General features: G+C 68.3%; 110 protein-coding genes, 1 tRNA gene, 1 pseudogene and 1 riboswitch (2 of these 113 cut by a window edge). Of the genes and pseudogenes, 31 read left to right on the forward strand and 81 right to left on the reverse strand.

From position 1 onward, the window contains the following. Both ACIQJ5_RS07725 and lnt read left to right on the forward strand, forming a co-directional pair. On the forward strand, positions 1–1,168 hold the final stretch of the coding sequence (locus ACIQJ5_RS07725; protein ID WP_402842571.1) for a DEAD/DEAH box helicase. 1,271 nt of this gene lie to the left of the window's left edge; 1,168 of the gene's 2,439 nt are visible here — the last part of the coding sequence; its start codon lies off the left edge, out of view; its stop codon occupies positions 1,166–1,168. A gap of 62 nt (positions 1,169–1,230) precedes the next feature. Next, on the forward strand, positions 1,231–2,802 hold the full coding sequence (gene lnt / locus ACIQJ5_RS07730; RefSeq protein WP_402843421.1) for an apolipoprotein N-acyltransferase: 1,572 nt from the start codon (positions 1,231–1,233) through the stop codon (positions 2,800–2,802). Positions 2,803–2,859: 57 nt separating this feature from the next. Here lnt and ACIQJ5_RS07735 read toward each other — a convergent pair whose 3' ends face one another. The 4 genes from ACIQJ5_RS07735 to ACIQJ5_RS07750 all read right to left on the reverse strand — a co-directional run bounded on the left by ACIQJ5_RS07735 (position 2,860) and on the right by ACIQJ5_RS07750 (position 5,832). After that, positions 2,860–3,219: an RNA polymerase-binding protein RbpA gene (locus ACIQJ5_RS07735; RefSeq protein WP_231090136.1), complete on the reverse strand. Its 360-nt coding sequence runs from the start codon at positions 3,217–3,219 to the stop codon at positions 2,860–2,862. A 142-nt stretch (positions 3,220–3,361) separates the two neighbouring features. Continuing rightward, complete coding sequence (locus tag ACIQJ5_RS07740; protein WP_402842574.1) at positions 3,362–4,132, reverse strand: glycerophosphodiester phosphodiesterase family protein; 771 nt, start codon at positions 4,130–4,132, stop codon at positions 3,362–3,364. Beyond that, complete coding sequence (locus ACIQJ5_RS07745) at positions 4,129–5,277, reverse strand: SPFH domain-containing protein (RefSeq protein WP_231090138.1); 1,149 nt, start codon at positions 5,275–5,277, stop codon at positions 4,129–4,131. Before ACIQJ5_RS07745 ends, ACIQJ5_RS07740 begins: the two co-directional genes overlap by 4 nt. Before the next feature lie 84 nt (positions 5,278–5,361). After that, positions 5,362–5,832: an NfeD family protein gene (locus ACIQJ5_RS07750; RefSeq protein ID WP_231090139.1), complete on the reverse strand. Its 471-nt coding sequence runs from the start codon at positions 5,830–5,832 to the stop codon at positions 5,362–5,364. 122 nt (positions 5,833–5,954) lie between these two features. Between ACIQJ5_RS07750 and ACIQJ5_RS07755 the strand changes: the two genes are divergently transcribed. Next, entirely contained in the window at positions 5,955–6,719 is a 765-nt protein-coding gene (locus ACIQJ5_RS07755; RefSeq protein WP_402842579.1) for an SDR family oxidoreductase, read from the forward strand. Between the two features lie 69 nt (positions 6,720–6,788). Here ACIQJ5_RS07755 and ACIQJ5_RS07760 read toward each other — a convergent pair whose 3' ends face one another. Further along, on the reverse strand, positions 6,789–7,349 hold the full coding sequence (locus ACIQJ5_RS07760) for an HdeD family acid-resistance protein (protein WP_231090141.1): 561 nt from the start codon (positions 7,347–7,349) through the stop codon (positions 6,789–6,791). A gap of 115 nt (positions 7,350–7,464) precedes the next feature. After that, positions 7,465–8,958 carry a DUF1846 domain-containing protein gene (locus ACIQJ5_RS07765; RefSeq protein ID WP_402842584.1) on the reverse strand — a complete coding sequence of 498 codons (1,494 nt, stop codon included), beginning with the start codon at positions 8,956–8,958 and terminating at the stop codon, positions 7,465–7,467. A gap of 179 nt (positions 8,959–9,137) precedes the next feature. On the opposite strand from ACIQJ5_RS07765, the gene ACIQJ5_RS07770 reads away from it, so the two are divergent. Next, positions 9,138–9,794, forward strand: coding sequence for a DsbA family protein (locus tag ACIQJ5_RS07770; protein WP_402842587.1), 657 nt, complete (start codon positions 9,138–9,140; stop codon positions 9,792–9,794). 418 nt (positions 9,795–10,212) lie between these two features. Further along, on the forward strand, positions 10,213–10,368 hold the full coding sequence (locus ACIQJ5_RS07775; protein WP_402842590.1) for a hypothetical protein: 156 nt from the start codon (positions 10,213–10,215) through the stop codon (positions 10,366–10,368). A 243-nt stretch (positions 10,369–10,611) separates the two neighbouring features. Here the strand turns inward: ACIQJ5_RS07775 and ACIQJ5_RS07780 are convergent, their stop codons facing one another. Genes ACIQJ5_RS07780 through ACIQJ5_RS07790 form a run of 3 tightly spaced genes read right to left on the reverse strand, consistent with a single transcriptional unit; the run spans position 10,612 to position 12,822 of the window. Beyond that, positions 10,612–11,055, reverse strand: coding sequence for a DUF3592 domain-containing protein (locus ACIQJ5_RS07780; RefSeq protein ID WP_402842593.1), 444 nt, complete (start codon positions 11,053–11,055; stop codon positions 10,612–10,614). Continuing rightward, positions 11,052–12,185: a hypothetical protein gene (locus tag ACIQJ5_RS07785; RefSeq protein ID WP_402842595.1), complete on the reverse strand. Its 1,134-nt coding sequence runs from the start codon at positions 12,183–12,185 to the stop codon at positions 11,052–11,054. Before ACIQJ5_RS07785 ends, ACIQJ5_RS07780 begins: the two co-directional genes overlap by 4 nt. A 28-nt stretch (positions 12,186–12,213) precedes the next feature. Further along, positions 12,214–12,822, reverse strand: a complete 609-nt coding sequence (locus ACIQJ5_RS07790; RefSeq protein ID WP_402842597.1) for a hypothetical protein — start codon at positions 12,820–12,822, stop codon at positions 12,214–12,216. A 336-nt stretch (positions 12,823–13,158) separates the two neighbouring features. On the opposite strand from ACIQJ5_RS07790, the gene ACIQJ5_RS07795 reads away from it, so the two are divergent. Next, entirely contained in the window at positions 13,159–13,566 is a 408-nt protein-coding gene (locus tag ACIQJ5_RS07795) for an arsenate reductase ArsC (protein ID WP_402842600.1), read from the forward strand. Between the two features lie 141 nt (positions 13,567–13,707). On the opposite strand, the gene ACIQJ5_RS07800 is transcribed toward ACIQJ5_RS07795, so the two are convergent. From ACIQJ5_RS07800 to ACIQJ5_RS07825, 6 genes are read right to left on the reverse strand one after another with little or no spacing between them, the layout of a single operon-like run. Then, on the reverse strand, positions 13,708–14,463 hold the full coding sequence (locus ACIQJ5_RS07800) for a bifunctional 2-polyprenyl-6-hydroxyphenol methylase/3-demethylubiquinol 3-O-methyltransferase UbiG (RefSeq protein ID WP_231090148.1): 756 nt from the start codon (positions 14,461–14,463) through the stop codon (positions 13,708–13,710). Beyond that, a complete protein-coding gene (locus tag ACIQJ5_RS07805; protein WP_402842604.1) occupies positions 14,456–14,983 on the reverse strand; it encodes an AAA family ATPase in 528 nt (175 codons plus the stop codon). Before ACIQJ5_RS07805 ends, ACIQJ5_RS07800 begins: the two co-directional genes overlap by 8 nt. A 5-nt stretch (positions 14,984–14,988) precedes the next feature. Beyond that, positions 14,989–15,345, reverse strand: a complete 357-nt coding sequence (locus tag ACIQJ5_RS07810; RefSeq protein WP_231090150.1) for a hypothetical protein — start codon at positions 15,343–15,345, stop codon at positions 14,989–14,991. Between the two features lie 31 nt (positions 15,346–15,376). Then, a complete protein-coding gene (locus ACIQJ5_RS07815) occupies positions 15,377–16,114 on the reverse strand; it encodes a hypothetical protein (protein WP_231090151.1) in 738 nt (245 codons plus the stop codon). Next, positions 16,111–16,494, reverse strand: coding sequence for a PadR family transcriptional regulator (locus ACIQJ5_RS07820; RefSeq protein WP_231090152.1), 384 nt, complete (start codon positions 16,492–16,494; stop codon positions 16,111–16,113). Before ACIQJ5_RS07820 ends, ACIQJ5_RS07815 begins: the two co-directional genes overlap by 4 nt. 43 nt (positions 16,495–16,537) lie before the next feature. Then, positions 16,538–17,599 carry a LacI family DNA-binding transcriptional regulator gene (locus ACIQJ5_RS07825; protein ID WP_231090153.1) on the reverse strand — a complete coding sequence of 354 codons (1,062 nt, stop codon included), beginning with the start codon at positions 17,597–17,599 and terminating at the stop codon, positions 16,538–16,540. A 181-nt stretch (positions 17,600–17,780) separates the two neighbouring features. On the opposite strand from ACIQJ5_RS07825, the gene ACIQJ5_RS07830 reads away from it, so the two are divergent. The 10 genes from ACIQJ5_RS07830 to ACIQJ5_RS07875 all read left to right on the forward strand — a co-directional run bounded on the left by ACIQJ5_RS07830 (position 17,781) and on the right by ACIQJ5_RS07875 (position 27,084). Further along, the gene (locus tag ACIQJ5_RS07830; RefSeq protein ID WP_402842609.1) at positions 17,781–18,995 is read left to right on the forward strand and encodes an extracellular solute-binding protein; all 1,215 of its coding nucleotides are present in this window, start codon (positions 17,781–17,783) and stop codon (positions 18,993–18,995) included. 4 nt (positions 18,996–18,999) lie between these two features. Further along, positions 19,000–19,935, forward strand: a complete 936-nt coding sequence (locus tag ACIQJ5_RS07835; RefSeq protein ID WP_402842612.1) for a carbohydrate ABC transporter permease — start codon at positions 19,000–19,002, stop codon at positions 19,933–19,935. 130 nt (positions 19,936–20,065) lie between these two features. Further along, complete coding sequence (locus ACIQJ5_RS07840; RefSeq protein WP_402843424.1) at positions 20,066–20,818, forward strand: carbohydrate ABC transporter permease; 753 nt, start codon at positions 20,066–20,068, stop codon at positions 20,816–20,818. A 16-nt stretch (positions 20,819–20,834) separates the two neighbouring features. Further along, entirely contained in the window at positions 20,835–21,614 is a 780-nt protein-coding gene (locus tag ACIQJ5_RS07845; RefSeq protein ID WP_231090156.1) for a ThuA domain-containing protein, read from the forward strand. Continuing rightward, positions 21,611–22,609 carry a Gfo/Idh/MocA family protein gene (locus ACIQJ5_RS07850; RefSeq protein ID WP_231090157.1) on the forward strand — a complete coding sequence of 333 codons (999 nt, stop codon included), beginning with the start codon at positions 21,611–21,613 and terminating at the stop codon, positions 22,607–22,609. Before ACIQJ5_RS07845 ends, ACIQJ5_RS07850 begins: the two co-directional genes overlap by 4 nt. Positions 22,610–22,701: 92 nt before the next feature. Then, positions 22,702–24,555 (forward strand): DEAD/DEAH box helicase, encoded by a 1,854-nt coding sequence (locus tag ACIQJ5_RS07855; RefSeq protein ID WP_402842616.1) that lies wholly within the window; start codon positions 22,702–22,704, stop codon positions 24,553–24,555. A gap of 10 nt (positions 24,556–24,565) precedes the next feature. After that, positions 24,566–25,501 (forward strand): class I SAM-dependent methyltransferase, encoded by a 936-nt coding sequence (locus tag ACIQJ5_RS07860; protein WP_402842618.1) that lies wholly within the window; start codon positions 24,566–24,568, stop codon positions 25,499–25,501. Then, a complete protein-coding gene (locus ACIQJ5_RS07865; RefSeq protein WP_231090160.1) occupies positions 25,498–26,013 on the forward strand; it encodes a 2'-5' RNA ligase family protein in 516 nt (171 codons plus the stop codon). The genes ACIQJ5_RS07860 and ACIQJ5_RS07865 overlap by 4 nt, the downstream gene beginning before the upstream one ends. A gap of 73 nt (positions 26,014–26,086) precedes the next feature. Then, the gene (locus ACIQJ5_RS07870) at positions 26,087–26,674 is read left to right on the forward strand and encodes a TetR/AcrR family transcriptional regulator (RefSeq protein WP_231090161.1); all 588 of its coding nucleotides are present in this window, start codon (positions 26,087–26,089) and stop codon (positions 26,672–26,674) included. A gap of 41 nt (positions 26,675–26,715) precedes the next feature. Next, positions 26,716–27,084 (forward strand): hypothetical protein, encoded by a 369-nt coding sequence (locus ACIQJ5_RS07875; protein WP_231090162.1) that lies wholly within the window; start codon positions 26,716–26,718, stop codon positions 27,082–27,084. A 116-nt stretch (positions 27,085–27,200) separates the two neighbouring features. Here ACIQJ5_RS07875 and ACIQJ5_RS07880 read toward each other — a convergent pair whose 3' ends face one another. Then, entirely contained in the window at positions 27,201–28,115 is a 915-nt protein-coding gene (locus ACIQJ5_RS07880) for a LysR family transcriptional regulator (RefSeq protein WP_402842622.1), read from the reverse strand. A 129-nt stretch (positions 28,116–28,244) separates the two neighbouring features. Here ACIQJ5_RS07880 and ACIQJ5_RS07885 point away from each other — a divergent pair, with 129 nt between their 5' ends. Together ACIQJ5_RS07885 and ACIQJ5_RS07890 are read left to right on the forward strand one after the other, a co-directional pair. Then, a complete protein-coding gene (locus tag ACIQJ5_RS07885) occupies positions 28,245–29,417 on the forward strand; it encodes an NAD-dependent formate dehydrogenase (protein ID WP_231090164.1) in 1,173 nt (390 codons plus the stop codon). Between the two features lie 73 nt (positions 29,418–29,490). Then, positions 29,491–30,612, forward strand: coding sequence for an FUSC family protein (locus ACIQJ5_RS07890; RefSeq protein WP_402842626.1), 1,122 nt, complete (start codon positions 29,491–29,493; stop codon positions 30,610–30,612). A 119-nt stretch (positions 30,613–30,731) separates the two neighbouring features. Here ACIQJ5_RS07890 and ACIQJ5_RS07895 read toward each other — a convergent pair whose 3' ends face one another. The 5 genes from ACIQJ5_RS07895 to polA all read right to left on the reverse strand — a co-directional run bounded on the left by ACIQJ5_RS07895 (position 30,732) and on the right by polA (position 38,512). Continuing rightward, complete coding sequence (locus tag ACIQJ5_RS07895; RefSeq protein ID WP_402842628.1) at positions 30,732–31,493, reverse strand: SGNH/GDSL hydrolase family protein; 762 nt, start codon at positions 31,491–31,493, stop codon at positions 30,732–30,734. Positions 31,494–31,511: 18 nt separating this feature from the next. Continuing rightward, a complete protein-coding gene (locus ACIQJ5_RS07900; RefSeq protein ID WP_402842631.1) occupies positions 31,512–32,867 on the reverse strand; it encodes an MFS transporter in 1,356 nt (451 codons plus the stop codon). Between the two features lie 66 nt (positions 32,868–32,933). Further along, complete coding sequence (locus ACIQJ5_RS07905; protein ID WP_402842634.1) at positions 32,934–33,980, reverse strand: LLM class flavin-dependent oxidoreductase; 1,047 nt, start codon at positions 33,978–33,980, stop codon at positions 32,934–32,936. A 92-nt stretch (positions 33,981–34,072) separates the two neighbouring features. Then, positions 34,073–35,746 (reverse strand): DUF885 domain-containing protein, encoded by a 1,674-nt coding sequence (locus ACIQJ5_RS07910; RefSeq protein WP_402842638.1) that lies wholly within the window; start codon positions 35,744–35,746, stop codon positions 34,073–34,075. A 135-nt stretch (positions 35,747–35,881) separates the two neighbouring features. Then, positions 35,882–38,512 (reverse strand): DNA polymerase I, encoded by a 2,631-nt coding sequence (gene polA / locus ACIQJ5_RS07915; RefSeq protein WP_402842641.1) that lies wholly within the window; start codon positions 38,510–38,512, stop codon positions 35,882–35,884. Between the two features lie 43 nt (positions 38,513–38,555). Between polA and ACIQJ5_RS07920 the strand changes: the two genes are divergently transcribed. After that, positions 38,556–38,984, forward strand: coding sequence for a hotdog fold thioesterase (locus ACIQJ5_RS07920; protein ID WP_231090172.1), 429 nt, complete (start codon positions 38,556–38,558; stop codon positions 38,982–38,984). A gap of 54 nt (positions 38,985–39,038) precedes the next feature. Here the strand turns inward: ACIQJ5_RS07920 and ACIQJ5_RS07925 are convergent, their stop codons facing one another. Both ACIQJ5_RS07925 and ACIQJ5_RS07930 read right to left on the reverse strand, forming a co-directional pair. After that, complete coding sequence (locus tag ACIQJ5_RS07925) at positions 39,039–39,659, reverse strand: ANTAR domain-containing response regulator (RefSeq protein WP_231090173.1); 621 nt, start codon at positions 39,657–39,659, stop codon at positions 39,039–39,041. A gap of 92 nt (positions 39,660–39,751) precedes the next feature. After that, positions 39,752–39,837, reverse strand: a tRNA-Leu gene (locus tag ACIQJ5_RS07930). Positions 39,838–39,913: 76 nt separating this feature from the next. Next, a riboswitch (TPP riboswitch) is annotated at positions 39,914–40,010 on the forward strand. Between ACIQJ5_RS07930 and thiM the strand changes: the two genes are divergently transcribed. The 3 genes from thiM to thiD all read left to right on the forward strand — a co-directional run bounded on the left by thiM (position 40,001) and on the right by thiD (position 42,890). Then, complete coding sequence (gene thiM, locus ACIQJ5_RS07935) at positions 40,001–40,816, forward strand: hydroxyethylthiazole kinase (protein WP_402842646.1); 816 nt, start codon at positions 40,001–40,003, stop codon at positions 40,814–40,816. It overlaps the preceding riboswitch by 10 nt. Next, positions 40,813–41,460: a thiamine phosphate synthase gene (gene thiE, locus ACIQJ5_RS07940; RefSeq protein WP_402842648.1), complete on the forward strand. Its 648-nt coding sequence runs from the start codon at positions 40,813–40,815 to the stop codon at positions 41,458–41,460. Before thiM ends, thiE begins: the two co-directional genes overlap by 4 nt. Continuing rightward, positions 41,457–42,890: a bifunctional hydroxymethylpyrimidine kinase/phosphomethylpyrimidine kinase gene (thiD, locus tag ACIQJ5_RS07945; RefSeq protein WP_402842651.1), complete on the forward strand. Its 1,434-nt coding sequence runs from the start codon at positions 41,457–41,459 to the stop codon at positions 42,888–42,890. Before thiE ends, thiD begins: the two co-directional genes overlap by 4 nt. 1 nt (position 42,891) lies before the next feature. Here the strand turns inward: thiD and ACIQJ5_RS07950 are convergent, their stop codons facing one another. Continuing rightward, positions 42,892–43,116, reverse strand: a complete 225-nt coding sequence (locus ACIQJ5_RS07950) for a hypothetical protein (RefSeq protein WP_231090177.1) — start codon at positions 43,114–43,116, stop codon at positions 42,892–42,894. A gap of 130 nt (positions 43,117–43,246) precedes the next feature. Between ACIQJ5_RS07950 and ACIQJ5_RS07955 the strand changes: the two genes are divergently transcribed. Continuing rightward, a complete protein-coding gene (locus ACIQJ5_RS07955; RefSeq protein WP_402842655.1) occupies positions 43,247–44,356 on the forward strand; it encodes a calcium:proton antiporter in 1,110 nt (369 codons plus the stop codon). Positions 44,357–44,435: 79 nt separating this feature from the next. On the opposite strand, the gene pyk is transcribed toward ACIQJ5_RS07955, so the two are convergent. The 28 genes from pyk to ACIQJ5_RS08095 form a co-directional block, all read right to left on the reverse strand. After that, positions 44,436–45,878 (reverse strand): pyruvate kinase, encoded by a 1,443-nt coding sequence (pyk, locus tag ACIQJ5_RS07960; RefSeq protein WP_231090179.1) that lies wholly within the window; start codon positions 45,876–45,878, stop codon positions 44,436–44,438. Positions 45,879–45,934: 56 nt separating this feature from the next. Beyond that, positions 45,935–47,401 (reverse strand): glutamate synthase subunit beta, encoded by a 1,467-nt coding sequence (locus ACIQJ5_RS07965; protein ID WP_231090180.1) that lies wholly within the window; start codon positions 47,399–47,401, stop codon positions 45,935–45,937. Then, on the reverse strand, positions 47,394–51,962 hold the full coding sequence (gltB, locus tag ACIQJ5_RS07970) for a glutamate synthase large subunit (RefSeq protein ID WP_402842660.1): 4,569 nt from the start codon (positions 51,960–51,962) through the stop codon (positions 47,394–47,396). The genes ACIQJ5_RS07965 and gltB overlap by 8 nt, the downstream gene beginning before the upstream one ends. Before the next feature lie 61 nt (positions 51,963–52,023). After that, a complete protein-coding gene (gene lgt / locus ACIQJ5_RS07975) occupies positions 52,024–53,043 on the reverse strand; it encodes a prolipoprotein diacylglyceryl transferase (RefSeq protein ID WP_231090182.1) in 1,020 nt (339 codons plus the stop codon). A 167-nt stretch (positions 53,044–53,210) separates the two neighbouring features. Then, the gene (gene trpA / locus ACIQJ5_RS07980) at positions 53,211–53,993 is read right to left on the reverse strand and encodes a tryptophan synthase subunit alpha (protein ID WP_402842663.1); all 783 of its coding nucleotides are present in this window, start codon (positions 53,991–53,993) and stop codon (positions 53,211–53,213) included. Further along, positions 53,990–55,204 (reverse strand): tryptophan synthase subunit beta, encoded by a 1,215-nt coding sequence (trpB, locus tag ACIQJ5_RS07985; RefSeq protein WP_402842666.1) that lies wholly within the window; start codon positions 55,202–55,204, stop codon positions 53,990–53,992. The genes trpA and trpB overlap by 4 nt, the downstream gene beginning before the upstream one ends. Then, positions 55,201–56,010 carry an indole-3-glycerol phosphate synthase TrpC gene (gene trpC / locus ACIQJ5_RS07990; RefSeq protein WP_231091363.1) on the reverse strand — a complete coding sequence of 270 codons (810 nt, stop codon included), beginning with the start codon at positions 56,008–56,010 and terminating at the stop codon, positions 55,201–55,203. The genes trpB and trpC overlap by 4 nt, the downstream gene beginning before the upstream one ends. A gap of 2 nt (positions 56,011–56,012) precedes the next feature. Beyond that, positions 56,013–56,243, reverse strand: a complete 231-nt coding sequence (locus tag ACIQJ5_RS07995; RefSeq protein WP_402842668.1) for a DUF6704 family protein — start codon at positions 56,241–56,243, stop codon at positions 56,013–56,015. An 84-nt stretch (positions 56,244–56,327) separates the two neighbouring features. Next, positions 56,328–56,912: a Trp biosynthesis-associated membrane protein gene (locus ACIQJ5_RS08000; protein ID WP_402842671.1), complete on the reverse strand. Its 585-nt coding sequence runs from the start codon at positions 56,910–56,912 to the stop codon at positions 56,328–56,330. Continuing rightward, positions 56,909–57,256 (reverse strand): phosphoribosyl-AMP cyclohydrolase, encoded by a 348-nt coding sequence (hisI, locus tag ACIQJ5_RS08005; protein ID WP_231090187.1) that lies wholly within the window; start codon positions 57,254–57,256, stop codon positions 56,909–56,911. The genes ACIQJ5_RS08000 and hisI overlap by 4 nt, the downstream gene beginning before the upstream one ends. Next, positions 57,253–58,014 (reverse strand): imidazole glycerol phosphate synthase subunit HisF, encoded by a 762-nt coding sequence (gene hisF, locus ACIQJ5_RS08010; protein WP_231090188.1) that lies wholly within the window; start codon positions 58,012–58,014, stop codon positions 57,253–57,255. The genes hisI and hisF overlap by 4 nt, the downstream gene beginning before the upstream one ends. Then, the gene (hisG, locus tag ACIQJ5_RS08015) at positions 58,014–58,853 is read right to left on the reverse strand and encodes an ATP phosphoribosyltransferase (protein WP_231090189.1); all 840 of its coding nucleotides are present in this window, start codon (positions 58,851–58,853) and stop codon (positions 58,014–58,016) included. The genes hisF and hisG overlap by 1 nt, the downstream gene beginning before the upstream one ends. 23 nt (positions 58,854–58,876) lie before the next feature. After that, positions 58,877–59,140: a phosphoribosyl-ATP diphosphatase gene (locus tag ACIQJ5_RS08020; protein WP_231090190.1), complete on the reverse strand. Its 264-nt coding sequence runs from the start codon at positions 59,138–59,140 to the stop codon at positions 58,877–58,879. Positions 59,141–59,149: 9 nt separating this feature from the next. Beyond that, complete coding sequence (gene rpe, locus ACIQJ5_RS08025) at positions 59,150–59,827, reverse strand: ribulose-phosphate 3-epimerase (protein WP_402842676.1); 678 nt, start codon at positions 59,825–59,827, stop codon at positions 59,150–59,152. A 20-nt stretch (positions 59,828–59,847) separates the two neighbouring features. After that, the gene (locus tag ACIQJ5_RS08030) at positions 59,848–61,224 is read right to left on the reverse strand and encodes an RsmB/NOP family class I SAM-dependent RNA methyltransferase (RefSeq protein WP_402842677.1); all 1,377 of its coding nucleotides are present in this window, start codon (positions 61,222–61,224) and stop codon (positions 59,848–59,850) included. After that, complete coding sequence (locus ACIQJ5_RS08035) at positions 61,221–62,180, reverse strand: methionyl-tRNA formyltransferase (RefSeq protein ID WP_402842679.1); 960 nt, start codon at positions 62,178–62,180, stop codon at positions 61,221–61,223. Before ACIQJ5_RS08035 ends, ACIQJ5_RS08030 begins: the two co-directional genes overlap by 4 nt. An 8-nt stretch (positions 62,181–62,188) precedes the next feature. Further along, positions 62,189–64,195, reverse strand: a complete 2,007-nt coding sequence (locus ACIQJ5_RS08040; protein WP_402842682.1) for a primosomal protein N' — start codon at positions 64,193–64,195, stop codon at positions 62,189–62,191. An 11-nt stretch (positions 64,196–64,206) separates the two neighbouring features. Beyond that, positions 64,207–65,400: a methionine adenosyltransferase gene (metK, locus tag ACIQJ5_RS08045; protein WP_231090194.1), complete on the reverse strand. Its 1,194-nt coding sequence runs from the start codon at positions 65,398–65,400 to the stop codon at positions 64,207–64,209. An 89-nt stretch (positions 65,401–65,489) separates the two neighbouring features. Beyond that, entirely contained in the window at positions 65,490–65,744 is a 255-nt protein-coding gene (gene rpoZ / locus ACIQJ5_RS08050) for a DNA-directed RNA polymerase subunit omega (RefSeq protein WP_231090195.1), read from the reverse strand. Between the two features lie 58 nt (positions 65,745–65,802). Continuing rightward, positions 65,803–66,711 carry a guanylate kinase gene (gene gmk / locus ACIQJ5_RS08055; protein ID WP_402842687.1) on the reverse strand — a complete coding sequence of 303 codons (909 nt, stop codon included), beginning with the start codon at positions 66,709–66,711 and terminating at the stop codon, positions 65,803–65,805. Then, on the reverse strand, positions 66,704–67,555 hold the full coding sequence (pyrF, locus tag ACIQJ5_RS08060) for an orotidine-5'-phosphate decarboxylase (RefSeq protein WP_231090197.1): 852 nt from the start codon (positions 67,553–67,555) through the stop codon (positions 66,704–66,706). Before pyrF ends, gmk begins: the two co-directional genes overlap by 8 nt. After that, on the reverse strand, positions 67,552–70,848 hold the full coding sequence (gene carB, locus ACIQJ5_RS08065) for a carbamoyl-phosphate synthase large subunit (RefSeq protein WP_402842690.1): 3,297 nt from the start codon (positions 70,846–70,848) through the stop codon (positions 67,552–67,554). The genes pyrF and carB overlap by 4 nt, the downstream gene beginning before the upstream one ends. Then, positions 70,848–72,002, reverse strand: a complete 1,155-nt coding sequence (gene carA / locus ACIQJ5_RS08070) for a glutamine-hydrolyzing carbamoyl-phosphate synthase small subunit (RefSeq protein WP_402842693.1) — start codon at positions 72,000–72,002, stop codon at positions 70,848–70,850. The genes carB and carA overlap by 1 nt, the downstream gene beginning before the upstream one ends. Beyond that, the gene (locus tag ACIQJ5_RS08075) at positions 71,999–72,505 is read right to left on the reverse strand and encodes a hypothetical protein (RefSeq protein ID WP_231090200.1); all 507 of its coding nucleotides are present in this window, start codon (positions 72,503–72,505) and stop codon (positions 71,999–72,001) included. Before ACIQJ5_RS08075 ends, carA begins: the two co-directional genes overlap by 4 nt. Further along, positions 72,502–73,803 (reverse strand): dihydroorotase, encoded by a 1,302-nt coding sequence (locus ACIQJ5_RS08080; RefSeq protein ID WP_402842696.1) that lies wholly within the window; start codon positions 73,801–73,803, stop codon positions 72,502–72,504. The genes ACIQJ5_RS08075 and ACIQJ5_RS08080 overlap by 4 nt, the downstream gene beginning before the upstream one ends. Then, the gene (locus ACIQJ5_RS08085) at positions 73,800–74,768 is read right to left on the reverse strand and encodes an aspartate carbamoyltransferase catalytic subunit (protein WP_402842699.1); all 969 of its coding nucleotides are present in this window, start codon (positions 74,766–74,768) and stop codon (positions 73,800–73,802) included. The genes ACIQJ5_RS08080 and ACIQJ5_RS08085 overlap by 4 nt, the downstream gene beginning before the upstream one ends. Next, the gene (gene pyrR, locus ACIQJ5_RS08090) at positions 74,765–75,295 is read right to left on the reverse strand and encodes a bifunctional pyr operon transcriptional regulator/uracil phosphoribosyltransferase PyrR (RefSeq protein ID WP_231090203.1); all 531 of its coding nucleotides are present in this window, start codon (positions 75,293–75,295) and stop codon (positions 74,765–74,767) included. Before pyrR ends, ACIQJ5_RS08085 begins: the two co-directional genes overlap by 4 nt. A 103-nt stretch (positions 75,296–75,398) precedes the next feature. After that, complete coding sequence (locus ACIQJ5_RS08095) at positions 75,399–76,994, reverse strand: Rieske 2Fe-2S domain-containing protein (RefSeq protein WP_231090204.1); 1,596 nt, start codon at positions 76,992–76,994, stop codon at positions 75,399–75,401. Positions 76,995–77,154: 160 nt separating this feature from the next. Between ACIQJ5_RS08095 and thrC the strand changes: the two genes are divergently transcribed. Further along, entirely contained in the window at positions 77,155–78,579 is a 1,425-nt protein-coding gene (gene thrC, locus ACIQJ5_RS08100) for a threonine synthase (protein ID WP_402842704.1), read from the forward strand. A gap of 108 nt (positions 78,580–78,687) precedes the next feature. Here the strand turns inward: thrC and ACIQJ5_RS08105 are convergent, their stop codons facing one another. From ACIQJ5_RS08105 to ACIQJ5_RS08120, 4 genes are all read right to left on the reverse strand, one after another. Beyond that, positions 78,688–79,272, reverse strand: a complete 585-nt coding sequence (locus ACIQJ5_RS08105; RefSeq protein ID WP_231090206.1) for a YdcF family protein — start codon at positions 79,270–79,272, stop codon at positions 78,688–78,690. A gap of 185 nt (positions 79,273–79,457) precedes the next feature. After that, complete coding sequence (gene nusB / locus ACIQJ5_RS08110; RefSeq protein ID WP_231090207.1) at positions 79,458–79,868, reverse strand: transcription antitermination factor NusB; 411 nt, start codon at positions 79,866–79,868, stop codon at positions 79,458–79,460. Between the two features lie 8 nt (positions 79,869–79,876). Continuing rightward, a complete protein-coding gene (gene efp / locus ACIQJ5_RS08115; protein WP_231090208.1) occupies positions 79,877–80,440 on the reverse strand; it encodes an elongation factor P in 564 nt (187 codons plus the stop codon). 96 nt (positions 80,441–80,536) lie between these two features. Further along, a complete protein-coding gene (locus tag ACIQJ5_RS08120; protein WP_231090209.1) occupies positions 80,537–80,995 on the reverse strand; it encodes a type II 3-dehydroquinate dehydratase in 459 nt (152 codons plus the stop codon). Between the two features lie 52 nt (positions 80,996–81,047). On the opposite strand from ACIQJ5_RS08120, the gene ACIQJ5_RS08125 reads away from it, so the two are divergent. Beyond that, positions 81,048–81,683: a GrpB family protein gene (locus tag ACIQJ5_RS08125; RefSeq protein ID WP_402842710.1), complete on the forward strand. Its 636-nt coding sequence runs from the start codon at positions 81,048–81,050 to the stop codon at positions 81,681–81,683. A 9-nt stretch (positions 81,684–81,692) separates the two neighbouring features. Next, entirely contained in the window at positions 81,693–82,334 is a 642-nt protein-coding gene (locus tag ACIQJ5_RS08130) for a hypothetical protein (RefSeq protein WP_402842713.1), read from the forward strand. 67 nt (positions 82,335–82,401) lie between these two features. On the opposite strand, the gene ACIQJ5_RS08135 is transcribed toward ACIQJ5_RS08130, so the two are convergent. From ACIQJ5_RS08135 to ACIQJ5_RS08190, 12 genes and pseudogenes are all read right to left on the reverse strand, one after another. Continuing rightward, positions 82,402–82,902 carry a GNAT family N-acetyltransferase gene (locus ACIQJ5_RS08135; RefSeq protein ID WP_402842716.1) on the reverse strand — a complete coding sequence of 167 codons (501 nt, stop codon included), beginning with the start codon at positions 82,900–82,902 and terminating at the stop codon, positions 82,402–82,404. 21 nt (positions 82,903–82,923) lie between these two features. Continuing rightward, positions 82,924–83,811 (reverse strand): VOC family protein, encoded by an 888-nt coding sequence (locus tag ACIQJ5_RS08140; RefSeq protein ID WP_402842719.1) that lies wholly within the window; start codon positions 83,809–83,811, stop codon positions 82,924–82,926. Between the two features lie 78 nt (positions 83,812–83,889). Further along, complete coding sequence (gene aroB, locus ACIQJ5_RS08145) at positions 83,890–84,963, reverse strand: 3-dehydroquinate synthase (protein ID WP_231090214.1); 1,074 nt, start codon at positions 84,961–84,963, stop codon at positions 83,890–83,892. Then, positions 84,960–85,478: a shikimate kinase gene (locus ACIQJ5_RS08150; RefSeq protein ID WP_231090215.1), complete on the reverse strand. Its 519-nt coding sequence runs from the start codon at positions 85,476–85,478 to the stop codon at positions 84,960–84,962. The genes aroB and ACIQJ5_RS08150 overlap by 4 nt, the downstream gene beginning before the upstream one ends. Next, positions 85,471–86,691 (reverse strand): chorismate synthase, encoded by a 1,221-nt coding sequence (gene aroC, locus ACIQJ5_RS08155; protein WP_402842724.1) that lies wholly within the window; start codon positions 86,689–86,691, stop codon positions 85,471–85,473. Before aroC ends, ACIQJ5_RS08150 begins: the two co-directional genes overlap by 8 nt. 580 nt (positions 86,692–87,271) lie before the next feature. Further along, positions 87,272–87,526 (reverse strand): annotated as a pseudogene (locus tag ACIQJ5_RS08160) (shikimate dehydrogenase); the annotation flags it as partial. Next, on the reverse strand, positions 87,526–89,037 hold the full coding sequence (gene mltG / locus ACIQJ5_RS08165) for an endolytic transglycosylase MltG (RefSeq protein ID WP_402842727.1): 1,512 nt from the start codon (positions 89,035–89,037) through the stop codon (positions 87,526–87,528). The gene mltG and the pseudogene ACIQJ5_RS08160, both read right to left, overlap by 1 nt. Next, entirely contained in the window at positions 89,034–89,504 is a 471-nt protein-coding gene (gene ruvX, locus ACIQJ5_RS08170; protein ID WP_231090218.1) for a Holliday junction resolvase RuvX, read from the reverse strand. The genes mltG and ruvX overlap by 4 nt, the downstream gene beginning before the upstream one ends. Further along, positions 89,501–92,161 (reverse strand): alanine--tRNA ligase, encoded by a 2,661-nt coding sequence (gene alaS, locus ACIQJ5_RS08175; RefSeq protein WP_231090219.1) that lies wholly within the window; start codon positions 92,159–92,161, stop codon positions 89,501–89,503. Before alaS ends, ruvX begins: the two co-directional genes overlap by 4 nt. Before the next feature lie 58 nt (positions 92,162–92,219). Next, positions 92,220–92,426 (reverse strand): ATPase, encoded by a 207-nt coding sequence (locus tag ACIQJ5_RS08180; RefSeq protein WP_231090220.1) that lies wholly within the window; start codon positions 92,424–92,426, stop codon positions 92,220–92,222. Positions 92,427–92,569: 143 nt separating this feature from the next. Continuing rightward, entirely contained in the window at positions 92,570–93,199 is a 630-nt protein-coding gene (gene rpsD, locus ACIQJ5_RS08185; protein WP_231090221.1) for a 30S ribosomal protein S4, read from the reverse strand. A gap of 194 nt (positions 93,200–93,393) precedes the next feature. Continuing rightward, positions 93,394–94,713 (reverse strand): replication-associated recombination protein A, encoded by a 1,320-nt coding sequence (locus tag ACIQJ5_RS08190; protein ID WP_402842732.1) that lies wholly within the window; start codon positions 94,711–94,713, stop codon positions 93,394–93,396. 157 nt (positions 94,714–94,870) lie between these two features. On the opposite strand from ACIQJ5_RS08190, the gene ACIQJ5_RS08195 reads away from it, so the two are divergent. The 3 genes from ACIQJ5_RS08195 to ACIQJ5_RS08205 all read left to right on the forward strand — a co-directional run bounded on the left by ACIQJ5_RS08195 (position 94,871) and on the right by ACIQJ5_RS08205 (position 97,954). Further along, positions 94,871–95,287, forward strand: coding sequence for a dioxygenase (locus ACIQJ5_RS08195; protein WP_269142776.1), 417 nt, complete (start codon positions 94,871–94,873; stop codon positions 95,285–95,287). A 337-nt stretch (positions 95,288–95,624) separates the two neighbouring features. Further along, positions 95,625–97,310, forward strand: a complete 1,686-nt coding sequence (locus ACIQJ5_RS08200; protein WP_402842735.1) for a DUF349 domain-containing protein — start codon at positions 95,625–95,627, stop codon at positions 97,308–97,310. 119 nt (positions 97,311–97,429) lie between these two features. Then, on the forward strand, positions 97,430–97,954 hold the full coding sequence (locus ACIQJ5_RS08205; protein WP_402842738.1) for a type IV toxin-antitoxin system AbiEi family antitoxin: 525 nt from the start codon (positions 97,430–97,432) through the stop codon (positions 97,952–97,954). A 126-nt stretch (positions 97,955–98,080) separates the two neighbouring features. Here the strand turns inward: ACIQJ5_RS08205 and ACIQJ5_RS08210 are convergent, their stop codons facing one another. From ACIQJ5_RS08210 to pdxS, 11 genes are all read right to left on the reverse strand, one after another. Then, positions 98,081–100,288, reverse strand: coding sequence for a RelA/SpoT family protein (locus ACIQJ5_RS08210; protein WP_402842740.1), 2,208 nt, complete (start codon positions 100,286–100,288; stop codon positions 98,081–98,083). Between the two features lie 134 nt (positions 100,289–100,422). Next, entirely contained in the window at positions 100,423–101,436 is a 1,014-nt protein-coding gene (secF, locus tag ACIQJ5_RS08215) for a protein translocase subunit SecF (RefSeq protein ID WP_231090225.1), read from the reverse strand. Further along, a complete protein-coding gene (gene secD, locus ACIQJ5_RS08220) occupies positions 101,436–103,187 on the reverse strand; it encodes a protein translocase subunit SecD (protein WP_231090226.1) in 1,752 nt (583 codons plus the stop codon). Before secD ends, secF begins: the two co-directional genes overlap by 1 nt. Positions 103,188–103,236: 49 nt before the next feature. Beyond that, positions 103,237–103,677: a preprotein translocase subunit YajC gene (gene yajC, locus ACIQJ5_RS08225; protein WP_308070510.1), complete on the reverse strand. Its 441-nt coding sequence runs from the start codon at positions 103,675–103,677 to the stop codon at positions 103,237–103,239. A 66-nt stretch (positions 103,678–103,743) separates the two neighbouring features. Next, positions 103,744–104,769 carry a Holliday junction branch migration DNA helicase RuvB gene (gene ruvB / locus ACIQJ5_RS08230; protein WP_402842744.1) on the reverse strand — a complete coding sequence of 342 codons (1,026 nt, stop codon included), beginning with the start codon at positions 104,767–104,769 and terminating at the stop codon, positions 103,744–103,746. Then, positions 104,762–105,373 (reverse strand): Holliday junction branch migration protein RuvA, encoded by a 612-nt coding sequence (gene ruvA, locus ACIQJ5_RS08235; RefSeq protein WP_402842747.1) that lies wholly within the window; start codon positions 105,371–105,373, stop codon positions 104,762–104,764. Before ruvA ends, ruvB begins: the two co-directional genes overlap by 8 nt. 52 nt (positions 105,374–105,425) lie before the next feature. Continuing rightward, on the reverse strand, positions 105,426–105,989 hold the full coding sequence (gene ruvC, locus ACIQJ5_RS08240) for a crossover junction endodeoxyribonuclease RuvC (protein ID WP_402842750.1): 564 nt from the start codon (positions 105,987–105,989) through the stop codon (positions 105,426–105,428). 110 nt (positions 105,990–106,099) lie between these two features. Next, positions 106,100–106,861: a YebC/PmpR family DNA-binding transcriptional regulator gene (locus ACIQJ5_RS08245; RefSeq protein WP_231090230.1), complete on the reverse strand. Its 762-nt coding sequence runs from the start codon at positions 106,859–106,861 to the stop codon at positions 106,100–106,102. Positions 106,862–106,936: 75 nt separating this feature from the next. After that, the gene (locus ACIQJ5_RS08250) at positions 106,937–107,821 is read right to left on the reverse strand and encodes a DUF402 domain-containing protein (protein ID WP_402842753.1); all 885 of its coding nucleotides are present in this window, start codon (positions 107,819–107,821) and stop codon (positions 106,937–106,939) included. Between the two features lie 9 nt (positions 107,822–107,830). Then, positions 107,831–108,415: a pyridoxal 5'-phosphate synthase glutaminase subunit PdxT gene (gene pdxT, locus ACIQJ5_RS08255; protein WP_402842756.1), complete on the reverse strand. Its 585-nt coding sequence runs from the start codon at positions 108,413–108,415 to the stop codon at positions 107,831–107,833. A 13-nt stretch (positions 108,416–108,428) separates the two neighbouring features. Next, entirely contained in the window at positions 108,429–109,319 is an 891-nt protein-coding gene (gene pdxS, locus ACIQJ5_RS08260) for a pyridoxal 5'-phosphate synthase lyase subunit PdxS (RefSeq protein WP_231090233.1), read from the reverse strand. Between the two features lie 100 nt (positions 109,320–109,419). On the opposite strand from pdxS, the gene ACIQJ5_RS08265 reads away from it, so the two are divergent. Both ACIQJ5_RS08265 and ACIQJ5_RS08270 read left to right on the forward strand, forming a co-directional pair. Continuing rightward, positions 109,420–110,742, forward strand: coding sequence for an aminotransferase class I/II-fold pyridoxal phosphate-dependent enzyme (locus tag ACIQJ5_RS08265; protein WP_402842759.1), 1,323 nt, complete (start codon positions 109,420–109,422; stop codon positions 110,740–110,742). 12 nt (positions 110,743–110,754) lie between these two features. Next, the gene (locus tag ACIQJ5_RS08270; protein ID WP_402842762.1) at positions 110,755–111,393 is read left to right on the forward strand and encodes a LysE family transporter; all 639 of its coding nucleotides are present in this window, start codon (positions 110,755–110,757) and stop codon (positions 111,391–111,393) included. On the opposite strand, the gene ACIQJ5_RS08275 is transcribed toward ACIQJ5_RS08270, so the two are convergent. Beyond that, positions 111,394–112,770, reverse strand: coding sequence for a hypothetical protein (locus ACIQJ5_RS08275; protein ID WP_402842765.1), 1,377 nt, complete (start codon positions 112,768–112,770; stop codon positions 111,394–111,396). It abuts the gene before it with no gap. A gap of 94 nt (positions 112,771–112,864) precedes the next feature. Then, positions 112,865–113,224, reverse strand: partial view of an HIT domain-containing protein gene (locus tag ACIQJ5_RS08280; protein ID WP_231090237.1) — the 3' portion only. 186 nt of this gene lie beyond the right edge of the window; the window shows 360 of its 546 coding nt (coding positions 187–546); its start codon lies beyond the right edge, outside the window — the gene reads right to left on this strand; its stop codon occupies positions 112,865–112,867.

Consider the following 113,224-nt stretch of genomic DNA (forward strand, 5'->3'; position numbering starts at 1 on the left):
GTACACCCAGCTCACCGGACGAGCCGGACGGCGAGGCATCGACGTCGAGGGACACGCGGTGATCCAGTGGAATGACGCGCTGGACCCGCAATCGGTCGCGGCTCTCGCTTCGAGACGGACGTATCCGCTCAACTCCTCGTTCCGCCCCACCTACAACATGGCCGTCAACCTGATCGACCAGTTCGGTCGCGGGCGGGCGCGGGAGATCCTGGAGTCGTCCTTCGCGCAGTTCCAGGCTGATCGGTCGGTCGTCGGTGTGGCCGCGAAGGTCCGTGAGGCGGAGGAGTCGCTCGCGGGATACCGCAGCGCGATGACCTGCGATCGCGGTGACTTCCTGCAGTATTCGTCGATCCGCCGTGAGCTCAGCGACCTCGAGAAGCAGAACCGCGCGGATGTGACCGCGCCTCGAGGCAAGCGGGAGAAGCGTCTCAAGCGCATCGCGAGCCTCCGCACCGCGATGCAGCGGCATGCCTGCAACAGCTGCCCCGATCGCGAGGCCCACGCGCGCTGGGCAGAACGGTACTGGAAGCTCAAACGCGATGTGGACCGCATGCGCAAGCAGATCGCCACGCGCACCGGAACCGTGGCCCGCGTCTTTGACCGCGTGGTCGATGTCCTCGAGATCATGGACTACGTCCGCACCGACGATGACGGTCAGGCCGTGATCACCGACGCTGGTGCACGGATGCAGCGGATCTACGGTGAACGTGACCTGCTGGTGGCGGAGTGCCTGCGAACCGGCCTCTGGCGAAATCTTGATGCCCCCTCGCTGGCGGCCCTGGCCAGCACGCTGGTGTACGAGCCGCGACGCGGTGAGGAAGGCGGCTCGGAGCGCGGGCTGCCCCGCGGTGCATTCCGTATTGCGCTCACCGAGACGCAGAAGCTGTGGGCGGAGCTGGACGACCTGGAACGCGACCACCAGCTGCCTGGGTCGGAACCGCCCGCAACGGGCATCGCCCAGGCGATGCACTCCTGGGCGCGTGGCGCGCTGCTGGACCGCGTGCTCGACGAGGCCGACCTCGCCGCCGGCGACTTCGTACGCTGGACGAAGCAGACCATCGACCTGCTCGACCAGATCGGCATGGTGGCCGACGGTGAGCTCGCCACGACCGCGCGACGGGCTCTGGATGCCATCCGCCGCGGCATCGTGGCGTACACCGGTCTCTGAGCGGATCAGCCTAGGCTGTTGCGGTGCCCGAAACTGCTGCGCCCGCCGATGCTTCCGACGTTGTGGATCGCGCGGATCGCAGAACGGCACGTCGCGACGCCCGGCGCCAGCGCGTCGGCCGCCCCGTGCTCCCGCTCTGGGCAGCCCTTGTCGTCGCGGCGGTGGCGGGACCGGTCCTGGATGCCGCCTATCCGTCCCTCGGGATCTGGCCTGTGGCGTTCCTCGGAATCGGGCTCTCCCTGCTCCCGCTGATCGGCCGCGGGGCGTGGGCGGCGCTGCTCGTGGGCTTCGTCTTCGGAACCTCCTTCTTCCTCGTCCACATCATGTGGATCACCCGCTACCTCGGTCCGATTCCCTGGTTCGCACTGGCGCTGCTGGAGGCCGCGCTCGTCGCGGCCGGATCCGTCCTCATCTCACTCGCCTATCGATGGCTGCCGCGTGTTGTTCCCGGACGCTGGGGGCGTCTCGTCGCGCTTCCGCTCCTCGTCGGTGGACTCTGGACAGCGAGAGAGCTCTTCCAGGGATCCTGGCCGTACACGGGGTTCCCATGGGCGCGAATCGGCATGAGCCAGTCCGAGAGCCCCCTGGCCCACCTGGTGAGCTGGGTCGGGGTCAGCGGGCTCAGTTTCCTGATGGTCGCGGTCACCTCGGCGGCGATCGAGGTCGTCCGCGTTCACCGCACGTTCGGGCTCCGGCCGGTATCCCTGGTCCCCGTGGCCGTGGGCCTGGTGGTGCTCTTCGCGGTCCCGCAGTTCCCCACGAGCGACGCCGGTGCGATGCGCGTCGGCAGCGTGCAGGGCAACGGACCCACCGGGTATTTCGATGATCGCACCCCGAATGCGGTGATCCAGGCGCAGCTGGATGCCACCGCACCGGTGCTGAAGGACCGGGTGGATCTGCTGCTGTGGCCGGAGGGCGGGATCGACTCCGACCCGCTCAACAACGACACCACGGCTCGGGTGCTCAGCCGGCTGAGCACACGCATCGATGCGCCGCTGCTGGTGAACGCCGCCACCACGCGGGGCGATGACATCTTCAACACGTCGATGCTCTGGGACGGTGACGCCGGCGCCGTCCAACTGCATGACAAGCGCAACCCGGTGCCCTTCGGCGAGTACGTGCCCGATCGCGCGTTCTACGAGGCGATCGTGCCGGACCTGATCGGCCTCATCGGGCGGGAGTACACACCCGGCACGAATCCCCCCTACATGAACGTCGACGGTGTGGGAGTGGGCCTCGCCATCTGCTTCGACGTGATCTACGACAGCGTCATCTGGGAGGGTGCCTCAGACGGTGCCGAGGTCTTCATGTTCCAGACCAACAACGCGGACTTCCGTGGCACGGATGAGAACCTCCAGCAGCTGGCGTTCGCCCGCATGCGGGCCGTGGAGACGGGGCGCAGCGTGGTGAACATCAGCACCGTCGGCACCAGTCAGGTGATCTCTCCCGATGGAGCCACCCTCGATCAGCTCCCCGCCGCCGAGGCCGGTGCCATGATCACCGACGTTCCGCTCCGGACGGGGCTCACCCCGGCCGTCCTTTTCGGATCGACGATCCAGCTCGTGCTGTTCGCCGGTAGCCTTCTCACGCTCGGCGTCGCCGGACTCATCGCACGCGTCCGTCGGCGAGCATGAGAAGAGGCGCCGCCCTGGGGGCGACGCCTCGTGACTTCTCTTCTCGGCTCGGGCCGATCAGGCTGCGGCACCGCCGCGGCGCTGGCGCACGAACTCCAGACGCTCTGCGAGCACCTCTTCGAGTTCCTCGATCGTGCGGCGCTCCAGCAGCATGTCCCACGGGGTACGAGCGGCCTTCTCATCGGCCTGCTCGACCTCCACGGCCTTGCCGTTGACCTGCAGGCGCGCCTCGGCACCACAGGTACGGCACTCCCACGTCGCCGGCGGCTCGGCGTCGGCTGCGAAGGTCAGAGTGGTGTCACGGTCGCACTGCGTGCACTTGTAGGTGAACTGTGCGCGGTCCATCAGCACGACGCCGTCCTCGCTCTGGAGGCTCTGGGCGCCGAGTCGGATACCGCGAAGGCTGCGTTCTGCCATGGTGAATCCTCTCCTCGACACTCAGGTATAGCCCTTCAGCCTGGGCGGATGGTCGGAAGGGGAGGAACCACCGCAGAACTCCCAGCCTACGTACAGCTCCAGCGAAGGATGTTCGGGGTATAAGCGCTCAAATGACCGGATCTCAGCCGAGAGCGCGCAGCGCCAGGTCGGCGCGGTCCGTGACGATGCCGTCAGCGCCGGAGGCGATGAGACGGCGCATCTCGGTGACGTCGTTGATCGTCCAGATGTGCACCTCGACACCAGCATCATGCGCGGCGCGCAGCAGCCGGGGCGTGAACACCGCGACGCCGCTCATCCGCACCGGGATCTGGAGAGCATCCAGCGGTGCGAGAATCCGCCGCACCCGTGCGCCCTGGCGCAGGGCGAGGGCGAGCACCAGCTGGATCATGATCGATCGTCCCGGCGAGGTGGCGGGGGAGCCGCCGACGCTACGACAGGCGGCCAGCGCCCGCAGTCGCGCCGCGTCGTCGAAGCTGGTCAGCAGCACGCGGTCCGCGTGCGCAGCGATGATGCGTCCGGCTGGCTCCGCGGCTTCCGGAACTTTCACGTCGACGTTGAATCGCAGTTCCGGGAAGGTCTCCAGCAGATCGCGAAGGGTGATCAGGCCACCGCGGTCGGCCATGATGGCGCTGAGCTCCGCCCGCGTCACATCGCGCACCCGACGATCGTCGCCGGTCACCCGGGTGAGCTTCTGATCGTGGAAGATCACCACCTCCCCGTCCGCGGTGAGGTGGCAGTCCAGCTCGACGTAGTGCGCTCCGGCGGCCTGGGCGCCCGCGACCGCGGCCAGCGTGTTCTCCGCAACACCGGCCGAGGCCTCGTCTGGTGTGACGAGGCCTCGGTGGGCGAGAACGCGCGGCTGAGGCGCGAACTGCAGATACGGATGGGTCATGCCGGCGGGTTCTGACCGAAGTCGATCGCGGGCGGCTCATCCACGGGCGGGATGACCTCGGGCTCGGGGATCACCGGATCCTGCACGACACCGTCGACGACCGCTTCCGACGGCGGGAGGGCCGACGGAGGCACAACCGGAGTGTCCGCAGCCGCCTGCGCGGCCGCCTCAGCGCGCGTAGCGGGGGCAGCCTGTGCCGATCCCGGAGCCGTCGGCTTCGGCTTGGGCTTCGGGGGAGTCCACGAAGACGGAGAGGCGCCGCCCGTGAACCCCGTGGCGATGCCCTTGACCGCCTCGGTGAGCTCGCTCGGGATGATCCAGAGCTTGTTGGCCGAGCCCTCGGAGATCTTCGGGAGGGTCTGCAGGTACTGGTACGCCAGGAGCTTGTCGTCCGGCTGACCCTCGTGGATCGCGTTGAACACGGTCTCGATAGCTTCTGCTTCACCCTGTGCCCGGAGCACCGCAGCCTGCTTGTCACCCTCTGCGCGCAAGATCTCCGCCTGGCGAGAGCCCTCCGCTTCGAGGATGGCCGACTGCTTCGTTCCCTCTGCGGTGAGGATGGCGGCGCGGCGATCACGCTCGGCACGCATCTGCTTCTCCATGGAGTCCTGGATCGAGACGGGCGGGTCGATGGCCTTCAGCTCGACACGGGACACGCGGATACCCCACTTGCCCGTCGCCTCGTCGAGGACGGCACGCAGCTGGTCGTTGATCTGATCGCGGCTGGTGAGCGCTTCTTCGAGGTTGAGGCCACCGACGACGTTACGCAGCGTCGTGGTGGTGAGCTGTTCGACAGCGCCCAGGTAGTTCGCGATCTCATAGGTGGCGGCGCGCGCGTCGGTGACCTGGAAGTAGACCACCGTGTCGATGGAGACGACCAGGTTGTCCTCGGTGATTACCGGCTGCGGCGGGAACGAGACGACCTGCTCACGGACGTCGATGAGCGGGCGGAGACGGTCGATGAACGGCACGAGCACGTTCAGACCGGGACTGAGCGTCTTGTGGTAGCGCCCCAGGCGCTCCACGATGCCGGCGGTGGCCTGCGGGATGATCCGGATGGATCGGGCGATGATCACGATGACCACGATGACGAGCACGATGCCGACGATGATGCCGACGACCGTACCGACGGAGATGTCGTTCATGAGTGCGCCCTCCTTTCCTCGGGGTTCTGCCTCGTCAGACGCGACGAGACCTGTTCGGGGGCGTGTTTTCGAGTAATCGGCGCGTCAGGCGTACGTGCCCTCGACGCGTGCCGGCACCACTTCGGCGAGTGCGCCGCGGATGACGGTCACCGTCACCGGTGTCTCGGGCGCAAGGGGCAACCCGTGGGTGCGAGCGGTCCAGACGTCACCGTTGCTGAGCTTCACGCGCCCCTCGGTAGCCGTCGTCGTCTGCACGACGATGCCTGCCATGCCGATGAGCGCATCGACATTGCTCTTCGCCTCGTCCGCACCGCGTCGCAGGCGTCGCAGCAGCGGCGGCTTGAGCAGCAGGATCAGCAGCAGGCCGGCGACGGCGGCGAGCACGAGCTGCAGCCACAGCGGTCCGCCGAACAGGGCCGTGACGAGCCCGAGCAGGCTGGCGATGCCCAGCATGAGGAACGTGAACTCGAGCGTGAACATCTCGATGACGAGGAAGAGAACGATGAGCACGAGCCAGGCGACCCAGGCGAACTGGAGCAGTGTGGTGATGTCCATTGGGAGAACCCCCTCTCCTACAGGAAACTATCAGATGGCCGCGGTCCCCGAGGGTGCAGCAGCCTCTTGATAGCGTGGTGTTCACGCGCGATCGCGCACCCGCACACGTCCAAGGAGTACTCGTGTCCCAGATCCTCGCCCCCGGCTCTCTCGATGGGAAGACCGCCCTGGTCACCGGCTCGTCCCGTGGCATCGGAGCGGACACCGTGCGCTACTTCGCGGAGGCCGGCGCGAACGTCGTCATCAACTACCGCAACAAGGCCCCGCGCGCTCAGAAGCTCGCGAACGAGCTGGCGGAGCTCGGCGTCGGCACGCTCGTGGCCGGAGCAGACCTCACCGACGACGCTGCCGTCGCGGACATGCTCGGTGCAGCAAAGGACGTGTTCGGGGGGATCGACATCCTCGTGCTCAACGCGTCCGGCGGCATGGAGGGCGGCATGGCCGAGGACTACGCCCTGAAGCTCAACCGTGACGCCCAGGTCAATGCTCTGACGGCGGCGCTGGATGTTCTGAACCCCGGCGCACGCATCGTCTTCGTCACCAGCCACCAGGCGCACTTCATCCGCACGACGCCCACGATGCCCGAGTACGAGGGCGTGGCGCTGTCCAAGCGCGCAGGTGAAGACGCGCTGCGCGAGCTCATCCCGGCCATCGAGGAGCGCGGCTTCGAGTTCGTCGTGGTCTCCGGCGACATGATCGAGGGCACCATCACCGCGACCCTCCTGGAGCGTGCGAACCCCGGGGCCATCGAGGCACGGCGCGAGTCCGCAGGCAAGCTGCTCAACGTCGCCGAGTTCGCGGCGGAGGTCGCTCGCGCGGCCGTCGAGCCCGTTCCGGCGGACCACACGCGCCTGACGGGCGACGTCAGCGGCTTCGTCGCGGAGTAACCGGCACCGGCACCGGCACGAAGAAGGCGCTGTCACCGTATGGTGACAGCGCCTTCTTCGTCGGCGCGATCAGCCGCGACCGAGGGTGAAGGCCCGAACGATCTGCACGATGCCCATGACGATCAGGGTGATCGCGATCCACAGCACGATCACCTGGAGGCCGATCAGCGGGGAGAACAGCAGGGCGATACCACCGAGGATCGACACGATCGCGTAGAACACTGTCCACCCCTTCGAGGGCGACAGGTTCAGAGACGCGAGCGCTGCTGCACCTTCGAAGATCCACGCGATAGCGATGAAGGTCACCACCATGACGCCGACGATCACGGATGTCGTCGACGGGTTCGCGAACGCCACGATGGCGGCCACGATGAAGAGCACGCCCACCAGAACGTGTCCGATGCGGGACCACACGCCCGCGAGGGGCGCCGTGAAGCCGATCACGGCGTACACGATGCCGGTGAGCAGCGTGTAGAAGGCGAGCACCATCGTCACCGCGACGACGGCACTTCCAGGCCAGACGAGCATGATGATGCCCGTGATCAGAGCCAGAGCGCCGCCGATACCCAGCCACAGGCGGACCCGCTTGGCTGTCGACTGCACGCGGTCGGAGAGAGTGTTGTCAGACATGTTGCGTCCTTTCCGGGAGTAGGACGAACGTTACACTCTCAGCGGAAACTCAGGCACGGCCCGCGCCGTGTTTGTTCGGGCTTGTGCGAACCGGCTGCGCGAGCCGGTCGGCCGGTCAGCGCTTCCGGTAGAGGTTCTGCGTCTGATACTCCGGCTCGCTTGTCACATTCACGCCGAGGCTGCGGAAGATGCCCTCGTCCACCGAACCCAGAATCACCGAGGTGTGTGCTTCGCAGCCCCGCAACCGCGAGAGCTGGTCCAGCGCCGCGCGCGCCGCCGGATTCGTCGTCGCTCCCACCGCGAGTGCGATCAGCACCTCGTCCGTGTGCAGACGCGGGTTCCGGCTGCCGAGATGACGGGTCTTGAGGGCCTGGATGGGCTCGATGGTCTCCGGGGCGAGGAGGGCCTCCTCGTCGTCCAGATCGGCGAGCACCTTGAGCGCGTTCAGCAACACGGCGGAGCTCGCGCCGAGCAGGGGAGAGGTGCGACCGGTCACGATCGTGCCGTCCGGGAGCTCGATCGCTGCGGCCGGGCCGCGTGAACTCTTGGCGAGATCGCGTGTGGGCTGCACCACCGGCCGATCCGTCTGGGAGATACCCAGCTGCCCCATGAGCAGCGCGATCCGATCCGATGCATCGGGGTCCAGCCCCTCGCGGCGCTCGGTGACGAGTGCCTTGAAATGGCGACGGAGCACCTCCTGTCGGCTGGCTTCGCGGCACACCTCGTCGTCGCTGATGCAGTGCCCCGCCATGTTCACGCCCATATCGGTGGGGGAGCGGTACGGCGAGGAGCCGGTGAGCTCTTCGAACAGACGGTTCAGAACCGGGAACACCTCGACGTCACGGTTGTAGTTCACGGCCTGCTCGCCGTACGCCGCGAGGTGGAACGGGTCGATCATGTTCACATCGTCAAGATCCGCCGTCGCCGCCTCATAGGCGATGTTGACCGGATGGTTCAGCGGAAGACTCCAGATCGGGAACGTCTCGTATTTCGCGTATCCCGAATTGACGCCGCGGGCGTGGTCATGAAACATCTGCGAGAGGCAGGTCGCCATCTTCCCGGAGCCGGGCCCGGGGCCGGTGACCACCACGACGTCGCGCGACGTCTCGATGTAGTCGTTTCTCCCGAAGCCCTGCTCGCTGAGGATCATGCGGACATCGTTCGGATAGCCCTTGATGAGGTGGTGGCGGTAGACCTTCAGGCCCAGTCGCTCGAGCTTGCGCTTAAACGCGCTGGACGCGCGGTCTCCATCCCCGATCTGGGTGATGACCACGCTGCCGACGAAGAGACCTTTCGCACGGAACTCGTCGATCAGCCGGAGCACATCGGCCTCGTACGAGATGCCGAGATCCGCGCGCACCTTGCTGGAGGCGAGATCCTTCGCGGAGACCGCGATCACGATCTCGACCTCGTCGGCGATCGTCATGAGCATCTCGATCTTGTTGTCCGGCGTGAACCCGGGCAGCACACGAGAGGCGTGGAAGTCATCGAACAGCTTGCCGCCGAATTCGAGGTAGAGCTTTCCGCCGAACTGGGCGCGTCGGGCGTTGATGTGCTCCGACTGCATCCGCAGGTACTCGTCGCGGTCGAATCCGATGGTCTGTGGCACTCGTGGTCTCCTTAATCGCCAGCGAGAAGCCTATCCGGCGCCTGGTCCGAAGCCTCTGAGACACCCCACCGCTGCATCTGGCGGTTCGTGTGGGCGGTTGCTCAGAGACGACTCGTAGGGTCGGTCACATCGGATCGCCGATGATCCTGTCCCGTCGTCGACCCCCAGGAGCCGACCCCATGAAGACATCCGTCAAGGCAGCCCTCATCTCCGTCGGCGTTGTCGTCGTGCTCGTCGTCGCCGCCGTGTTCATCGTGCTGCTGAATCGACCGACTGCACCCACGTCGGCGGAGACGAGCGGCGCGCTGCCGGGCACACGTGCGAACTCGCACGTGATCGATCGGGTGGGGGAGGACGCTCCGACGCTGGTGGAATACCTGGACTTCGAGTGCGAGGCCTGCGCGGCCTTCCATCCGGTGGTCACGGAGCTGCGCGAGCACTATGACGGCCGCATCAACTACGTCGTGCGGTACTTCCCGCTGGCCGGTCATTTCAATTCGATGAACGCGGCACTTGCCGTGGAAGCCGCGGCCCGTCAGGACAAGTTCCTCGAGATGCACGACATGATGTTCGACACGCAGGCGGCCTGGGGTGAGCAGCAGGTATCTGCCGCGGACACGTTCCGCGGCTACGCCGAAGAGCTCGGTCTCGACCTCGCTGCATACGACGCTGCGATCAGCGACCCGGCGACTCGCTCGCGCATCGAAGAGGACGTGAACGACGGCAAGCTGGCGGGCGTTCGCGGAACGCCGACCTTCGTCCTCGACGGCAAGCCGCTGGAACTCACGAAGCTCAGCGATCTGACGGATGCGATCGACGCCGCACTCACACGCTGAATCGCTTCGCGCACGTGCGTGAGCCGATTGCTGGCGCGGCACCACGGCACGGCGATACAGCGATTCGTACCGCCGGCGGGTGCCGTCATTCACCCTCGATGCCAGGCTCAGGGCTGTTCGTCAGCGAAACACGAGCTTACGTGGATCCTGACCACTGAGATCAGAATGACCGATAATGCACATTATGTCAGTTCGCATCATGGCCGCGGGTCTCGTTTCGTCGCCGCGGGCCGCGATCGCCCCTCCCCGTGTGAGGATGTGGGCGTGACCTCTGTCGGAACCCCATCCACTCGGCTGGTCATTCTCCGGGGAGATGCCGCGTCGGGAAAGACAACAACAGCGTTGGCGCTGCGCGGACGACTGAGCTCGAAGGTCGCTCTTATCCACCAGGACTACTTTCGCCGTGAGCTCCTGAGCAATGGACGACAGGCTGCAGCGATCCCGGGACGCCAGTATTCTCATCGTCGGCGCCGCTCGACGAGCGCTGAGTCTCGGACACGACGTGATCCTGGATGGAATCTTCCCTCTGCGAGACTACTCGACGCTGTTCGAGCGTCTGTTCCAGGACCATTGAGGACGGACCCGGATCTACCAGTTCGACGTGGGACTGGAGGAAACCATACGGCGTCACGCTGCACGACCGCTGTCGCAGAAATTCGGCGAGGAGAAGATCCGGGAGTGGTACGACGGGTGGCAGCCCCTCCCCTGGTACGACGAAACGCGCGTCGGCAGAGACGCCTCCACGTCGGATCTCGTGTCAGCGATCCTCTCCGACCTCGGCCTCCACGACTCGCCGTCCCGGCGGATCGAGAGCTAGCTATCCGGTCAGAAGCCTCACGAAGAAGAACGACGCCACGCAGAGCACGCCGACGAGGGTGAGCGCACAACCGAGCACGAACGGGTTCGTGGGTTCCACCGGGTATGACTGCGCGGGTCGCTCCGGATTCACGCACACGACGATCTGCTGGCCGATCGACGGTGGGTTGAGCCGTGGTTGGGAGGTCTTCCCCTCATAGATCTGGCCGTCGGGTCCGGTGTACCGGTAGCTGCTGAGGGCCGAGGAGATCTGGCCTTGACCCGCGTCACCGGATGGGAAGGCGTCCGCGACCTCCCGATGACCCACGACGACGGCCGTGACCTGGGGCCAGGTGCGCATGGCTCGGGCCCGGCGGCGGTACGACCGGAACCCGAATGCGGTCACCGTCACCATGATCAGCACGAACGCCGCCCAGCAACCCCACACCACGGTCTGTACGGTCATCGTTTCGTCACTCCTCCCCGTCCATCCCCCGGAGCCGCCGCCCCTCTCCCCCGTCGCAGCGCGCCAAGGAGAGTCCGGTCGGCGGCGGACCGCCGAGCAGCGACGATTCGCAGCGCGATGCTGGCGAAAAAGAGCAGCGCTGCAACGCACGCCATGCCAACGAAGACATCACGCTCCACGCTGTCGCCCGCGCGCCCGATGCTCGCGGCTCCCCCGATGATGAAGAACACGCCGAGCAACATCATGGGTGTCAGCAAGCGCATCCACCACGCACCGAGCGACACCGAGAAGAACTCGATGAACGGCGTCGGCAAGCCGCGGTGGGATGCGCCGGCCTCGGTGAGCCACGCGTGCGCGAGAGTTCGTCCCCGCCGGGTTCGCCGGTCCTGAAGGATCCCGGTGACGAGGCGCAGCGCCACCCACAGCCCGATGAGCGCCAGGTACGTCGTCATCACCGGGGCCGGGCTCTGCAGCCAGGCGGAGAGGAGGAACACGGCCACGGCTGCCCAGCCGACGACCCGCGTGACGATGCGAATGGTCCGTACGGGACCCGGCTGTCCGAGCCCCGCGGCCTCGAGCCGTGCGCGCGCCGCGGCGTCGTCTGCGGCCCACGCTGCACGCCGTCGCTCACGTTCCTGCGGGTCGAGGGTGGTTCCCGGTGTCGCAGCGGACGCCTGTTGGAGCGCCTCAAGATCGCCCGGATACGGGACATCGGGCCGAAGCGCCTGCAGGCGCAGCACTTCCTCGTAACTGAGCATGCCGTCGCGGGCACGGGCGGCGGTCGTCATCGAGGCGATGTCGCCCCGGACCGCGCGGCCGGGACGCACGGGCCGGGCGCCGGGGTTGCGGGACACGTAGTCCTGCATGATCGCCCAGGCGTACACGGCCCGCTGCTGGCGGGATTGCGCGACGAAACTCACCACCAGCCAGATCAGCAGGAGCAGGAAGACGACTCCCACCAGCAGAACGATCGCACCCTCACCGGCACCGGTCGAACTGGTCGAGTCCGGGTTCCCGCTGTCGATCAGGATGTAGATCCCGCCCGCGAGACCGAGGATCGCGAGCACCGCGGAGAACGCGAATTGCGTGATCCAGTAGCCGAGACCGGAGTACTTCGGTGAACCTGGCATCTGTCGATTCTCCCCCACCCGAACCGCCTCAGAGTTGCGGGGGCGTGATGTGCACAGCCACGTAGCGTCGCGGGTCCTGGTCCCAGGTGCACGACATCTCGAGCCAGAGGTCGAGACCGGTGGCAGTGCCCACGGGGGTGTTGTAGCCGAGGGAGGTGCAGGTCGATGCCGGATCAGCCGCGTACGCTGCGACCCATTCGGTGAGACCTTCGCTCTCGATGCCCGCGGTCGATGCGTGTTCGCGCACGAATGAGAGGAACTGCTCGTCGTCCGAGGCGCTCACCGTCAGCCACAGCTCATCGATCTCCTCGGAGCCCTCGGCGACATACGGCAGGATGCGGTCGCTCGGCACCTCGATGGTGCCGCTGGGTGCGTGGATCGTGACCGCGATCGGATGGGCGGGATCGCTCGCGCTCACGCCGTTCGCGAAATCGCCGGCGCCGGTCAGTCCGACATCCTGCAGGAGGAGCCGGCCACTGCTCCAGTCGAAGCTCGCGCTCCCGGCCCTCCGGATCTGTTCCGCCCCGGCGTCGCTCAGCGAAGAGTTGCCGGCGGCTCCTTCCACTGCTCCCGTCGGGCCGACCGTCGAAACGCTCCAGCCGATGCAGCCGGTCAAGCTCAGCATCATCGTGGTCACGAGAAGGCCTCCGCCGACCAGGGCGGCTAATCGAGAGGTCCCACGAGTTCTCACCGTCCGATCCTACGGGCAAGCCCGAACTCCTCCGGGAAGCCGGGGCCCTGCGCCGGGGTGTCACGGACGCGGCGCGGGATCAACCGTGTCGTACGCGTCGTGCTGCCCGCTGTGCCACTCCCCCGTGACCGTCGACGATCGCATCACTTCCAGCACGAGACCTTGCAGCGCGTCGATCCGACGCTCACTCGGGATCCCCCTCACCCGGGGCGAATCAGTTCGCGCTTTCGCTTTCCCGGCTGCGTGCTCGGGCGCGGGGCAACACTGTCGGAGAATGGTGGCATGACCGCCCCCATCCCCACCGTGTTGTTCGTCTGCGTCCACAACGCGGGACGTTCGCAGATGGCCGCGGGCTACCTGCAGCATGTGGCGGCCGGCCGCGTCGACGTCCGCTCGGCAGGCTCCAAGCCGAAGGACAGCATCAACCCGGTCGCCGTGGTCGCCATGGCGGAAGTCGGCATCGACATCACGACCGGTGCCCCCAAACTGCTCACCGTCGACGCCGTGCAGCAGGCGGATGTCGTGATCACCATGGGGTGCGGCGACGCCTGCCCCATCTTCCCTGGAAAGCGCTACGAGGACTGGGAACTGGATGATCCAGCCGGGCAGGGCATCGAGGCCGTCCGCGCGATCCGCGACGACATCCGCGCGCGCGTCGTCGCCCTCCTGAGCGAACTCACCAGCGCCTAGTGTCCTGCGCCCGACGTTCGTTTGCCGTTTCGACCTGAGCAAATCCGCACCATCTCGCGGATCTCAGCCGCGGCGTGCAGCAGCGAATGAGCGGATCGCGACACTGACTCCGCCGCTACCGCAGCACGGGATGCGGCGCTGTCAGCGGGCGAAGACGAGCTGCCAGGCGAAGCCGATGCGATTGAACGGCTCGCGCCCGCTCAGTTCGAGTTCGAGGGCGAGGAGGTCGTCGAAGTAAGACTCGTCGTGCTTCGGGAGGTCGTCGACCAGAAGGTCGTTGGCGATGCGGTTGCCGTAGTGCCCCACCTGCACGAGCCCGGCCGCGCGCGCTTCATCGCTGATGCGATCCGCCTCGACCTTCCGGACCTCCGTGTTGAAGGTGTGCACCGCGAGGGTATCGGCCTGAAGCTCGGCCATCGCGGCTGCCGGACCGTCGCTCACCACCGTTCGCAGCACGCGGCCCGCCGGATTCACGTCCATCACCGACAGGCGTCCGCCACGACGGACTCGTCGGGCCAACGCGGGGATGTCACCACCATCGGCGGGCCGGTATCGCAGCACGAAGTGGCAGAGCACGAGGTCCCACTCCCCCTCCGGTAGGTCGTCCAGTCCGCCGCGGATGGTCGAAATGGTGGTGGCCTCCGCGCGAGCGCGCCGTTGCGCCTCGGCGAGCCAGGACTCGGACGGATCGACGATCGTCACGTCGTGTCCCGCGCGTGCGAGCGGCAGCGCGTCCATTCCGTCGCCCCCACCAACGTCGAGGACTCGCAGGCCCGCGCCGAGCGTGCTCGCCTCCCGCCGGAGGATCTCGGCCACGACCGCGTAGCGGATCCGCGCCCACGGCGTGCGCGTGTACTGCTGCCACGCCTGCAGCTTCTCGCTGAACGGATCAGTCATGATCTGCCCCGTCCTTCTTGCGCCCGCAACGGGCAGCAAGATCGTGCAATAGGGCGTCCATCTCCGACACGAGCTCTCCCACGGGACGTCGCGCATCGAGCTCACGATCGGCGCGAGCACGCAGCAGCGGCTCGACCTCCGCGACATGCCGGCGGATGAGCGCCTGATCCTCGGCGGATCGCCCGTACGGATTGGTCGTCCGATGCGCCACTCGATGGATCAGGACTTCGACCGGAGCGCTGAGCAGCACGATCTGCTCGAATCGATCAGCGAAGCGGCCCTGATTCTCGACGGTTCCGGACACCACGAGAGCGCCGTCGGTGTCGAGGAGTCGGTCCATGCGGGCTTCGTCCCACGTGCCGTCGGCGAGCGTCCACCCGTCGTAGTCCGTATCCACCGTGCGGTGTCCGCGAGCGGCCAACGCGGCGAGGAGAGTGCTCTTGCCGGTGCCGGACATGCCGGTGACCAGGATGCGGGCGCCGCGCGGCGCGTCGGCCGTGGGCCTCGGATCGTTCGCCACGCCCGTCATGGCAGGGGAAGCCCGGAATCGTCGAAGACGACGCCCTCCGACTCGAGGCGCTCGCGTGCAGCGTGATGGACGACGCCGCGCTTGCGGGGATCGGCTTCCAGCAGGCTCAGGAGCGTCTTGCGTGATGCACCCGGGTGCGCGGCCACCTCGATACGCACGCCCCAGAACCGATCCCGCGCGAAACGGGCAAGGACATCGTCATCCGCATCCGGATTCGCGGCGGCCACCGCTCGGATCGACTGATTGGGGTCGGTGAGGAGGACCTCGAATTCCTCTGCCGTGTGTGCGCCGCTGGCGAGCGCATGGCGCCGCTGTTCGTCCGCGATCTGCTCCGGTGTCTTCCGCTTACCCATGCACGCTCCTTCCCGGCACCACGCTACGCGGTCACCGGGCGAGAGCGTGCAGTGCCCACGTCACGCTCAGCATCAGGAGGGCAAGAAGCGGGAAGAGCCAATCCACGAGCAGAAGGAACGCGAGTCGATTGCGCTGCGTGCTCGGCCTGACCCCGCCGCTTCGAGGATCGGCGATCTCATCGGCGTCTGCGCTACGCACGGTGGCCAGGCTCCCGGCCACACTCAGAGCGACGAGGACCCCGGCCGCTACCAGCAGAATCGGCAGCGCCGGCATCACCAACCACGCATCGGCAGCCGACGACGGCGCCAGGAGCGCGCCGACCGCGCCGGACGCCCCCGCCGCGAGCACGAGGAGGACGGGAAGCCAGCGCTGGCGCATCACGGCGCGCGGGTAGAACGGGAAGGCGAACAACAGGGTCAGCAGCAGCGGGACACACAGCACCAGCAACTGCGGCAGTGACAGCAGGATCGGCTCCCCGGCGAACAGCGCGCTCGCGGCCAGCGAGAACACGATGAATGCGAAGAGTCCGACCACGGGCAGCAGCACGGTGCGCAGGGCCTGCTCGCGCGCGCCACCCACCGGCATGTCGAGCGATGCCGCGTAGGCCCGCGCCGGCCCGAACGCCTCTTCCGCCGACTGCCCGCTGTCCTCGACCAGTTCGCGAACGCTGGCGACCGCGTCACCGATCGCGCGCCCCGGCACGCGGCGCAGCCGCAGCTCGATGATGAACAGCTCGATCCAGGTCTCGTCGTTCTGAGTGGTGCTCATGATTCTTCCCCCGTGTCAGCTCTCGGCTCGGTCATGTAGGCGGCGCTCACCGTGGCGAACTGCAGCCACATGGTTCGGACGCGGTTGAGCTCAGACCGGCCCTCCTCCGTCAGCGCGAAGAACTTCCTCCCTGGCCCCGCATCCCCCGGCCGCCATTCGGCTCGCACCAGCCCCGCCGCCTCGTAGCGGCTCAGCAGCGGATACAGCGTTCCGCCCTTCACCACCCCGAACCCGCTCGCCTCGAGCTGCGTGATGATCGCGTAGCCGTACGACGGTCCGCTCTCCAGGGCGCGCAGGGTGAACGCACCGAGCATGGCCCGGAGCCAGTCGCTCGGCCACGGCGCGGACCGAGCGGAGTCGGACGAGGAGGGTGCCACCATGACTAGATTGTCTGTCTAACTAGTCAAGATTGCAACCTACAGGTCAGTGCGACTCCCCGGGGCGGCTCAGCATCCCGGCGCGCGGCGCCGCCAACGATGCGCCGGCCACATGTCGACAGGCCACCAGGTTCTGTGCACTCGGGGCGACGCTTCCGCGCTCCAGCACATCGATCAACGCCGACACGCCCTGGCGTCCCAGCTCTTCGCCGGGAACGGCCCAGACATCCAGCCGCGGATCAATCATCGACGCGATCTCCACCGTGGAGTCGATGAGGCCGACGGAGACGTCCTCCGGAACATGTGCGCCGAGGGCGCGCAGACCGGCGACGAATCCGGCGGCGAGCAGCTCGTCGTGCACCAGCACAGCGGTCACGGCCCCATGCTGCGCCACCAGCCGGCCCGCGGCCGCGAACCCGGCGTCAGCCGTACGCGCAGCCCCGAATGCGGCGGTGCGCATGCCCAGCTCCTGCCCCGTCCGCTCGAACGCGGCCCGCACGCGCAGCGGCGGGGCGTAGCCGCCGTGATCATCCGGATCCGTCACGGTGTCCAGCAGCAGCACATCGCGGTGTCCCAGTGCGCTCAGCCGGGCGAGCGCGTCGGCGACGGTCGCGTCGAAGTCGATGTCGACGTAGGCGAGGCCCGACACGTCGTCCGTCCTCCCGACCAGTGCGAACGGCACACCGTTCGAGCGCAGGAAGTCGACACGCGGGTCCTGGGCCCACACCTCCATCACGACCAGGCCCTCGATGAGACCCGCACCCGTCAACTCGCCGAGCTCGGCATCCGACCCCACGGTCGGCGAGACCACGAGGGTGTAGCCCTGCGCCTGGGCCTGCGCGGCCGCGCTCGTGAAGAACTGGAATGCGGACCCCTGAACGGCACGCTCGCCCGTCGGGTAGAGGAGGCCGATGACGCGGGTGCGCCGCGAGGCGAGCGCACGGGCTATCACGTTGCGGCGGTATCCGGCTTGCGCCATCGCGGCCTCCACGCGCTGACGAGTCTCTTCCGAGACCGGCTTCGAGCCATTGATCACGAACGAGACCGTCGCTACCGACACCCCGGCAAGGCGCGCGACGTCGCGCATGGTGACTGCGTTGTTTGCCATGATCTCCCCCGCCTCGAACCTGCGGCTGCGTGGACCGCTCCCCCATCATGCCCTACTAAACGGCATGACCGTAAACCGTTTAACTCAGGGTTGACAATAGCGGCCATCTTGGTCACACTCATTAGCAACGGGGCCGGTTAACCGGTTTACCGTCTTCCGAGTATTGGCAAAGGAGCCCGTGATGAAGAAGTCCACAGCAATCGCATCCGCCGCGATTCTCGCCCTCCCACTCGCCCTGGCGAGCTGCAGCGGGAGCACCCCGAGCAGCGGCGGGGATGGCGACACCATCACGGTGATGGACTACTACAACAACGAGCCGGACAAGACCATGATCGGTGAGGCCATCGACGAGTGCGCTGCGACCATCGGGATCACCGTGAAGCGCACCACGGTGCCGGGCAAGGACCTCATCCAGAAGGTGCTCCAGCAGGCGTCGAGCAAGACGCTGCCCGACGTCCTGATGCTGGACAACCCCGACGTCCAGCAGATCGCCGCCACCGGCGGCCTCACCCCGTTCGGCCAGCTCGGACTCGATGGTTCCGGATCCGCTCAGGGCATGATCGATGCCGGCACCTACGAGGGCGAGCTGTACGGGCTGGCACCCACGGCGAACACGCTCGGGCTCTTCTACAACAAGAAGCTCCTCGCCGAGAAGGGCATCACTCCGCCGGCCACCTGGGACGAACTGAAGTCCGCGGCGGCGGCACTCACCTCCGGCGACCAGTACGGCGTCGCCTTCTCCGCGATCGCGACCTACGAGGGCTCCTGGCAGTTCCTCCCGTTCATGTGGACCAACGGCGGCGACGAGACCGATCTCACCTCGCCGGAGGTCGCCGAGGCACTCCAGCTCTGGGTCGACCTCGTGAAGTCCGGTTCCGCATCCGACGGGGTGATCAACTGGTCCCAGAGCGACGTGAAGGACCAGTTCCTCGCGGGCAAGGCGGCCATGATGATCAACGGCCCCTGGCAGATCCCCGCGCTCGACGCCGATGCCTCCATCGAGTGGGGAAGCGTTCAGGTCCCGGTCAACAAGGCGGGTCAGACCCCGGTTGCCCCGCTGGGTGGCGAACTGTGGACCATCCCGCAGACCGGTGACAAAGCGAAGCAGGCGAACGCGGCCCAGCTCGTCGAGTGCCTGACCTCGGACGACACCGAGATGAAGCTGGCTACCCAGCGCTTCACCGTGCCCGTGCGCACCAGCCTCGCCGGAGACTACGTCGCCGAGATGCCGTCGATGGAGGCGTTCGTCAAGCAGGTCGAGAACGCCCGTTCGCGTACGGGCGAGCTGGGCGAGGAATGGCCGAAGGCCGCGACCCAGATCTACACCGCGATCCAGCTCGCGCTCACCGGGCAGGCGACGGCCGAGGACGCGTTCGCTCAGGCCGCGGCGGGTTGACCCGATGACCGCGGTCACTCTGCGCGCCCCGGCGCGCTCGGATGCACAGCGGCGACGCGGCGGGCTTCGAGGTGAGCGCCTGACTCAACTCCTGTTCATCGCGCCGGCTGTCCTCTTCCTCGTGCTGTTCTTCGGCTACCCGGTGGTCAAGAACGTCACGATGAGTTTCCAGGACTACACGCAGAAGACGTTCTTCACCGGCGAGGCACCCTGGGTGGGGCTGGCCAACTACGCGACCGCCACGTCCAGCCAGCTGTTCGTGCCGGCGCTGTGGAACACCCTGCTGTTCACGGCGGGCTCGATCGCGGGACAGCTGATCATCGGGCTCGCGCTGGCGTCGTTCTTCACGAAGCGATTCCCGCTGTCAGGACTGTTGCGCTCGCTCCTGCTGCTTCCCTGGCTACTCCCGCTGATCGTCTCCAGCGCGGTGTGGCGATCGATCCTGGACAAGGACAGCGGAGTGCTCAACCAGTTCCTCATGTCGCTCGGCCTTCAGGCGGTGCCCTGGCTCACCAGCACGCAATTCGCACTGATCGCGGTGATCATGGTGAACATCTGGATCGGCATCCCGTTCAACGTAACGATCCTCTATGGCGGGCTGCAGGACATCCCCGGAGAGCTCTACGAGGCGGCAGCTCTCGATGGCGCGACGAAGTGGAAGGCGTTCTGGCACATCACACTGCCGAACCTTCGTCCCGTGCTCAGCGTCGTGCTGGTGCTCGGCGTGGTCTACACGATCAAGGTCCTGGACATCATCCTGGGCCTGACCAACGGCGGCCCCGCCAATGCGACTCAGACGATCGCCGTCCGCTCCTACCAGGAGACGTTCGTCAACTTCGACTTCGGGCTGGGTGCGGCGTTCAGCAACATCCTGATCGTCATCTCTCTCGTGTTCGCCATCATCTACCTCCGGGCATCTCGGCGCCCGGTGGACGAATGAGGAGGTCGTGATGTCCGTCATGTCTTCAGCGACCTCGCGGGTGGTGCTACCGAAGGCGCACCACCGGAGGGCGCCGCGATCCGCGCGCACGTGGGTCTACACCGCCGTCGGCATCGTGATCCTCGCGGTGATGCTGTTCCCGGTCTACTGGATGATCAACATGTCGTTCCAGCCGTCGGGCAACACCCTCAACAGCGAGTTCTTCCCGACGCAGCCGAGCCTGGACGGCTATGCCATCGCCATCCGGGATCAGGGCGTGAATCTGCTGACGAGCCTGGTGATCTCACTCGGAGTGGTCGTGGTGAGCCTGGCGATCGCCGCACCGGCAGCCTATGCGCTGGCACAGTTCCGCGGTCGATGGGTGGACGGCGTGCTGCTGGCGATCCTGATCTCACAGATGATCCCGCACATCGTGATCGCGAACGCGCTCTATACCGCGTACAACGATCTCGACATGCTCAACTCGATCGCCGGGCTGATCCTGGCCGACTCCACCACGGCGATCCCCTTCGCGATCCTCATTCTGCGTACGGCGATGGCTGCGGTTCCCGTCTCGATCGTCGAGGCCGCCCGGGTGGATGGCGCCGGCCTCTGGCGGGCGTTCGCGGCGATCGTGCTCCCCGTCGCGCGCAACGGCGTGATCACCGCGGCCCTCTTCTCGTTCCTGTTCTCGTGGAGCGACTTCTTGTTCGCCCTCACGCTGACCACCACCGAGGAGGTGCGTCCGGTCACACTGGGCATCTACACCTACCTCGGCACCCAGGTGGCGAACTGGGGTGCGGTGATGGCGACCGCCGTGCTGTCCTCCATCCCCGCCATCCTCCTCCTCGTCCTCGCCCAGAAGTTCGTCGCCGCCGGTGCCGCCGGCGGTGCCGTGAAGTGAAAGAGAAAGACCCGACATGACTGACAACATCCGACCCATCCGCGTCCTCGTCTGGGGCGAGAACCGCCACGAACAGCTGGAACCCGACGTCGCAGAGCGCTATCCCGACGGCATGCACGGTGCGGTCGCCGCCGGCATCCGCGAAAACCTCGGGGACGGCGCGACCGTGACCACCGTCACCTTGGACGATCCGGAACACGGCCTCAGGGAGGACGTGCTCGCCGCCACGGACGTACTGGTGTGGTGGGGCCACGCCGCACACGCGGAAGTGGCCGACGAGGTGGTCGATCGCGTCCATCGACACGTGCTGGAGGGCATGGGGCTGGTGGTGCTGCACTCGGGACACTGGTCGAAGATCTTCCAGAAACTCATGGGCACCACATGCACCCTGCGCTGGCGTTCCAAGCACGACCGGGAGATCGTCTGGACAGTGGACCCGACCCATCCCATCGCCCAGGGCGTGCCGCACCCGTTCATCATCCCGGAGCAGGAGATGTACGGCGAGTTCTTCGACGTGCCGGCACCCGACGAACTGGTGTTCCTGTCCACGTTCTCCGGGGGCGAGGTGTTCCGCAGCGGAATGACCTACCGGCGCGGGTACGGGAAGATCTTCTACTTCTCCCCCGGCGACCAGGACTACCCGGTGTACTTCCATGAGCACGTGCGCCGCGTGATCGCCAACGGCGTGCAATGGGCACAGACGCTGCGCCCCGAGCGCGAGATCCCGGTGCTGCTGCGGTACGAGACCGAGGACTTCTGGAACGGACAGGGCTACCGCGGAGCGATGGCGCGATGACCCCCCGCCCTCTCCGCCTTGTTCAGGTCGGGGCCGGCGCGATGGGACGCGCGTGGCTGCGGACCATCACCGAGAGCCCCGACGTCGAGCTGGTGGCACTCGTCGATCTGAACGCTTCTGCCGCCACCCAGGCCGCCGCAGATCATGGCATCAGCGGCATCGTCATCACGGACTCTCTGGAGGACGCCATCCGGCGCACCGCACCCGAGGCCGTCGTGGACGTGACGGTTCCCGTGGCGCACTCCGAGGTCAACATCACGGCAATGCGTGCGGGACTGCCCGTGCTGTGCGAGAAGCCGATCGCCCCCACGGTGGCGGACGCGCGGCAACAGGCGCGCGTGGCGAGAGAGACCGGCCGGCTCCTGATGACGAGCCAGTCGCGGCGGTACTACCGGGCGTTGGCCCGCTTCCGCGAGCAGATCCGCGCCCTCGGCCCGGTGGGTGCCGTGTCCACGCGCTTCTTCAAGGCCCCGCACTTCGGTGGGTTTCGTGAGGAGATGCGCCACGTCCTCCTCGTCGACATGGCCATCCATGCTTTCGATGCCGTCCGCTACCTGACCGGACGTGACCCGGTCGCCGTGGTCTGCCGCGAGTCGAACCCGCCCTGGAGCTGGTTCGCGCACGGCGCCAACGCCGTCGCGGTGTTCGAGTTCGCCGACGGCAGCACGTACACGTACGACGGCAGCTGGTGCGCCCCCGGCGACGAGACGAGCTGGAACGGCGACTGGTTCGTGAGCGGCGAGCACGGCACGGCTCGCTGGGACGGTGCGGGCGACCCAGTGCTGACCGGCCCGCCCGAACCCGCGCATGTCGCAGGCAGCGAGCGGGAGGAGATCGCGGGCGCACTGGAGGACTTCGTCGATGCCGTGCGCACCGGACGGACGCCGGACACCGAGGTGCACGCGAACATCGTCAGCCTCGCAATGGTGGAGGCCGCCGTGCTCTCCGCTGAAGAGGGACGGCGGGTGCTTCTCGCCGAGGTGCTGGAGCGATGAGCCGCGCCGGCGGGCCGTCGCCGCGCGCGATCGTGTCGACGGCCCGCCGACGCTCCCCCACAATTCCCCGGAAAAGCCGGTAAAGTCGGCTGGTGACGTCTGACACCCCCACGACCGAATCCGCGCCCGACACCGAGGGCGAGATCCTTCCGACCTTCGCCGACCTCGGCATCGACGGCCCCGTCCTTCATGCCATCCGCGATCTGGGCTACGAGCGCCCCTCACAGATCCAGGCGGCCACCATTCCGGTGCTGCTGGAGGGTCACGATGTCGTCGGCATGGCCCAGACGGGCACGGGCAAGACCGCAGCATTCGCCCTGCCGGCACTGCAGAAGCTGGATCCTGCACAGAAGACCCCGCAGATCCTGGTGCTCGCCCCCACGCGCGAGCTCGCACTGCAGGTGGCGGAGGCGTTCGAGAGCTACGCTGCGCGGATGAAGGGCGTGCACGTCCTCGCCGTCTACGGCGGCCAGGGGTACGGTGTACAGCTGTCCGCCCTTCGTCGCGGGGTACAGGTGGTCGTCGGCACGCCGGGCCGGGTCATGGACCACCTCGCCAAGGGCACGCTCGATCTGTCCGAGCTTCGCTACCTCGTGCTCGACGAGGCGGACGAGATGCTCAAAATGGGCTTCGCGGAGGACGTGGAGACGATCCTCGCAGAAACGCCGGACACCAAGCAGGTCGCGCTGTTCTCCGCGACGATGCCCCCGCAGATCCGCCGCATGTCGCAGAAGTACCTGCACGAGCCGCGTGAGATCACCATCGCTGGCAAGACGACCACGAACACCAACATCACCCAGCGCTACCTGATCACCTCGTGGCAGCGGAAGGTGGATGCACTGACCCGCATCCTCGAAGTCGAGAACTTCGACGCGATGATCATCTTCGTGCGCACCAAGAGCGAGACCGAGGGGCTGGCCGAGAAGCTGCGCGCCCGCGGCTACAGCGCCGCCGCGATCAGCGGTGACGTCACGCAGATCCAGCGTGAGAAGACCGTGAATCAGCTGAAGTCGGGCAAGCTCGACATCCTCGTGGCCACCGATGTCGCCGCGCGCGGTCTGGACGTGGAGCGCATCAGCCACGTGGTCAACTACGACATCCCGACCGACACCGAGTCCTACGTGCACCGCATCGGCCGGACCGGCCGCGCCGGTCGCACGGGTGACGCCATCAGCTTCGTGACGCCACGCGAGCGCTACCTGCTCGCGCACATCGAGCGCGCCACGCGCCAGGCACCCACTCAGATGCAGCTGCCCGGACTGGCGGAGATCAACTCCACGCGACTGGAGCGCTTCGACGACTCCATCACAGCCGCCCTGGAGGACGCCGGTCGAGTCGAGCGGTTCCGCGACATCATCGCTCACTACGTGCGCAACCATGACGTCCCCGAAGTGGACGTGGCCGCAGCTCTCGCGATCGTGGCACAGGGCGAGACGCCCCTGTTGCTGGACGAGGACGAGGACCGCGCGTTCCAGGACGAGCTCGCCTCGCTGGAGCGGGGCAAGCAGCGGGCGCCCCGTGATGGTGGCGACCGCGGCACGCGCGAGCCGCGCCGTTCGCGGGACGCCGCCGACTACGCCTCGTACCGCATCGAAGTGGGACGACGCCACCGTGTCGAGCCGCGTCAGATCGTCGGCGCACTCGCGAACGAGGGCGGCCTGCGCCGCGATGACTTCGGCGCGATCAACATCCGTCCGGATTTCTCCATCGTGCAGCTGCCGGCGAACCTCTCCCCCGACGTGCTCGACAAACTTCGCGACACCCGCATCTCGGGCCGCCTGATCGAGATCAAGCCGGACCGTGGAGCGCCCGGTCGTCGGCGCAACGACGACGGTGACGACCGCCGGGGCGGCTACCGTGACCGCGACGACCGCCGTGGCGGCCGCAGCGACCGTCACGACGACCGCGGTTACGGCGATCGCAAGCCGCGTCACCGCCGCGATTGAGATCTGACCGATGCCGTACCCCAGCTTCGATCCGTCGACGTTCAGCGGATCACCGGCTTCCGGGCCGGCCCGGGCTGCAGGTGCGGCATCGTCGTTCGGCGCGCCCGCGGATTCGTCCCCGCGGAGAACCTTCGACCCCGCCCGGGGATTCGGCGGTGGTCGTTCGACGTTCGCCGGCACCGCTGACGCGTACGCGGCCCATCGTGCTCCGCTGCCCGAGGATGTCGTTTCCTACCTGCGTGCGCTGCTGCCGTCGGGGCGCCGGGGCCGGCTCCTGGACGTGGGGACGGGTACCGGGGCCGCCCTGCTGCCTCTCCTGCCCGCCGTCTCGTCGGCCATCGGCATCGATCCCGATGCGCACCTGCTCGATCGCACGGCGGCGACGCTTTCCGGCGGTGCGAGCGGCGCCGACGTGGAGTTACGCGCGCAGCCTGCCGAGGCGTTCACGGTGCCGGCCGGCTGGCAGGCAGACCTCGTGACCGTCTGTCGCGCATTCCACTGGTTCGACCGTCCCGCCTTCCTGGAGCGGGTGACGCCCGTGATGAACGCCGGTGCGAGCCTGGCGGTGCTCAGTGACTGCAGCGTGTGGTCGGACGACCAGCCATGGAAGTCCGCCGTGATCGGCGTCATCACGGAGTTCCTGGGCCCGCGGCGCCGCGCCGGGGACGGCTTCTACGAGCCACCCGCCCGTCCCTTCGTCGAGGACATCCGCGCAAGCGGACTGCAGAACGTCGTGACTGTGGAGTTCCCCTTCCGGCGCACGCTGACCGTCGAGGACATCCTCGGCGAGCTACGCTCGTCCTCCTTCGCCTCCCGCGCGGTGCTCGGACGAGCTCACACGCGCTTCGAGTCCCGGCTCCGCGAAGCGCTCGCCCCCGTCGCGCGCGCGGACGGAAGGCTGGTGGACGACAACGTGTTCACCGTGATCGTCGCAGAGCGCCCGTGAGCGAGGAACGAACAGCGCTGATCGTCGAGATCCCGGACGCACGCCGGCTCGCTTCTCTGCCGGGCGCTTTCTCGGAGGGCCGCCGGCTGGGAGTGCCGCCCCACCTCACTCTGCTCACCCCCTTCGTGCCACGGGATCGGTGGGCACCGCCCATGCTGCCGCGGCTTCGTGACCTGCTCGCGTCCACATCGCCGTTCGCGGCTCGGTTCTCACGCATTGAACGGTTCCCGGACGGCACGCAGTGGCTAGCACCGGATGATCCGGCCCCGTTCGTGCGCCTGATCACACGGATCGTCGCCGCGTTCCCGGATTTCCCTCCCTACGGCGGCATCCATGACGGCATCACTGCGCACCTCACGATCGGCGAGGTCGATCCCCTCGCGGCAACCGCCCTCGGCCCCTTCCTTGCGAGCGTGCGCGAGGTCGTGCTGGGCTCCTACACATCCGACGCGGGTTCATGGCGGGAGCATCACCGAATCCCGCTAGCGCATCCCGGGACTCGGCTCTTCTGACGCTCTCTGCGTTGCGCCACGCGCGGGAACGGCGCGATGGCCGTGCAAATGCGGGCGCGGGCATAATCGATCTATGCCGAAGATTTCCGCCGCGACCGTCGCCGAGCACCGCACCGCGCAGCACGCGGCGCTGCTCGCGGCGGCCGAGGAGCTGCTGCTGAGCGACGGGATCGACGCTGTCACGCCCAGCGCGGTCACGTCGCGGGCCGGCCTTGCGCGTTCGACCTTCTACGAGTACTTCCCTTCGAAGGACGACCTTCTGGTGGCTCTCGCGCGAGAGGCGTTCGAGTTGTGGACGAAGGAGCTGGCACAGTCCGTCGCCCTCGCCGAGCCCGGCCGTGAGCAGCTGCGTGCCTACATCGCCGCCACGATCCGTCTCGCAGCCGATGGCAGGCACGACCTCGCCACAGTGCTGCGCGGAGTATCGCTCTCCCCCAAGTCCCAGGCGGACATCGTCGCACTGCACACCGCGTTGGATGACCCCCTCGGCGAGATCCTGCGCGAGCTGGTCGGCCCGCAAGCCCGCACCGCAGCACCGCTGATTCACGGCCTGCTCGGCAGCGCGATGAAGCTGGCCACGGCCGGACGACCGGCACCGGAGGTCACCGAGATCGCGACCCGCATGGTGCTCGACGGCATCGGCGTCGCGCCCGCGTCCTGAGCCAGCTGTTTTCCCGACACAGTGTCGGATAAACTGCCGACATGGACATCCTCATGAACATTCTGCTGGCCCTGCACATCATCGGCGTCGCCAGCCTTCTCGGCGGCATGCTCGTGCAGATGAAGAAGATGAAGACCGGCGAGACAACGATCCTGCCGGCGATCATGCACGGCGCCTGGACCATGCTCGCCACCGGACTGATCATGGTGGGCATCGCCGAGATGCAGTGGAAGCCGGGTGCGGAGTTCCACATCTGGCTCGCGATCAAGGTCGTGATCCTGCTCGTGATCGTCGTCATCGCGCTGATGAACCGCAAGAAGGCGAAGCTCGCCGGCTGGGTGCTTCCCGCGCTGATGGCTCTGACGGTGCTCAACATCTTCGTCGCCGTCTTCCGCCCCACCGGCAGCTGAGTCCCAACCGCATCGCACTCTCACCGGCGGCTGAGGCCGACTGGCAACGGAAGTCCTACGCGGTGGAGCCCTTCCGGGACGCGGGCGGACGATCATTCCGGCGGCTCCGCTCGCCCTCAGGCGGCGCGAGCGGCCGCTGCGAGCAGGGCGCGCGCCGCCGTGATCGCCGGCTCGGTTCCCTGCTTCCAGACGGCACCGAGCTGGCGGCGGAACTCCGTGCCTTCGACCGCAACCCGCACAAGCCGCCGCTCGTCGACATATCGCTTCGCCGGAAGTGTGCTGATGACCGCCGGCGCCACATCGGCTGCGGCCGACTCCAGCACGGCGGTGTTGTTGGACAGCTCCACCGCGGGTGCCGCGATCGCCTCGTCGGTCACACCGTGCGAGCGAAGAGCGGATCGCATGACCGCCCGGCAGCCCGAGCCGGCTTCGCGAGTCGCCAGCGGCGTCTGCGCCAGAGTCCAAGCCCTGATCGAGGCACGACGCACCCAGGGGTGACGCGGCGACACGTAGACACCCAGCTCGTCATTGGCCAGAAACCGATAGGACAGGCCGCGTGGCGGCTCATCCCCCTCGACGAATCCGAGGTCCACCGCTCCCTCAGACACCAGGCGGATGACATCGCGCGTGTTCGTCGTGATGGCCCGCACGTCGCGGGCGTCGTGCCCCTGCCGGACGAAGGTGCTGATCCATCGAGGCAGGAAGTACTCCGCGATGGTCATGCTCGACGCGACGCGCACGCTGCGATCCGTGGCCGCGAAATCCGTCAGCGAACGGTCGAGGGACTGCGCGGCCTGCAACAGCGGTCCCGCAAGGTCCAGAAGTCGTCTCCCGGCCGGAGTGAGTTCGGAAGCGCGCGACCCGCGCACGACCAGTTGAGAACCGAGACGCTGCTCGAGCCGTCGCAGGCGCATGGAGGCGGCTTGCTGGGAGATCGCGAGTTCGTCAGCGGCGAGGCTGATCGACCGCGTACGGGCGATCGTGGCGAGCAGGTCCAGCGTCCGCAGGTCCGGAAGGTCATCGCTCAACACGAGCCGAGTCTACGCACAACCTGACGTTGTGGCATCACCACCAGGTCGTCGTTCTGGTGGAGGATCGCCGTTTCTACGCTGAGAACTGGGCGCACGAGACACGCTGCGCCACTGATCAGAGGAGCCATCATGGCCAAAGTTCTCATCGTCCTCTACCCCGACCCGGTGAGCGGCTATCCGCCCGAGTACGCCCGGGACAGCATCCCCGCGATCTCCTCGTACCCCGGCGGAGCATCGCTTCCGTCGCCGAAGTCGATCGATTTCGTCCCCGGCCAGCTCCTCGGTTCGGTGTCCGGTGGCCTCGGGCTCGTCGAGTGGCTGAGGTCGGAAGGCCACCAGGTCGTCGTGACGAGCGACAAGGAAGGACCCGACTCCGTCTTCCAGCGTGAGCTGCCCGACACTGACATCGTCATCTCCCAGCCGTTCTGGCCGGCATACCTCACCGCCGAGCTGATGGATCGCGCCGAAAAGCTCCAGCTGGTGATCACCGCGGGAATCGGTTCGGACCACACAGACCTCAACGCCGCCAACGCCCGCGACATCACCGTGGCGGAGGTCACGTACAGCAACAGCATCAGCGTCGCGGAGCACACGGTCATGCAGGTGCTGGTGCTGGTGCGGGACTTCGTGACCCAGCACCAGATCTCTGTGGACGGCGGATGGAACATCGCAGACGCGGTATCGCGCTCCTACGATGTCGAGGGCATGCGGGTCGGCGTGTTCGGAGCGGGCCGCATCGGGCGGGCGGTGATGGAGCGGCTCGCGCCGTTCGGCGTGCGGCTCGCCTACACCGATCGGTTCCGGCTGCCGGCGGAGTACGAGGAGAAGTACTCGCTCACGTACCACGAGAGCATCACGGAGCTCGTCACAGACATCGACATCCTCACCGTTCACGCCCCGCTCACGGATGAGACGCGCGGGCTGCTCGATGACGCGCTGCTGTCCACCATGCCGCGAGGCGCATACATCGTCAACCCCGCGCGCGGGGCCATCGCCGACCGCGACGCGATCGTGCGCGCTCTGGAGAGCGGTCATCTCGCCGGGTACGCCGGCGATGTCTGGACCCCGCAGCCGGCACCGGCCGATCACCCCTGGCGCCGCATGCCCCACAACGCGATGACCACGCACACGTCGGGGACCTCGCTGTCCGGTCAGGCACGCTACGCGGCGGGCACTCGCGAGATCCTGGAATGCTGGTTCGCGGGCGAGCCGATCCGGCCCGAGTACCTCGTCGTGGCCGGCGGCAGCTATCAGGGCGTCGGCGCCCACTCCTACGCCCAGCAGCCGAAACAGCAGTCCTGACGTACCTCTCGTGTCGCGGGTTCCCTGGGGCACCCGCGACACGTACTCGCCGCGCCGCAATCGAGGATCTCCTATGCCCCGCAAGCCCGTCATCGGCATCCTGCAGCCTCGAGACCCGGACCGCACCGCCGAGTTCCGGGTGGCGGCGAGCATCGCCGTCCCGGTGCTGGTCCTGCTGCTCCGAGATCAGCCGCACCTGATCGTCTATGCAGCGTTCGGGGCGTTCACCGGCATGTACGGACGAGGCGCGGCGTGGCCTGAACGCCTGCGCTCACAGCTCGCTGGCGCCGGCCTCATCGCGGTCGGGGCAGGGACCGGCGTGCTGCTGGCGGCCGCGGGCGCTCCGTTCCCGGTTGTGCTTCTCGTCGAGACCGCATACGCCGCAGCGGGATCATGCTGGGCCGACCGCACCTCGCTGAACCCGAGGGGCCCGTTCTTCGGGATCTTCGCCCTCGGCGCCTGTGCGTCCATCACCCCTCCGAATCCTCCGGCGTACGCCATCCTGATCACGACGGGCACGGCGGCTCTCGCACTCGCCGTCACGGCGGTCGATGCGTGGGTGCGCTGCGCCAGAAACGGCGATCAGGCGGTCGGCGGCCGAGCTCCGGCGGTCCCCCGCAGCGCCGGAGCACGCGCGATGGAGTACGCGCTGGTCGTCCTCAGCGCGGGCACCGCCGGCTACGTCCTGGGCTGGGGCCACTCCTACTGGGCGATGGCTTCTGCGGCCGTGCCGCTGGCGGCTGCAGATCTGCCCGGCCGCATCGGGCGAGGACTGCATCGCATCATCGGAACCCTCGCCGGGCTGATCGTCACCGCAGCGGTGCTCGTCGGGACGCCGCCACCAGGCTTCCTCGCGATCGTCGTCATCGTCCTGATCATCCCCACCGAGGCTCTGATGAGCCGTCACTACGCCGCGGCGCTTGTCTTCTTCACCCCAATGATCCTCATCATGACCCAGCTGGCCGCGCCCGTCCCACGCTCTCAGCTGATCGTCGATCGCGCGGCGGAAACCGCGCTGGGCGCGGTCATCGGAATGCTCGTCGTGTGTGCGATCAGCGGCACAGAAGCCCTCCTGCGTCGCGCGACGGCACGTACGCGGGAAAGAAGACCACCCGCCGCGCGGGTGCCTTCGTCAGAAGGCGCTCGCAGCGGCGTACGAACGGTTGCGGGCGGCACGCTCTCCTCGAGGCGCTGAGCGGACGAGCCAGTGGGCTTCTCCGCCGGGAATATCGCAGGATCGCGACTCATCCCGAGCACGTCGAACGCCGAGACCAGCGCGCCTGGCCCTGAGCGGCAGCACAGCGGCCTGCGCGCTCACGGGGTCGGCTCTACGGTGATCCAGTCACCGAACTTCGGGAGGCGGCCGTCGCCGGAGCTGGTGCGCGTCAGACGACGCTTGATCCACGGCAGCACGTGCTCACGGTAGTAGGACGCGTCGCGCAGCGCGGGCGTGGTGTCGACCACGGGGAGGGACCACCATCCATCCGGAACGCGCTCGCCCAGCGCGCGCAGTACGCGGGCGGCCACGCGGTGGTGCCCCCGTGCATTCATGTGCAGGCGGTCTTCGGCCCAGTAGCCCGCGCCGGACAGCTCGCGATCCGGCCAGTTGAGTGCCCGGATCACATCGGGGCGGTGGGCGATGCGGGAGATCACGGCGTCAGAGAGCAGGTCGCCACGGCGCTGGATGAGCGACGACAGCGGCAGGCCGGCCGACGGGTTCGCGCCGGAGAGAATCACCAGCTGAACGCCTTCCTCGTCGCACCGCCGGAGCACCCGGGAGAAGGCGTCGGCGATGTGCTCGACGTCAGTCGCCGGGCGGAGCGTGTCGTTGCCGCCGCCGTTGAACGAGAGGTGCGTCGGCTTGAGCGCCAGCGCCGGTTCGAGCTGCTCTTCCACCACGGGCCACGCCAGCTTGCCGCGGATGGCGAGGTTGGCGTACTCGATTTCCGCGCCGCGGGAACGCGCCCAGCCCTGCGCGACCAGGTCCGCCCAGCCGCGCGGGATGCCGTTCGCATCCTCATCGCCGACTCCCTCCGTGAAGGAATCGCCGATGGCCACGAAACGGATCTGATTCACCGCTCCAGCCTACGACCGTCAGCGGTTGTCGAGTGCGCGACCCCGGAGGTCGCTGAGGCCCCATGTCGCGATCGCCGCGATGGCGAAGAACACGGCGAACACCACGAACAGGATGGGGACGCTCCCCCACCCAAGTACCCACGGCACCACCAGGGGCGCAACAATCGACGCGATTCGGCCCACTCCCGCGGCCCAGCCGGAACCGGTCGCACGCAGCGAGGTGGGGTAGGTCTCGGGTGACACGGCGTACAGCGCACCCCACGCTCCGAGGTTGAAGAACGACAGGAGCATGCCGGCGATGATGATGCCGGTGGGATCGCCCGCTGTCCCGTAGAGCACGGCGGCGACGGCCGAGCCGATGAGGAACACCGAGAGCGTGATGCGGCGGCCCCACACTTCGATCAGCCAGGCGGCGACCGCGTATCCAGGCAGCTGTGCGAGGGTGATGATCAGGGTGAACTCGAACGACTTCACCAGCGTGTACCCCTGGGCCACCAGCAGCGACGGAATCCAGATGAACGCGCCGTAGTAGGAGAAGTTGACGCAGAACCACACGAGCCAGAGCGAGAGCGTGCGGCCGCGGAACTCGGGGGCGAACAGCGCCCGGAGCCGTCCGCGGATGTTCTCCTTCGGGCCCGCCGGCTCCGTCGTCGCCGCCACGGCTGCGGAAGCGGGAACCGTCCGTCCTCGCGCCGACACCTCGAACTGGCGCACGATGAGGTCGGCTTCCGCGTGGCGCCCGCGTGATTCCAGCCAGCGGGCCGACTCCGGTAGCCCCCAACGGACGATGAGCGCATAGACCGCGGGAATCGCGCCCAGCGCGAATGCCCAGCGCCAGCCGTCCGGGGAGCTGGGCACCACGAACACACCGATCACGGCTGCGGCAAGCCAGCCGACCGCCCAGAACGCCTCGAGCAGCACGACGACTCGACCACGGATGCGGGCGGGGGCGAACTCGCTCACATACGTGGACGCCACGGGGAGCTCTGAGCCGAGCCCGAGCCCCACGATGAAGCGCAGCACAAGCAGGAGCGCGAGTCCGCCGACAAGGGCGCTCGCGCCGGTTGCGACGCCGTAGACGAGGAGGGTCAGCGCGAACACCTGACGACGGCCGAACTTGTCGGCGAGGAGGCCGCCCAGACTCGCGCCGACGGCCATGCCGACGAAGCCCACCGAGCTGATCAGGCCCAGCTCTTCTTTGCCGAGCTGCCACTGGGCGCCGAGCGCGGCGATGATGAACGAGATCAGTCCCACGTCCATCGCGTCCAGAGCCCATCCCAGCCCCGATCCCGTGAGGACCCGGCCGAGCTTGGGGGTGAACGGGAGCCGATCGAGACGCGTCGCGACGTCGTCCTCGCGGGGGGCTGAGGTCATTCGCTCATCGTATCGGGCCGCCGGCGAGCTCTTCGACCGCCGGCGGCCCGTATGACGTTGCGCGACTCAGTCGGCCAGAAGCGCCCGCACCCGGGGAATGACCTCCGTGCCGTATAGCTCGATGCTGGTCATCAGGTGCTCGTGGGGCGTGGTCCCCGACGCGAACTTCATGTCGAATCGCTGTGCGCCGAGCACCGAGACCGTGTGTGCGATCTTGCGCGCGACGGTGTCGGGTGAGCCGATGTACTGCGAGCCATCCGGCCCCACCTCCTGCAGGAAGCGGTCCCGGGAGTACGGCGGCCAGCCGCGCTCGGCACCGATCGTATCGTTCATCACCTTCAGTCCCTCGTAGGTCTGCTCCTGAGCCTCCGCGTCCGTCGCCGCCACGTGGCCCGGCGAGTGCACGCCCACCGGCAGGGGCGCGTGACCGAACTCGGCGACAGCGTGATGGAAGAGGTCCACCAGCGGCCGGAAGCGCTCGGGGGCTCCTCCGATGATCGCCAGCATCAGTCCGTAGCCGTACCGCGCGGTGCGGACGACGGACTCCGGTGACCCGCCCACGCCGACCCAGGCACGCACACCCCCGGCCGTCTTGGGGAACACGTCGGCGTTCACGAGCTCCGTGCGCGTACGGCCGTTCCAGGAGACCGGCTTCTCCTCGCGCAGCCGCGAGAACAGCTCCAGCTTCTCCTCGAACAGCGTCTCGTAGTCGGCGAGGTCAAAGCCGAACAACGGGAACGATTCGATGAAGCTGCCGCGCCCGAGGATCACCTCACTGCGGCCGTTCGAGAGCGCATCCAGCGTCGCGAAGCGCTCGTAGACGCGCACCGGATCGTCCGAGCTCAGCACCGTCACGGCGGTGCCGAGTTTGATCCGCTCAGTCCGGCCTGCGATGGCCGCCAGCACGATCTCCGGAGCCGACACCGCGAACTCCTTGCGGTGGTGCTCGCCCACGCCGAAGAAGTCGACTCCGACCTTCTCCGCGAGATCGGCCTGCGCGATCACATTCCGGAGTGTCTCCGCATCGGTAAGCAGAGTGCCGTCCAGATTCCGGCTGATGTCGCCGAAGGTGTCCAGACCGAGTTCGATGTCAGCCACGGGGGCTCCTTTCATCCACGTGCATACAACGCGCCGCAGGCGGTGGCATTCCCGGAACGGCAAAACGGGCGGGATCCGCAGATCCCGCCCGTTTCGCCGGTCCTGGTTCAGGCGCCGAGGATCGCCGTCCGCAGGGTGTCGAGGCCCACGCCGCCCATGTTCAGCGCGGTGCGGTGGAACTCCTTGATGGAGAACGCATCGCCGGCGCGTGCGGCCGCCTCGTCACGTACCTGTTCCCAGATCCGCTGGCCCACCTTGTAGGAGGGAGCCTGTCCCGGCCAGCCGAGGTAGCGGTTCACCTCGAACTTCACGAACTCGTCGGGCATGTTGACGTTCGCGCGCATGAAGTCCAGCGCGTAGTCGGCGTCCCACGTGCCGGTGCCGTCCAGACGGGGCTTCTCCAGGTGCACACCGATGTCCAGCACCACACGGGCTGCGCGCATGCGCTGGCCGTCGAGCATCCCGAGCCGGTCAGCAGGGGCGTTCAGGTAGCCCAGCTGTTCCATCAAGCGCTCCGCGTACAGAGCCCAGCCCTCGGCGTGACCCGACGTACCCGCAAGCAAGCGGCGCCACGAGTTGAGTTCTGCCCGGTTGTAGGTGGCCTGCGCGATCTGCAGGTGGTGACCGGGGACACCCTCGTGGTACACCGTGGTGAGCTCACGCCAGGTGTCGAATGTCGTGACGCCCTCAGGCACGGACCACCACATCCGACCGGGACGCGAGAAGTCGTCGGTCGAGCCCGTGTAGTAGATCCCGCCCTCCTGGGTGGGGGCGATCATGCACTCGAGCTTGCGGATCTCCTCCGGGATGTCGAAGTGGGTGCGGCCGAGTTCGGCGACGGCCTGGTCGCTGGTGCGCTGCATCCACTCCTGCAGCGCCTCCGTGCCGTGGAGCTTCAGCGACTCGTCCTTCTCGAGGAACGCGACGGCCTCCTCCACCGATGCGCCCGGCAGGATCTCGTTCGCGATGGCGGTCTGCTCGGCCACCATGCGAGCCAGCTCTTCGCGTCCCCACTCGTACGTCTCATCGAGGTCGATGGTCGCCCCGAGGAACGATCGCGACATCAAGGCGTAGAGGTCGCGCCCGACGGCATCGCGCTCGCTCGCGCCCGCGAGCAGATCGCGGGAGAAGAACTGTCCGAGCTCCTGATACGCGACGCGTGCCGCGTTGGCGTTGTCGGCGATCTCGCGCGCCAACGATGCGGGCAGCTGCCCCTCCGCGGGCTGAGCATTGCCCGCGAACTCGGCGAAGAAGCCCGAATCGGCCTGGATGCGATCGATCTGACCGATCGCCTCGATGACCTGACGACGGGCCGGCACAATGCCCTGACGCAGGCCCTCGCGCAGCGTCTCCTCGTACCCGCTGAGTGCACCGGCGACGGCGGCGAGGCGCGTGGAGATCACGGCCCAGTCCTCCACGCTGTCGGTGGACATGAGGTCGAAGACCTCGCGAACGCTCTGGACGGGAGAGGCGATGACGTTCACATCGCGCAGGTGCCATCCGGCGTCGCGGATCTCCAGATCGAGGTTCAGCGAGCTGAGCAGGTCTGTCTGGGTGACCTGGTCGATGGCGTCGACGGGTTCGAGTGCGGCGAGCGCATCGCGCGCTGCACGCGTCGCTTCCGCGGCACGCTCGTGTCCGGCCATGCTGAGGTCGTCCAGACGGGCGTTGTGCTCCGTCCGGCCGATGTAGGTCGCGATCGAGGGGTACAGATCCGCGACTGTGTCTACCCAGGCCTCGGCGACGCCGTCGATGGGCGTGGGGATTCGGGGTTCAGTCATCCCTTCAGTTTAGGTCGTGGACGTCCGATCCCACCGCAGCCACTGGCGAAAACGTGGCGCGGTGGCAGGTCCGTATGCGGCCGACCGCAGCACTGCGGCCGGCCACAGTGCTGCGGTCGGCCACAGTGTGGAGGCCTAGTGTGCCGCCTCGTCCCAGTTCGCGCCACGCCCCACCTGAACGTCGAGCGGCACGGACAGCTCAGCAGCATCACCCATGCGATTGCGCACGATGGCCTCTGTGGCATCCCACTCCCCTGCGGCGACCTCCAGGACGAGTTCGTCGTGAATCTGCAGCAGCACGCGCGAACGAAGATCGGCGGCACGGAGATCCTGATGGATGTGGAAGAGGGCGATCTTCATGATGTCGGCCGCGCTCCCCTGGATCGGGGCGTTCAGCGCTGCACGCTCTGCGTTCTCGCGCAGCACCCGGTTGGGACTCGACAGATCGGGGAACGGGCGCCGGCGGCCGAAGATGGTTTCGGTGTAGCCGTCGACCTTGGCCTTGCCCACGGACTCCCGCAGGTAGTCGCGCACGGCCCCGAAGCGGGCGAAGTAGTCCAGCATCAGCTGCTTGGCCTCTGCCTGCTCGATGCGCAGCTGCTTGGAGAGCCCGAACGCGGACAGCCCGTACACGAGACCGTACGACATCGCCTTCACCTTCGAGCGCATGGCACTGGTGACATCCGCCGGCTCGACACCGAACACGTGTGCGCCGACGTAGCGGTGCAGGTCCTCGCCGGTGTTGAACGCCTCGATGAGACCCGGATCGCCCGACAGATGCGCCATGATCCGCATCTCGATCTGCGAGTAGTCGGCGGTCAGAAGCGTGTCGTATCCTTCACCGACCTCGAAGGCGGCGCGAATGCGACGGCTCTCCTCGGTCCGCACCGGGATGTTCTGCAGGTTGGGATCCGTACTGGAGAGCCGGCCCGTCTGGCTCCCGGTCTGCACGTACGTGGTGTGCACCCGGTGGTCGGGCTTGATCGCCACGTCGAGCGACTCGATGATCTGGCGCAGCTTGGTGGCTTCGCGGTGCTGGGAGAGCAGCTCGAGGAACGGGTGCGGCGCCTTTTCCTGCAGGTCGGCGAGTGACGCGGCGTCCGTCGAGTACCCGGTCTTCGTCTTGCGGGTCTTGGGGAGCTCGAGCTCGTCGAACAGCACCTCCTGCAGCTGCTTCGGCGACCCGAGGTTCACCTCGCGGCCGATGGCGGCGTACGCGTCCTGGGCGATCACGTCGGCACGCGAGGCGAGTTCAGCAGAGAACGTCGAGAGCTTCTCGTGCGACACCTGGACGCCGGCCAGCTCCATGTCTGCCAGGGCAGCCAGGGTGGGCAGCTCGATGTCCTGGAGGACCGAGACGACGCCCTCCGGCATCTGCTCGCGGATGGCCTCGGCCGTGCGCAGCGTGAACCATGACAACTGACCGGGCGTCGCGCCTTCGGTCTCCGGCACCAGCTGGCTCGGGTCGGCCTCCGGCAGCTTCTCCCCCAGGTAACGCTCCACCAGATCCGCGAGTGACTTGTCCGGGTAGCTCGGCCGCACCAGCCAGCCGGCCAGGTTGGTGTCGAAGACGATGCCCGCCAGATCACCCCCTGCGGCCCGCACAGCCTTCAGCTGCGGCTTCGCATCGTGCAACACCTTCTCCGCGGGCGATGCGAGCCAGGCCGCCAGATCGGCGTCGTCGGACCAGTCGAACTCGATCGCCTCGCTGGCGTCGGCCACACCGGCACGCAGGGGCGTCAGGCCGTTCACCGTGAGGGTGAGCGCCACCGGGGCGTCCTCGCGAGCACGCACCCACGCCACCGCCTCCGCGACCGTGACCTCGCGAGCCGGAGGAACCTCCACCGCCGTGTGTGTCTCGACGTCACCGGCGTCTCCGCCGGCGGCTTCGAAGACGCGCGGCAGCAGCGTGCGGAACTCCAGGCGACCGAACACATCTCGCACCGCCGGACCGTCGAGCGGGCGGACCACGAGGTCAGCCGGACCGACCGGGAGCTCCACGTCGGTCACCAGCCGGTTGAGCTTGCGGTTACGGCGGACATCGTCCAGGTGCTCGCGCAGATTGCCTCCGACGACGCCCTTGATCTCGCCGGCCCGCTCGAGGACGGCGTCCAGCGACCCGAACTGCGTGAGCCACTTCACGGCCGTCTTCTCGCCCACCTTCGGCACGCCGGGAAGGTTGTCGCTGGTCTCGCCGACGAGCGCGGCGATATCGGGATACTGCTCGGGCGGCACACCGTAGCGCTCCACCACCGTGGCCGGGTCGTACCGCTTGAGCTGGGAGACGCCCTGCACCGAGGGGTAGAGCAGGGTGACGTCATCGTTGACGAGCTGGATGGAGTCCCGGTCTCCGGAGACCACGAGCACCTCATAGCCCTGTTCGCGCCCCTGGACCGACAGGGTGGCCAGGATGTCGTCCGCCTCGAAGTCCTCCTTGGTGATCACCGTGATCCCCATGGCGGCCAGCGCCTCCTGGATGAGTGGGATCTGCCCCGAGAACTCCTTCGGCGTCTCCGCACGCGTGCCCTTGTACTCGGCGTACTCCCGCGTGCGGAAGGACTGGCGCGAGAGGTCGAAGGCGACGGCCATATGGCTCGGCTGCTCCGCCTTGATGAGGTTCACCAGCATCGAGAGGAACCCGTAGACGGCGTTGGTGTGCTGCCCGTCCTTGGTGGTGAAGTTCTCGACCGGCAGCGCGAAGAACGCGCGGAAAGCGAGCGAATGGCCGTCGACGACCAGGAGGGTAGGCTTTGCGGAGTCCGTCACCCCTCCAGCCTAATGAGGGGCACCGACATGGAGCGAGGAGAGCATGAGCGAAGGCGCCGCGGAGATCGAGAAGAGCCCCCTGGAATGGGCACGCGAGCGGGGGCTCGGAGCCCTCGCCGAGAAGATGGGCATCGAGCTGGTCGAGTTCACCGCCGAGCGTGTCGTGGCCACGATGCCGGTGCTGGGCAACACACAGCCTCTCGGACTGATGCACGGCGGTGCGTACGTCGTGCTCGGCGAATCGCTCGGCTCGATGCACGCGACGCTGCTCGCCGGACCCGGCCGCTACGCCGTAGGCATCGACATCAACGCCACGCACACCGCGTCCATCACCGAGGGCTTCGTCACCGGGGTCTGCACCCCGGTGCACGTGAGTCGTTCGCTCGCCGTGCACGAGATCGCGATCACGGACGAGCGAGGACGCCGCAACTCCACGTTGCGCATCACGAACATGCTCCGCGACGCGCGCTGAGACTCGTCGGAACGACGAAGGCCGCCCCGAGGGGCGGCCTTCGTGATGTCGGGGTCAGCCCTTCTTGGGGGCGAGCTGGTCGATGATGGCCTTGGCCACATCCTGCATCGTGAGCCGGCGATCCATCGACGCCTTCTGGATCCAGCGGAACGCCTCCGGCTCGGACAGGCCCATCTTCTCGTTGAGCAGCCCCTTCGCGCGGTCGACGAGCTTGCGGGTCTCGAAGCGCTCCACCATGTCGGCGACCTCAGCTTCGAGCGTGATGATCTGCTCGTAGCGCGCGAGGGCGATCTCGATGGCCGGAAGCAGATCGTTCGGGGTGAAGGGCTTCACGACGTAGGCGAGCGCACCGGCCTCGCTGGCGCGCTCGACGAGTTCCTTCTGGCTGAAGGCGGTGAGCAGGACGACGGGCGCGACGTGGTTCTTGCTGAGCTTCTCAGCCGCGGTGATGCCATCCATCTGCGGCATCTTCACGTCCATGATCACCAGATCCGGGCGCAGCTCGGTAGCCAGGGCGACGGCGGTCTCGCCATCGCCGGCCTCACCGACGACGTCGAATCCGTTGTCGCGCAGGATCTCGACGATGTCGAGACGGATGAGCGATTCGTCTTCCGCTACGACCACACGACGGGGTGCGGGAGCGGCCGGAATTTCGGTCTGGTCCTGATCGGTCACCTGCCGATTCTATGGCATACATCCGTGATTCACCCGGACAGGCGCGCTCTGCCGGGGCTACGGCGGTGATGCGGGCGAGGAAAACGAGGAGGTGGTGCCGGTGGCGGGACTCGAACCCGCACGCCCTTTCGGACAAAGCATTTTGAGTGCTCCGCGTCTGCCATTCCGCCACACCGGCAAGTGCGTCGAAGACCCCTCGACACTACCGCACCCCTCCCGTGCTTCGCGCATCGTGCACGGCGCGCGCTAGGCTGGCCGGCGACACGGGGTGCGCCCACGAGGGGCGCTGAGATCACACCCGTCGAACCTGATCTCGTTCACACGAGCGGAGGGATGTCACCATGACGTCGTTCGTCCATGCGTCCGTTTCCATCGAGGACTGCGCACAGTTGCTCGACCGCCTTCGAGAGCGCGCGCCGCTCGTCCAGGCCATCACGAATAGCGTGGTGACGGGGTTCACCGCCAACGTCCTGCTGGCACTCGGCGCGTCGCCGGCGATGGTGGACGTCCCCGAGGAAGCGGGAGCCTTCGCCACCGTCGCCGATGGCCTGCTCATCAATCTCGGGACGCCGCACACGGATCAGCGCCACGCGATGCGCGAAGCCGCGACTGCGGCACATGCCTCGGGGGTGCCCTGGGTGCTGGATCCGGTCGCGGTGGGCTTCCTGCCGGTGCGCACTCCTCTCGCTGCCGATCTGCTTGCACTCCGGCCCACGATCGTTCGCGGCAATGCGAGCGAGGTCCTGGCGCTCGCCGGGGACGGACGAGGAGGTCGTGGCGTCGACGCGTCGGACCACGTCGAAGCCGCCACGGAGGCTGCTCACCAGCTCGCGAACCGCACCGGCGCCGTCGTCGCGGTGAGTGGCGCCGTGGATCACCTCACCGATGGGCATCGACTGGTGCGCGTCGGCACGGGAACGGCGCTCCTCACCCGGGTGACGGGGGGCGGGTGTGCGCTCGGCGCGGTCATGGCGGCCTTCGCGGCACTGACCGAGGACGCGCTGCTCGCCGCCACCGCGGCGACCTCCGTGTACACGATCGCTGCGCAGACGGCCGCGGTCGCAGCCCCCGCTCCCGGCAGCTTCGCGGTCGCCCTGCTGGATGCCCTGGCGACGCTGACGTCCGCCGACGTTCGTGATCAGGCGGTGCTGTCATGACCGTCAGCGGCATCTACCTCGTCACCAGCGAACCCGCACCGGGCACCAGCCTGCTGGATGTCATCGACGCCGCCGTCGACGCAGGCGTGGAGACCGTGCAGCTGCGCGCGAAGCACGTCTCGGCGCGCGACTTCCTCGATCTCACGGCGGCGACTGCGGACGTCATCGCCGGGCGTGCCCGGCTGCTGGTCAACGACCGCGTCGATGTCGTCCTGGCTGCGCGTGCGTCCGGCGTCGCAATCGACGGCGCGCATCTGGGGCAGAGCGATCTCCCGCCGGCCGTCGCCCGGGCGCTTCTGGGGCGCGATAGCGTCCTTGGCCTCACAGCCGACACCCGTGCCCACCTGTCAGCGCTCGACGAGGCCGCCGGCATCGACTATCTCGGCGTCGGCGCCATCCACCCCACCAGCACCAAGCCCGACCATCCGGCACCGCTCGGGGTGGCAGGGTTCGCCGACTTCGCGGCCGACGCCCCTCTCCCCTGCGTCGCCATCGGCGGCATCACCGTCGAGGATGTCGCCGCGCTTCGTCGCGCCGGCGCGAGCGCAATCGCGGTGGCCTCCGCCGTCTGTGCGTCCGATGACCCCGGACGAGCAGCGGCCGACCTCCTGACGGCCTGGACGTCGGCGGGGGAAGGGCGATGATCCCCCGTGTGCTCTCGATCGCCGGATCCGACCCGAGCGGCGGTGCCGGGATACAAGCCGACATCAAGTCGATCAGCGCCCTCGGCGGATATGCGATGGCAGCGGTCACCGCGCTTACCGCGCAGAACACACGCGGTGTGACGGCCGTGCACGCGGTCCCGCCGGAGATGATCCGCGCCCAGCTGGACGCCCTGTCCGCCGACGTCGCCATCGATGCCGTGAAGATCGGCATGCTGGGGACGATCGCCGGCATCGACGTCGTCTCCGACTGGCTGCGCTCCCACCGGCCGCCCGTCGTCGTGCTCGACCCGGTCATGGTCGCCACCAGCGGCGATCGTCTGCTGGAGCCGCCAGCAGAAATAGCGCTGCGGGCGCTGAGCGCGCTCGCCGACGTGGTCACGCCGAACCTGCCCGAACTCGCGGTGCTCGCCGACGAACCGGCGGCGACGGACTGGAACGCCGCCCTGGATCAGGCTCGCCGGGTGTCGCGGCGGGATGGGACCGTCGTGCTGATCACTGGCGGACACCTTGCCGGTGAGCGCTCACCCGACGCCATCGTCGACGCGCGCACCGAGGAGGTCGTGGTCGTCGACGCAGCGCGCCTCGACTCGACGAACACCCACGGCACCGGCTGCTCGCTCTCCAGCGCGCTGGCCACCGTCCTCGCCCGCGGCGAGTCGTTGGACGGAGCACTCCGGGAGACGAAGAGCTGGCTGACCGAGGCCATCGCGGCGGGACCGGCGCTCGGGGTGGGAGGTGGGCACGGTCCGGTGGACCACTTCGTGCGCACCCGTGCGGCCGATGAGCCCGCGCGGTGGTGGGCGCTCACGGCGGCGGTGCGTGATCGCATCGATGCGTCCCCCTTCGTCCGCGCGCTGGGCGACGGGACACTGACGCCAGCCGCATTCCGCCACTACGTGAAGCAGGATGCGCTGTATCTGCGCGACTACGCACGCGTGCTCGCCCGCGCCAGTGCGCTCGCGCCCACACGCGAGGAGCAGACGTTCTGGTCGGATGCCGCGACCGCGGCGATCACCGGCGAGCTCGAGCTGCACACGCGGTTCCTCGGTGAAGAGCCCGCCGTGAGCGAGATGTCCTCGACCACCCGTGCCTACCTCGATCACCTGCTCGCGGCGGGGCCGGGATACGCCGTGGTCGTCGCCGCGGTACTTCCCTGCTACTGGATCTACCAGGACGTCGGGAACCGGCTCGCCGGGCGCAGCCATGCGGATCACCCGTACTCGTCATGGCTCGCCACCTATGCGGATACCGCCTTCGCCGCCGCGACCCGGCAGGCTGCGGCCTATGTGCGAGCCGCCTGTGCAGTGGCGGGGGCCGATGAGCGCCTCGCGGCGGAGCGGGCATTCGTCGGGTCCGCACATCACGAGCTGGCGTTCTTCAGCCAGCAGGATCACCTGCTGGCTGACTGAGTCAGATGCCGAGACCGCCCCCGCCGGTCGCCTTCGTGTCGGCGATGGGGCGGTACTCGGCGCCCGGTCGGGTGCGCTGGTCGGGGCGTTCTGCCTGCGCACCCGGATCGAGCGTGTCCCCCGTCAGCGGTCGGCCGCGCCACCGCAGCACCGCGACGATGACAAAGCTGACGACCGCCACCGCGACGATGATCCAGATGACGATGTCGGTCACAACGTTGCCCATAGGGCATGCTCTCGCCTCGCACAGGGCTTGTCAATGAAGCGGCGATAGAGTGGGGGGCGTCAGATCGCGATCGGGACGACCCGGTCGAGCACGATGTGCGAGGACGACCTCGCGGAAGCACGGAACACTCGTGACCGTCTCGCAGATCCGTCGGATCCTCTCCCCCGCAGCCCTGCTCCGCCTGTCACTGCCCTGGGCCGCGGTGATCGCCGCCGCGTTCCTTTCCCATGAGCTGGCCCCGTCCGTGGCCTGGCTCGTGCTGGGCCTCATCGTGGCCGTGATCCTCGTCGCCGCGTTCGGGGTGGTGCACGAGGCGGAGGCCCTCGCGCGCCGCCTCGGCGATCCCTATGGGACGCTCGTGCTCACCCTCAGCATCGTGCTGATCGAGGTGATCCTCATCTCCGCCGTGATGCTCGGCCCGGGCGAGCACGCAACCATCGCCCGCGACTCCGTCACAGCCGTCATGATGATCATCCTGAACCTCGTCGTCGGCACGTGTCTCCTGGTCGGCGGACTGCGTCACGGCGCGATGCGCCCGAACCGCACGGGAGCGGGTGCCTACGTCGCTCTGATCGCTGTACTTTCCGCCACCGCGCTGGTGGTTCCGGCCGCGCTGCCCGGCGGCGCCTACCCGGCGGCGGGAGCCGTCGCGATCAGCGTGATCACCATCGCCCTGTACGGCTTCTTCCTGTGGCGCCAGACCGGGCCGCAGGCCGGCGACTATCGCGAAGTGGGTGAGTCCGCGGCTGCGTCTCACGCTCCGCTCCGCGAGACCTTGCGTCAGCACGGCGCGGAACTGGCGATGCGCACGGCGCTGCTGATCGCGACCATGGTCCCCATCGTGCTGCTGTCGCACCACCTGGCGACGCTGCTCGATGTCGCGTTCGACGCCATCGGTGCCCCTGCTGCGCTTTCCGGCGTCGTGATCGCGCTGATCGTCTTCACGCCCGAGACCATCACCGCGGTGCGAGCAGCACGTGCCGGGGAGATTCAGCGTGTGGTCAACCTCTGCCTCGGTGCGTTCGTCTCCACCGTCGGGCTGACGATCCCGTCGGTACTGATCATCGGCCTGGTCACGGGCCAGACGGTCGTCCTCGCCGAGTCCCCGATCATGCTGGTGCTCGTGGCCACCACCGTCCTGACGACCGCGGCGACCTTCCTCGGCAAGCGCGTGACCGCGACCCACGGCGCAGTCCACATGGCCTTGTTCGCCCTCTTCGGCGTGCTGCTGTTCCTCTGAGTGGGACGTCGCCGGAAACGCCGGATGGCCGGTCCCGAGGGACCGGCCATCCGGGTCACGCGGCACAGCCGCGGGACGGTTACGACTGGTACGCGGGGGCGGCACCCTGGACGGCGTCGCCGACCTTGTGCACCCGCAGGTCGTTGGTCGAGCCGACGATCCCGGGAGGGGAACCGGAGATCACCACAACCTTGTCGCCGACCTGCGCGAGGCCAGACGACAGCAGGTGGTCGTCGACCTGTGCGAACATCGCGTCCGTGTGGGTGACCGTGTCCACCAGGGTGGTGCGGATGCCCCAGGTCAGCGACAGACGGCGGCGGATGGCCGGATCCGGCGTGTACGCCAGCATCGGGATCTTCGAGCGCAGCCGGGACATGCGACGAGCCGAGTCACCCGACTGCGTGAACACGCAGAGGAACTTGGCCTCGACGAAGTCGGCCACCTCGGCCGCAGCCAGCGTGATCGCGCCACCCTGGGTGCGCGGCTTCGTGCCGATGGGCGCGATGCGCTCCAGACCGTGGTCCTCGGTCGACTCGATGATGCGCGCCATGGTCTGGACGACGATCACCGGATAGTCGCCCACGCTGGTCTCGCCCGAGAGCATGACCGCGTCGGCACCGTCGAGGACGGCGTTGGCGACGTCGGAGGTCTCCGCGCGCGTGGGAACGGGGCTGGAGATCATCGACTCGAGCATCTGCGTCGCCACGATGACCGGCTTCGCCATACGGCGGGCCAGCTCCACGGCGCGCTTCTGCACGATCGGGACGGCCTCGAGCGGAAGCTCGACACCCAGGTCGCCGCGGGCCACCATGATGCCGTCGAACGCGTCGACGATCTCTTCCAGCGCATCGACGGCCTGCGGCTTCTCGATCTTTGCGATGGTGGGCAGGAACTTGCCCTCCTCACGCATGATCTCGTGCACGCGCTCGATGTCGGCGGCGTTGCGCACGAACGACAGAGCGATGAGGTCAGCGCCGGTCTTGAGCGCCCAGCGCAGGTCCTGCTCGTCCTTCTCGCTGAGTGCGGGGACGTTCACGGCGACGCCGGGAAGGTTGATGCCTTTGTTGTTGGACACGTTGCCGGCCACGATCACACGGGTGGTCACGGTCGTCCCGTCGGACTCCACGACCTCCACACGGACCTTGCCGTCGTCGATCAGCAGGTGATCGCCGGGCTTGACGTCCTGGGGCAGGCCCTTGAACGTCGTGCCGACGATCTCCTTGGTTCCGGGGACGTCTTCGGTCGTGATCTTGAAGATGTCCCCGACTTCGAGGTAGTGCGGTCCGTCTGCGAACTTCGCAAGACGGATCTTCGGACCCTGCAGGTCCACCAGGATGGCGACGGCGCGACCGGCGTCGTCGGCTGCCCGGCGTACGTTCGCGTAGTTCGCGTCGTGCACCGAGTAGTCGCCGTGACTGAGGTTCAGTCGGGCGACGTCAACGCCCGCGTCGATAATGGCGCGGACACTCTCATAGGTGGATGTTGCAGGTCCCAGGGTTGCGACGATTTTCGCGCGTCTCATCCGTATGTGCTCCGGTTGTCTGGGTGGGGGTTTTCGGGCCGATGGCCGCTGCCAGCCTACGCGGATGGCAGGCCGATGGCGACTTCGCTGGCCCGGACGGGCGCGGCGAGCGTGGTCGTTCCCATCAGGTACGCATCCACGGCTGCTGCCGCGGCGCGCCCTTCGGCGATCGCCCACACGATCAGGGACTGACCCCGACCGGCATCACCGGCCACGAACACCCCGGGCGTGGTGGTGCTGTAGTCGTCCTCGCGGGCGAGGGAGCCTCGCTCCGTGAAGACCGCGTTCAGCTGCGCGTCGATGCCGGAGCGCTCGGGCCCGGTGAAGCCCATCGCGATCAGCACGAGGTCGGCGGGGATCTCCCGCTCAGTCCCATTCTTGGGCACACGGCGGCCGTCCACGAACTCGGTCTCAGCGACACGCAGGGCGCGCACCTCGCCGGCCTCGTTGGAGAGGAACTCGACGGTGGAGGCGAGGAAGACCCGCTCACCGCCCTCCTCGTGGGCCGAGGAGACCTCGAAGACAGTGGGGTCCATGGGCCACGGCTGGTGCTCGGGGCGCTCAGAACCGGGCTGGCGTCCGATCGCGAGGTTCGTGACGCTCAGGGCTCCCTGACGGTGCGCGGTGCCGATGCAGTCCGCACCGGTGTCGCCACCGCCGATCACGACGACGTGCTTGCCCTCGGCGCTGATCTGGTTGGCCACCGTGTCACCCGCGACCACCTTGTTCGACTGCACGAGGTAGTCCATGGCGAAGTGCACGCCGGCGAGGTCACGTCCCGGGATGGCGAGATCGCGCGGCACGGTGGAACCCGTGGCGACGACGATCGCGTCGTAGCGGTCCTGCAGATCCGACCACGTGATGTCCCGGCCGATCTCCACACCGGCCCGGAAGCGGGTGCCCTCGTCCTGCATCTGGCGCAGCCGGGTCTCCAAGTGGTGCTTCTCCATCTTGAAGTCCGGGATCCCGTAGCGCAGCAGCCCGCCGATGCGGTCGTCGCGCTCGAACACCGCCACCGTGTGCCCGGCGCGGGTGAGCTGCTGGGCTGCGGCGAGCCCCGCGGGTCCCGAACCGACGACGGCGACCGTCTTGCCCGTGATACGTCCCGGCGGCTGTGGCTGCACCCAGCCGTTGCCGAAGGCCTCGTCGATGATGGTCTGCTCGATGGACTTGATCGTGACCGCGGGCTGGTTGATCCCCAGCACGCACGCGCTCTCGCACGGGGCCGGGCACAGCCGCCCGGTGAACTCCGGGAAGTTGTTGGTGGCGTGCAGCCGGTCGATCGCGGCACGGCCCTCGCCGCGCCAGGTCAGGTCGTTCCACTCCGGGATGAGGTTGCCCAGCGGGCAGCCCTGGTGGCAGAACGGCACACCGCAGTCCATGCAGCGGCCGGCCTGGCGGCGCACGACCGCAGTGTCGCCGGGTTCGTACACCTCCCGCCAGTCCATGATGCGCACCGGGACCGGGCGGCGGCGGGGCAGCTCGCGCTGCGTGGTCTTCAGGAATCCCTGGGGGTCAGCCACGGGTCACCTCCAGAATCTGGTGCCAGACGACATCGCCGTCGGGGTCGAGTCCCGCGGCCTCCGCATCCTGGCGGGTCTTGAGAACGGCCGCGTAGTCGCGCGGCACCACGCGGGCGAACTGCGGCGCCTCGTCGTGGAAGTTGGCCAGCAGCGAGGCCGCACGGGTGGACCCGGTGCGCTCGACGTGCTGACTGAGGAGGTCTCGCAGGATCTCTTCGTCTGCAGCGCCCAGCGACTCCACACGCAGCTCGCCGCTGCGCAATGCATCCTGGTTCACCAGCTCGCGGCGAAGGCGGTAGACGTAGGCCGTTCCACCGCTCATGCCGGCACCGAAGTTGCGGCCGGTCGCGCCGAGGATCACGGCGAGACCACCGGTCATGTACTCCAGAGCGTGGTCTCCCACGCCTTCGACGACCGCCGTGGCACCGGAGTTTCGCACCAGGAACCGCTCCCCCACGACGCCGCGCAGGTACAGCTCACCTGAGGTCGCGCCGTAGCCGATGACGTTACCCGCGATGACGTTGCGGGAGGCGTCGAAGCGCACCGCCGCGGGCGGCTGCACGGTGACGATACCGCCCGACAGGCCCTTGCCGACGTAGTCGTTCGCGTCGCCGACGAGGTTGAGCGTGATGCCGGAGGGCAGGAACGCGCCCAGCGACTGACCGGCGGAACCCTGCAGATTCACGGTGATGGAGTCGGTGGGCAGGCCGTACTGCCCGCGCGCCTTCGTCACCTGATGCCCGAGCATCGTCCCCACCGCCCGCTCGGTGTTACGGATGGGCAGGTCGATGGTGATCGTCCCGCCGTCGGCGATCACCGAGCGCGAGCGGTTGATCAGCTCGACGTCGAAGTGCTTCTCCAGCTCGTGGTCCTGTTCACGCCCGTGCTTGCGCGGCGCGTCTGCCGGCAGGTCGGGACCTGCCAGGATCGGGGTGAGATCCAGCCCCTGCGTCTTCCAGTGGCGAACAGCGTTCTCCACGTCGAGCAGCTCGGCGTGGCCGACGGCCTCGTCGATGGAACGGAAACCGAGCTTGGCGAGGTATTCACGCACCTCCTCGGCGATGAACTCCATGAAGTTCACGACGTACTCCGCCTTGCCCGTGAAGCGCTCGCGCAGCACCGGGTTCTGGGTCGCGACACCCACCGGGCAGGTGTCGAGGTGGCACACGCGCATCATGATGCAGCCGCTGACGACCAGGGGCGCCGTGGCGAAGCCGAACTCCTCGGCGCCCAGCAGCATGCCGATGATGACGTCTCGCCCGGTCTTCAGCTGGCCGTCGACCTGCACCACCACGCGGTCGCGCATGTCGTTGAGCATCAGGGTCTGCTGCGTCTCCGCGAGTCCCAGCTCCCACGGCGTTCCCGCGTGCTTCAGCGAGTTCACCGGGCTCGCACCCGTACCGCCGTCGTGTCCGGATACAAGCACGACATCGGACAGCGCTTTGGCCACACCGGCCGCCACTGCGCCGATGCCGGACTGCGACACCAGCTTGGTGTGGATCCGCGCTGACGGGTTGGCCCGCTTCAGGTCGAAGATCAGCTGCTTGAGGTCTTCGATCGAGTAGATGTCGTGATGCGGCGGTGGGGAGATGAGGCCAACACCCGGCGTGCCACCACGCGTGCGTGCGACCCACGGGTACACCTTCTCCGGCGGCAGCTGGCCGCCTTCGCCGGGCTTGGCCCCCTGTGCCAGCTTGATCTGGATGTCATCCGCCTCGGTGAGGTACAGGCTCGTCACACCGAAGCGGCCGCTGGCGACCTGCTTGATGGCGCTGCGGCGCGCCGGATCGAGCAGACGCTCCACATCCTCGCCACCCTCACCCGTGTTGGACTTGCCGCCGATGCTGTTCATCGCGATGGCCAGCGTCTCGTGTGCTTCGCGGGAGATGGAGCCGTAGCTCATCGCGCCCGTCGAGAACCGCTTCACGATTGAGGAGACCGGCTCCACTTCGGACAGCGGCACCGGCGGGCGCACGCCGAACCGCAGGCCGAACATGCCGCGCAGGGTCTTCAGTTCTGCGGCCTGGTCGTCCACCGCCTTCGTGTACTCGCGGAAGATGTCGTACCGGCGCGTGCGGGTCGAGTGCTGCAGACGGAAGACGGTGTCCGGGTTGAAGAGGTGCGGCGGGCCGTTGCGGCGCCACTGGTACTCGCCGCCGGTCCACAGCCGCTCGTGCACGCGCGCCGCCTCGTCCTTCGGATAGGCGAAGTCGTGGCGCTGCTGGTTCTCGGCCTCGATCACCTCGATGTCGACGCCCCCGAGCTTGGATTCGGTGCCCCGGAAGTACGCGTCGATCACCTCCTGAGACAGCCCGATGGCCTCGAACACCTGCGCGCCCGCGTAGGAGCGCACCGTCGAGATGCCCATCTTCGACATGATCTTCAGCACGCCCTTGCCGAGCGCGTGGATCAGGTTGTGCACGGCCTCGTGCTCGGTGACGCCCTCGATGAAACCGGTGCGCACCAGGTGCTCGACCGTCTCCATCGCCAGATACGGGTTCACCGCGGAGGCGCCGTACCCGATGAGCGTCGCGACATGGTGCACCTCGCGCACGTCGCCCGCTTCGACGATCAGACCCACGCGCATACGCGTCTCGCGGCGGATCAGGTGGTGGTGTACCGCGCTGGTGAGCAGCAGCGAGGGGATCGGAACGAGGTCCTTGTCACTGTCGCGATCCGACAGGATGAGGAACTCCGCACCCGATGCGATCGCCGCGTCCACCTCGTCGTAGATCTCCTCGATCCGCTTCGCGAGCGTGCCGGGGCCGGCGTCGAAGTGGTACAGGCCGCGGATGGTGGCCGACGAGCGACCGGGCAGGGCCTTGGCGATGTGCTGGATCTTCGCCAGCTCGTCGTTGTCGATCACCGGGAAGTCCAGGGTTACGCTGCGGGCGTGCTCCGGGCCCCACGAGAGCAGGTTCTTCTCCGGCCCGATGCCGATGCGCAGGCTCGTCACCACGGACTCGCGGATGGAGTCCAGGGGAGGGTTGGTCACCTGGGCGAACTGCTGCGTGAAGTAGTCGAACAGCAGACGCGGACGATCGCTCAGCACCGCGATGGGGGTGTCGGAGCCCATGGCGCCCAGCGGCTCCGCGCCGGTGCGCCCCATCGGCGCAAGGATCTTGGTGACCTCTTCCTCCGTGTAGCCGAAGGTGCGCTGACGACGGGTGATCGAGGCGACGGGGTGCACGATGTGCTCGCGGTCAGGAAGGTCCGCCAGGCGTACGGCACCGGTCAGCCACTCCTCCCACGGCTCCAGGTTCGCCAGCTCCGTCTTCACCTCGTCGTCGCTGATGATGCGACGCTGCTCGGTGTCGACCAGGAACATGCGCCCCGGCTGCAGGCGGCCGCGACGCTTGATGCGCTCCGGCTCGAACTCCAGCACGCCGGTCTCCGAGCCGATCACGACGAGACCGTCGCGGGTCTCCGTCCAGCGCCCCGGACGCAGTCCGTTGCGATCGAGCGTGGCCCCGACCTGTGTGCCGTCGGTGAACAGCAGCGCGGCCGGGCCGTCCCACGGCTCCATCTGCATGGCGTGGTACTCGTAGAACGCCCGCAGCTTCGGATCGATGTCGGACTGCTTCTCGTACGCCTCCGGGACCATCATCATGATCGCGTGCGGCAGGCTGCGGCCCGTGAGGGTCAGCAGCTCCAACACCTCGTCGAACGAGGCGGAGTCACTCACGCCGTCGGTGCACACCGGCAGCAGTGGCGCCATGTCGCCCAGCAGTTCGGACTCGAGCTGGGACTGGCGGGCGCGCATCCAGTTGCGGTTGCCGCCGACGGTGTTGATTTCACCGTTGTGCGCGAGCATGCGCAGCGGCTGCGCGAGCGGCCAAGACGGGAAGGTGTTCGTGGAGTAGCGCGAGTGCACCACGGCCAGCTTCGAGGCGAAGCGCTCGTCCTGGAGGTCCGGATAGAACGGCTCCAGCTGGAGCGTGGTGACCATGCCCTTGTAGCCGATGGTGCGCGAGCTCAGGGAAACAAAATACGCGCCCTGCTCGGTGCGGGCGCGTGTGCGGAGGCGGTAGGCGAGACGGTCGAGTCCCAGGCGGCTCTCGGCCGGAGCGCCACCGATGGCCGGGCGCGACAGGAACAGCTGCTCCACCTGCGGGCGGGCGTTGTAGGCGAGCTTGCCGAGGTTCTCCGGGGCGGTCGGGACGACACGCCAGCCCAGCACCTCGAGGCCCTCGGAGCGGGCGATCTCCTCGATGGCGGACTTCTGCGCCAGGCGCGGCTCCTCCTCCAGCGGCAGGAACGCAGCGCCGGCAACGTACTCGCCGGCCGCCGGCAGGTCGAAGTCGACGACGGCACGGAAGAACGCGTCGGGCATCTGGGTCAGGATGCCCGCGCCGTCGCCGGTTCCGGCGTCGGAGCCGATCGCACCGCGGTGCTCCAGGTTGCGCAGCGCCTCCAGGGCCAGACTCACGATGTCATGGCCCGCCTCACCGCGAAGGGTCGCGACCATGGCGAGGCCGCACGCGTCCTTCTCGAAGCGCGGGTTGTACAGGCCCTGCTGGGCGGGGAAGCCGGCTAGGCCGGTGGGAAGGGTCGATGACATGGCGTCGTCCCCGGTTTCTCTCAAGGGGTTCGTGGGACGACGTCGGCCCGCGAGGAGGGTATCAGGCGCCGGCAACCGGCGTGGTTGCGGCGGGCGTTCCGCTCGTGGCGGCTTCGGAATCGTCCGTGGACTGTGCGGGTGGCTCGCTCACGTCGACGTATTCCGGGGTGGCTGCGGACGAGCCTACAGCATTCTGCGGGCCACGGCCGACAACGTAGGGCGAGGGCTCCTGGCCCGTGTGGCGCGACTGCACGATCAGGATGACCAGACCGACCACGATGCCGAGGATGGCCGACCACACGTTGGTGCGCAGGCCCAGGATGATGTCGCTCGGGTCGATGCGGATCGACTCCCACACCACGCGGCCGGCGGAGTACCAGATGAGGTACACGGCGAACAGGCGGCCCCACTGCATGGCGATCTTCTTGCGCAGCATGAGGAGCACGACCACGCCGATCACGTTCCAGATGATCTCGTACAGGAACGTCGGGTGAAACAGCGTGTCGTCGCTGAGGCCCACCGGAATGGCCGAGTTCGGACGCGGGATGTCCAGGCCCCACGGGAGGTCGGTGGGAAGGCCGAACAGCTCGTGGTTGAAGTAGTTGCCCAGGCGCCCGATCGCCTGTGCAAGCAGCATCCACGGCGCGATGGCGTCCGCGAAGGTCCAGAACCGCAGGCCCGTCCACTTGCAGCCGAGCCAGGCGCCGATCGCGCCGCCGATCAGGGCACCGTAGATCGCGATGCCGCCGTCCCAGATGTTCCAGATCGCGTCCTTGACGAACGGGTTCCACCACTCGCGTCCGGCGTTGAAGTAGAAGCCGAAGTGCGTGAAGACGTGGAACAGCCGCGCGCAGATGATCGAGATCGGAACGGTGACCAGCAGCACGTCCACGATCACCCAGCGCTCCGCGCCACGCTGGGTCAGCGTGCGGTTGGCTGCGAACGTCGCGATCACGATGCCCAGGATGATGAACAACGCGTAGAACTTGATCGAGAACGGCAACCCGAACAGCGTGAAGTCGAACGAGTTGATCTCCGGGCTCGGAATGCTCGCGGGCAGGGCCAGGGCGGAAAGCAGCATGGTTACGAGTCTACGATGCCCCGGGCCGCTCCCCCGTCACCGCGACGAAACGCATGGGCAGAACGCGCGCCCGCCCAGTCCGTGGGCGCGCGCAACGAGAGGGCACACGCAACCAGAGCGCACGACGACGACGCGGTGGCGCAGCGTGCCCGCCACCCGGCCGGCGATCAGCGGCGAGTGCCCGCAGACAGCGCCCGTGCCTCCGCAGCGAGAGCGTCCACCCCGCCGTCGCGCAGCGCGCGTACGAGCGCCGTGCCGACGATCGCGCCATCGGCGTACTCCAGCACTCCTGCCACGTGCTGGGCATTGGAGATGCCGATACCGACACACGCGCGACGTGCACCCTGCTCACGCAGGCGAGCCACCAGGGTGCGCGCCGCCGAATCCAGCGACGCCCGCTCACCGGTGGTGCCCATCGTCGAGACGGTGTAGACGAAGCCGGTCGACTTCTCAATCACCATGCGCAGTCGATCATCGGTGCTGGTCGGCGCGGCGAGGAAGACGCGATCCAGCCCCGTGCGCTCCGAGGCGGCGATCCACTCGCCCGCAGCCTCCGGAGTGATGTCCGGGGTAATGAGACCCGCACCGCCGGCGGCCAGCAGGTCGTCGGCATACCGGTCGACGCCGTACTGCAGCACGGGGTTCCAGTACGTCATCACCAGGATGGGCACGTCGACACGATCGGCGATCGCGCGGATGATCGGGAACAGCTGCGCGAGCCGGAACCCGGCGGCCAGTACCTGCTGGGTGGCCTCCTGGATGACGATGCCGTCCATGACCGGATCCGAGTAGGGCGGTCCGAGCTCCAGGATGTCGGCACCGTTCTCGGCGAGCGCCACCGCGGCTTCCACACTGGTCTCGATGTCGGGGAATCCGACGGGGAGGTACCCGATCAGCGCGCCGCGCCCCTCGGCCTCGGCACGTGCGATGGCGTCTTCGACGCGGCTCATTCCTGCTCCCCCGCAGCGTCGTCGTACAGCCCGAAGTACCGGGCCGCCGTGTCCATGTCCTTATCGCCACGTCCCGAGAGGCACACCGCGATCAGGGCGTCCGATCCCAGCTCCTTGCCGAGCCGGATCGCTCCGGCCAGCGCGTGCGCGGACTCGATCGCCGGGATGATGCCCTCGGTGCGACTGAGCAGACGCAGCGCCTGCATCGCCTCGTCATCCGTGGCGGGAATGTACTCGGCGCGTCCGATGGACGCGAGCCACGAGTGCTCCGGACCGACGCCCGGGTAGTCGAGTCCAGCGGAGATGGAGTGTGATTCGACGGTCTGACCGTCCTCATCCTGCAGCACGAAGGTCCTCGCGCCGTGGAGGACTCCGGGACGGCCCCGTTCGATCGAAGCGGCGTGCTTGTCGGTGTCGACGCCGTCACCGGCCGCCTCCACGCCGTAGAGCTTGACGGACGCGTCATCGAGGAAAGCGTCGAACATCCCGATGGCGTTCGAGCCCCCGCCGACCGCGGCGACGACCGCATCCGGAAGGCGTCCGACCTGCGTCAGCAGTTGGTCACGGGCCTCCTCGGAGATCACCTTCTGGAAATCCCGCACGAGCGCCGGGAACGGGTGCGGCCCCGCTGCCGTGCCGAAGATGTAGTTGGTGTTCTCCACGCTCGCGACCCAGTCGCGGTAGGCCTCGTTGATGGCGTCCTTCAGTGTCCGTGACCCGGTCTTCACGGGGATGACCTCGGCGCCCAGCAGGCGCATGCGTGCGACGTTGAGCGCCTGTCGCTCGGTGTCCACCTCGCCCATGTAGATGGTGCAGTCGAAGCCGAACAGTGCGGCCGCCGTCGCCGTGGCGACGCCGTGCTGGCCCGCTCCGGTCTCCGCGATCACGCGGGTCTTGCCGAGCCGCTGGGTGAGCAGCGCCTGACCGATGACGTTGTTGATCTTGTGGGATCCGGTGTGGTTGAGATCCTCGCGCTTCAGGAAGATCCGCGCACCCCCGGCGTGCTCCGCGAAGCGCGGAACCTCGGTGATCGGCGACGGACGACCCGCGTAGCTCGTGAGCAGTTCGCGATACCGCGCCCAGAAGGCTTCGTCCGCCATCGCGGACTCCCACACCCCGGTGAGCTCATCGATTGCGGCGATCAGGGACTCCGGCATGTACCGGCCCCCGAAGTCGCCGAAGAACGGACCGTGCTGATCGCGCAGGCTCACGGTGTCGGACTCCCGTCTGCCGATGCGACGAACGCACCGGCCTGGAGGTACTGGGTGAGGGTTGCCACCGGGTCACCGGTGACGAGGGCTTCTCCGATGAGCACCACATCGGCGCCGGCGGAGCGGTAGTGGCGCACGTCCTCGGGTGAGAGAACGGCGGACTCGGCAATCTTGATCACATCGGCAGGGAACATGTGCACCAGCGAGCCGAACAGGTCACGATCCAGTTCGAACGTGGACAGGTTGCGGGCGTTCACGCCGATCAGCTTCGCGCCGAGGGCCAGGGCTCGCTCCACCTCCTCAGCGGAGTGCGTCTCCACGAGCGGTGTCATCCCCAGCGAGAGGATCAGCTCGTACAGGTGGCGCAGGGTGTCATCATCGAGGGCCGCCACGATGAGCAGCACGAGGTCGGCGCCGGCGGCGCGTGCCTCATACACCTGGTAGTCGGTGGCGATGAAGTCCTTGCGCAGCACCGGGAGCGTGACCCGGGTGCGAACCGCCTCGAGGTCGGCGAGACTGCCACGGAACTTGCGCTCCTCGGTCAGCACACTGATCGCCGAGGCACCGCCCTGCTCGTAGAGTGCGGCCTGATGTGCGGGATCCGGGATCTCCGCCAGGTGGCCGCGTGATGGCGAAGCGCGCTTCACCTCGGCGATGATCTTGACGCCCTTCGCGGGCGCCAGCGCAGCCTGCACGTCGAGCGCCGGAGCACGATCCGCTGCGTCCTGACGCACCCGGTCGAGCGGGCGGATCAGCTCACGCGTGCGGGCATCCGCCACGGAGCCGGCCGTCAGGTCGGCGAGCACCATCAGTGCTGCTTCGCGACGTACTTCGGGCCCTTCACGCCGTAACCGGCCTTCGCCATCGCCCAGCCGGCGATCAGCCCGACCACCAGCAGACCGGCCGACGCGTACACGCCCACGGGCATGTCCAACGCGAAGAAGATCGTTCCCAGCGTGAAGGCCAGGAGCATGATCACCACTGCGGTCCACGCCGCGGGCGAGTGTCCGTGGCCGGGGTCAGCGATGGGGTTGCTCATGGAAATCTCCTCCAGGAAAACGAGTGTTCGGTTCAGTCTATCGAGTCCGCCCCGGCGAACTGGAATCCGGCGCGGGGCGGAGGATCACGAGGTGGGGTCGTCGCCGCGGCTGAGCTCGTCCCAGCTGTCCACGGCATCCAGCGGCCCCTCTGCGTGGTGCTGCGGAGCACCGCTGCGATAGCGAGAGCTCCCGGTCCTCCAGCGGGAACCGGTCAGAAGCACGAACACGCCCGACACGACGAGCAGGACCCAGGCGACGAGCGCCACAATCGGCCAGGTCGTCAGCGTGACCGAGCCGACGAGCGCCGAGACGGCGTCGTCGCCCGAGATGCCCGTTGCGGCCGTGATAGCGGGAGCGACGGCGGCCAGGGGTACAGCGGTCAGGAGCGGAATCGTCTGCACCAGCAGGGCGGCGCCGATGATCACGGCAATCACGCCGAAGACGTAGCGCAGGATACGTCCGGCGAGGGAGAGCACCACCCCCAGCGCCATCGCGGCAAGGCTGAGCGGCGTGAGGAGCGGCAGCGCCGCGGACCCCGTCACCTCCAGCGCCTGATTCGCACCATTGTCGACGACGACGTTCAGCCAGGTCTGCGTCGCCGCGATGAGCCCCAGGCCACCGCCCAGGACGATGGCGAGCACCGAGAGCGAGCGAGCACGCTCGATCATGACGACTCCCCTGCGCTCAGCGGCAGGAAACGGTCGTCGAAACAGGTGCGTGAACCGGTGTGGCAGGCGGCACCGGTCTGATCGACGAGCATGAGCAAGGTGTCGCCGTCGCAGTCGTAGGAGACGGCGTGCACGGACTGCGTGTGACCGGACGTGTCGCCCTTGCGCCACAGCTCCTGCCGCGACCGGGACCAGTACACCGCGCGCCCCTCGCTCAGCGTGAGCTGGAGTGAGGTCTCGTTCATCCACGCGAGCATCAGCACCTCGCGGGTGTCGTACTGCTGCACGATCACCGGCACCAGGCCGTCCGCGTTGAAGGCGACCTGGGGATACAGCTCGCTCATCGAACCAGCACTCCCTCAGAGCGCAGCGCGTCCTTCACCTCTCCGACGGTCATCGCGCCGGTGTGGAACACGCTTGCCGCCAGCAGGGCGTCCGCACCCGCGTGCACGGCGGGCGCGAAGTGCTCCACGGCGCCCGCACCGCCCGAGGCGATCACCGGCACCGACGACAGCTCGCGCATCAGGCGCACCAGTTCGAGGTCGAACCCCTCCCGGGTGCCGTCGGCGTCGATGGAGTTGACGAGCAGCTCCCCCGCCCCGCGCTCGATGGCCTCGCGCGCCCAGGCGAGCGCGTCCAGCGTCGTCTCCGTGCGGCCACCGTGCGTCGTCACGACGAAGCCCGATGCGGTCGATGCGGAGCGCTTGACGTCGAGCGAGAGCACGAGCACCTGCGAACCGAAACGGTCCGCGATCTCGCTGAGCAGCTCCGGTCGTGCAATCGCGGCGGAGTTGACGCCGATCTTGTCGGCGCCCACGCCCTGCAGGCGAGCCACGTCCTCCGCGGAGCGGATGCCGCCACCGACGGTGAGCGGGATGAAGACCTGTTCCGCCGTGCGACGAACCACCTCGTACGTGGTGGCGCGCTCGTCGACCGTTGCGGTCACATCGAGAAACGTGATCTCGTCCGCGCCCTGCTCGAAGTAGCGCGCGGCCAGCTCAACCGGGTCACCCATCTCCCGCAGGTTCTCGAAGTTGACGCCCTTGACCACCTTGCCGTCTGCGACGTCCAGACAGGGAATGACCCGAGTGGTGACGGTCATCAGAGTCTCGCCGCCTCGATCGCGCTCACCAGGATGGCGCGCGCGCCGATCGCGTAGAGCTTGTCCATCACGAGGTTCATGCCCTTTCGGGGCACCATGACGCGCACGGCCACCCAAGCGGGGTCCTGGAGCGGGGAGATCGTCGGGGACTCGCGTCCCGGCGCGATCGCGACGGCCGCATCGACGAGCCCCGCGGGCAGGTCGTAGTCGACCAGCACGTAGCGGCGCGCGATCATCACACCGCGAAGCCGCCGCAGCAGCGTGTCCACGCCCTCGGCGCCGGCAGGCGAAGAGATCAGGACGGCCTCGGATTCGAGCATCACCGGGCCGAAGATCTCCAGCCCCGCTGCTCGGAGCGTGGTCCCGGTCTCGACGACATCAGCAATGGCATCGGCCACGCCGAGCTCGACCGCCGACTCGACCGCACCGTCGAGCGGAACGACCGTGACGTCGATCCCCTTCTCGGCGAGGTAGGAGCGCACCAGTCCGGCGTAGGCGCTGGCGATGCGCACGCCGTTCAGGTCCTCCAGCGTGGTGAAGCGCCCGGGACGAGCGGCAAAGCGGAAAGTGGAGCGGGCGAAACCCAGCTCCTGGATCTCGGTGGCCTCGCTGCCGGAATCCAGCAGCAGGTCGCGGCCCGTGATGCCGACATCCAGCGCGCCGGATCCGACATAGGTGGCGATATCGCGCGGACGGAGGAAGAAGAACTCGACCTCGTTGTCCGGGTCGATCAGGTGGAGGCTCTTGGGGTCGCGGCGACCGGCGTACCCGGCCTCGGCGAGCATGGCGGATGCGGTCTCGGACAGTGCGCCCTTGTTGGGCACGGCGATGCGAAGCATGGATCGCTTTCAGGGGAGGTGGTTCAGAGGTGACGGTAGACGTCGGCCAGGGTGAGTCCCTTGGCGATCATCAGGACCTGCGCGTGATACAGCAGCTGGGAGATCTCGAGCGCGGTGTCGTCGTCGGACTCGTACTCGGCGGCCATCCAGGCCTCCGCTGCTTCCTCGACGATCTTCTTGCCGATGGTATGGACGCCGCCGTTCAGAAGCTCCACCGTGCGCGAACCGGGCTCTCCCGCCTGGGCCTTCGCAGTCAGTTCACCGAACAGGTCGTCGAAACTCTTCACCCCCCCAGGCTACCGGGTGCGCGCGTGCGTGTGACGCCCCGCGGCGGTGCGCAGGGCCGAGATCGCGTTCTCGGGGTCGTCTGCGCCGAACACCGCGGAGCCCGCCACGAAGGTATCGGCGCCGGCGGCAGCGGCCTGTTCGATGGTGGACGCCGAGATCCCGCCGTCCACCTGGAGCCAGACCTCGGAACCCCGGCGGCGCGCTTCGTCCGCGAGCCGGGAGAGTTTGCCCATCTGATCTGCCATGAACGCCTGTCCGCCGAAGCCCGGGTCCACGGTCATCACGAGGATCTGATCGAATTCGTCCAGCACGTCGAAGAGAGGCTCGACCGGGGTGGTCGGCTTGACAGCCACCCCCGCCCGCGAGCCGATGGACCGCAGCCGCCGCGCCAGGGTGACCGGAGCACTGGCAGCCTCCACGTGGAATGTGACGCTCGCCGCACCCAGTTCGGCATAGGCGGGTGCCCACCGATCGGCATCGCTGATCATCAGGTGTACGTCCAGCGGCACCGGGCTGGTCGCCTGGATGCGCTCCACCATCTGCGTGCCGAAGGTGAGGTTCGGGACGAAATGGTTGTCCATGACATCGACGTGCACGAAGTCCGCCGTCGCGATGCGAGCGAGCTCTGCCTGCATGTTGACGAAGTCGGCGGCCAGGATGCTGGGGTTGATGCGCGCGTCGGTCACCCTCCCATTATGTCCAGCGGTCACGGACGTCGGCGGAGCAGGGCCAGGAACATGCCGTCGGTGCCGTGCCGGTGCGGCCACAGCTGCGCATGGCCCGAGCCATCGGACGGTACGGGCAGGTCGAGGACGCCGCGCGACACCCGCTGCAGCGCCGCTCGCGCATCGAGCTCCTCCACGCCGTCACCCCAGATGCGCCGCACGTCCGCGACGACGCCGGCCGTCTCCGCCAGATGGGGCGAGCACGTCACATAGGCGACAACGCCGCCGGGTTTCAGCGCACCGATCGCGCCGTCGAGCAGCTCCGTCTGAAGCCCGACGAGATCGCCGACATCCGTGGGCGACTTGCGCCAGCGAGCCTCGGGGCGCCGCCGCAGGGCGCCCAGCCCGGTGCACGGAGCGTCGACCAGGATGCGGTCGTAGACCTGCGGATGCGCGGCGGCGAAGTCGCGACCATCCTGCTCGTGCACCGCCACGTCCAGCGGCACACCCGCGATCGCCTGGCGCACCAGTCCGGCGCGCGCCGGCGTGATCTCGTTCGCGTCGAGAGACGCCCCGAGCTCCCGGGCCCGCGCGGCGAGGAGGGCGGTCTTCCCGCCAGGGCCGGCGCAGAGATCCAGCCAGCGCTCCCCCGCCCCCGGCATGTCCGGGAGCCCGGTCAGCGCGAGCGCGACCAGCTGCGATCCCTCGTCCTGCACACGCAGTCGCCCACCCGAGGCGCGCACCACCGGATCGGGCGCACCGCCCGCGTGACGGAATCCGATCGGCGAATACGGAGTCTGCTCGGCGTCCTCCGGGACATCAGCCAGTCCCGGAAGGGCGGAGAGGGTCACCGCTGGCGAGGCGTTGTCGGCGTCGAGGAGATCGGGCAGCTCCTGCTCACGCCCCTCTGCCTGGAGAGCACGGCGCATCGCGCGCAGGATCCACACCGGGTGCGAGCTGGTGACGGCGAGCCGTTCGTCGTCGCTGCGTGACAGCTCCTCCAAGCGCGCGATCCACGTGTCGGCGCTCTCCGCGGAGATGCGGCGCAGCACGGCGTTCGCGAAGCCGGCCGCTTTGACTCCGCCGGCCGATCGTGCCAGCTCGACCGACTCGTTCACGGCGGCGTGGCTGGCCACGCGCGTGGCGAAGAGCTGATGCACGGCGAGCCGGAGCGCATCCAGGACCTCGGGCTTGATGCGACCGATCGCACGGTCGGCGGCGATCTCGATCACCGCGTCATAGGTCCCCTGCCGGCGCAGGGTTCCGTAGGTCAGCTCCGTGGCGAGGCCCGCGTCTGATCCCGATAGCCCAGCGCGGGAGATCGCGGTGGGAAGCAGCAGGTTCGCGTAGGCGTCGGATCCCGAGACGGCGCGCAGCACGTCGTACGCCACCAGTCGTGCGGGTGAGATGCGGGTCATCGGGTAATTCCTTCGGTAGGAGGTTCGGGCGCCGCGGGAAGCGGATCGATGCTGAGCTGGTCGACTCGGAGACCTCGCCACCAGTCCCCTGCCGCCATGGCTTGCTTTCCCGCCGGCTGCACGCGAACCAGCCGGACCGGCCGATCCGCGGTTCCCAGCAGAACCTGCTTCGCCTCCATCCGGATGACGCCGGCAGGAACCGCGGCGTCGGTGTCGGCGATGGCCAGCTGAGAGATCTTGAGCGTCGCGCCCTCGATGCGGACGTGGGCGCCGGGCTCGGGGGTGACACCGCGGAAGCGGGCGAGAACCGCAGCCGAGCCGGCGGCGGGATCCAGCAGGCCGTCGGACAATGTGAGCTTGTGGGCGTAGCTGGGCTCACCCACCTGATCGACCGGTGTCGCACCGGCGCCGATCCGGGTGACGATGTCCGGCAGAGCCGCTCCGCCGATCTCGGCGAGGGCAGCCAGCACGTCCGCGGCCGTGGCCGCGGGTTCCGGCGTGTACGACTCCTGCCGGTACACCGCACCCGCATCGAGCTCGGCGACCAGCTGGAACACCGCCCAGCCCAGGTCGCTGTCCCCGGCGATGAGCGCGCGCTGCACCGGTGCGGCCCCCCGCCATTTCGGAAGAAGCGAGAAGTGGAGGTTCACCCACCCGGCCCCGAGCCCGGTGAGCAGCGGCGCGCGTACCAGCGCGCCATAGGCGACGATGACGCCGAGGTCGGCCTCGGTCGCGAGGATCGCGGCCGTGGCTTCCGCATCCAGACGCGCCGCCTTCAGGACTGGAAGCCCCAGTTCATCGGCGGCCGCCGCGACCGGCGACGGGGTGAGCACGCGCTTGCGCCCGAGCGGCGCGTCGGGGCGCGTGACGACGAGGACCACCTCGTGATCCGAGGCGGCGAGAGCACGGAGGGACGGCACGGCCGCCTCAGGGGTACCGGCGAAGACGATGCGCATGGCGCTCCTCACAGTTGGGGATCGGCGACGTCGAGTCGCACTCGGAGAGTGGTGGCACGGATGGCGCGGGCGCGACCTCGCCGTCCGCGCAGTGCTGCGCTAACGACGCTTGCACGCAAGGACGCGGCGACGGCGGTCCCGACACCGTACTCGAAGCGAAGCAGCGCACGCGAACGGGGCGTGTCGTCCTCGTCGACGCGCACGGGTCCGACCACCGCATCGGGAGCCAGCGCCGGAACGTCCTCGTGAAGGACGCGCAGCGCGTCGTCCACCGCGGACGGGTCCCCCTCGATCACGGCGACGCGCGAAGCGGGCGGCATGCGCAGGGGCAGGCGCTCGGCGACCTCGGCGCGGGCGAACGCAGGCTGTGTCCAGGTGGCGAGAGCGCGTGCGACGGCCCCCGTCACCCCGACGAGGTGGACCGGGGCGCCGGGAGCAGCGAGAGCGGCGGCGTTCGACCACCATCGCAGACACGACTCGGCGATACGGAGATCATCGGCCATCAACATACGATCGCCGTCCAGCAACAGGACGGCTGCATACCCGCCGTCCGCACGCGGCTCGGCACCACGGGTGGCCACCACGAGTGCGGGACGGGAATCCACTCGCTCCACGGGATGATCGCCGTCGGCGAGGATGACCCGGGTGTCGGCGAAGGCCCGGCCGAGATCGTCCGCGGTGCGCTCCGACCCCGATGAGGCCAGCCGCACGCGATCGGAGTCGCAGTTGCCACAGCGCCAGCCGTGCGCGGTGCGACCGCACCAGCGGCACACCGGAGCGGCGCCACGGGACGCGGCGAACAGCGGACCGGAGCAGTGTGTGCACCGCGCAGCGGTGCGGCACTCCGCGCACACCAGCACCGGTGCGTACCCGGGACGGGCGACCTGGACGAGCACCGGCCCGTGCTGCAGCGCCTCACGAGCGGCGCGGAAAGCGGTGGACGGCACTCGTGTACCGGGCCGCTCCCCCGGGATCGTGGATGACAGGACGACGCGGGGCGCGTACCTCCGGGATGCGGCGATCTCGCGAAGGTATCCGAGGCCCACCAGCCGTTCGGTATCGGCCGACCGGGAATGGGCCACGAACAGGAGGGCATGACCGAACAGCTCCTGGCGTACCAGAGCGGCATCCCGCGCGTGGACGTAGGGAGCGAGGGGCTCGTCGAGCAGAGTGTCACCGTCGTCCCACACCGTGACGAGTCCGGCATCCACCGGCGCGTAAACCGCCGAACGATTACCGACGACGATGCACGGTGCGCCGTCCAGCGTTCTCAGGAAGGCACGGTAGCGCTCCGGACCGCTCTGGCGAGCATCCACTCGCACCACGACCGTGGGAGGGACGAATTGCGCCAGCGCGAGTTCGAGAGCGTCCTGATCGCGATAGTCCGGCACCACCAGCACACTGCTGCGCCCGGAGGCCCAGACTTCCGCGGCGGCCGCGGCGAGGAGCACCATGCCGGCGGGCACGGACTGGCCATCCGCCACCGTCTCAGGACGGGCGGGGGCATCCAGGACGATCCGCTGCCGCTCGCGCAACGCTTCTGCCAGGCCGGGAAACGCGCTCAGGGCCTGCGTCGCCCGCGTGCGGGCGTCCGGGGACAGCGAGGGCGTCTCCCTGTCCGCCCCGGGATCGGCCGCGCGCTGGGCCAGCCACGCCTTCTCCACGCGCACCTGCCGCTTGGGCACGACCAGACGCAGGATGTCGCTCACCGAGCCCGCGGCCCGATCCGCGACGCGCCGCGCGAGCGTGAACAGCCGCGCCGGCATCACGACAGCGTCGGAGACGACCTCCTCCAGGTCCGAGAGCGCACGCTCGGCAGCTTCCTCCACATCCAGCTCGACGATGAACCCGTCGACGACGCGGCCCATCGAGCGCAGCGGGACGCGCACCCGCACGCCGGGGCGCGCAGCCTCCACGAGCTCGTCCGGAATGGCGTAGTCGAAGAGCCGATCCAGTTGCGGAAGCGGCGAGTCGATCAGCACCCGGGCGATCGGGCGCGAAGCGCTCCGGGGCATCTCTGCTGCGCTCAGAGGCCGGCGGCGCGGCGCAGGTCGTCGACCCGATCGGTGCGCTCCCAGGTGAAGTCGGGCAGCTCGCGACCGAAATGGCCGTATGCGGCCGTCCGGCGGTAGATCGGACGCAGCAGGTCGAGCTCTTCGATGATGGCGGCAGGGCGCAGGTCGAACGTCTGCGAGATGGCGCGCGTGATGACTTCATCGGCCACGGCGCCCGTGCCGAACGTCTCGACGTACAGGCCCACCGGAGCGGCCTTGCCGATCGCGTATGCCACCTGCACCTCGAGGCGCTCCGCGAGTCCGGCCGCCACCGCGTTCTTGGCCACCCACCGCATCGCATAGGCGGCCGACCGGTCGACCTTCGACGGGTCCTTCCCGCTGAACGCCCCGCCACCGTGACGGGAGGCCCCGCCGTACGTGTCGACGATGATCTTGCGTCCGGTCAGGCCGGCGTCGCCCTTGGGGCCGCCGATGACGAACGGTCCCGCCGGGTTGAAGTACAGCTGGTAGTCGGAGATGTCGAGTCCGGACTCCGCCAGCACCGGGTCGATCACGTGCTGCTTGACGAGGTCGCGCAGGGCCTCCTGGGAGATCTCGGGTCCGTGCTGCGTGGACAGCACCACCGCCTCCACGGTCTTCGGCGTGAAGCCGTCGTAGCCGAGCGTGACCTGCGTCTTCCCGTCGGGGCGCAGCCACGGGATGAGCTCGCCCTCGTGACGAACCGCGGCCAGCCGCTCCGCCATCCGGTGCGAGATCCACGATGCCGCCGGCATGAGCTGCGCCGTCTCGTTCGTGGCGAAGCCGAACATGATGCCCTGGTCGCCGGCGCCCTGCTCATCACGCAGGTCGCCCGAGCCCTCACGCGCTTCCAGAGCCGTGGACACGCCCGCGTGGATGTCGCTGGACTGCTCGCCGACGGAGATCGACACACCGCAGGAGTCTCCGTCGAAGCCGGTGTCGCTGGAGCGGTAGCCGATGTCGGTGATGACCTCGCGCACGATACCGGTGATGTCCGAATAGGAGTCGGTGCGCACCTCGCCGGCGACGTGCACCAGACCGGTGGTGACCATCGTCTCCACAGCCACCTTGGCTCCCGGGTCCTGTCGGAGCAGGTCGTCGAGAATGGCGTCCGAGATCTGGTCGCAGATCTTGTCGGGGTGGCCCTCCGTGACGGATTCCGAGGTGAACAGGCGAAGGTCGGTCATCGTGACTCCGAGCGGTCGGGGCGGGAAGGGTCGGAAAACGAGTATGCCCGCCGTCACGGACATTCCGGGACGGCGGGCAATACGCGGACTTACTCAGCGGCGCGCAGGCGCAGCTTGTCCTCGTTGATCTCGTGCAGGGCGATGGTGAGCGGCTTGTCCTCCACCGACGAGTCGACCAGGGGGCCGACGTTGTCGAAGAGGTTGCCCTCCTGCAGGTCCGAGTAGTAGTCGTTGATCTGACGCGCGCGCTTGGACGCGTAGATCACGAGCTGGTACTTCGAGTCGACCTTGTTGAGCAGGTTGTCGATGGGGGGATCGATGATCCCGCCGTTGTGTCCGGCCATGGCAAACCTCCTGGATGCGGCGACGGATGCGTAATGCGTTGGTGGGCGCGCGAAAATATCAGCGCACCGGTGCCTCGTACAAGTCTACGACCTCGCGCGCCGCCGTGGCGACATCCTCGTTGACGACACGGAAGTCGAACTCGTTCTGGAAGGCCAGCTCGGTCTTCGCGGTGCGCAGCCGCCGGGCGCGTTCCTCGGCGTCTTCGGTGCCGCGACCGACCAGGCGGCTCACCAGCTCGTCCCAGGACGGCGGCAGCAGGAACACCAGGGTTGCGCTGGGGTCGTTCTCGCGCACCTGGCGCGCCCCCTGCAGATCGATCTCGAGCAGCACGCTGCGCCCCTCGGCCAGCGCCTTCTCGATGGGACCACGCGGAGTACCGTAGCGGTGCTTGTTATGGACCGTTGCCCACTCCAGCAGTTCGCCCGCCGCGATCATCCGGTCGAACTCGGCGTCGTCGACGAAGAAGTAGTGCACACCATCCTGCTCACCCGGACGCGGCGCGCGGGTGGTCGCCGAAACGGAGAGCATGATCTCCGGGTGCTCCTCCCGGATCTTTGCGGCCACCGTCCCCTTGCCCACGGCCGTGGGCCCGGCCAGGACGAGCAGGCGGCTGCGCCCGTGGCGGGCACGCCCCTGCGGCACCCGCCAGTCCAGCCACGCCTGCAGCTCGCGCTGCTGACGAGCACCCAGCCCGCCGAGGCGCTTGACGGGCGAGATACCGAGCTCGTCGAGGATGCGGTCGCGCTTTCCCACGCCGATCGCCGGGATCGCCGTCAGGAACTCGGTGACACGCATGGTTCCGGAGGGCGTGGCCGGATCCGCGAGGGCGCGACGCAGCACCTCCTGCGGCGAGACGACGCGTGTGCTCAGGTCGCGTTTCAGCGACGCACGCGCGCGACGTGCGGCCACCGCCTTCTGCGATGCCGCGATTCGATCCACCTCGGGGGGACGCTGGCCTTCAGCCACGACCGATCTCCAGTTCTTCGTTGCGCGTGCGGATCGCGGGGATCAGGCCGGCAGGTCCGGCACGCAGGATGCCGCGGCTTTCGCTCGCGATGACAGTCGGCGCCAGGGCGCCGAAGATGTCCCCCAAGTCGCGCAGCTGCGCACCCTGCGCACCGAACCCGGGCGCCAGGATCGGCGCGGGCGGGTCCAGATGCGCGGGTACGCCGCGCGCGGCCAGATCCACCGTCGCCCCGATGACGAAGCCGAAGCTCCCCCACCCCCCAGGCTCTGTGGTCCGTCTGTTGCGCTCGGATACCTCGCCGATGACCTGCTCGGTCACCGTGCGGGCGTCGGCGTCGAAGGCGCTCTGCAGCGCGATCGCCTCCGGGTTGCTGGTGGCGGCCAGCACGAAGAGCCCCTTGCCGTACTGCGCGGCGGCGGCGAACGCGGGCTCCAGCGCGCCCACGCCGAGATAGGGACTCACCGTCAGTGCGTCGCTCTCCAGCGGCGCCCCCGGAGCGAGCCACGCCTGCGCGTAGCCCTCGGTGGTCGAGCCGATGTCGCCGCGCTTCGCGTCGGCGATGACCAGCAGGCCGGCCGCGCGCGCCTGGCGGATCACGTCCTCCAGAACGGTGAAACCGGCGGCCCCGTACCGTTCGAAGAACGACACCTGCGGCTTCACGATGCCGACCTCGCCCGCGCTCGCCTCGATCACCCGGAGCGAGAACTCCCGCACCCCGGCGGCGGAGACGGGCAGTCCCCACTGTTCGAGGAGGGCGTCATGCGGGTCGATTCCCACGCACAGCGGTCCCCGCGTCGCGATGGCATCGCGGACGCGGGAACCGAAGGATTGCGTCGTGGTCACCGGGCCGCCCGGTCGCTCGCGTACTCCTGCAGGCTGCGCACTTCGAAGGGCTTGCCCATGGCGTCCAGCGCGGTGACGGCGGCGCCGAGGACGGCCATCGTGGTGAACAGCGCCTTGTCGGCCGCCACCGCTGCAGCGCGGATCTCGTAGCCGTCGGCACGGGCGGAGATCCCCGACGGCGTGTTCACGACGATGTCGATCTCACCGGCGTTGATCAGGTCGACGATGTTGCGCTCGCCGCGCTTGTCTCCGCCGTCCTGCGTCTCGCTGAACTTCGTCACGACCTCCACCGCGATGCCGTTGCGAGCGAGCACCTCTGCGGTGCCCTCCGTCGCCACCAGGCGGTAGCCCAGCTGCTGGAGGCGGTGCGCAGGAAGCAGCACGGCACGCTTGTCCGAGTCGGCAACCGAGATGAACACGGTTCCGGTGCGCGGGATACCGCCGTAGGCAGCGTCCTGGCTCTTCGCGAATGCGGTCGGGAAGTCGCGGTCGATGCCCATCACCTCACCGGTGGAGCGCATCTCCGGGCCGAGCACGGAGTCCACGGTGTGGCCGTCCTTGGTGCGGAACCGCTTGAAGGGCAGCACGGCTTCCTTGACCGAGACCGGGGCGTCCAGCGGAACGCGGGAGCCGTCGGTCTCCGGCAGCAGGCCCTCCGCCTTGAGGTCGGCGATCGAGGACCCGGCCATGATCCGGGCGGCGGCCTTGGCCAGCGGGATGCCCAGCGCCTTGGACACGAACGGAACCGTGCGGCTGGCGCGCGGGTTGGCCTCGATCACGTAGAGCACGTCGGCGGAGATCGCGAACTGGACGTTCAGCAGACCGCGCACGCCGACTCCCTTGGCGATGCCCAGCGTCGCCTCGCGGACGCGGTCGATGTCCGAGCGGCCGAGCGACATCGGAGGCAGCGTGCAGGACGAGTCGCCGGAGTGGATGCCGGCCTCCTCCAAGTGCTCCATGACACCGCCGATGAAGAGCTCCTCGCCGTCGTACAGCGCGTCGACATCGAGCTCGATGGCGTCGTCGAGGAAGCGGTCCACCAGCAGTGGGTAGCCCTCGCCGATCACGACCTGCCCCTCGTTGCGGACGAAGTAGTCGCGCAGGCTCGGGGTGTCGTAGACGATCTCCATGCCACGGCCGCCCAGCACGAAGCTCGGGCGCACCAGCACCGGGTATCCGATCTCCTCCGCGATCTTCACGGCGCCGGGGGCATCGATGGCGGTGCCGTGGCGCGGCGCCACGAGCTCGGCCGCGTCGAGGATCTCGGAGAACAGACCGCGCTCCTCCGCCGCGTCGATGGCGGCGGGGCTGGTGCCGAGGATGGTGTAGCCCGCCGCCTCGATGCCCTTCGCGAGACCCAGCGGGGTCTGGCCGCCGAGCTGGCAGACCACACCGAGGATGGTGCCCGACTGGGACTCGGCGTCGAGGATCTCCAGCACGTCCTCCAGCGTCAGCGGCTCGAAGTACAGCCGGTCGGAGGTGTCGTAGTCGGTGGAGACCGTCTCCGGGTTGCAGTTGACCATGATGGTCTCGTACCCGGCATCGGCCAGCGCGAACGAGGCGTGCACGCAGGAGTAGTCGAACTCGATCCCCTGACCGATGCGGTTCGGTCCGGAGCCGATGATGACGACCTTGGTGCGGTCGGAGGCGGCGACCTCGGTCTCGGTGTCGTACGACGAGTAGTGGTAGGGCGTGAGCGCGGGGAACTCGCCGGCGCAGGTGTCGACGGTCTTGTAGACCGGGCGCAGACCCAGGGAGTGACGGAGCTCACGCACCTCGGCCTCGGTGAGGCCGCGCAGCTGTGCGATCTGCACGTCGGAGAACCCGTGATCTTTCGCGAGGCGCAGCGAGGCCTCATCCAGCTCGGCGACGCCGGCCACGTGCTCGGCCACCTCGTTGATGAGGACGATCTGGTCCAGGAACCACGGGTCGATCTTCGTAGCCTCGAAGGCCTGCTCCGGCGTCGCGCCCTTGCGCAGCGCCTGCTGCAGCGTGACGATACGACCATCGGTGGGGATCTTCGAGATCTCCAGCAGCTCCTCGACGGAGCGATCCTCGTCACCCCAGTGGAACGCCGATCCGCGCTTCTCGAGCGAGCGCAGCGACTTCTGCAGTGCGGTGGTGAAGTTGCGTCCGATGGCCATCGCCTCGCCCACCGACTTCATGGTCGTGGACAGGGTGGCATCGGCCGCGGGGAACTTCTCGAACGCGAAACGCGGGGCCTTGACCACGACGTAGTCGAGGGTGGGCTCGAACGACGCCGGCGTGACCTGCGTGATGTCGTTGGGGATCTCATCCAGGCGGTAGCCGATGGCGAGCTTGGCGGCGATCTTCGCGATCGGAAAGCCGGTGGCCTTCGATGCCAGCGCGGACGAACGCGACACGCGGGGGTTCATCTCGATGACGATGATGCGGCCGTTGTCAGGGTCGACGGCGAACTGGATGTTGCACCCGCCCGTGTCGACGCCCACGGCGCGGATGATGTCGATGCCGATGTCGCGCATCTTCTGGTACTCGCGGTCGGTCAGCGTGAGCGCCGGGGCCACCGTGATCGAGTCGCCGGTGTGCACACCGACCGGGTCGACGTTCTCGATGGAGCAGATCACCACGGTGTTGTCCGCGGTGTCGCGCATGAGCTCGAGCTCGTACTCCTTCCAGCCGAGGATGGACTCCTCCAGCAGCACCTCGTTGGTGGGCGAGTCATGCAGGCCCGCACCGCCGATCAGGCGCAGGTCCTCCTCGTTGTAGGCGAATCCGGAGCCGAGACCACCCATCGTGAAGGAGGGGCGCACGACCAGGGGGTAGCCGAGCTTCTCGGCGCCGGCCAGCAGATCGTCCATGGAGTGGCAGATCACCGAAGCGGCGACGTCGGCACCAGCCTCGATCACCAGCTCCTTGAAGACCTGGCGGTCCTCGCCCTTCTGGATCGCCTCGACCTTGGCGCCGATCAGCTCCACGCCGTACTTCTCCAGGATCCCGAGACGGTCCAGGGTCATCGCGGCGTTCAGCGCGGTCTGACCGCCGAGCGTCGGCAGGATGGCGTCCGGCTTCTCCTTGGCGATGATCGACTCGATGACCTCAGGGGTGATCGGCTCGATGTAGGTCGCGTCGGCGAAATCGGGGTCCGTCATGATCGTGGCCGGGTTGGAGTTGACGAGGATGACGCGCACGCCCTCCTCGCGCAGCACACGGCACGCCTGGGTCCCGGAGTAGTCGAACTCGGCCGCCTGGCCGATGACGATGGGTCCCGATCCGATGACCAGGACGGAATTGATGTCTTCGCGCTTCGGCATTACTCGGAGTCCTTCTTCGTCAGGTGCGCGATGACCAGGTCGCGGAAGCGGTCGAACAGGTAGTTGGCGTCGTGGGGGCCGGCTGCGGCCTCGGGGTGGTACTGCACCGAGAAGGCGGGGATGTCGATGGCGCGCAGGCCTTCGACGACCTGGTCGTTAAGCCCGACGTGGCTCACCTCGACCTGTCCGTAACCGTTGGGGCTCTCAAACGTCCCCTCGACGGGGGCGTCGACCGCGAAGCCGTGGTTGTGCGCGGTGATCTCGACGCGGCCGGTGGCCTTGTCGAGCACCGGCTGGTTGATGCCGCGGTGGCCGAAGGTGAGCTTGTACGTGCCGAGGCCGAGCGCGCGGCCGAACAACTGGTTGCCGAAGCAGATCCCGAAGTAGGGCAGGCGCGCGTCCAGAACCTCGCGCAGCACGGCCACCTGGGCGTCCGAAGCGGAAGGGTCACCGGGACCGTTCGAGTAGAACACCGCGACCGGGTCGATCGCCTGGATGTCGGCGAACGTGCTCGCCTGCGGCAGGACGTGGACGTCGAAGCCGCGCGCGGCGAGGTTGTCGAGCGTGGCCTGCTTGACACCGAGGTCGAGCACGGCCAGGTTCCCGAGGCGCTCCCCCGTGGCGGGGACGACAGTCGGCGCGGTCACCGAGACCTCGGCGGAGAGGTTCTGCCCCGCCATCTCGGGGGCCTCGCGGACGATGCGCAGCTGCTCCTGCGGGTCGAGAGCGGCTGCCTCTCCGGAGAAGATGCCACCGCGCATGGAACCCGCGGAGCGGATGTGGCGCGTCACGGCGCGCGTGTCGATGCCGGAGATGCCGACGATGCCGTCGCGTTCGAGCGAGTCGTCCAGCGAGCCGGTGGCACGCCAGTTCGACACCACGCGGGAGGCGTCTCGCACCACGTACCCCGACACCCAGATGCGGCGGGACTCGTCGTCCTCGCCGTTCATTCCGGTGTTGCCGATGTGCGGGGCGGTCTGCAGGACGATCTGTCCCGCGTAGGAGGGGTCGGTGATCGTCTCCTGATATCCGGTCATGCCGGTGGTGAAGACCACTTCGCCGAGGGTCGTGCCGCGCGCGCCGTAGGCGTTGCCGGCGTGGCGGGTGCCGTCTTCGAGAACGAGGACGGCCGGGTCGAGGGAGAGCAGGGTCATGCTTCTGTTCCAGTCGATGCGGGAGCCGGGATCAGGGAGTCGATCGCGGCGATGAGTTCTTGGGGAGAGGTCTGCTGCAGGCGGACGTAGGAGTCCACCGGCTGACCGGGGGCGATGAGCCAGACCAGGCGCACCAGTCCGTCGCGCTCCACGACCTTGTCGATCGTGACCGTGGCAGTCCCGACGGACACCAGCGCGCTGCGCGGGATGGAGACGGTGGGCTCACCCGTGAGTGCGAGTCGCACACCTTCGTCGAGCACCGTGACCGTGGCGCGAGCGCGGTAGGCCAGGTGCTTGATCGCGAGACGGTTCAGGGCGTCGTCGTGTGCCGTGGTCGCGACATACAGTCCCGATGCCTGATACCGCTCGGTACCCGCGATCGCTGTGACCGGGGCGACGAGGGCGGCGTCTCGCCGCGTTCGTCGTCGCCAGCCCCAGAGCATCAGGCCGATGAGCAGCACGGCCACGGCGATCATGACCAGGAGGGCGCCTTCGCGGCTCATGCCCCGACCTCCCGCAGCACACCGTCGGCCACCGTGGCTGCGCCTTGGTGGATGGTCCACCGCACGCTTCCCGGCAGCTCACGTCCCAGGTAGGGCGAGTTGACGCCGCGACCGCGCAGATCCTCGGTGGTGAAGGTGCCGCCGGCGCTCGGATCGTACAGCACCAGTTCCGCCGGCTCCCCCGCAACGAGCGGGGTGCCGTGCCCGGTGAGGCGTCCGATGCGGGCGGGCGTACGGCTCATCACGCGCGCGACGTCGTCCCAGCCGAGCAGGCCGGTCTCCACCATGGCGAGGTGGACGACACGCAGCGCGCTCTCCAGACCCACCATGCCGTTGGCCGCGGCCGCCCATTCACAGGACTTGTTCTCGGCGGGGTGCGGAGCGTGGTCGGTGGCGACGATGTCGATCGTGCCGTCGGCCAGACCCTCGCGCACCGCGAGGACGTCCTCCTCCCGGCGCAGCGGCGGGTTCACCTTGTACCGAGCGTCGTAGCCGCGCACCAGGTCGTCGGTGAGGAGGAGGTGGTGCGGCGTGACCTCGGCGGTGACGTTGATGCCCCGCTTCTTCGCCCAGCGGATGATGTCCACGGAACCCGCCGTGGACAGGTGGCAGACGTGCAGGCGCGAGCCCACGTGCTCCGCCAGCAGCACGTCCCGAGCGATGATGGACTCCTCCGCCACCGCGGGCCAGCCGGCGAGACCAAGCTCGGCGGAGACGACGCCCTCGTTCATCTGGGCGCCCTCCGTGAGGCGCGGATCCTGCGCGTGCTGCGCGATCACACCGTCGAACGCCTTCACGTACTCGAGAGCACGACGCATGATGAGCGGATCGAACACGCAGAAGCCGTCGTCGCTGAAGACGCGGACCTGGGCGCGGGACTCGGCCATCGCGCCGAGCTCGGCGAGCCGCTCGCCCTTCTGGCCCAACGTGACGGCGCCGATCGGCTGCACCGTGGCGTATCCGGCGGCCTCGCCCAGGGCGAGCTCCTGCTCGACCACACCGGCGGTATCGGCTACCGGCGAGGTGTTCGGCATTGCGAAGACCGCCGTGAAGCCACCGGCCGCGGCGGCGCGGGTACCGGTGAGGATCGTCTCGGACGCTTCGTAGCCGGGCTCGCGGAGGTGGGTGTGCAGGTCGACGAGACCAGGAAGTGCGACCAGACCGTCGGCGTCGATGCGCCGGGCACCGGCAGAGCTGAGTCCCGTACCGACCTCGGCGATGCGTCCGTCCGCAACCAGGATGTCCGTGCGGTCTCCGCCCTCCAGGGAGGCTCCGACGATGAGCAGGCCGTCGTTCATGAAAGGTCCTCTCGTTCGTCGCCGGGGCGTTCTCCAGCGAGCAGCAGGTAGAGCACGGCCATGCGCACGGCGACGCCGTTCGCGACCTGCTCGAGGACGGTCGATCGGGGTGAATCGGCCGCCGCGGCGGAGATCTCCAGGCCGCGATTCATGGGGCCGGGGTGCATCACCATCGTAGCCCCGGGAAGCTGGGCCAGACGTTCCGGATCCAGTCCCCAGCGTCGGGAGTACTCGCGCTCGTTGGGGAAATATGCGGCATGCATGCGCTCGGACTGGATGCGCAGCATCATCAGCGCGGCGGGCGCGGCGGCGATCGCCCGGTCCAGGTCGTACTCCACGGTCACCGGCCACATCGACACGTTCTGCGGAAGCAGGGTGGGCGGGGCGACCAGGGTCACCTCCGCGCCGAGCGTGTGCAACAGCCAGACATTGGATCGGGCGACACGGGAGTGCAGGACGTCGCCGACGACGGTGACGCGGATTCCGGCGAGATCCCTCCCCCGGCTGTCCGCGCCGAACGTGCGCTTGCGGATGGTGAACGCGTCCAGCAGCGCCTGCGTCGGGTGCTCGTGGGTGCCGTCACCCGCGTTGACCACGCCGGCAGAGATCCATCCGCTGGTGGCGAGCGTGCGGGGCGCACCCGAGGCACCGTGGCGGACCACGACGGCGTCCGCACCGATGGCCTGCAGGGTCTGAGCGGTGTCCTGCAGGCTCTCGCCCTTGGAGACCGACGACCCCTTTGCGGCGAAGTTGATGACGTCGGCGCTCAGCCGCTTGGCCGCCGCCTCGAACGAGATGCGGGTGCGCGTGGAGTCCTCGAAGAAGAGGTTCACCACCGTCTTCCCGCGCAGCGTCGGAAGCTTCTTGATCTCGCGCGACTGCGTATCGGACATGTCCTCGGCGACGTCGAGGATGCGGAGGGCGTCTTCGCGGGAGAGGGACTGCGTGTCGAGAAGGTGCCTCATGACTCGATCGTCACCTCGTCCACGCCATCGATCTCCGCGAGCCGGACGTGCACGCGCTCCTCGCGGGCGCTGGGCAGGTTCTTGCCCACGAAGTCCGGACGGATCGGCAGCTCACGGTGCCCGCGATCCACCAGGATCGCCAGTCGCACCGCGGAGGGACGCCCGATCGACTGCAGTGCATCGAGGGCGGCGCGAATGGAGCGCCCCGAGAACAGCACGTCGTCGACGAGCACCACCGTGCGGCCGTCGATGCCACCGGAGGGGATCTCCGTGGGGCCGGGCGAGCGCGTGGGCTGACGGGCGAGGTCATCGCGGAACAGCGTGACATCGAGCGATCCGACCGGCACGGGGACGCCGGCGATGTCGCTCATGATCACGGACATCCGCTTCGCCAGCGTGACGCCGCGCGTGGGGATTCCCAGAAGGACGATGCCATCGACGCCGCGATGCGACTCGATCACCTCGTGCGAGATACGGGTCAGTGCCCGCGTGATGTCGGCTTCGTGGAGCACAGTTCGAGTGCCCATGGCCGCTCCCTTCTCCGCCTCACGGGACGGGGTTAAAGGTTGCTTTCGACTGAGACGAGTCTACCGCCGGTGCCCGGCGTCGCCGAACCGGTGGCCGCGGGTGTCAGGCCTCGCTGAGGTCGGCGGGTGCCGTCGCCGCCAGGGTGAGGTCGTCCCCCGCCTTCGACGCACGGATCGGGTGACCGAACGAGGTGATGCACTTCCCGGTGTTGAGGTCCCACTTCCAGTCGTGCAGGGAGCAGGTGAGCACACCGTCCTCATCGATCTTGCCGGTCTTGGTGAGATCGGCGCGCAGATGCGGGCAGCGGCGCTGCACCACCCAGTCGCCGATCTGCGCGTCCTCGGTCTGGTCGGACTGCTCGGCGTACCAGTTCTCCGTGTACTCGATGCGATCGCGCGAGAGGCACTTCATGAAGGTGTAGATGAACTCGTTGAACTTGCCGATGCGCGCCGTCTGGAACTGCATCGACAGGAAGATCGAGTTGGACCAGTCGATCTCACCGTCGGCGATGTTCGTGGAGACGAGATCGGCGGGGATGCGGAACCAGAAGTTGCACTCCTCCCCCGCATACTCGCGCAGTTTCGCCTTCGGGAAGTCCACGACCATGTCCAGTTCGCCGATCGTGTAGCGGACCGGTCCGCCCACGCCGTTTCGCATGATCCGGGCGCGACGAAGCAGCGGCTCCCACCACTCCTTGAGCTTCTCGAGCATCACCGCAGGCTCGAGGACGGCCGCACGCGAGGCCTCCTCGTCGCGGATCTCCTGCTGGCGCGACGCGCGCTGCTCCTCCAGGTAGCCCCACTTGTCGGCGAACATGCGGTCGATCTCGTCCTGGGTGTAGAACGTCTGCTCGACGGAGACCTCACCATCGACGATCGTGACGACCGTGCCGGGGATGAAGACGTGACCGTCGTACTTCGGTGCCTCCTCCTTCATCCGGGCGATGAACTCGACCTGATCGGTGAAGATGCCGACCGAGTCGTTTCGGCCGAGACCGTTCGAATCGAACACGTCGTCCCGCAGGAACATCGGCGGGCCGGCCATCGGGAACACGTGCGGCGCGTCGACCTTCTCGATGTAGAACATCGCGCGCTTGTGCTGCGCTTCCCGCTTGAGGTGGGCGAAGTTCTGCTTGGCGTCCAGCGGAAGGTCGTAGACCATCGGCCACCAGATGGCGCCGGAGAACTGCGTGAAGTAGGCGTCCGGCTTGCCGAAGGAGAGCAGTGCCTCCAGGTCCAGCGGGTGCGAGTCGTTCTGGTTCAGCACCGACGCGGTGCCGTCGTCCAGCGACAGCGATGAGTCGCCGATGGGGCCGTCGCTCGGCGCGCGCAGCGGCGTCACCATGATCTTCAGCGGACCGCGCTCGAGCACCTCGCCCGCCTGCGTGTAGGTGATGTTGTGGTACCCGAGCTTGCGCAGATCCTGTTCCAGATCGTCCGTCGGGTAGTCAGGGAGCAGCACCTCGATGTCCTTGCGGACATAGGTCTCCAGCAGCCACGGATCGAAGTGGTCACGGTGACGGTGCGAGACGTAGAGGAAGTCGGCCTCACGGCCGAAGCGCTCCCAGTCGAGGCCACGGTTGTCCGGGAAGGGGAACCAGGATCCGAAGAACGCCGGCTTCACCCAGGGGTCGCAGAGGACGTTTCCCCCGGTGGTCTCGATGAACATGCCGGCGTGGCCGAGTCCCGTGATCCGCATGGCTCTCCTTCTCATTGGAACCCGTCGATTCTACGTGGCGCCCGCTTGGGCGCACCTGTGGCCCGCCGTGAGAAATGCACGCGTCACGTGGCCGACCGGCGCATCCCGCGCCCTCTAGGCTGGAGGGCACGACCTCCGCCCGCTCCGTCGAAGGAATCCCGTGCAGTACATCTCCACCCGTGGCACCGCTCTCGGACAGTACACCGACGTCCTCGTCGCCGGCCTCGCCCCCGATGGCGGACTCGCCGTCCCTGCGGAGGTGCCCGCCGTCCCCGCCGCGACCTTCGAGTCCTGGCGGGCGCTGTCGTATCCGGAGCTGGCCACCGAGGTCATCGGGCTCTTCGCCACGGACATTCCCCGCGAGGACCTCGCCCGCCTGACGGGCGCGGCGTATGAGGGGTCGAAGTTCGAGGCCGACGACATCGTCCCGCTCACGGACATCGGTGGTGGGATGACCCTCGTCGGCCTCTCTGAGGGGCCCACCCTGGCCTTTAAGGACATGGCGATGCAGTTCCTCGGGGAGGCGATGGAGTACGCCCTCGCGAAGAACCAGGACATCCTCAACATCCTGGGTGCGACCTCCGGCGACACCGGCTCGGCCGCCGAGTACGCATTCCGGGGACGCGACCGCATCGGCATCTTCATGCTTTCGCCGCAGGGGCGCATGAGCGCGTTCCAGCGCGCGCAGATGTACTCCTTGCAGGACGAGAACGTGCACAATGTCGCGGTCGAGGGCGTCTTCGATGACTGCCAGCACCTGGTGAAGACTCTCTCCGAGGACCTGGCGTTCAAGGACGCGCAGCACCTGGGCGCGGTCAACTCGATCAACTTCGGGCGGATCTCCGCACAGATCGTCTACTACGTGTGGGCCTGGCTGCGCACAACCGATGCCGTGCCGGCCGAGGAACGGGCGACGTTCGAGGTGTCGTTCGCGGTGCCGTCGGGGAACTTCGGCAACATCCTCTCGGGCTACTACGCCAAGCTGCTGGGTGTTCCCGTGCGACGCCTCGTGCTGGCCTCCAACGAGAACAACGTGCTGGATGACTTCTTCCGCACCGGCGTATACCGCCCGCGCACGTCCGCAGAGACGCTGGCGACGTCCAGCCCCTCGATGGATGTGTCCAAGGCGTCCAACCTGGAGCGCTTCGTCTTCGATCTCCTGGGCCGCGACGCCCAGCGCACGGCGGGCGCGTGGCGCACGCTGGCCGAGACCGGCTCGTTCGATCTGACGACCGAGCAGCCGCGCCTGGGCGCGGAGTTCGGCTTCGCCTCGGGCACCTCCACCCACGAGGACCGCATCCGCGTGATCCGCGAGGTGTTCCAGCGCAGCGGCGTCGTCATCGATCCCCACACGGCGGACGGTGCCGGAGTCGCGGCCGACTTCGTCGAGGACGGCGTGCCGATGCTCGTGCTGGAGACCGCCAAGCCGCGCAAGTTCCCGGAGACCATCGCCGAAGCCCTCGGCGAGACGCCGGAGCCGCCCGCCGCCGTGCGCGAGCTCATGGACGCCCCGCAACGCGTGGTCCGCATGGCCAATGACGAGCAGGCACTCCGGGAGTTCATCCAGGCCCACGCCGTCCGCTGACCCCGCGCGGCGACGATCGCCGATGCTCTCGGCGAGAACCCCCGCGCGCCGGATGAGGGGAACGCCGCGACAGCAGGAGCCGATCGCACCGACCCGCGCGACTCGCTGTCAGCGCCGCCTGCCGTGCCAGCGGGAGCGCACCGCGGCCACGAACGTCACCAGGGGCCGCTCGCCGAAGCGCCACTCGCGCCCCCGCACGAGTCGCGCACCCAGCTCGGGTCGGTCGGTGAGGAGCATCGCCCGAGCGCGTACGGCGTGGACCGGGTCGGAGACGATGGCGATCAGGTCATCCGAGCGCAGGAGCGGTGCGGTGAAGGCGATGTTCTCAGCCGTGCTGCGACTCTGCGCCTCTCGAAGGATCACGCCGCGCCATCCCTGACGGCGAGCCTCGGCGGCGAGTATCTCCGCTTCAGCGGTGTCGGAGTGCACCCGTCCGCCGGACACGATGAGAGCGCGCGGCACCGGCATGCTCCGCAGCGTGCGCAGCCCGGCGCGCACCCGCCATCGGTTGATGAGGTTGGCCCGTCCGCCGCGGTTGCCGAATCCCAGCACGATGACCACAGACCGGCTGCCGACGGTCGCCGTGCCGAGGTGGCGTCCCGTCGCGCGCCACGCCTCCCACTGCCCCCAGCCGAGCGCGGCCAGCGCGATGAGCAGCGATCCCCCGCCCAGGAGCTTCCTTCCCGATCCCACACCCCCACGCTACGCTGCGCCCTTCGTCTCCGACCCCGGCGGCGCCTCGGCGCGCCATGCTCGTCGACTCCCAGCCACCTCCCCCTCCAGGCGCGCGTGCCGTGCGCACCCGACGAACGCCCCGTGCGACGGCTCCCGGATATGCGAAACGCCCGTCCCTCGCGGGACGGGCGTTTCAGCGGTGATCAGCTCGAGCGGGCGATACGGGCGAGGACACCGTGCACGAAGGCGCCGGAGTCGTCGGTGGAGTACTCCTTCGCGAGTTCCACGGCCTCGTCGATCGCGACGGCCGCGGGGACCTCGTCGTTGAAGAGGATCTCCCAGCTGGCCATGCGCAGCAGCGCGCGGTCGATGGCCGGCATGCGGTCGATCTTCCAGTCGCGCGCGTGCGTCACGATCTGCTCGTCGATCTCGTCGCGGTGATCGAGCACGCCGTCGACGATCTCGCGAGCGTACAGCCAGGAGGCCTCGCGCGCCGGCTCCCCGGCAGCGCGCTGCGCCTCCGCGGCAAGCGTCACGTCGAGCGCGTCACCACGGACGTCGGACGAGAACAGGATGTCGAGCGCGCGCTTGCGCGCCTTGGTGCGTGCGGACATTCAGCGAATCAGTCGTTGACGCGGCCGAGGTAGTCACCCGTGCGCGTGTCCACCTTGACCTTGGTTCCGGTCTCCAGGAACAGCGGGACCTGGATCTCGTAGCCGGTCTCCACGGTGGCGGGCTTGGTGCCGGCCGACGAGCGGTCGCCCTGCAGACCGGGCTCCGTGTAGGTGATCTCGAGCACGACGGAGGCGGGAAGCTCGACGTACAGCGGGTTGCCGTTGTTGAGCGCGATCTGCACCATCTGGTTCTCGAGCATGAAGTTCGCGGCGTCACCGACGGTAGCGGCGGCGACGGTGAGCTGGTCGTAGTCGTCGACATCCATGAAGACGAAGTTCTCGCCGTCGTTGTAGAGGTACTGGAAGTCGCGGCGGTCGACGTTCTCGATCTCGACCTTGGCACCGGCGTTGAAGGTGCGGTCGATGGTCTTGCCGGTGACGACGTTCTTGAGCTTGGTACGAACGAACGCACCGCCCTTGCCCGGCTTGACGTGCTGGAACTCCACGACGCTCAGCAGCTGGCCGTCGATCTTGAGGACGACGCCGTTCTTGATGTCCGCGGTGGATGCCATGGGAAGTGATTCCGTTTCGTCTGTGGGAGTGGCCGGCGGTGGCCGACTCGTCATTCTATCGGACGCACCCGGTGATCCCCTGGGCGACGCGATTCGTCAGCCCTCCGCCTGTCCCTCCAGCACGTCACACAGTCGCTCGACGGCGCGTGCGTACCCCGCCACGCCCTCACCGATCACGTGTACGGCAGCCACGTCTCGCACATACGAGAACCTGCGAAACTCCTCGCGGTTGTTGATATCGGAGATGTGCACCTCGGCCGCGGGAATGCTGACGCTGTCCAGCGCGTCCCGCAGCACCACGGACGTGTGCGTCAGCCCGCCGGGGTTGATGATGATCCCTGCGCAATCCAGGCGAGCGTCGTGAATCGCGTCGATGATGACGCCCTCATGGTTCGACTGCACCGCGCGCACATCGAAGCCGCGCGCTGCTGCCGTGGTGCGAACCAGGGCCTCCACATCGGCAAGGGTGTCGGTGCCGTAGACCTCCGGCTGCCGGGTGCCGAGGAGGTTGAGGTTCGGTCCGTTCACGAGCAGCAGGCGACGAGGTGCGGTCATGTTCGGAGGCTATCAGCGAGATGGATGCGGCTGCATCGCATAGCCTCGAAGGATGTCCCCCACCGCCGCCGAGATCGCCAGCTTCCATGAGGACGAGCCTCCCGCCGGAGCGGATCCCTTCGTCTTTCGCCGGCCCGTCGCGCCCATCGTGATCGCGGAACCGGATCCGCGCTGGCCGCAGACCGCCGAGCAGGTCATCGCCACCGTACGCCGCGCCCTGGGACCACGCTGCCTCCGGATCGAGCACGTGGGATCCACCGCGGTCCCCGGCCTTCCCGCGAAGCCACTGATCGACCTGGACCTGATCGTTGCGAGACCCGATCGCGAATCCGACTACGTCCCGGCTCTGACGGCCGCGGGTTTCGTGCTGTCGGTGCGTGAGCCGTGGTGGCACGAGCACCGCATGTTCATCTACGACAACCCCGACGTGAACCTGCACGTGTTCTCCCCCTCAGCTCCCGAACCGTGGAAGCACATCATTCTGCGCGATCACTTGCGAGCGAATCCCCGGGACAGGGAACGCTACGCCGACGCAAAGCGCGCGGCGGCGGCAGCAGCCACCGCGGCAGGCGAACGAGTCATGGAGTACAACGCGAGGAAGGAGACCGCGCTCCGCGAGATCCTGCTTCGTGCGCTCGCCGCCGCCGGCTGCGCACCTGAGGAGCCGGCGGCTGATCCTCGGCAGTAGGGTGCGCCCATGCGACTCCACATCCACAGCCCGGGACGCTCCGGCCCCCGCGCTTGGCCGTCGGCGCCGGGAGACGCACGCTTCATCGCGCTGCGCGCCGATGAGCCCGCCCGTGACGCGGCATCCGAACTGGCGAAGGTCGGCCTCGACGACAGCACGGAAGCCGTGTTCGCCCATTCCTACCTCGCGATCCCCGCGGCCCTCGCGGTCCGGGAGTCGTCCGTGGCACTGGTGCTGGTGGAGCCCGCGTTTTACGACATCGCCCGCGGGCACCGCGACATCGAGTCCCACATCAGCACCATCGAACATGCACGCCTGCAGCTCGCCGCCGGCAATCTCTGGGGCTACTGGACGGCCATCCGGCCGCTGATGTTCGGCGGGCCAGCGCAGGAAGTGACGTGGGAGGAGGAACGCGCCGCGGCCGCCGAGTTCGCGCGGCGCACTCTCCCCTGGGGGCACGGCTTACGAGCAGAGCACCTCAACGCGCCGCGCATCCTGGTTGTGACCGGCGGTTGGAACGACGAGTACGAAGCGATCGCCGGCCGGCTCGTCGATGCCGGCGCCTCACACGTCGTGCTCCCGGGACATGGTCATCGCGCTCAGGATCACCCACGATTTGCAGAGGTCGCGTCCGCGTTCCTTGATCGATAGTCACCGGCTCCTCGCTGCCGGTCAGGCGGTGGAAAACAGGCTCAGGGCGTCGCGAGCATTCCGAAGGTCATGAGCTCTGGGTCGCCTCGGTGCCAGGAACTCTTCCGACCGCCGCGCGACGAAGATGAAGAATCGGGTACGGGCGTCCATCACCATCGGTCTCGCTGCGGCCCACCACCTCGAATCCACGGCGTACGTAGAAGCCCAACGCCGCCGGATTCTGCTCGTTCACGTCTACGCGGACCACACCGTGCTCCTCCAGCGCATGTTCGAGCAGCGCCGAGCCGACGCCCTGGCCCGCCGCGTGCGGGGACACGAACAGCATCTCCAGGCCGTCATCGAGTACGCCGGCGAATCCGAGCGGCCGCCCTTCGTGCTCAGCCACCGCCAGCGTGACCGCGGGGAAGTACGCGGTGGCGAGGTTGCCCTGGATCCGGGCGAAGTCGGCCGGGTCGAGGAAGTCGTGTGTGTCGCGGACGGCGTCCGCCCAGATCGCCACGAGAGCCGGGAACTCCGACTCCCCCCACACCGGACGGATGACAACGGGGATCGGGCGCCGGATGCTCATCTCCCTATCCTCACATCGACATCAGAAGTCGGCGATCACCAGCTTCTTCATCTGCAGCATGTGCTCAAAGGCTCCCGGTCGTTCCATCAGCTCGCCCATGTTCTCCGGAACGATCTGCCAGCTCACTCCGAACTCATCCGCCAGCCACCCGCACTGCTCAGCTTCGGGCACGGCGCTGAGGGCGTTCCAGTAGGTGTCGATCTCCGTCTGATCGGCGCAGCGGACCTCGAGCGACACTCCGCAGTCGAAGAACCACTCGTGGTCGGTGGCTCCGCCGTCCATCGCCGTGAACCACTGATCGCCGATGCGGAACTCGCTGAACATCACCCGGTCCTCTCCCGGGTACGGTGCCACGGTTCCCACCGCGGCATCGGGGAACAGCGAGGTGTATCGCTCCACGGCCTCTCGTGCGCGCCCATCCGAGCGCCCGACGAAGGTGAGGGACGGGATGATGAACGGGCGCGGATCGCCCGTGGGGTCGGTGAGCATGAGCTGCCAGGTGAAGCCGAACTTGTCCTGCACCCACCCGTATCGCTGGCTGAACGGGTACTCCTGGAGCGGCATCAGCACCTCGCCGCCTTCACTCAGACGCGCCCAGACGGCGTCGAGGGCCTCGCGCGCGGCAGCGGGATCGCCATCGAACATCAGGGGGTCGAAGTTCACCATGAAGGAGATCGACGGGTTGGGGCGGAACTCGGGCCCCGCGTTGATCAGCGTGAACCGGAAGTCGCCCACCGTGACATCCACCGTCAGGACGTCGCCGGCCAACGGCTCCTGGAAGTCGAGCAGCCCCTCCGTGGGGTACCTGCTCGTCACCTGCGCCGAGCCGCCCGGAAGAGCGTCCGCGTAGAACCGGCCCGCCTCCTCGGCCGTGCCGTTACACCAGATGTTGGGAATGATCTTCTGCATGAGGGCCTCCCGCCGTTCGTGGCTCTGAGGGTACGCCGCACCACCGACATTGAACATCCCCCTCCACGGGCACGCCGCTCAGCCGGAGATCTCCTGGTAGGCGGCGAAGAGGAGCGACTCATCCGGAGCCTGTAGCACGGTGGGCCGGGCGATGTCGTCGAGCACGATGAAGCGCAGCATTCCGCCGCGCGACTTCTTGTCGCGCTGCATCGTGGACAGCAGCGATGGCCAGCGGCCGGCGAGGTAAGTGGTCGGCAGCCCGAGGCTCTCGAAGATGTCGCGGTGCACGGCGACCGCGTCGTCGCTCAGTCGTCCGGCCAGCCGTGACAGCTCGGCAGCGAACATCATGCCCACCGAGATCGCTGCGCCATGGCGCCAGCGGTAGCGCTCAGCGTGCTCGATCGCGTGACCGAGCGTGTGGCCGTAGTTGAGGATCTCACGCAGTCCTGCCTCGCGCAGGTCCTCCCCCACGACGTCCGCCTTCATCTGAATGGCGAGCTCGATGCTGCGGCGGAATTCAGCGCTCGTCACGTCGGTCGCACGCTCGGGGTCTGCACGCACGATGTCGAGGATCTCGGGATAGTGGATGAATCCAGCCTTGACGACCTCGGCGTAGCCGGCAACCGCCTCGTTGCGACTCAGCGAGCGCAACAGCTCGAGGTCCGCCACCACGGCGTAGGGCGGCCAGAACGATCCGACCAGGTTCTTGCCCTCGGCCGTGTTCACTCCGGTCTTGCCGCCGACGGACGCGTCCACCATGCCCAGCACCGTCGTCGGCACCTGCACCACGGGGACGCCGCGCAGCCACGTGGCGGCGACGAAGCCGGCGAGGTCCGTGACCGCACCTCCGCCGAAGCCGACCACCGCGTCGGTGCGCGTGAAATCGCTCTGCCCGAGGATCTGCCAGCAGAAGGCGGCCACCTCGATGCGCTTGCCCTGCTCGGCGTCGGGGATCTCGGCCAGCAGCACCTCGCGATCTGCCATCAGCTGCTGGCGCAGCTTCTCGGCCTGGGCGCCCAGGGTCGGCGGGTGGATGATGAGCACCTTGCGGGCGTTGGGCGGCAGCACCGTGCCGAGGTCGGCCAGCAGTCCCTCACCGATCGAGATGTCGTAGCCGGGCTCACCGGAGACGTGGATCGTGGTGGTACTCATGAACGGTTTCCTCTCACCCAGTCGGCGATGCGCTCGACGACGGCCTGGATACGCCCCGTCGAGGTGTCGAAGGTCACGTCGGCGACCTCCTCGTAGAGCGGCCGGCGCTCGTCGCGAATGCGCAGCCAGCGTTGCATCGGGTCCTCACCGGCCAGGAGCGGGCGTCCGCCTCCCGCGATCCGGCCCGCGACGACGCGCGGCTCGACGGTCAGCAGCACGACGTCGTGCTCGCCCAGCAGTTCTCTCGTCGCGGCGGTGAGGACGGCTCCGCCCCCGAGCGCCACCACGCCACCCCCTGCCACGGCCGCGGCCACGGCGAGGCGTTCGAGTTCCCGGAAGTGCGCCTCGCCGTGTTCCGCAAAGATGTCGGGGATGGGCCCGTGCTCGCGCGCGATCACGGCATCCGTGTCGGTGAACGTGCGCTCCAGCACCTTCGCCAGCTTCTTGCCGATGCTGGATTTCCCGGCCCCCATCGGGCCGACCAGCACGACGGCGCGGGGCGTCGGCTCAGACACCGCCGGCCAGCGACGGGTCGCTGACGCCCGCGGTACGAAGGTTCTCCGGGATGGCGGCGAGGTAGCTGTCCAGATTGCGGCGGGTCTCCGCCACCGAGTCTCCGCCGAACTTCTCGAGGATCACGTCCACCAGAGTGATCGCGACCATGGCCTCGGCGACGACTCCTGCCGCCGGCACCGCGGAGATGTCCGAGCGCTGGTGGTGGGCCGAGGACTCCTCACCCGTGGTCACGTCGATGGTGTGCAAAGCGTGCGGCACCGTGGCGATGGGCTTCATGCCTGCCGTCACTCGAAGAACGGTGCCGGTCGACATGCCGCCTTCGACCCCACCGGCCTTGTCGGAGCTCCGGGTGATGCCGTCGGGCGCAGCGTACAGCTCGTCGTGAGCGGCTGAACCACGGCGGGTCGTGGTGACGAACCCGTCACCGATCTCCACCGCCTTGATCGCCTGGATGCTCATCACCGCCTGTGCCAGCTTCGCATCGAGCCGGCGGTCCCACTGGACGTGCGAGCCCAGGCCCGGCGGCAGACCGTAGGCGAGCACTTCGACGGTGCCGCCGACCGTGTCGCCCTTCTTCTTGGCGTCGTCGACCTCAGCCACCATCCGCTCGGAGGTCGCGGCATCGAAGCACCGCAACGGGTCCGCGTCGAGGGCGGCGACATCGTCCGGCGTCGGCAGGGCGGCCCCTTCGGGTACGCGGACCGGCCCCATGGACAGCGTGTGACTCACGAGACGGATGCCGAGATCGGACAGGAAGGACTTCGCGATCGCGCCGAGGGCCACCCGGGCAGCCGTCTCGCGTGCGCTCGCGCGCTCCAGGATGGGACGCGCGTCGTCGAAGCCGTACTTCTGCATGCCCACCAGGTCCGCGTGTCCCGGACGCGGACGGGTGAGCGCGGCGCCGCGGCCCCGTGACATCTCGGTGAGCTCCACCGGCTCAGGGCTCATGACCTCGGTCCACTTCGGCCATTCGGTGTTGCCGATGCGCACGGCGATGGGGCTGCCCAGCGAATAGCCGTGACGAACACCACCGGACAGGTGCAACTCGTCCGCCTCGAACTTCATGCGCGAACCGCGGCCGTAGCCGAGCTTGCGGCGAGCGAGGTCGCCGCGGATGTCGTCCAGATCGATGCGGACGCCCGCGGGCAGGCCCTCCATCATGGCGACGAGTTCAGGACCGTGGGATTCACCGGCGGTGAGGACGCGAAGCATTCCCCTAGTCTCCCATGAGCGCCGAGCGCATCGCGTCCAAGATGACGCTCTCCGACTCCAGTGGCTCGGCCACCTGACCGGTGACGAAGATCCGTACCTGCAGCAGCGCCTGATGCAGCAGCATCTGCACCCCGGACGCGGCGGGGAGCCCCAACGCCATCCAGGCCTCCCCCAGCTGCGTGGGCCACGGGGCATACACGGCGTCGACGAGCGCACCACCGTGCTGGGCGAGCACGCCGGCGATCGTATCGTCGATGCTCGTGCCTCCCGGCAGCGTGGCGATAGTCGCGTCCACGTCGCCGAGGCCGGCGTGGGCGTCGAGCGGGCGCACGGAAACCGACAGGCCCATGTCCGCGGCCAGATCCACAAGCGGAGCCGCCTTCTGGGGGCGTCGGGCGACGATCTCCAGCTCCCGCGCGCCGGCCTCGGCCAGCGCGATCACGGCCGACACCGCAGTGGCACCGGCCCCGATGATGCGGGCCCGCTCGGGCGCCTCGACGCCGTTCTCGCGCAGCGCTCCGATGAAGCCGCCGATGTCCGTGTTGAAGGCGGCCGGCTCATCACCGGTGAGCAGCAGGGTGTTGGCGACGCCGGTGCGCATGGCTCGGGCGTCCCGCGATCCCGCGGTCCGCCACGCCGACTCCTTGAGCGGCATCGTGAGCGACAGACCGCGCAGCTCCCGGCGCGCCGTCACGAGCTCCCGGTCGAAGCTCACCTCATTCACCTGTCGACGGCCGTACTCCCAGTCCAGGCCCAGCGCCCGATATGCGGCAAGGTGCAACTGGGGAGACCTGCTGTGGGCGATGGGGTCACCCCAGACTTCGAGGCGCTGCATCAGTAGCACCCGCTGTCGGGGTTCTCCTCGCACCACTGGTGCCACTTCTCCTCGTTCGCCTGCTGTTCGGCGTACGTCGTGGCGAACAGGGTCTCGCCGGTGTCGAGGTTCACGGTCACGAAGTAGAACCACGGCCCCTCGGCCGGGTTCAGCGCTGCCGCGATGGCCGCATCGCCGGGGCTGGAGATCGGACCCGCTGGCAGGCCCGGGTGCAGGTAGGTGTTGTAGGGGTTGTCGTTCTCACGATCCGCATCGCTCGTGGACACCACCCCAAGGGTCAGCTTCCCGACGCCGTACTGCACAGTCGAGTCCATCTGCAGCAGTCCATGCGTCTCGGTGTTCGACGGCTCGAGGCGGTTGTAGATGACGCGCGCGACCTTGGGGAAGTCGTCCGTGCGGCCCTCTCGCTGCACGATCGACGCGATCGTCAGGATTTCCTGGCGCTTCTCCGCCGGCACGCCAGCCTCGTCGAGGGCCTGGACCATGCGGTTCACGAGGGTCTGGATGGCGTCGTGCGCCGAGGTGCCCGGCTCCAGCGTGTACGTCGCCGGGAACAGCCACCCCTCCAGCGACGCGGCGGACACGCCGAACTGCGAGGGGTCGGCCGCGGCCGCCTTGACCTCATCCACGCTGATCTCCAGGACGCTCGCCAGCTCCTCGTAGATCAGTGCGGTGGGCTCACCCTCGCGGATCAGCAGCGTGTTCTCCCGCTTGTTCTCCGGGTTGATCAAAGCCTCGTAGGCGGCCTGGGACGTCATGTGGCTCTTCAGCTCGTACAGCCCCGGGTAGAACTCCTCCGGGTTCGACAGGCCGCGCACGTAGTCGTAGAACGCCCCGCTCGTCTTCGTGACGCCCGCGTTGTACAGCGTGCTGGAGATGTCCAGGCCCGTCTCTCCCGCGCCGATGCTGATCATCACGGGCTCGCCCTCGGTTCCGGCCTCGAAGTCCGCGGGCTCGCTCATGCCGAGCGCATCGCGGATCTGATCGCCGAACACGTTGTACACGGTCACGCCCGCCGCGATGATGCCTCCCAGCACGACGAGCATCACGATGAGGCCCACGAGACAGCCGCGGCGGCGCTTGCGGCGCTTCTGCTTCACATCCGCGGCCGGAACGGGCTCCGCCGCGAACAGGTCTGCCATGTCGGTGAGCCCGTCCCGCGCATCCGCAGTCCCGGCCGCAGCGCGCCGTGTCGGCTGTGCCGACGCCTCGGGCTGTGCCGACGCCTCGGGCTGTGCCTGTGCCCCGGGCTGTGCCTGTGCCCCGGGCTGTGCCTGTGCCCCGGGCTGTGCCGGTGTCCCAGGCTGGACCCCGGGCTGTGCCGCGGGCGCGCCGGACTGCGGGTCTGCAGGAGCAGCCGCAGCGCCAGCGGAGGGGCCGGACGTCATCGGGGCCGGCGCTTCGCCCGCGGGCTGGCCCTCCGATCCGCTCTGCGATCGGGCCGCGGCAGCGCGCGCCTCACGACGCGACATCGGGGCGGACTCGGGCTCGTGGCCAGCCGGATCGGTCACACAGACTCCTGGGGACGGGGTACAGGGAAGCCGGGAAGAGTGCCGGAGCGCTTCTCGGTGTCGATCGCCTGCTGCAGCAGCACGACGGCGGCGACCTGGTCAACGATGCCACGGGTGTCACGTTGCTTGCGACCCGAACTGCGCAATTGGCTGTGCGCGGTCACCGTGGTGAGACGCTCGTCGATAAGACGCACCGGTGTCTCACCGGCGGCCAGCGCGGTCGCGAACTCCCGTGAATCCGCGGTGGAGGGGGTGTCCTCCCCGCGAAGGTTCAAGGGGAGCCCGACGACGATCTCGATCGCGGCCAGTTCGTCGGCGATGGCCAGAACACGCGACACGCTGTGCTCGTCGCGAGGAACGGTCTCCACCGGGGTGGCCAGCATGCCGTCCGGGTCGCAGCGCGCGACGCCGACGCGGGCCTTGCCCACGTCGACGCCCACGCGTACGCCGCGTCGGAAGCCGGTCATGCCCGCCCGAGCTGGTCGCGGATGCCCTGGAGCGCGGACGGCAGTGCCGAAGCGTCGGTGCCGCCACCCTGTGCGAGGTCATCACGCCCGCCGCCGCCACCACCGAGTACACCGGCAGCCGCCTTCGCGAGGATGCCTGCGCGAGCGCCGGCGTCGCGTGCGGCCTGGTTGGTACCCACGATGACGACGGGGCGATCACCCGCGATGCCGCCGAGCGCGACGACCGCCGGGGCGGCACCCAGACGCTCGCGCACGCTGTTCACCAGCGCACGCACATCGTCCGCCGAGCCGACCGCACCGACATCGGCGGTCACCACGCGATACGAGCCCACCGTCGTCGCCGTCTCCGCCAGCGCCGGAACACGGTCGGCGAGAGCGCGAGCTTCGAAGGCCGCGATCTTCTTCTCGGCGGCCTTCAGTCCCGCAGACAGCTCGGCGACCCGGGTGAGAACCTGATCGCGGGGCGCCTTCAGCGTGCTGGTGAGCTCAGCCACGAGAGCGCGCTCAGCCGTGAGCTCGCGGAAGGCATCCCGCCCGACGAGAGCCTCGACGCGACGGTTGGAAGCACCGACCGAGGACTCGCCGATGAGGCTGACCAGCCCGATCTCGGCACTGTTGGACACGTGAGTACCGGCACAGAGTTCGCGAGACCACGGACCGCCGATGTCGACCATCCGCACCTCGGAGCCGTACTTCTCGCCGAACAGCGCCATCGCACCGGCAGCCTTGGCCTCGTCCAGCGACATGATGCGGGTGGTGACTTCCAGCCCGTCGCTGATCGCGTTGTTCGTGATCTCCTCGATCTCCGTCTTCGTCTCGGCGGAGAGGGCCTGACTCCACGAGAAGTCGAAGCGCATGTAGCCGGCACGGTTGAGCGAGCCGGACTGCGTGGCCGACTTGCCGAGGGTGTCGCGCAGCGCAGCGTGCACGAGGTGGGTGGCCGAGTGCGCCTGTCGCGCGGCACGACGATTCAGCGCGTCCACGACCGAGGTGGCGGGGGCGTCCACCGACACCTCGCCGCTGACGACCTCCACCGTGTGACTGATCAGACCGGGAACCGGCTTCTGCACGTCCAGGACGTCCAGCTCATAGCCGGGGCCGACGATGGTGCCCTTGTCGGCGACCTGTCCGCCCGACTCGGCGTAGAGCGCGGTCTCTGCGAGGATCACTTCGGCGATCTGGCCGGCCGAGGCGCGGTCGACGCTCTGCCCGTCCACGAGGATGCCCAGCACCCGCGAGCCCGTCTCCATCTCGGTGTAGCCCGTGAAGACGGTCTCGCCCTGGGCGCGGTACTCCCGGTACACCGACACGTCGGCGATGGCACGCTTGCGTGACTTCGCGTCCGCCTTGGCGCGGGCGCGCTGCTCCTGCATGAGCGTGTCGAAGGCGCCGCGGTCCACGGTGAGGCCCGCCTCCTCCGCGATCTCCAGCGTGAGGTCGATCGGGAACCCGTAGGTGTCGTGCAACAGGAAGGCTTCGTCGCCCGCGATAGCGGACTTTCCGGCGTTCTTGGTCTCGGCGACGGCCTCGTCGAGGATGGCGGAGCCCGCAGCCAGCGTGCGCAGGAAGGTCTCCTCCTCCGCGTAGGCGTACGTCGAGATGCGCTCCCAGTCGCTCTCCAGCACCGGGTACCCGGCCTTCATTGCATCCCGCGAAACCGGGAACAGCTCCGGGAAGGTGGGGCCGTCGACGCCGAGAAGGCGCATCGAGCGGATCGTGCGGCGCATGAGGCGGCGAAGGATGTATCCGCGGCCCTCGTTGGACGGCGTGACGCCGTCGGAGAGCAGCATCAAAGCGGAGCGCACGTGGTCGGCCACCACACGGAAGCGGACATCGTCCTCGTGCGAGGCGCCGTACGCGCGGCCGCTCAGCGCGACCGCCTTGTCGAGCACGGGACGAACCTGATCGGTCTCGTACATGTTCTCGACGCCCTGCTTGATGAAGGCGACACGCTCCAGGCCCATGCCGGTGTCGATGTTCTTGTGCGGCAGCTCGCCCACGATGTCGAAGTCGACCTTGGAGCGGACATTGGCGATGAGGTCCTGCATGAACACGAGGTTCCAGATCTCCAGGTACCGCGTGTCGTCCACGAGCGGACCGCCCTCGGGGCCATATGCGGGACCGCGATCGTAGTAGATCTCCGAGCACGGACCACCGGGGCCGGGCTGACCGGTGTGCCAGTAGTTGTCCTCCTTGCCCATGCGCTGGATGCGCTCTGGCGGGAGTCCCGCGATGCTCTGCCAGAGCTCAGCGGCCTCGTCATCGGTCTCGAACACGGTCACCCACAGCGAGTCCGGGGCGAAGCCCAGACCGCCGTCTTCCTCGGCGGAGGTGAGCAGCTCCCACGCGAAGCGGATCGCGCCCTCCTTGAAGTAGTCGCCGAAGGACCAGTTGCCGAGCATCTGGAAGAACGTGCCGTGGCGCGCGGTCTTGCCGACCTCCTCGATGTCGTTCGTGCGGATGCACTTCTGCACGTCGGCCGCGCGCGGGTACGGCGCCGGAACCACTCCGGTCAGATACGGGATGAACGGCACCATGCCCGCGATCGTGAACAGGATCGAGGGGTCGTCGCTCACCAGGGAGGCCGACGGAACGATGGTGTGGTTCTGACGCTCGAAGTAGTCGAGGTAGCGCTGGGCGATCTCAGCGGTCTTCATGGAAAAGGGCTCGTCCTTTAGTTCTTCAGTGGGAATGTCTGCATCGGCCGGAGCCGGCTCAGTCCGCGTTGCGCTTGGCCTCGTCGACGATGGCCACGAGCTCCGCCTCCTGCTCGCGGTACGCCTCGCTCATGCGCTCCGTGAACTCGGTGATCCGGGCATCCAGCTCGGCGAGCGCCTCACGCCCGCGGGGATCCTTGTTGACGAAGTGCGCGGCGACGAAGCCCGCCGCGATTCCGACCAGGAACCAGAGCAGCTTCTTCATGATTCGCCTTTCGATGTGTTCGTCCGTGCACGATGGCACGAGGAGCGGGTGACCCGCGGCATCCCTCCATCGTAGACGGCGATGGGGCCACGGACGACGAAGGGGCGCCGGGATATCCCGACGCCCCTTCGAAGGTGCTGTGATCAGCGAGCTGCGTAGTACTCGACGACGAGCTGGACTTCACAGGTCACGGGAACCTCGGCACGCTTCGGGCGACGCTCGAGCTTCGCCTGCAGCTTGTCGAGCTCCACCGAGAGGTAGCCCGGAACCGGGGGCAGGACGTCGGCGTGACCGCCGGCGGCTGCGACCTGGAACGGCTCGAGGCCCTCGCTCTTGGCCTTGACGTGAATCGTCTGACCCGGCTTCACGCGGAAGGACGGGCGGTCGACGAGCTTGCCGTCGACGAGGATGTGACGGTGCACGACAAGCTGGCGGGCCTGTGCGGTGGTGCGGGCGAAACCGGCACGGAGCACGAGCGCGTCCAGACGGACCTCGAGCAGCTCGACCAGGTTCTCACCGGTCAGACCCTCGATGCGGCGAGCCTCGTTGAAGGCGATGCGAAGCTGCTTCTCGCGGATGCCGTACTGGGCACGCAGACGCTGCTTCTCGCGCAGACGGACGGCGTAGTCGCTGTCAGCCTTGCGCTTGGTGCGACCGTGCTCACCGGGAGCGTAGGGACGCTTCTCGAGGATACGGGCGGCCTTCGGGGTGAGGGCGATGCCGAGCGAGCGCGACAGGCGCGCCTTGCTACGGGTACGGGACTTCGTCGACACGAAGTCTCCTTTCCTGGGACGTGGTCGTGACGTTCACGACTCACGGACGTATCTCCACTCCCTCGCCCGCCTGGTGCGCACGCCGGGGCGCGCCATACGGTGATGCAGAGGAAGGGGATGCCCGATATCGGTAGATCGAGCCGATCGATTCTACCAGATGGAGAACGCCTGCTGTACGGCGTCGGCAGGGGCCGTCATCCCTCGAGGATGCGCCGGATGCGCTCGAGACGCGCCTGTACATCCCGCTCCGCGCCGAGGGCTTTCGGGTTGTAGTAGCGCTTCCCCACGAGTTCGTCGGGAAGGTACTGCTGGGCGGCCACCCCCACCTCGGTGTCGTGCGGATACACGTAGCCCTTGCCGTGTCCGAGACGCTTCGCACCGGCATAGTGCGCATCGCGCAGATGCAGGGGCACGCGCCCGAAACCGCCCCCGCGCACATCGGCGATGGCCGCGTCGATCGCCGTGTACGCGGCGTTTGATTTCGCGGTGGTGGCGAGGTAGATGGTTGCCTCCGCGAGCGGGATACGCCCCTCGGGCATGCCGATGAACGCCACGGCATCGGCGGCGGCCACCGCGATCTGCAGTGCCTGCGGATCCGCGAGGCCGATGTCCTCGGCGGCGGAGATCACGAGACGACGGGCAATGAAGCGCGGGTCCTCCCCCGCCTCGATCATGCGGGCGAGGTAGTGGATGGCGGCGTCGGGGTCCGACCCCCGGATCGACTTGATGAAGGCGCTGATGACGTCGTAGTGCTCGTCGCCCTGGCGGTCGTACCGCAGCAGCGCCCGATCCACTGCCTGCGCCACCACGTCGGCGGTGACCACGGCCGTGCCGTCTTCTCCCACCTCGGCCACCGTGGCAGCAGCCTCCAGCGCGGTGAGCGCGCGACGGGCATCTCCCGAGGCGAGGTGTACGAGGGCGGCCACCGCGTCATCCTCGATGCGAACCACATCCGCCAGACCGCGGGGGTCCGTGACGGCGCGGCGCACGAGGACGGCGAGGTCTTCGTCGGTCAGCTGCTGAAGAGTGAGCAGCAGAGAGCGCGAGAGCAACGGGGAGATGATCGAGAAGGACGGGTTCTCCGTCGTGGCTGCGATCAGGATCACCCAGCCGTTCTCGACGCCAGGCAGCAGCGCGTCCTGCTGCGCCTTGGTGAAGCGGTGGATCTCATCCAGGAACAAGATGGTGGTGCGACCGTACAGGTCGCGCTGGTCCAGCGCCTCCTGCATGACTTCGCGAACGTCCCTCACCCCGGCGGTGATGGCGGAGAGCTCCACGAATCGTCGGCCGGAAGAGCGCGCGATGGCCTGCGCGAGCGTGGTCTTCCCGGTGCCCGGAGGCCCCCAGAGGATCACGGAGACCGCGCCTGGACTGGCATCCGGGTCGGCCAGCTTCACCAGCGGGGCGCCCGGGCGCAGGAGATGCTGCTGGCCGGCGACCTCGTCCAGCGAGGTGGGCCGCATCCGCACGGCCAGCGGCGTCTGCCCCTGGTGCAGCGCGGTGGGTCGGTTCATCCTCCCAGGCTAGTCCGGGTCACCGACACCGGGCCCGGCAGCCGGCGCCGGCCGACCCGTCCCGAGCAGACGCACCGGCGTTTTGCCGCCCCGCCGTGCCACTCAGTAGGCTCATGCCCAGTGCGCCCGCCGGGGCGCCGTCTACAGGAGGTGGCGCGTGGCGTCTGGAGGCAAGTCTGCTCGTGAGGAGCGCGACCGTCAGCGTGCGGCACGGGAGCGCGCTCGCGTCTACGAGGCGCGTGTTCAGGTCCACCAGCAGCGTGCTGCCCGCCGTCGCCGCGACAACATCATCGCCGGCATCGTCGGCGGCCTGATCGTGCTGGGAGTGTTCGGCTCACAGGCCGCGTACTTCGTCGCCGGCCCGGGCGCACCGGTTCCCACGCCGTCACCGACCGCCAGCGTCGCTCCGAGCGGTTCGCCCGCTCCCAGCGGTTCGCCCGCTCCCAGCGGTGAGCCGACACCCGTCGCCAGCCCAGAGGTGAGCGCTTCGCCGACGACCGCCCCCACGCCGTCCTCGACTCCCGCTCCGTCGACATCACCGAAGCCGACCGCGAGCCCCTCACCGACGAAGTAACACCGCCACCGCACCGACGACGTCGGCACGAAGACCTCGCCGGCGAAACCGGCACGAAGGCCTGCCCGCCGACATAGGCACGAAGGCCTCGCCGCCGACGTCGTCACGAAGAGCTCGCCGACGAAACCGCACGGACATCGTCGTCGGGCGCCGTCACGATGCGTCGGCTGCACCCGTCGGGGGCCGGCACTGATACAAACTCGCGCATGAAAAGCCACGGACGCGATGGGCCGGTTCGTTCCGACGCGCCCAGCGCACTGTGCGCGAGCGGATGCTCGTATTAGGCTGGTGTGGTCCTTTCCGCCTCCACACGGCACAGCCGCGCAAGGAGTTTCACGTGTCTGCCACAGATTCCGCCAACAACGAGACCCCGGCCACCGAAGCCGCCGACGCCTCTGTCGAGAACGCTTCGCTGGAGAACGCCCCGCTCGAAGCAGGTGATCAGGCCGAGACCGTCGACACCGATGCGGCAGCTGCCGCCCCTGCCGCCGAAGTTCCCGCAGAAGAGGACGCAGCTCCCGCAGAAGAGGACGCAGCGCCCGCGGAGGACGCAGCTCCCGCAGAAGAGGACGCAGCGCCCGCCGACGCCGCAGCACCCATCGAGGACGCCGCATCCACCGACGCCGCAGCACCCACCGACGCCGCCGCACCCACCGAGTACTCGTCCTCCAGCGATGCAGCCCCGGCAGCGGACGCGGCGGGGACCGAGGCCCCCGCCCCCGCCCCCGCACCCGGACCGCGCGCTGTGCCGTCCCCGGCATCGATCCGCCCGCGCCCGGTCACTCCGGCGGGCTCCGACTCGTCGGAGTTCGGTCGCGCGGAGGCGGACGGAACCGTCTCGGTGCTCGAGGGAGACCAGTGGCGAGTCGTGGGTCAGTACCCCGACGGGACGCCCGCCGAGGCCCTCGCCTACTTCCGTCGCAAGTTCGACGACCTGGAGTTCAAGGTCCGCAACCTCGAGCAGCGCCACGCCGGTGGCGGCGCCGCTGCTTCCGAGCTCACGGGCCAGTCGCGCCACCTGCTCGGTGAGGTGCGCGGGGCAGACGCCGTCGGTGACCTCCTCGGTCTCGCCGGCCGGCTGGAGGCACTCATCGCCGCGCTCAGCGAGGCCAGCGCAGAGGAGGCCAAGGCGCAGCGCGAAGCTGTCGCTCAGGCCATCGCCGACCGCACGGTCGTCGTCGAGAAGGCCGAAGCGCTTGCCGCCCGCGACCCGCAGACGGTGCAGTGGAAGCAGACCTCCGCAGACCTGTCCGCGCTGTTCGACGAGTGGCAGGCTCAGCAGGCCAACGGCCCGCGCCTGCCGAAGAACACCGCCCAGGAGCTCTGGAAGCGATTCCGCACCGCGCGCAGCACGGTGGAGAAGCACCGCCGCGAGTTCTTCGCGAAGCTCGATGAGACCCACAAGGCCGCTCGCGATGGCAAGACCAAGCTGGTCGAGCGTGCCGAGGCCCTGGTGGCGCGTGGCGAAGAGGGCATCCCCGCCTACCGCGCGCTCCTGGACGAGTGGAAGAACGCCGGCCGTGCGGGTCGCAAGGTGGATGACGCGCTGTGGGCCCGTTTCAAGGCCGCCGGTGACGCCCTCTACGGCGCACGCAGCGAGCGAGACGCCGCCGAGCAGGCCGAGTCGCAGCCCCGCATCGAAGCGCGTCAGGCGCTGCTGGTGGAGGCGAAGGCCGTCGCGGACGAGTCCGACCTGCGCAAGGCCCGCCAGCTTCTCACCGGCATTCAGCGCCGGTGGGATGAGGTCGGTCGCATCTTCCCGCGCGACAAGGAGCGTCAGCTGGACGATGAGATGCGTCGTATCGAGCAGGCGCTGCGTGCTCGCGAGGATGTCGACTGGAAGAAGAACGACCCGGAGACCCAGGCTCGTGCAGATGGCATGAACCGTCAGCTGCTCGATGCCATCGAGAAGCTCGAGTCCGAGGTGGCCGCAGCAGAGGCAGCCGGCAACACCAAGAAGGCCGCTGAAGCCCGCGAAGCGCTGGAGGCGCGCCGTGCATGGCTGAAGGCCATCGGCGGCTGAGACCGACGATCTGAACGATGAAGCCCTCGCGCCCGGCGCGAGGGCTTCATCGTTCCTCCCCAGGGCGAAACTGTGGACGCCGAGCGAATCGCGACGCGTTCGCCCGCCACACTCGGGACATGCCACGGTTCCACTATTTCCCCGGCGACGATCTGAGCACCGCAGAACTCAGCGCGGCCTGCCTGGACGGTCACCTCGTCGCCGTGGGCGAGGGCTACATCCCCGCGGATGTTCCGGAGACCTCCTGGATGCGAGCTCGCTCTCTGGCGCCGGTGCTCGGATCCGACCTCGCCGCCACGCTGAGGACCGCGGCATGGGTGCACGGTGTGATCGACACTCCCCCGGTACGACTGGAGGTGCAGCGACGCAGCGCGCGACGAGGCAAGATCATCCCCTCACGTCGCCTGTCCTATCGGGATGTTCGCATCCCGTCCGCAGACCTCGACATGTTCGGCGACGTCGCGGTGTCCTCCGTCGCCCGAACCATCGCAGATCTCGCACGCGAGGCGCCGGAGGATCCTGCGTTCACGGCTCTTGTCGCCGAGTACCCGTCGGCGCTGCACGCCGCGGTCACCTGGCTGGACACCCACGCTCACCGGCCCGGCATCCGCGCGGCTCGCGCGCTGCTCCGCCACGCGGCCTGAGCGCCGATCGGGTCACGCCGATCGGGTCAGCGCGAGGTCACGCCAATCGGGTCAACCCGAGATCACGCCGATCGAGTCAACCCGAGATCACGCCGATCGAGTCAACCCGAGATCACGCAGATCGGGTCAGCCCGAGGTCACGCGGTACACGTCGTACACGCCGTCGATGCGCCGAACCGCGTTCAGCACACGATCGAGGTGCACGATATCGCCCATCTCGAACTGGAACCGGCTGAGCGCCAGGCGCTCCGTGGTGGTCTGCACCGTGGCCGACAAGATGTTCACGTGGTGCTCGCTGAGCACGCGGGTGACGTCGGAGAGCAGCCCGGAGCGATCGAGAGCCTCCACCTGGATCTGCACCCGGAAGACGCTCTTCGTCGTCGGTGCCCACTCCACCTCGATGAGACGGTCCTTGTCGGCCATGAGGGACTTCACGTTGGTGCAGTCGGCCCGGTGGACGCTGACGCCGCTGCCGCGCGTGACGAATCCCACGATCTGGTCTCCCGGAACCGGCGTACAGCACTTGGACAGCTTCACGAGGATGTCCGGGGCGCCGCGCACGAGGACACCGGAATCGGCGTTACGCGGTGTGCGGTGGTGGCGCCCCACGGTGGGGAGCTCGATGGGCCCGGTGGTGGTGTCGTCGGCGTTGATGAGCGCCGTCACCTTCTCCAGCACGGACTGCGTGGAGATGTGCCCCTCACCGACGGCGGCATAGAGCGCTGACACGTCCTCGTAGCGCATGAGGCGCGCGACCTCGGCGAACGACTCCTGGTTCATGAGGCGCTGCAGGGGCAGATTCTGGCGCCGCATCGCGCGGGCGATCGCCTCCTTGCCCTGTTCGATCGCCTCCTCGCGCCGCTCCTTCGTGAACCAGCCGCGGATCTTGTTGCGCGCACGGGAGGACTTGACGAAGGTCAGCCAGTCCTGGCTCGGCCCGGCGTCGGGGTTCTTGGATGTGAAGACCTCGACCACATCGCCGGAGTGCAGTTCAGACTCGAGCGGGACGAGGCGGCCGTTGACCTTCGCGCCCATCGTGCGATTGCCGATCTCGGTGTGCACGGCGTACGCGAAGTCGACCGGCGTGGCACCGGCGGGCAGGCCGATCACGCGCCCCTTCGGCGTGAAGACGTAGACCTCCTTGGCACCGATCTCGAACCGCAGCGAGTCCAGGAACTCGCCCGGATCGGCGGTCTCGGCCTCCCAGTCCGAAATCCGCTTGATCCAGGCCATGTCGGCGTCGCTCGCCTTGACATCACCCTTGCCGCCGCTCATCCGCTCCTTGTACGCCCAGTGCGCGGCGACGCCGAACTCGGCCTGCTCGTGCATCTCGTGGGTACGGATCTGGATCTCCACCGTGCGGCCACCCGGGCCGATCACCGTGGTGTGCAGCGACTGATACAGGTTGAACTTCGGCGTGGCGATGTAGTCCTTGAAACGGCCGGGAAGCGGAGTCCAACGGGCGTGGATCGCGCCGAGCACCGCGTAGCAGTCACGCACCGTACCCACCAGCACACGGATGCCGATGAGGTCGTAGATGTCGTCGAAGTCGCGGCCGCGAACGATCATCTTCTGATAGATCGAATACATCTGCTTGGGCCGGCCCATGACCTTGCCCTTGATGCGCAGACCGCGCAGGTCCTCATCGACCGCGGCGATCACCTGACGCACATACTGTTCACGCTGCGGCGTGCGCTGTTTGACCAGGCCCTCGATCTCCGCGTACACCTTGGGGTGCAGGACGGCGAACGAGAGGTCTTCGAGTTCGCTCTTCACCGTTTGCATTCCGAGGCGGTGTGCCAGCGGTGCGTAGATCTCCAGGGTCTCGGTCGCCTTTTTGGCGGCCTTCTCCGGCGGGACGAACCCCCACGTGCGCGCGTTGTGCAGGCGGTCTGCCAGCTTGATCATGAGCACCCGGATGTCCTTGGACATCGCCACGATCATCTTGCGGACGGTCTCAGCCTGCGCGGCGTCGCCGTACTTCACCTTGTCGAGCTTGGTGACGCCGTCCACGAGGAGGGCCACCTCGTCACCGAAGTCGGCGGTCAGCTGCTCCAGGCTGTAGCCGGTGTCCTCAACGGTGTCGTGCAGCAGGCCAGCCGCGACGGCGCGGGGCCCGAGGCCGAGCTCGGCGAGGATCTGCGCCACGGCCACGGGGTGCGTGATGTATGGCTCGCCGCTCTGCCGCTTCTGGCCCTCATGCCACTTCGTGGCGGTCGTGTAGGCGCGCTCGACGATCGTGAGGTCTCCGCGCGGATGATGTGATCGCACCGTACGCAGCAGATGCTCGAGGTCGTCACGACGGACCGACCGGGAGAAGATGCGGGGAACCATCCATCGAAGGCTGCCCGGCTGATGCGATGCAGGGGGAAGCGTCTCAGTCACCTGCTCACCTCCTGCTGCGTTCAGATAATCCTACGGCGTGCGCGGCTGCAGCCGCGCACGCCGTAGGCAGTGCTGTGTATCGATCAGGCGACGTCTGCGTCGCGCTCCCGCGCGCGGGCCACCTTCGCGTCGTGCGACTTGATCTTGGGCTCGTTCTCGCGGAACAGCGAGTACAGCGGCGCAGCCACGAACAGCGTCGAGTACGCCGCCACGATGATTCCCACCGTGATCGACAGTGAGATGTCGGCGAGCGTCTGTGCGCCGAGGCCAAGAGCACCGATGAAGAGAATCGCAGCCACCGGAAGGACCGCCACCACCGAGGTGTTGATGGAGCGGATCAGCGTCTGGTTCACACCGAGGTTGACCGACTCGCCGAACGTGCGGTGCGAGGCCGATCCCTGCTCGGATGTGGTCTCCCGGATCTTGTCGAACACGACGGTGGTGTCGTAGAGCGAGTAGCCGAGGATGGTCAGGAAGCCGATCACGGCCGCGGGCGAGATCTCGAAGCCGCACAGCGCGTACACGCCGAAGGTGATCACGAGCACGTCGAGCAGACCGATGATCGCCGCGGCCGACATCTTCCACGTACGGAAGTAGAGGGCGAGGATCACGAAGGCGAGGGCGAGGAAGATGCCCAGGCCCCACAACGACTGACGCGTGACGTCCGCACCCCAGCTCGCGCCGACCGTCGAGGAGGACACCTCTCCGGCGTCCACTCCGTAGGCAGTCGCCAGCGCGGCGCTGATCTGGTTCACCGGGGACGAGCCGTCGGTGGTCTCCGCATCAATCGCCTCTGTCTGGACGCGGATTCCGTCCGATCCGACGGTGGTGACCTTCGTGGCCACGTCACCCGCGATGGAGTGAACCGCCTCGGTGGCCTTGGCCTGGTCGAGGTTCTCGGCGGCCACTCCGCTGACGGTGAACTGCGTGCCACCGGTGAACTCCATCGAGAACTGCGGCGGACGGATGAACACCACGAGGATGGACGCCAGCACCAGGAGTCCGGCGACCAGGAACCACAGATTCCGCTTGCCGACGAAGGGGACGCTGGTCTTGCCGGTGTAGAGATCGTTACCGAGCTGGTTCATCGAGGCCATCAGGCGTCGCCTCCCTTCGAGTCGGAGCCGTTTCGGGCGGCGAGCGCCTCCGCTTGCTTGCGTTCGGCGATGGTCTGCCGGCGCGCGGCCTCACCCCTGCTCTTCGCGTCGCGCGCGGCCTTGCCGCGCACGGAGGTGGTGGTCTCAACCGCCTTGAACTGCGCGCGTCCCGCGTACACGGCGCCCAGCGCCTCGGAGTTCATGCCCGAAAGGGTGTGACCGTTGCCGAAGAACCGGGTGCGGGCCAGCAGTTGCATGACGGGGTGCGTAAAGAGCACGAAGATCAGGATGTCGATCAGAGTGGTCAGACCGAGCGTGAACGCGAAGCCCTTCACCGTGGCGTCGGCGAGGATGTACAGCACCACGGCGCAGAGGATGTTGATCGACTTCGAGATGTAGATGGTCCGCTTGGCGCGGTCCCAGCCGTCCTCCACGGCGGCGGTGACGGACTTGCCGTCTCGCAGCTCGTCTCGGATGCGTTCGAAGTAGACGATGAACGAGTCCGCTGTGAATCCGATCGTGACGATCAGACCCGCCACACCGGCCAGCGAGAGGCGGAAGCCCATGCGCCAGGCCAGGATGCACAGCACGATGTAGGTGATCACGGCCATCACGGCCAGCGATGCGATGATCACGAAGCCGAGAGCGCGGTAGGACAGCAGGGAGTACAGCGCGACGAGGCCGAGACCGATGAGGGCGGCGATCAGGCCGATCTGCAGCTGCTGCGTGCCGAGCGTGGCCGAAATGACCTGGTTCGACTGGACGCTGAACGACAGCGGCAGCGCACCGAACTTCAGCTGGTCGGCGAGGACCTTGGAGGTCTCCTGGGTGAAGGTGCCCGAGATCTGGGGGCGGCCGTCGGAGATGATTCCGTTCATCGTGGGAGCCGAGATCACTTCACCGTCGACCACGAAGGCGAAGCGGTTGCGCTGCGTGTCGCCCGCGGTGGTGTATCCGTACAGACGCTTGCTCACCTCGGCGAACTTGCTGGCGCCGTCGCCGTTGAAGTTCAGCTGGACGATCCAGAGACCGCGCTGCTGGTCGTAGCCGTTGCTGGCGTCGGTGATCTCGTTTCCGGTGAGCTCCACCGGTCCGAGGATGTACTTCTGCTGCTGGGCGACCGCGACAGGATCGTCCTTGTCGGCCACGTCGCAGGTGACCAGCGGCTGGTCCTTCGGCGCGTTCGAGAGGTCGGCCGGCTTCGAGCAGTCGTACGCGAGGAACTCGGCCTGCAGCTTCGGCGTGATCCAGCTGTTGTCGGAGCCGTCGGTCGGCGAGGCCGTCGGCGTCGCCTCCAGCGTGGGGTCGGCCGGATCGGGCGTTGCCTTGCCGTCCTCACCGATGGAGGTCGTTGCGGCACCGGTGGCGAGCAGCACGGAGCGGAGCTCCATCTGCGCGCTCGATTCGATACGGGCCCGCTGCGCGTCATCGAGCTTGCCGGGCACGGCCACCACGATGTTCGAGTTGCCCTCGGTGGTCACCTCGGCCTCACCCACACCGGACGCGTCGACACGCTGGCGGATGATCGTCACGGCCTGGTTCATCTGCTCGGAGCTCGGCTCACCGCTTTCGGTGTTGGCCTTGAGGATCACCTGCGTACCGCCCTGGAGGTCCAGCGCGAGCTCAGGCGTCCACGAGCTCTTCTCGAAGGCGTAGACGCCCAGCGAGTTGATGCCGAACAATACGGCGATGATGGCGAGGAGTCCGATCAGTGCACGCCATGCGTGCCGGACGGGCGTTGATGTGGCCACGGAGTCGGGTCAGCTTTCTCGAAACGCCTCAGTCGTTGAGGCGGCGGAATCAGTGCTTGTCGTTGCCTTCGAGACGGCGGCGCGTCTCCTCAGCGGTCTCGATGCGCGGAGCGTCTTCGCCGTCGGCGGCGGGCGGGGTCAGCGAGGAGGCGTCGTCCGGGACCTCGACGTCCTCGTAGTGCTCCACCTCAGCAGTCTCGTCGGGCTCGACGTCGGAGGGCGTGATGATGCGCGCGATGGCCTGCGTGTGGACGCGGATGACGACGCCGGGCGCGACCTCGATCTGGGCAGGCTCGTCCAGGTCGTCTGCGTTGTAGCTGACGATGGTGCCGAAGATGCCGCCGTTGAGCATCACCTCGACGCCGGGAACGGTCTGACGCGCCTTGGCCTCCTGCTCCTCCTTCATCTTCTTCATGCGCTTGCGCGAGTTCCAGAACATGAAGACGACGAGCGCCGCAAGGACGACGAGCAGAAGAATGTCCATGGGCATGAGGCAGACAACCTTTCGGGGTGGGGTGCGCAAGGCGCGAAGAGGAGACCCGGAGGTCTTCAGCGATTATAGGTCATCGAATCTCAGCGCCACGTCGGCATGCGGGATGCCGAGGTGCGCATAGGCCTCCGGCGTGGCGATGCGGCCACGGGGCGTGCGTCCCATGAACCCGATGCGCACGAGATACGGCTCCACGACGCTTTCGATGGTGTCGGGCTCCTCCCCCGCGGCCACCGCGAGGGTGTTCAAGCCCACCGGGCCACCACGGAAGCGCCGCACCAGCATGTCGAGGACCGCGCGGTCGAGCCGGTCCAGGCCGATCGGGTCGACGTCGTAGAGCTCGAGCGCCGCGCGGACGGCGGCGACGTCCGCGGTGTCGGAGTTCACCAGAAGATAGTCACGCACACGGCGCAGCAGACGGTTGGCGATACGCGGGGTGCCACGGGAGCGGCGGGCGATCTCCCCGAGCGCCTGACTCGACAGCTCGACGCCGAGCACCAGCGCCGATCGCTCGACGACCTGTTCCAGCTCGGCGGCGTCGTAGTACTCGAGATGCGCCGTGAAACCGAAGCGGTCACGCAGTGGGTTGGGGAGCATTCCCGATCTCGTGGTCGCTCCCACGAGAGTGAACGGTGCGAGCTCCAGCGGGATGCTGGTGGCTCCGGCACCCTTGCCCACCATGATGTCGATCCGGAAGTCCTCCATCGCGAGGTACAGCATCTCTTCCGCGGAGCGTGCCATGCGGTGGATCTCATCGATGAAGAGCACCTCTCCCGGCATGAGGCTCGAGAGCAGGGCCGCCAGGTCACCGGCATGCTGGATCGCGGGTCCGCTCGACATGCGCAATGGCCGGCCGCTCTCGTGCGCGATGATCATGGCCAGCGTGGTCTTGCCGAGCCCGGGAGGGCCCGACATCAGGATGTGGTCGGCCGACCGCTGCTGGATGCGCGCGGCCTCCAGGAGGAGCTGCAGCTGGTCGCGGACCTTCTGCTGACCGATGAACGCCTCAAGCGACTGCGGCCGCAGTGCACCCTCGATCGCGAGTTCGGTGGCGTCCTGTGGTGCCGCATCCAGCGGGAATTCGTCAGCCACGGGCCGCTCCCGGTCCGAGAGCGGCCAGAGTCCGCCGCAGCAGCGCCTGCACGTTGGAGCGCTCCGACTCCGTGGCGGAGCCGGCGACCTGCGCCACCGCATCCGCGGCTGTGCGCTCGTTCCACCCGAGACCCGTGAGCGCGGCGACGACCTGCGTGGTGACATCGGGCGCGACGGCGCCTCCCACCACAGCTACCGGGGACGGCGGGGCGATCTTGCCCGCCAGCTGCACCGAGATGAGCTTCGCCGTCTTCGGGCCGATGCCGGAAACCTTCCGGAATGGGGCGTCGTCGTCGTTCGCCACGGCGATCGCGATCTGGTCGACCGTCAGTGCCGAGAGGATGCCGAGCGCTGACTTCGGACCCACGCCGGTGACGCCGATCAAGATCGTGAACAGTTCCAGTTCCTCGCGCGTGGCGAAGCCGAACAGGCTCAGCGCATCTTCGCGCACCACGAGGTGGGTGTGCAGCGCAATCGTGTCGCCGCGATGGGACGTGCGGGCGACATCCGGCGGCACCGCCACCGAGAAGCCGACGCCGCCCACCTCGACGACGAGAGATTCGGAGCCGATGTGGAGCACGGCGCCACGCAGGGAGGAGATCACCATCCCACCCTAGCGGCGGCATCGTACAAAGTTTCGAGCGACACTCCCCCGCCTATCGGCGGCTGCGCTTCTCGGCCTCGGCCCAGGCGCGCTGAGCCGGAGTGAGCGCACGCTCCGGTGCGCCCGCGGCCACCGGGCCTCCGCGCCAGGCATGGCACAGGGCAATGGCGAGTGCGTCAGCGGCATCGGCCGGCTGTGGCAGCGCATCCAGGCGGAGGACCCGTGCCACCATGGTCTGCACCTGCAGCTTGTCCGCAGAGCCGTAGCCGGTGATGGCTGCTTTGACCTCGCTCGGCGTGTGCGTGGCCGTGGGCAGCCCTCGTTCGGCCGCCAGCATGAGAGCCACCCCCGAGGCCTGCGCGGTGCCCATCACCGTGGATCGGTTCTGCTGAGCGAACACACGCTCGACGGCCACCACGTCGGGCCGATGCGCATCGAGCACCTCCCGGATGCCCGCGGCGATTCGGGCCAGGCGCTTTCCGGGCTGCTCTTCCGGGGAGGAACGGACCACCCCCACGTGCACCAGGCGCGCGGAGCGGTCGCGAGCGACATCGACGACGCCGACGCCGCAGCGGGTGAGGCCGGGGTCGATTCCGAGTACGCGCAGTCCAGACACCCGTCCACGCTACGCCGCCCACCACGAGGCGCGCTCCGCACCGCCGACGACACGGAAAACGACGAAGCCCGCATCCTTTCGGAGGATGCGGGCTTCGTCCTGTGCGTGGCTCAGTCTTCGTCGGATTCGAGCTCGGCCTGGACCTCTGCGGAGAGGTCGAAGTTGCTGTAGACGTTCTGCACGTCGTCGCTGTCCTCCAGAGCGTCGATCAGGCGGAACACCTTGCGGGCGGTCTCCGCGTCGATCTCGACCTTGAGGTTCGGGACGAACGCCGCATCGGCCGAGTCGTACTCGATGCCGGCCTCCTGCAGCGCGGTGCGGGTGGCGACCAGATCGGTCGCCTCGGTGATGACCTCGAAGGTGTCGCCCTCGTTGGTGACCTCCTCGGCACCGGCCTCCAGCGCCGCCATCATCACGTCATCCTCGGTGGTGCCCTCGGCAGGAACCACGATCACGCCCTTGCGCGAGAAGTTGTATGCAACAGAGCCCGGGTCGGCCATGTTTCCGCCGTTGCGCGACATGGCCGTGCGCACCTCGGCTGCGGCACGGTTCTTGTTGTCGGTCAGACACTCGATGAGAAGCGCCACGCCGTTGGGGCCGTAGCCCTCGTACATGATCGAGGTGTACTCGACCGATTCGCCGCCGATCCCGGCGCCGCGCTTGATGGCGCGGTCGATGTTGTCCTTCGGGACCGAGGTCTTCTTCGCCTTGAGGACGGCGTCGAACAGTGTCGGGTTACCGGCGAGGTCGGCTCCGCCGAGCTTCGCCGCGACCTCGATGTTCTTGATGAGCTTGGCCCACGACTTCGCACGACGCGCGTCAATGACGGCCTTCTTGTGCTTGGTGGTGGCCCACTTGGAATGCCCTGACATATGTCTCCCGCTCGTTTCGCGCGTTTTGCGCCCTCAAGTCTACGCGTTTTCGAGTCCCGACCTGCGGAACCCGCTTCAGCCCTCGCCGCTGGTACGCCCCGATCGCGCTCGCGCCGCCGCGATCGAGGCCGATTCGGGGAGCCGGGCCGGCACATCCATCTCGACGTCCGGGACCCACATCCCCCATCCCTCGTCCAGGGGCCACGCGCCGTCCGCGATGAACCGCTCGTGCGCGAGATCGGCGAGAGCGCGCACCGCGTCCGCCTGTTCCGGGGTGAACCTGCCCTGCTGCACGGCCTCCACGAGTTCGTCCGCATCCTTCAGCCAGACGTCTTCGGTGCCGACGTGCTCCGCGTCGATCCAGAGGTCCAGCACCAGGTCGCGGGTGAACACTGCGCCGGTCCCGTCGTCGTCCACCGCGCGACGGTGCGGGAGCTCGAGGTTGACATATACGCCATCGGCCGAGCCGTCCGCTCCGCGGAAGAACCACAGCGACCACGGCATGCCGGTCGGCGCCACGCGCACCACCCCCGGTCCGCGCCAGGTGGACTCCTGCATCCGCCACGGCACGCTGAAGCGCTCGTCGACGGGAACGTCCCGCACCCGCCGCCCGTCCGCCGGAGCCGCCTCCAGCCGTGCGGAGCCGGACGGGATCCACACCACGAGCGCTCTTTCGTCGTCGCGGATCACCCGTACGGCCTCGATGTAGCGGTCGTAGCGCCACAGGATGCTCTCCCCGGGCCGGAACCGCGGGGCGTTCTCCTCCCCCGACGCAACCGAATCGTGGGCCAGCGGGTCGGCATGAGCGTCCAGATCCCGGTCGCGCCGCAGGCGGATGAGGGCTTCGGCCAGCGTGATCGGCGATTCGGCGATCTGCTGCCACCCCTCACCACGGCGCCCGACGAGCTGCATGCGGCCACCACTGGCGCTGACGTCCACTGTTCCGATGGGAAGTCGCATCCTCACACGTTAGCCTCGTCCGGCAGCGATCTCCGTCAGGAACTGCTTGTGGATCCGGTCGTCTCCGGTGACCTCCGGGTGGAACGAGAGCCCGACCACCGGCCCCTGACGCACGCCGACGATTGCGCCACGGGTGCGGGCGATGACCTCCACCGACGGAGCATGGGACACCACGATCGGTGCGCGGATGAACGAGACGTCGACCTCCCCGCCGACGCCCGCCACGGGAATCGACGCGTCGAACGAATCGCGCTGTGAGCCGAACGCATTGCGACGCACAGTGACGTCCAGTCCGCCGAACGTCTGCTGACCCGGTGCCGGATTCTCCACCTGCTCGGACAACAGGATCAGGCCGGCACAGGTGCCGAGGACCGGGAGACCGGAGCGGATCGCGTCGCGGAGCGGATCGGCGAGGCCGAGGGATCGGGCGAGCCGGTCGATCACGCTCGATTCCCCACCGGGGATCACCAGTCCGTCGACGCCGCTCAGATCGCTCGCCTTCTTGACGAGACGGACCGTCGCTCCGAGTCCCTGCAGCATCGTCGCGTGCTCGCGGACGCCACCCTGCAGGGCCAGCACCCCGATGGTGGTCATCGCGTCTCCCGCTTCACCAGCCGCGCTCGGCCAGACGATGCGGTGCGGGCACGTCCGCGACGTTGATGCCGACCATCGCCTCACCGAGGCCGCGGGACACCTGTGCAATGAGGGCGGCGTCCTCGAACGAGGTCGTGGCCTTCACGATGGCAGCCGCGCGCGCAGCGGGGTTACCGGACTTGAAGATGCCGGAGCCCACGAACACGCCATCCGCGCCGAGCTGCATCATCATCGCGGCGTCGGCCGGCGTGGCCACGCCTCCGGCGACGAACATGACGACGGGAAGCGACCCGGTCTCCGCGACCTCGCGCACCAGGTCGTACGGGGCCTGCAGTTCCTTGGCGGCGACGTACAGCTCGTCGGTGGTCTTGGCCTTCAGCGCGTTGATCTCCGCGGTGATCGTGCGGATGTGACGCGTCGCCTCCGAAACGTCTCCGGTTCCTGCTTCGCCCTTCGAGCGGATCATGGCGGCGCCTTCGGTGATGCGACGCAGCGCCTCACCCAGATTGGTGGCACCGCACACGAAGGGCACCTCGAAGTTCCACTTGTCGATGTGATTGACGTAGTCGGCCGGCGAGAGCACCTCCGACTCGTCGACGTAGTCCACGCCGAGGCTCTGGAGCACCTGCGCCTCCACGAAGTGACCGATACGGGCCTTCGCCATCACGGGGATCGACACGGCAGCCTGGATGTCGGTGATCAGGTCGGGATCGCTCATGCGCGCCACCCCGCCCTGGGCCCGGATGTCGGCCGGCACCCGCTCCAGCGCCATGACCGCGCTCGCGCCGGCGTCCTCCGCGATGCGGGCCTGCTCCGCGGTGACGACGTCCATGATGACGCCGCCCTTCAGCATCTCGGCGAGACCTCGCTTCACGCGAGTGGTTGCCGTGCGATTCTCGGTCATGGGGGCTCCTCTCGCGGCGCCTCTCGCCGCACGATCAAGACAATACACGTTTTGACCTAGGCCAATACGTCAATGGTGGCCGGACGATAGGATCGAGCCGATGGACGACCACTTCAGCGGCCTGCAGGGAACCACGGCGGCCGAGCTCGCAGACGAGCTGCGCACGCTCATCGAGCGCGGGACGCTCACTCCCGGCGTCGCGCTCCCCCCGGTGCGGGCGCTCGCTGACTTCCTCGGAATGAACCGCAACACGGTCGTCGCGGCCTACCGCCAGCTGGCTGGCGGCGGACTCGTGGAGTCTCGTGGCCGGGCGGGCACTCGCGTGACCGGCACCGCACGTTCCGCTCAGGAGGGATTCGCGCCCGACAGCGTGCTGCGTGACATCGGTTCGGGAAACCCCGACCCGGGCCGCATCCCCGACCCGTCACACGCCCTCGCACACGCGGTCGGTCGCCCGATCCTGTACGGCGAAGCCGTGGTCGATCCCGATCTTGAACGCTGGGCGCGCGAGTGGATGGGATCCGACCTGCAGGCCAGCGATTTCGCACTCACCATCACGAGCGGGGCGGTGGATGCCGTGGAACGCCTGCTCGCCCAGGCCCTCGTGCGTGACGACGCCGTCGCCCTGGAGGACCCGTGCTTCCTCGCCAGCATTCACACCGTGCGCCTCGGCGGCTACCGCGCCATCGCGGTGCCCGTAGACGATGAAGGGATGACCGTCTCGGGATTGCGTGCAGCCCTGGACGCGGGCGTCCGGGCCATCGTGGTCACGCCCCGGGCTCAGAACCCCACGGGGGCGAGTCTCTCCCCCGACCGTGCTGCCGCTCTGCGCGCCGTGCTGGCAGATCATCCTTATGTGCTGATCGTCGAGGACGACCACTTCTCGATGCTGTCTCGCACGCCCTATGAGTCACTGATCGGACCAGGACATCGCCGTTTCGCCCTCGTCCGCTCCGTGTCGAAGTTCCTCGGCCCCGACATGTGCCTGGCCGTCACCGCCTCAGATCCGGACACGGCCGCGCGTCTGGGCCTGCGTCTCAGCCCGGGAACCACCTGGGTGAGCCACATCCTCCAGCGGCTGGTGGTGGGGCTGGTGACGAATCCCGACGTTCTCGCCGAGATCCACGCCGCAGCCGCCCACTACGCCGCTCGCAACAGCGCCTTCGCCGATGCTGCGGTGTCCGCCGGTCTTCCGGTGGCCGCGTCGGACGGGCTGAACGTCTGGCTCCCCCTTCCGGTGCCCGCTCGCGCGGCGGCCGAGCAGCTGATGCGCCGCGGCTGGCTGGCGCGCACGGGGGACGAGTTCCGCCTCGTGCCCGACGCGCCGTCGCACCACCTCCGTCTCACGGTGCACGAGCTCGATCGCGATGAGCGAGCTGCACTCATCTCCGATCTCGTCTCAGCCATCGCTGCGGCGAGCTGAACGGACCCCGACGTGCAGCTCTCGCTGTGGATCACCCTGCTGCTGGCCTGTCTGGTCATCAGTTTCACTCCGGGCGCCGGCGCCATCAATACGATGGGAAACGCCCTGAACCACGGGCACCGTCGCGCGATCTGGGGAATCCTCGGACAGCAGGCTGCGCTCGTCATCCATATCGCTATCGTCGCCGCCGGCGTCGGGCTCCTGGTCGCCTCGTCCCCGATCGCCTTCGCCATCATCCGCTACGCCGGTGCCGCCTACCTCGTCTACCTCGGGATCCGGCAGACTCTGGCGAAGGTCGAGCCGGACCCCGCGGACGATGCGGCGGAGACGCCCGCCGCATCGCGGACGGAGTCGCGGTGGGCGATGTTCCGCCGCGGCCTGTGGGTGAATCTGCTCAACCCGAAGGCGATCGTGTTCTTCCTCGCCTTCCTGCCGCAGTTCGTCAAGCCCGACCTCCCCCAACTGCCGCAGTATGTGATCGTCGCGGTCACCTGCGTCGTCGTCGACATCGCCGTGATGTGGGGGTTCTTCGCCGTCGCCGCTCAGGGCTTCCGGCGCTTCACGCGCACGGCGCGCGGGCAGCGCACCCTCAACCGGATCTTCGGCGCTCTCTTCATCGCGGTCGGCGTCCTGCTGGCCGTACTGCACTGATCATCCGCCGTAGGCTTCGTCCCACAGAGCCGACCACTGCTCCCCGTCGCTCGGGCAGATGTACCCCATTCCGAACACCATGGTCTGAGCGAGGTTCGCCTCCGCGTCCGGGTTCTCGGACTGAGCCACCAGAGTGCTGATCAGGGGCGAGGTGCTCACATGCATGGCAAAGATCGAGGAATCGACGTCATGTGCGTTCAGGATGGCGGTCTCGCATCCGTCGATGGCCAGCGCCAGCCAGATGCTCACCGCCTGGGACGTCACGGCACCGCCGTTCTGCTCGACCCACGCCGTCTGATCGGCGATGAACGCCTTCTGCTCCGCGGTCTTCGGCGTGAGCTCGGACCCGTCCATCGGCTGCTGCTGGGCGGCGAAGAAGGCGTCGCGTTCCGCGAACACCCCCTCCAGGTCACCCGCGGTCGCCGTCGGATCCGGCTCCGACGTCGTCGGTGTATTCGCGGGGTCACTCGGTGTGGCCGGAGACGGTTCGCTTCGCAGCGGTGAAGCAGAGGGGGTCGCCGCGATGGGCTGACCGGGCGTGGCCAGCAGTGGCGGGATGGTGAAGGCGGCAATCAGAGCGACGACGAGCACCGCGCCGCCACCCACCAGCCACGGCCACACCGCTCGGCGGGAGCGTGCTGCCAGCGCACCGGACGCACTGGCCACGACCGACGCATACCCCGGGCCGGAAGCCGACGAGTGTCCCGGGCCGGAAGCCGGCGAGTATCCCGGGCCCGAAGCCTGCGGATACCCCGGTACCGACGCCTGCGGATAGCCCTGGGCTGGAGACGCCTGACCCTGCGGCGGGCGCGACAGGTATCCCGCAGCCTGCACCGGGGTCTGCGGTGGGTGCGCCTGACGCTGCACCTGGCCCTGCGGCGGGCGAGACGGGTATCCCTGCCCCTGGGGCGGATATCCCTGCCCCTGGGGCGGGTATCCCTGCCCCAGGGACGGGTATCCCTGACCTTGGGACGGGTATCCCTGACCCTGGACCGGAGCCTGGGGATACCCCGGAGCTGCGTGCGCCTGCCCGAATCCCTCCGTCGGGTGCCCCGGACCGGACGGTGCCTGCTGAGGGGACGCCGGATATCCGTGCGCTGAACCGGGCTGAGGCTGCCCCGCGGCCGGCGGCTGGTGTGGCGACTGAGGCGGCTGAGAAAGCGCCGGCGCGTTCATCGAAGCGGAGGCCGACCACGAAGACTGCGGCTGGGACTGCACCTGCGGCTCCGACTGCGGGGCATACGCCTGGCGCGCATCCGGCTGAGCCTCGGTCGGGTTGAGATCGGCCCCGGAAGACGGCTGCTCCCCCGCCTGCCCCGGCGTCCCGTTCTGCCCTGATGCCGGTTCCTGCCCCGGCGTCTGATCACGCTCTGACATGGCGCCCCCTGACGTCCTCGCACGGGTCGTCCGCGCGCTACGAATCTACCGCCCGAAGACCTCGCGCACGAGGTCCTCGGGGGTGGCGGGAAGGTCAGTCCTCGGGCCAGCCCAGCGCGATCGTGTCGCGCATCTCACCGAGCAGCTGAGGCAGAGCCTTGGTCTTCGCGATGATCGGGAGGAAGTTCGCGTCGCCTCCCCATCGCGGCACGATGTGCTGGTGCAGGTGACCGCCAACCCCGGCCCCCGCGATCGCGCCCTGGTTCATGCCCAGGTTGAAGCCGTCGCAGCGCGCCACGTCGCGGAGCACCCGCATCGCGGTCTGCGTGATGGATCCGATCTCAGCGACCTCCTCCTCGGTCGCCTCGTCGTACATCGCGATGTGGCGATACGGGCACACCAGGAGATGTCCGGAGTTGTAGGGGAAGAGATTCAGCAGTGCGTACGCGGTCTT

Source organism: Microbacterium sp. GXS0129, from assembly GCF_044769785.1.
GTDB lineage: Bacteria > Actinomycetota > Actinomycetes > Actinomycetales > Microbacteriaceae > Microbacterium > Microbacterium nymphoidis.

Excerpts from the sequence above, each read along its gene's own strand:
- ACIQJ5_RS07735 (WP_231090136.1), bottom strand. The coding sequence starts at position 3,219 with ATGGCAGAACGCAGCCTTCGCGGTATCCGACTCGGCGCCCAGAGCCTC.
- ACIQJ5_RS07740 (WP_402842574.1), bottom strand. The coding sequence starts at position 4,132 with ATGACCCATCCGTATCTGCAGTTCGCGCCTCAGCCGCGCGTTCTCGCC.
- ACIQJ5_RS07745 (WP_231090138.1), bottom strand. The coding sequence starts at position 5,277 with ATGAACGACATCTCCGTCGGTACGGTCGTCGGCATCATCGTCGGCATC.
- ACIQJ5_RS07750 (WP_231090139.1), bottom strand. The coding sequence starts at position 5,832 with ATGGACATCACCACACTGCTCCAGTTCGCCTGGGTCGCCTGGCTCGTG.
- ACIQJ5_RS07760 (WP_231090141.1), bottom strand. The coding sequence starts at position 7,349 with ATGTCTGACAACACTCTCTCCGACCGCGTGCAGTCGACAGCCAAGCGG.
- ACIQJ5_RS07770 (WP_402842587.1), top strand. The coding sequence starts at position 9,138 with ATGAAGACATCCGTCAAGGCAGCCCTCATCTCCGTCGGCGTTGTCGTC.
- ACIQJ5_RS07775 (WP_402842590.1), top strand. The coding sequence starts at position 10,213 with ATGGACGACAGGCTGCAGCGATCCCGGGACGCCAGTATTCTCATCGTC.
- ACIQJ5_RS07780 (WP_402842593.1), bottom strand. The coding sequence starts at position 11,055 with ATGACCGTACAGACCGTGGTGTGGGGTTGCTGGGCGGCGTTCGTGCTG.
- ACIQJ5_RS07785 (WP_402842595.1), bottom strand. The coding sequence starts at position 12,185 with ATGCCAGGTTCACCGAAGTACTCCGGTCTCGGCTACTGGATCACGCAA.
- ACIQJ5_RS07795 (WP_402842600.1), top strand. The coding sequence starts at position 13,159 with ATGACCGCCCCCATCCCCACCGTGTTGTTCGTCTGCGTCCACAACGCG.
- ACIQJ5_RS07800 (WP_231090148.1), bottom strand. The coding sequence starts at position 14,463 with ATGACTGATCCGTTCAGCGAGAAGCTGCAGGCGTGGCAGCAGTACACG.
- ACIQJ5_RS07810 (WP_231090150.1), bottom strand. The coding sequence starts at position 15,345 with ATGGGTAAGCGGAAGACACCGGAGCAGATCGCGGACGAACAGCGGCGC.
- ACIQJ5_RS07815 (WP_231090151.1), bottom strand. The coding sequence starts at position 16,114 with ATGAGCACCACTCAGAACGACGAGACCTGGATCGAGCTGTTCATCATC.
- ACIQJ5_RS07820 (WP_231090152.1), bottom strand. The coding sequence starts at position 16,494 with ATGGTGGCACCCTCCTCGTCCGACTCCGCTCGGTCCGCGCCGTGGCCG.
- ACIQJ5_RS07825 (WP_231090153.1), bottom strand. The coding sequence starts at position 17,599 with ATGGCAAACAACGCAGTCACCATGCGCGACGTCGCGCGCCTTGCCGGG.
- ACIQJ5_RS07830 (WP_402842609.1), top strand. The coding sequence starts at position 17,781 with ATGAAGAAGTCCACAGCAATCGCATCCGCCGCGATTCTCGCCCTCCCA.
- ACIQJ5_RS07835 (WP_402842612.1), top strand. The coding sequence starts at position 19,000 with ATGACCGCGGTCACTCTGCGCGCCCCGGCGCGCTCGGATGCACAGCGG.
- ACIQJ5_RS07840 (WP_402843424.1), top strand. The coding sequence starts at position 20,066 with ATGCTGTTCCCGGTCTACTGGATGATCAACATGTCGTTCCAGCCGTCG.
- ACIQJ5_RS07845 (WP_231090156.1), top strand. The coding sequence starts at position 20,835 with ATGACTGACAACATCCGACCCATCCGCGTCCTCGTCTGGGGCGAGAAC.
- ACIQJ5_RS07850 (WP_231090157.1), top strand. The coding sequence starts at position 21,611 with ATGACCCCCCGCCCTCTCCGCCTTGTTCAGGTCGGGGCCGGCGCGATG.
- ACIQJ5_RS07860 (WP_402842618.1), top strand. The coding sequence starts at position 24,566 with ATGCCGTACCCCAGCTTCGATCCGTCGACGTTCAGCGGATCACCGGCT.
- ACIQJ5_RS07870 (WP_231090161.1), top strand. The coding sequence starts at position 26,087 with ATGCCGAAGATTTCCGCCGCGACCGTCGCCGAGCACCGCACCGCGCAG.
- ACIQJ5_RS07875 (WP_231090162.1), top strand. The coding sequence starts at position 26,716 with ATGGACATCCTCATGAACATTCTGCTGGCCCTGCACATCATCGGCGTC.
- ACIQJ5_RS07885 (WP_231090164.1), top strand. The coding sequence starts at position 28,245 with ATGGCCAAAGTTCTCATCGTCCTCTACCCCGACCCGGTGAGCGGCTAT.
- ACIQJ5_RS07890 (WP_402842626.1), top strand. The coding sequence starts at position 29,491 with ATGCCCCGCAAGCCCGTCATCGGCATCCTGCAGCCTCGAGACCCGGAC.
- ACIQJ5_RS07900 (WP_402842631.1), bottom strand. The coding sequence starts at position 32,867 with ATGACCTCAGCCCCCCGCGAGGACGACGTCGCGACGCGTCTCGATCGG.
- ACIQJ5_RS07905 (WP_402842634.1), bottom strand. The coding sequence starts at position 33,980 with ATGAAAGGAGCCCCCGTGGCTGACATCGAACTCGGTCTGGACACCTTC.
- ACIQJ5_RS07910 (WP_402842638.1), bottom strand. The coding sequence starts at position 35,746 with ATGACTGAACCCCGAATCCCCACGCCCATCGACGGCGTCGCCGAGGCC.
- ACIQJ5_RS07920 (WP_231090172.1), top strand. The coding sequence starts at position 38,556 with ATGAGCGAAGGCGCCGCGGAGATCGAGAAGAGCCCCCTGGAATGGGCA.
- thiM (WP_402842646.1), top strand. The coding sequence starts at position 40,001 with ATGACGTCGTTCGTCCATGCGTCCGTTTCCATCGAGGACTGCGCACAG.
- thiE (WP_402842648.1), top strand. The coding sequence starts at position 40,813 with ATGACCGTCAGCGGCATCTACCTCGTCACCAGCGAACCCGCACCGGGC.
- thiD (WP_402842651.1), top strand. The coding sequence starts at position 41,457 with ATGATCCCCCGTGTGCTCTCGATCGCCGGATCCGACCCGAGCGGCGGT.
- ACIQJ5_RS07950 (WP_231090177.1), bottom strand. The coding sequence starts at position 43,116 with ATGGGCAACGTTGTGACCGACATCGTCATCTGGATCATCGTCGCGGTG.
- pyk (WP_231090179.1), bottom strand. The coding sequence starts at position 45,878 with ATGAGACGCGCGAAAATCGTCGCAACCCTGGGACCTGCAACATCCACC.
- gltB (WP_402842660.1), bottom strand. The coding sequence starts at position 51,962 with ATGTCATCGACCCTTCCCACCGGCCTAGCCGGCTTCCCCGCCCAGCAG.
- lgt (WP_231090182.1), bottom strand. The coding sequence starts at position 53,043 with ATGCTGCTTTCCGCCCTGGCCCTGCCCGCGAGCATTCCGAGCCCGGAG.
- trpA (WP_402842663.1), bottom strand. The coding sequence starts at position 53,993 with ATGAGCCGCGTCGAAGACGCCATCGCACGTGCCGAGGCCGAGGGGCGC.
- ACIQJ5_RS07995 (WP_402842668.1), bottom strand. The coding sequence starts at position 56,243 with ATGAGCAACCCCATCGCTGACCCCGGCCACGGACACTCGCCCGCGGCG.
- ACIQJ5_RS08000 (WP_402842671.1), bottom strand. The coding sequence starts at position 56,912 with ATGATCGAGCGTGCTCGCTCGCTCTCGGTGCTCGCCATCGTCCTGGGC.
- hisI (WP_231090187.1), bottom strand. The coding sequence starts at position 57,256 with ATGAGCGAGCTGTATCCCCAGGTCGCCTTCAACGCGGACGGCCTGGTG.
- hisF (WP_231090188.1), bottom strand. The coding sequence starts at position 58,014 with ATGACCGTCACCACTCGGGTCATTCCCTGTCTGGACGTCGCAGACGGC.
- hisG (WP_231090189.1), bottom strand. The coding sequence starts at position 58,853 with ATGCTTCGCATCGCCGTGCCCAACAAGGGCGCACTGTCCGAGACCGCA.
- ACIQJ5_RS08030 (WP_402842677.1), bottom strand. The coding sequence starts at position 61,224 with ATGACCCGCATCTCACCCGCACGACTGGTGGCGTACGACGTGCTGCGC.
- ACIQJ5_RS08035 (WP_402842679.1), bottom strand. The coding sequence starts at position 62,180 with ATGCGCATCGTCTTCGCCGGTACCCCTGAGGCGGCCGTGCCGTCCCTC.
- ACIQJ5_RS08040 (WP_402842682.1), bottom strand. The coding sequence starts at position 64,195 with ATGCCCCGGAGCGCTTCGCGCCCGATCGCCCGGGTGCTGATCGACTCG.
- metK (WP_231090194.1), bottom strand. The coding sequence starts at position 65,400 with ATGACCGACCTTCGCCTGTTCACCTCGGAATCCGTCACGGAGGGCCAC.
- rpoZ (WP_231090195.1), bottom strand. The coding sequence starts at position 65,744 with ATGGCCGGACACAACGGCGGGATCATCGATCCCCCCATCGACAACCTG.
- carB (WP_402842690.1), bottom strand. The coding sequence starts at position 70,848 with ATGCCGAAGCGCGAAGACATCAATTCCGTCCTGGTCATCGGATCGGGA.
- carA (WP_402842693.1), bottom strand. The coding sequence starts at position 72,002 with ATGACCCTGCTCTCCCTCGACCCGGCCGTCCTCGTTCTCGAAGACGGC.
- ACIQJ5_RS08075 (WP_231090200.1), bottom strand. The coding sequence starts at position 72,505 with ATGAGCCGCGAAGGCGCCCTCCTGGTCATGATCGCCGTGGCCGTGCTG.
- ACIQJ5_RS08080 (WP_402842696.1), bottom strand. The coding sequence starts at position 73,803 with ATGAACGACGGCCTGCTCATCGTCGGAGCCTCCCTGGAGGGCGGAGAC.
- ACIQJ5_RS08085 (WP_402842699.1), bottom strand. The coding sequence starts at position 74,768 with ATGAGGCACCTTCTCGACACGCAGTCCCTCTCCCGCGAAGACGCCCTC.
- pyrR (WP_231090203.1), bottom strand. The coding sequence starts at position 75,295 with ATGGGCACTCGAACTGTGCTCCACGAAGCCGACATCACGCGGGCACTG.
- ACIQJ5_RS08095 (WP_231090204.1), bottom strand. The coding sequence starts at position 76,994 with ATGCGGATCACGGGACTCGGCCACGCCGGCATGTTCATCGAGACCACC.
- nusB (WP_231090207.1), bottom strand. The coding sequence starts at position 79,868 with ATGTCCGCACGCACCAAGGCGCGCAAGCGCGCGCTCGACATCCTGTTC.
- efp (WP_231090208.1), bottom strand. The coding sequence starts at position 80,440 with ATGGCATCCACCGCGGACATCAAGAACGGCGTCGTCCTCAAGATCGAC.
- ACIQJ5_RS08120 (WP_231090209.1), bottom strand. The coding sequence starts at position 80,995 with ATGACCGCACCTCGTCGCCTGCTGCTCGTGAACGGACCGAACCTCAAC.
- ACIQJ5_RS08125 (WP_402842710.1), top strand. The coding sequence starts at position 81,048 with ATGTCCCCCACCGCCGCCGAGATCGCCAGCTTCCATGAGGACGAGCCT.
- ACIQJ5_RS08130 (WP_402842713.1), top strand. The coding sequence starts at position 81,693 with ATGCGACTCCACATCCACAGCCCGGGACGCTCCGGCCCCCGCGCTTGG.
- ACIQJ5_RS08135 (WP_402842716.1), bottom strand. The coding sequence starts at position 82,902 with ATGAGCATCCGGCGCCCGATCCCCGTTGTCATCCGTCCGGTGTGGGGG.
- ACIQJ5_RS08140 (WP_402842719.1), bottom strand. The coding sequence starts at position 83,811 with ATGCAGAAGATCATTCCCAACATCTGGTGTAACGGCACGGCCGAGGAG.
- aroB (WP_231090214.1), bottom strand. The coding sequence starts at position 84,963 with ATGAGTACCACCACGATCCACGTCTCCGGTGAGCCCGGCTACGACATC.
- aroC (WP_402842724.1), bottom strand. The coding sequence starts at position 86,691 with ATGCTTCGCGTCCTCACCGCCGGTGAATCCCACGGTCCTGAACTCGTC.
- ruvX (WP_231090218.1), bottom strand. The coding sequence starts at position 89,504 with ATGACCGGCTTCCGACGCGGCGTACGCGTGGGCGTCGACGTGGGCAAG.
- alaS (WP_231090219.1), bottom strand. The coding sequence starts at position 92,161 with ATGAAGACCGCTGAGATCGCCCAGCGCTACCTCGACTACTTCGAGCGT.
- ACIQJ5_RS08180 (WP_231090220.1), bottom strand. The coding sequence starts at position 92,426 with ATGAAGAAGCTGCTCTGGTTCCTGGTCGGAATCGCGGCGGGCTTCGTC.
- ACIQJ5_RS08190 (WP_402842732.1), bottom strand. The coding sequence starts at position 94,713 with ATGAACCGACCCACCGCGCTGCACCAGGGGCAGACGCCGCTGGCCGTG.
- ACIQJ5_RS08205 (WP_402842738.1), top strand. The coding sequence starts at position 97,430 with ATGCCACGGTTCCACTATTTCCCCGGCGACGATCTGAGCACCGCAGAA.
- ACIQJ5_RS08210 (WP_402842740.1), bottom strand. The coding sequence starts at position 100,288 with ATGGTTCCCCGCATCTTCTCCCGGTCGGTCCGTCGTGACGACCTCGAG.
- secF (WP_231090225.1), bottom strand. The coding sequence starts at position 101,436 with ATGGCCTCGATGAACCAGCTCGGTAACGATCTCTACACCGGCAAGACC.
- yajC (WP_308070510.1), bottom strand. The coding sequence starts at position 103,677 with ATGCCCATGGACATTCTTCTGCTCGTCGTCCTTGCGGCGCTCGTCGTC.
- ACIQJ5_RS08245 (WP_231090230.1), bottom strand. The coding sequence starts at position 106,861 with ATGTCAGGGCATTCCAAGTGGGCCACCACCAAGCACAAGAAGGCCGTC.
- ACIQJ5_RS08250 (WP_402842753.1), bottom strand. The coding sequence starts at position 107,821 with ATGCGACTTCCCATCGGAACAGTGGACGTCAGCGCCAGTGGTGGCCGC.
- pdxT (WP_402842756.1), bottom strand. The coding sequence starts at position 108,415 with ATGACCACCATCGGGGTGCTGGCCCTGCAGGGTGGCGTCCGCGAGCAC.
- pdxS (WP_231090233.1), bottom strand. The coding sequence starts at position 109,319 with ATGACCGAGAATCGCACGGCAACCACTCGCGTGAAGCGAGGTCTCGCC.
- ACIQJ5_RS08265 (WP_402842759.1), top strand. The coding sequence starts at position 109,420 with ATGGACGACCACTTCAGCGGCCTGCAGGGAACCACGGCGGCCGAGCTC.
- ACIQJ5_RS08275 (WP_402842765.1), bottom strand. The coding sequence starts at position 112,770 with ATGTCAGAGCGTGATCAGACGCCGGGGCAGGAACCGGCATCAGGGCAG.